General features: G+C 72.5%; 98 protein-coding genes and 2 pseudogenes (2 of these 100 only partly in view). 46 read left to right on the forward strand and 54 right to left on the reverse strand.

Annotated elements, in window-relative coordinates; genetic code table 11:
* The 3 genes from ACZ60J_RS03030 to ACZ60J_RS03040 form a co-directional block, all read left to right on the forward strand.
* Positions 1–1,316, forward strand: partial view of a beta-glucoside-specific PTS transporter subunit IIABC gene (locus ACZ60J_RS03030; protein WP_469678511.1) — the 3' portion only. The gene continues 619 nt to the left of window position 1, outside the view; 1,316 of the gene's 1,935 nt are visible here — the last part of the coding sequence; its start codon lies off the left edge, out of view; the stop codon is at positions 1,314–1,316.
* A gap of 133 nt (positions 1,317–1,449) precedes the next feature.
* Positions 1,450–2,856, forward strand: coding sequence for a glycoside hydrolase family 1 protein (locus ACZ60J_RS03035; protein ID WP_469678513.1), 1,407 nt, complete (start codon positions 1,450–1,452; stop codon positions 2,854–2,856).
* Positions 2,857–2,997: 141 nt separating this feature from the next.
* Complete coding sequence (locus ACZ60J_RS03040; protein ID WP_469678515.1) at positions 2,998–3,828, forward strand: HAD family hydrolase; 831 nt, start codon at positions 2,998–3,000, stop codon at positions 3,826–3,828.
* 38 nt (positions 3,829–3,866) lie between these two features.
* On the opposite strand, the gene ACZ60J_RS03045 is transcribed toward ACZ60J_RS03040, so the two are convergent.
* Positions 3,867–5,288, reverse strand: a complete 1,422-nt coding sequence (locus ACZ60J_RS03045) for an MFS transporter (RefSeq protein ID WP_469678517.1) — start codon at positions 5,286–5,288, stop codon at positions 3,867–3,869.
* A 236-nt stretch (positions 5,289–5,524) separates the two neighbouring features.
* Between ACZ60J_RS03045 and ACZ60J_RS03050 the strand changes: the two genes are divergently transcribed.
* Positions 5,525–5,761 (forward strand): DUF6213 family protein, encoded by a 237-nt coding sequence (locus ACZ60J_RS03050; protein WP_469678519.1) that lies wholly within the window; start codon positions 5,525–5,527, stop codon positions 5,759–5,761.
* Positions 5,762–5,786: 25 nt separating this feature from the next.
* Here the strand turns inward: ACZ60J_RS03050 and ACZ60J_RS03055 are convergent, their stop codons facing one another.
* Together ACZ60J_RS03055 and ACZ60J_RS03060 are read right to left on the reverse strand one after the other, a co-directional pair.
* Complete coding sequence (locus ACZ60J_RS03055) at positions 5,787–8,234, reverse strand: SpoIIE family protein phosphatase (protein ID WP_469678521.1); 2,448 nt, start codon at positions 8,232–8,234, stop codon at positions 5,787–5,789.
* A 54-nt stretch (positions 8,235–8,288) separates the two neighbouring features.
* On the reverse strand, positions 8,289–8,531 hold the full coding sequence (locus tag ACZ60J_RS03060) for a hypothetical protein (RefSeq protein WP_469678523.1): 243 nt from the start codon (positions 8,529–8,531) through the stop codon (positions 8,289–8,291).
* A 389-nt stretch (positions 8,532–8,920) separates the two neighbouring features.
* On the opposite strand from ACZ60J_RS03060, the gene lanKC reads away from it, so the two are divergent.
* Entirely contained in the window at positions 8,921–11,500 is a 2,580-nt protein-coding gene (gene lanKC / locus ACZ60J_RS03065) for a class III lanthionine synthetase LanKC (protein WP_469678525.1), read from the forward strand.
* Positions 11,501–11,916: 416 nt separating this feature from the next.
* A complete protein-coding gene (locus tag ACZ60J_RS03070) occupies positions 11,917–12,114 on the forward strand; it encodes a hypothetical protein (RefSeq protein WP_469678527.1) in 198 nt (65 codons plus the stop codon).
* A gap of 172 nt (positions 12,115–12,286) precedes the next feature.
* On the opposite strand, the gene ACZ60J_RS03075 is transcribed toward ACZ60J_RS03070, so the two are convergent.
* From ACZ60J_RS03075 to ACZ60J_RS03085, 3 genes are all read right to left on the reverse strand, one after another.
* The gene (locus tag ACZ60J_RS03075; protein ID WP_469678529.1) at positions 12,287–13,471 is read right to left on the reverse strand and encodes a HEAT repeat domain-containing protein; all 1,185 of its coding nucleotides are present in this window, start codon (positions 13,469–13,471) and stop codon (positions 12,287–12,289) included.
* Positions 13,472–14,182: 711 nt separating this feature from the next.
* The gene (locus ACZ60J_RS03080; RefSeq protein ID WP_469678531.1) at positions 14,183–14,821 is read right to left on the reverse strand and encodes a hypothetical protein; all 639 of its coding nucleotides are present in this window, start codon (positions 14,819–14,821) and stop codon (positions 14,183–14,185) included.
* 547 nt (positions 14,822–15,368) lie between these two features.
* Positions 15,369–15,998 (reverse strand): TetR/AcrR family transcriptional regulator, encoded by a 630-nt coding sequence (locus tag ACZ60J_RS03085; RefSeq protein ID WP_469678533.1) that lies wholly within the window; start codon positions 15,996–15,998, stop codon positions 15,369–15,371.
* 45 nt (positions 15,999–16,043) lie between these two features.
* On the opposite strand from ACZ60J_RS03085, the pseudogene ACZ60J_RS03090 reads away from it, so the two are divergent.
* Positions 16,044–17,356 (forward strand): annotated as a pseudogene (locus tag ACZ60J_RS03090) (MFS transporter).
* Positions 17,357–17,523: 167 nt separating this feature from the next.
* Here ACZ60J_RS03090 and ACZ60J_RS03095 read toward each other — a convergent pair.
* Positions 17,524–18,171 carry a hypothetical protein gene (locus ACZ60J_RS03095; RefSeq protein WP_469678535.1) on the reverse strand — a complete coding sequence of 216 codons (648 nt, stop codon included), beginning with the start codon at positions 18,169–18,171 and terminating at the stop codon, positions 17,524–17,526.
* A gap of 268 nt (positions 18,172–18,439) precedes the next feature.
* Here ACZ60J_RS03095 and ACZ60J_RS03100 point away from each other — a divergent pair, with 268 nt between their 5' ends.
* Positions 18,440–19,837 carry a HEAT repeat domain-containing protein gene (locus ACZ60J_RS03100; protein ID WP_469678537.1) on the forward strand — a complete coding sequence of 466 codons (1,398 nt, stop codon included), beginning with the start codon at positions 18,440–18,442 and terminating at the stop codon, positions 19,835–19,837.
* Positions 19,838–19,944: 107 nt separating this feature from the next.
* Here the strand turns inward: ACZ60J_RS03100 and ACZ60J_RS03105 are convergent, their stop codons facing one another.
* Positions 19,945–20,763: a hypothetical protein gene (locus tag ACZ60J_RS03105; protein ID WP_469678539.1), complete on the reverse strand. Its 819-nt coding sequence runs from the start codon at positions 20,761–20,763 to the stop codon at positions 19,945–19,947.
* A gap of 344 nt (positions 20,764–21,107) precedes the next feature.
* Between ACZ60J_RS03105 and ACZ60J_RS03110 the strand changes: the two genes are divergently transcribed.
* A complete protein-coding gene (locus ACZ60J_RS03110; protein WP_469678541.1) occupies positions 21,108–21,518 on the forward strand; it encodes a DUF5133 domain-containing protein in 411 nt (136 codons plus the stop codon).
* A 13-nt stretch (positions 21,519–21,531) separates the two neighbouring features.
* Here the strand turns inward: ACZ60J_RS03110 and ACZ60J_RS03115 are convergent, their stop codons facing one another.
* The 5 genes from ACZ60J_RS03115 to ACZ60J_RS03135 form a co-directional block, all read right to left on the reverse strand.
* Positions 21,532–22,020: a DUF6328 family protein gene (locus ACZ60J_RS03115; protein ID WP_469678543.1), complete on the reverse strand. Its 489-nt coding sequence runs from the start codon at positions 22,018–22,020 to the stop codon at positions 21,532–21,534.
* A gap of 112 nt (positions 22,021–22,132) precedes the next feature.
* Positions 22,133–23,014, reverse strand: coding sequence for a non-homologous end joining protein Ku (ku, locus tag ACZ60J_RS03120; RefSeq protein ID WP_469678545.1), 882 nt, complete (start codon positions 23,012–23,014; stop codon positions 22,133–22,135).
* 101 nt (positions 23,015–23,115) lie between these two features.
* Complete coding sequence (locus tag ACZ60J_RS03125; RefSeq protein ID WP_469678547.1) at positions 23,116–23,388, reverse strand: hypothetical protein; 273 nt, start codon at positions 23,386–23,388, stop codon at positions 23,116–23,118.
* 38 nt (positions 23,389–23,426) lie between these two features.
* Positions 23,427–24,455: a D-alanyl-D-alanine carboxypeptidase family protein gene (locus tag ACZ60J_RS03130; protein WP_469678549.1), complete on the reverse strand. Its 1,029-nt coding sequence runs from the start codon at positions 24,453–24,455 to the stop codon at positions 23,427–23,429.
* A gap of 308 nt (positions 24,456–24,763) precedes the next feature.
* Positions 24,764–24,919, reverse strand: coding sequence for a CsbD family protein (locus ACZ60J_RS03135; protein WP_284716012.1), 156 nt, complete (start codon positions 24,917–24,919; stop codon positions 24,764–24,766).
* Positions 24,920–25,485: 566 nt separating this feature from the next.
* Between ACZ60J_RS03135 and ACZ60J_RS03140 the strand changes: the two genes are divergently transcribed.
* Complete coding sequence (locus ACZ60J_RS03140; protein ID WP_469678551.1) at positions 25,486–27,096, forward strand: phospholipase D family protein; 1,611 nt, start codon at positions 25,486–25,488, stop codon at positions 27,094–27,096.
* Between the two features lie 22 nt (positions 27,097–27,118).
* Here the strand turns inward: ACZ60J_RS03140 and ACZ60J_RS03145 are convergent, their stop codons facing one another.
* Complete coding sequence (locus ACZ60J_RS03145; protein ID WP_469678553.1) at positions 27,119–27,565, reverse strand: hypothetical protein; 447 nt, start codon at positions 27,563–27,565, stop codon at positions 27,119–27,121.
* A 1-nt stretch (position 27,566) separates the two neighbouring features.
* Complete coding sequence (locus tag ACZ60J_RS03150) at positions 27,567–28,109, reverse strand: hypothetical protein (protein WP_469678555.1); 543 nt, start codon at positions 28,107–28,109, stop codon at positions 27,567–27,569.
* A 187-nt stretch (positions 28,110–28,296) separates the two neighbouring features.
* Between ACZ60J_RS03150 and ACZ60J_RS03155 the strand changes: the two genes are divergently transcribed.
* The 8 genes from ACZ60J_RS03155 to ACZ60J_RS03190 all read left to right on the forward strand — a co-directional run bounded on the left by ACZ60J_RS03155 (position 28,297) and on the right by ACZ60J_RS03190 (position 39,806).
* The gene (locus ACZ60J_RS03155; RefSeq protein ID WP_469678557.1) at positions 28,297–28,662 is read left to right on the forward strand and encodes a low affinity iron permease family protein; all 366 of its coding nucleotides are present in this window, start codon (positions 28,297–28,299) and stop codon (positions 28,660–28,662) included.
* A gap of 165 nt (positions 28,663–28,827) precedes the next feature.
* Positions 28,828–29,358, forward strand: a complete 531-nt coding sequence (locus tag ACZ60J_RS03160; protein WP_469678559.1) for a DoxX family protein — start codon at positions 28,828–28,830, stop codon at positions 29,356–29,358.
* A gap of 147 nt (positions 29,359–29,505) precedes the next feature.
* A complete protein-coding gene (locus ACZ60J_RS03165; RefSeq protein WP_469678561.1) occupies positions 29,506–31,506 on the forward strand; it encodes a hypothetical protein in 2,001 nt (666 codons plus the stop codon).
* A 4-nt stretch (positions 31,507–31,510) separates the two neighbouring features.
* Entirely contained in the window at positions 31,511–32,989 is a 1,479-nt protein-coding gene (locus ACZ60J_RS03170; protein WP_469678563.1) for a type 1 periplasmic-binding domain-containing protein, read from the forward strand.
* Positions 32,990–33,099: 110 nt separating this feature from the next.
* Positions 33,100–35,874 (forward strand): ATP-binding protein, encoded by a 2,775-nt coding sequence (locus ACZ60J_RS03175; RefSeq protein WP_469679100.1) that lies wholly within the window; start codon positions 33,100–33,102, stop codon positions 35,872–35,874.
* A 146-nt stretch (positions 35,875–36,020) separates the two neighbouring features.
* Positions 36,021–37,808 (forward strand): S8 family serine peptidase, encoded by a 1,788-nt coding sequence (locus ACZ60J_RS03180; protein WP_469678565.1) that lies wholly within the window; start codon positions 36,021–36,023, stop codon positions 37,806–37,808.
* A gap of 210 nt (positions 37,809–38,018) precedes the next feature.
* Complete coding sequence (locus tag ACZ60J_RS03185; protein WP_469678567.1) at positions 38,019–39,281, forward strand: lipase family protein; 1,263 nt, start codon at positions 38,019–38,021, stop codon at positions 39,279–39,281.
* A 111-nt stretch (positions 39,282–39,392) separates the two neighbouring features.
* A complete protein-coding gene (locus ACZ60J_RS03190; RefSeq protein WP_469678568.1) occupies positions 39,393–39,806 on the forward strand; it encodes a rodlin in 414 nt (137 codons plus the stop codon).
* A gap of 12 nt (positions 39,807–39,818) precedes the next feature.
* On the opposite strand, the gene ACZ60J_RS03195 is transcribed toward ACZ60J_RS03190, so the two are convergent.
* A complete protein-coding gene (locus ACZ60J_RS03195) occupies positions 39,819–40,277 on the reverse strand; it encodes a GNAT family N-acetyltransferase (protein WP_469678570.1) in 459 nt (152 codons plus the stop codon).
* A gap of 93 nt (positions 40,278–40,370) precedes the next feature.
* Positions 40,371–41,669 carry a glycosyltransferase family 4 protein gene (locus ACZ60J_RS03200; RefSeq protein ID WP_469678572.1) on the reverse strand — a complete coding sequence of 433 codons (1,299 nt, stop codon included), beginning with the start codon at positions 41,667–41,669 and terminating at the stop codon, positions 40,371–40,373.
* A gap of 138 nt (positions 41,670–41,807) precedes the next feature.
* On the opposite strand from ACZ60J_RS03200, the gene ACZ60J_RS03205 reads away from it, so the two are divergent.
* Complete coding sequence (locus ACZ60J_RS03205) at positions 41,808–42,500, forward strand: response regulator transcription factor (protein WP_469678574.1); 693 nt, start codon at positions 41,808–41,810, stop codon at positions 42,498–42,500.
* Positions 42,493–44,013, forward strand: a complete 1,521-nt coding sequence (locus ACZ60J_RS03210; protein ID WP_469678576.1) for a sensor histidine kinase — start codon at positions 42,493–42,495, stop codon at positions 44,011–44,013. The genes ACZ60J_RS03205 and ACZ60J_RS03210 overlap by 8 nt, the downstream gene beginning before the upstream one ends.
* Before the next feature lie 25 nt (positions 44,014–44,038).
* Here ACZ60J_RS03210 and ACZ60J_RS03215 read toward each other — a convergent pair whose 3' ends face one another.
* Positions 44,039–44,827 carry a polysaccharide deacetylase family protein gene (locus ACZ60J_RS03215; RefSeq protein WP_469678578.1) on the reverse strand — a complete coding sequence of 263 codons (789 nt, stop codon included), beginning with the start codon at positions 44,825–44,827 and terminating at the stop codon, positions 44,039–44,041.
* Between the two features lie 277 nt (positions 44,828–45,104).
* Between ACZ60J_RS03215 and ACZ60J_RS03220 the strand changes: the two genes are divergently transcribed.
* The 5 genes from ACZ60J_RS03220 to thpD all read left to right on the forward strand — a co-directional run bounded on the left by ACZ60J_RS03220 (position 45,105) and on the right by thpD (position 50,521).
* On the forward strand, positions 45,105–46,943 hold the full coding sequence (locus ACZ60J_RS03220; protein WP_469678580.1) for an RICIN domain-containing protein: 1,839 nt from the start codon (positions 45,105–45,107) through the stop codon (positions 46,941–46,943).
* A 262-nt stretch (positions 46,944–47,205) separates the two neighbouring features.
* Positions 47,206–47,784, forward strand: a complete 579-nt coding sequence (gene ectA, locus ACZ60J_RS03225; protein WP_469678582.1) for a diaminobutyrate acetyltransferase — start codon at positions 47,206–47,208, stop codon at positions 47,782–47,784.
* Positions 47,785–47,851: 67 nt separating this feature from the next.
* Complete coding sequence (gene ectB, locus ACZ60J_RS03230) at positions 47,852–49,120, forward strand: diaminobutyrate--2-oxoglutarate transaminase (protein ID WP_469678584.1); 1,269 nt, start codon at positions 47,852–47,854, stop codon at positions 49,118–49,120.
* Positions 49,121–49,155: 35 nt separating this feature from the next.
* Positions 49,156–49,560, forward strand: a complete 405-nt coding sequence (locus tag ACZ60J_RS03235; RefSeq protein ID WP_469678586.1) for an ectoine synthase — start codon at positions 49,156–49,158, stop codon at positions 49,558–49,560.
* A 58-nt stretch (positions 49,561–49,618) separates the two neighbouring features.
* A complete protein-coding gene (thpD, locus tag ACZ60J_RS03240) occupies positions 49,619–50,521 on the forward strand; it encodes an ectoine hydroxylase (protein WP_469678588.1) in 903 nt (300 codons plus the stop codon).
* A gap of 104 nt (positions 50,522–50,625) precedes the next feature.
* On the opposite strand, the gene ACZ60J_RS03245 is transcribed toward thpD, so the two are convergent.
* Positions 50,626–51,384 (reverse strand): CAP domain-containing protein, encoded by a 759-nt coding sequence (locus tag ACZ60J_RS03245; RefSeq protein WP_469678590.1) that lies wholly within the window; start codon positions 51,382–51,384, stop codon positions 50,626–50,628.
* Between the two features lie 516 nt (positions 51,385–51,900).
* On the opposite strand from ACZ60J_RS03245, the gene ACZ60J_RS03250 reads away from it, so the two are divergent.
* Positions 51,901–52,098, forward strand: a complete 198-nt coding sequence (locus ACZ60J_RS03250) for a hypothetical protein (RefSeq protein WP_469678592.1) — start codon at positions 51,901–51,903, stop codon at positions 52,096–52,098.
* A gap of 4 nt (positions 52,099–52,102) precedes the next feature.
* On the opposite strand, the gene ACZ60J_RS03255 is transcribed toward ACZ60J_RS03250, so the two are convergent.
* The 3 genes from ACZ60J_RS03255 to ACZ60J_RS03265 form a co-directional block, all read right to left on the reverse strand.
* On the reverse strand, positions 52,103–53,158 hold the full coding sequence (locus ACZ60J_RS03255) for a tartrate dehydrogenase (protein ID WP_469678594.1): 1,056 nt from the start codon (positions 53,156–53,158) through the stop codon (positions 52,103–52,105).
* 57 nt (positions 53,159–53,215) lie between these two features.
* Positions 53,216–54,115 carry a LysR family transcriptional regulator gene (locus ACZ60J_RS03260; RefSeq protein ID WP_469678596.1) on the reverse strand — a complete coding sequence of 300 codons (900 nt, stop codon included), beginning with the start codon at positions 54,113–54,115 and terminating at the stop codon, positions 53,216–53,218.
* 108 nt (positions 54,116–54,223) lie between these two features.
* Positions 54,224–56,344, reverse strand: a complete 2,121-nt coding sequence (locus tag ACZ60J_RS03265; protein WP_469678598.1) for an ATP-binding SpoIIE family protein phosphatase — start codon at positions 56,342–56,344, stop codon at positions 54,224–54,226.
* Positions 56,345–56,513: 169 nt separating this feature from the next.
* Here ACZ60J_RS03265 and ACZ60J_RS03270 point away from each other — a divergent pair, with 169 nt between their 5' ends.
* On the forward strand, positions 56,514–57,728 hold the full coding sequence (locus ACZ60J_RS03270; protein ID WP_469678600.1) for a 4-hydroxybenzoate 3-monooxygenase: 1,215 nt from the start codon (positions 56,514–56,516) through the stop codon (positions 57,726–57,728).
* A gap of 113 nt (positions 57,729–57,841) precedes the next feature.
* Complete coding sequence (locus tag ACZ60J_RS03275; RefSeq protein ID WP_469678602.1) at positions 57,842–59,671, forward strand: methyltransferase; 1,830 nt, start codon at positions 57,842–57,844, stop codon at positions 59,669–59,671.
* Between the two features lie 111 nt (positions 59,672–59,782).
* Here the strand turns inward: ACZ60J_RS03275 and ACZ60J_RS03280 are convergent, their stop codons facing one another.
* A complete protein-coding gene (locus tag ACZ60J_RS03280; RefSeq protein WP_469678604.1) occupies positions 59,783–60,211 on the reverse strand; it encodes a hypothetical protein in 429 nt (142 codons plus the stop codon).
* A gap of 192 nt (positions 60,212–60,403) precedes the next feature.
* Here ACZ60J_RS03280 and ACZ60J_RS03285 point away from each other — a divergent pair, with 192 nt between their 5' ends.
* Complete coding sequence (locus ACZ60J_RS03285) at positions 60,404–60,958, forward strand: YbaK/EbsC family protein (RefSeq protein ID WP_469678606.1); 555 nt, start codon at positions 60,404–60,406, stop codon at positions 60,956–60,958.
* A gap of 48 nt (positions 60,959–61,006) precedes the next feature.
* Here the strand turns inward: ACZ60J_RS03285 and ACZ60J_RS03290 are convergent, their stop codons facing one another.
* The 8 genes from ACZ60J_RS03290 to ACZ60J_RS03325 all read right to left on the reverse strand — a co-directional run bounded on the left by ACZ60J_RS03290 (position 61,007) and on the right by ACZ60J_RS03325 (position 69,820).
* Entirely contained in the window at positions 61,007–61,285 is a 279-nt protein-coding gene (locus tag ACZ60J_RS03290) for a transglycosylase family protein (RefSeq protein ID WP_469679101.1), read from the reverse strand.
* Positions 61,286–61,531: 246 nt separating this feature from the next.
* Positions 61,532–62,953 carry an aminobutyraldehyde dehydrogenase gene (locus ACZ60J_RS03295; RefSeq protein WP_469678607.1) on the reverse strand — a complete coding sequence of 474 codons (1,422 nt, stop codon included), beginning with the start codon at positions 62,951–62,953 and terminating at the stop codon, positions 61,532–61,534.
* Positions 62,946–64,262 (reverse strand): flavin monoamine oxidase family protein, encoded by a 1,317-nt coding sequence (locus ACZ60J_RS03300; RefSeq protein ID WP_469678609.1) that lies wholly within the window; start codon positions 64,260–64,262, stop codon positions 62,946–62,948. Before ACZ60J_RS03300 ends, ACZ60J_RS03295 begins: the two co-directional genes overlap by 8 nt.
* Before the next feature lie 28 nt (positions 64,263–64,290).
* A complete protein-coding gene (locus tag ACZ60J_RS03305; RefSeq protein WP_469678611.1) occupies positions 64,291–65,484 on the reverse strand; it encodes an ABC transporter ATP-binding protein in 1,194 nt (397 codons plus the stop codon).
* A gap of 5 nt (positions 65,485–65,489) precedes the next feature.
* Positions 65,490–66,272: an ABC transporter permease gene (locus ACZ60J_RS03310; RefSeq protein ID WP_469678613.1), complete on the reverse strand. Its 783-nt coding sequence runs from the start codon at positions 66,270–66,272 to the stop codon at positions 65,490–65,492.
* Positions 66,273–66,397: 125 nt separating this feature from the next.
* Positions 66,398–67,219 carry an ABC transporter permease gene (locus tag ACZ60J_RS03315; protein WP_469678615.1) on the reverse strand — a complete coding sequence of 274 codons (822 nt, stop codon included), beginning with the start codon at positions 67,217–67,219 and terminating at the stop codon, positions 66,398–66,400.
* A gap of 103 nt (positions 67,220–67,322) precedes the next feature.
* Positions 67,323–68,453 (reverse strand): polyamine ABC transporter substrate-binding protein, encoded by a 1,131-nt coding sequence (locus tag ACZ60J_RS03320; protein ID WP_469678617.1) that lies wholly within the window; start codon positions 68,451–68,453, stop codon positions 67,323–67,325.
* A 125-nt stretch (positions 68,454–68,578) separates the two neighbouring features.
* A complete protein-coding gene (locus ACZ60J_RS03325) occupies positions 68,579–69,820 on the reverse strand; it encodes an aromatic ring-hydroxylating oxygenase subunit alpha (protein WP_469678619.1) in 1,242 nt (413 codons plus the stop codon).
* A gap of 416 nt (positions 69,821–70,236) precedes the next feature.
* Between ACZ60J_RS03325 and ACZ60J_RS03330 the strand changes: the two genes are divergently transcribed.
* The 8 genes from ACZ60J_RS03330 to ACZ60J_RS03365 all read left to right on the forward strand — a co-directional run bounded on the left by ACZ60J_RS03330 (position 70,237) and on the right by ACZ60J_RS03365 (position 78,488).
* Complete coding sequence (locus tag ACZ60J_RS03330) at positions 70,237–70,647, forward strand: hypothetical protein (RefSeq protein ID WP_469678621.1); 411 nt, start codon at positions 70,237–70,239, stop codon at positions 70,645–70,647.
* The gene (locus ACZ60J_RS03335; protein WP_469678623.1) at positions 70,644–71,990 is read left to right on the forward strand and encodes an NADH-ubiquinone oxidoreductase-F iron-sulfur binding region domain-containing protein; all 1,347 of its coding nucleotides are present in this window, start codon (positions 70,644–70,646) and stop codon (positions 71,988–71,990) included. Before ACZ60J_RS03330 ends, ACZ60J_RS03335 begins: the two co-directional genes overlap by 4 nt.
* The gene (locus ACZ60J_RS03340; protein ID WP_469678625.1) at positions 71,987–72,178 is read left to right on the forward strand and encodes a ferredoxin; all 192 of its coding nucleotides are present in this window, start codon (positions 71,987–71,989) and stop codon (positions 72,176–72,178) included. Before ACZ60J_RS03335 ends, ACZ60J_RS03340 begins: the two co-directional genes overlap by 4 nt.
* 1 nt (position 72,179) lies before the next feature.
* The gene (locus ACZ60J_RS03345) at positions 72,180–74,282 is read left to right on the forward strand and encodes an acetate--CoA ligase family protein (protein WP_469678626.1); all 2,103 of its coding nucleotides are present in this window, start codon (positions 72,180–72,182) and stop codon (positions 74,280–74,282) included.
* 71 nt (positions 74,283–74,353) lie between these two features.
* Entirely contained in the window at positions 74,354–75,532 is a 1,179-nt protein-coding gene (locus tag ACZ60J_RS03350) for an acyl-CoA dehydrogenase family protein (RefSeq protein ID WP_469678628.1), read from the forward strand.
* 70 nt (positions 75,533–75,602) lie between these two features.
* Positions 75,603–76,778: an acyl-CoA dehydrogenase family protein gene (locus ACZ60J_RS03355; RefSeq protein ID WP_469678630.1), complete on the forward strand. Its 1,176-nt coding sequence runs from the start codon at positions 75,603–75,605 to the stop codon at positions 76,776–76,778.
* Between the two features lie 80 nt (positions 76,779–76,858).
* On the forward strand, positions 76,859–77,719 hold the full coding sequence (locus ACZ60J_RS03360) for a 3-hydroxybutyryl-CoA dehydrogenase (protein WP_469678632.1): 861 nt from the start codon (positions 76,859–76,861) through the stop codon (positions 77,717–77,719).
* 133 nt (positions 77,720–77,852) lie between these two features.
* The gene (locus ACZ60J_RS03365; protein ID WP_469678634.1) at positions 77,853–78,488 is read left to right on the forward strand and encodes a TetR/AcrR family transcriptional regulator; all 636 of its coding nucleotides are present in this window, start codon (positions 77,853–77,855) and stop codon (positions 78,486–78,488) included.
* A gap of 67 nt (positions 78,489–78,555) precedes the next feature.
* Here the strand turns inward: ACZ60J_RS03365 and ACZ60J_RS03370 are convergent, their stop codons facing one another.
* The 8 genes from ACZ60J_RS03370 to ACZ60J_RS03405 all read right to left on the reverse strand — a co-directional run bounded on the left by ACZ60J_RS03370 (position 78,556) and on the right by ACZ60J_RS03405 (position 85,482).
* Positions 78,556–79,974: a sensor histidine kinase gene (locus tag ACZ60J_RS03370; RefSeq protein ID WP_469678636.1), complete on the reverse strand. Its 1,419-nt coding sequence runs from the start codon at positions 79,972–79,974 to the stop codon at positions 78,556–78,558.
* Positions 79,971–80,702 (reverse strand): response regulator transcription factor, encoded by a 732-nt coding sequence (locus ACZ60J_RS03375; RefSeq protein WP_469678638.1) that lies wholly within the window; start codon positions 80,700–80,702, stop codon positions 79,971–79,973. Before ACZ60J_RS03375 ends, ACZ60J_RS03370 begins: the two co-directional genes overlap by 4 nt.
* Positions 80,703–80,727: 25 nt before the next feature.
* Positions 80,728–81,297 carry a hypothetical protein gene (locus ACZ60J_RS03380; protein ID WP_469678640.1) on the reverse strand — a complete coding sequence of 190 codons (570 nt, stop codon included), beginning with the start codon at positions 81,295–81,297 and terminating at the stop codon, positions 80,728–80,730.
* Positions 81,298–81,369: 72 nt separating this feature from the next.
* The gene (locus ACZ60J_RS03385; RefSeq protein WP_469678642.1) at positions 81,370–82,113 is read right to left on the reverse strand and encodes a cytochrome c biogenesis CcdA family protein; all 744 of its coding nucleotides are present in this window, start codon (positions 82,111–82,113) and stop codon (positions 81,370–81,372) included.
* Positions 82,110–82,742 (reverse strand): TlpA disulfide reductase family protein, encoded by a 633-nt coding sequence (locus ACZ60J_RS03390; protein ID WP_469678644.1) that lies wholly within the window; start codon positions 82,740–82,742, stop codon positions 82,110–82,112. The genes ACZ60J_RS03385 and ACZ60J_RS03390 overlap by 4 nt, the downstream gene beginning before the upstream one ends.
* Positions 82,739–83,527 (reverse strand): thioredoxin family protein, encoded by a 789-nt coding sequence (locus ACZ60J_RS03395; RefSeq protein ID WP_469678646.1) that lies wholly within the window; start codon positions 83,525–83,527, stop codon positions 82,739–82,741. Before ACZ60J_RS03395 ends, ACZ60J_RS03390 begins: the two co-directional genes overlap by 4 nt.
* A 283-nt stretch (positions 83,528–83,810) precedes the next feature.
* Positions 83,811–84,374 (reverse strand): hypothetical protein, encoded by a 564-nt coding sequence (locus tag ACZ60J_RS03400; RefSeq protein WP_469678648.1) that lies wholly within the window; start codon positions 84,372–84,374, stop codon positions 83,811–83,813.
* 214 nt (positions 84,375–84,588) lie between these two features.
* On the reverse strand, positions 84,589–85,482 hold the full coding sequence (locus ACZ60J_RS03405; protein WP_469678650.1) for a CAP domain-containing protein: 894 nt from the start codon (positions 85,480–85,482) through the stop codon (positions 84,589–84,591).
* A gap of 296 nt (positions 85,483–85,778) precedes the next feature.
* Between ACZ60J_RS03405 and ACZ60J_RS03410 the strand changes: the two genes are divergently transcribed.
* From ACZ60J_RS03410 to ACZ60J_RS03425, 4 genes are all read left to right on the forward strand, one after another.
* Positions 85,779–88,286 (forward strand): ATP-binding SpoIIE family protein phosphatase, encoded by a 2,508-nt coding sequence (locus ACZ60J_RS03410; RefSeq protein ID WP_469678652.1) that lies wholly within the window; start codon positions 85,779–85,781, stop codon positions 88,284–88,286.
* Between the two features lie 62 nt (positions 88,287–88,348).
* Positions 88,349–89,716 (forward strand): pyridoxal phosphate-dependent decarboxylase family protein, encoded by a 1,368-nt coding sequence (locus ACZ60J_RS03415; RefSeq protein WP_469678654.1) that lies wholly within the window; start codon positions 88,349–88,351, stop codon positions 89,714–89,716.
* 65 nt (positions 89,717–89,781) lie between these two features.
* A complete protein-coding gene (locus tag ACZ60J_RS03420) occupies positions 89,782–90,381 on the forward strand; it encodes a putative glycolipid-binding domain-containing protein (protein ID WP_469678655.1) in 600 nt (199 codons plus the stop codon).
* A gap of 182 nt (positions 90,382–90,563) precedes the next feature.
* The gene (locus tag ACZ60J_RS03425) at positions 90,564–91,109 is read left to right on the forward strand and encodes a potassium channel family protein (protein ID WP_469678657.1); all 546 of its coding nucleotides are present in this window, start codon (positions 90,564–90,566) and stop codon (positions 91,107–91,109) included.
* A 27-nt stretch (positions 91,110–91,136) separates the two neighbouring features.
* On the opposite strand, the gene ACZ60J_RS03430 is transcribed toward ACZ60J_RS03425, so the two are convergent.
* Entirely contained in the window at positions 91,137–92,195 is a 1,059-nt protein-coding gene (locus tag ACZ60J_RS03430; protein ID WP_469678659.1) for a PP2C family protein-serine/threonine phosphatase, read from the reverse strand.
* Positions 92,196–92,449: 254 nt separating this feature from the next.
* Between ACZ60J_RS03430 and ACZ60J_RS03435 the strand changes: the two genes are divergently transcribed.
* The gene (locus ACZ60J_RS03435) at positions 92,450–93,205 is read left to right on the forward strand and encodes a hypothetical protein (protein ID WP_469678661.1); all 756 of its coding nucleotides are present in this window, start codon (positions 92,450–92,452) and stop codon (positions 93,203–93,205) included.
* Positions 93,206–93,239: 34 nt separating this feature from the next.
* Here ACZ60J_RS03435 and ACZ60J_RS03440 read toward each other — a convergent pair.
* Positions 93,240–94,217: pseudogene (locus ACZ60J_RS03440) on the reverse strand (glycosyl hydrolase); the annotation flags it as partial.
* 325 nt (positions 94,218–94,542) lie between these two features.
* Between ACZ60J_RS03440 and ACZ60J_RS03445 the strand changes: the two are divergent.
* On the forward strand, positions 94,543–95,049 hold the full coding sequence (locus ACZ60J_RS03445) for a DinB family protein (protein WP_469678663.1): 507 nt from the start codon (positions 94,543–94,545) through the stop codon (positions 95,047–95,049).
* A 112-nt stretch (positions 95,050–95,161) separates the two neighbouring features.
* Positions 95,162–95,503, forward strand: a complete 342-nt coding sequence (locus tag ACZ60J_RS03450; protein ID WP_469678665.1) for a DUF5713 family protein — start codon at positions 95,162–95,164, stop codon at positions 95,501–95,503.
* 25 nt (positions 95,504–95,528) lie between these two features.
* On the opposite strand, the gene ACZ60J_RS03455 is transcribed toward ACZ60J_RS03450, so the two are convergent.
* The 9 genes from ACZ60J_RS03455 to ACZ60J_RS03495 all read right to left on the reverse strand — a co-directional run bounded on the left by ACZ60J_RS03455 (position 95,529) and on the right by ACZ60J_RS03495 (position 102,431).
* On the reverse strand, positions 95,529–96,404 hold the full coding sequence (locus ACZ60J_RS03455) for an IS5 family transposase (protein ID WP_469678667.1): 876 nt from the start codon (positions 96,402–96,404) through the stop codon (positions 95,529–95,531).
* A gap of 86 nt (positions 96,405–96,490) precedes the next feature.
* The gene (locus ACZ60J_RS03460) at positions 96,491–96,760 is read right to left on the reverse strand and encodes a DUF6296 family protein (protein WP_469678669.1); all 270 of its coding nucleotides are present in this window, start codon (positions 96,758–96,760) and stop codon (positions 96,491–96,493) included.
* A gap of 121 nt (positions 96,761–96,881) precedes the next feature.
* A complete protein-coding gene (locus ACZ60J_RS03465) occupies positions 96,882–97,976 on the reverse strand; it encodes a carboxylate-amine ligase (RefSeq protein ID WP_469678671.1) in 1,095 nt (364 codons plus the stop codon).
* 57 nt (positions 97,977–98,033) lie between these two features.
* Positions 98,034–98,537: a hemerythrin domain-containing protein gene (locus tag ACZ60J_RS03470; RefSeq protein ID WP_469678673.1), complete on the reverse strand. Its 504-nt coding sequence runs from the start codon at positions 98,535–98,537 to the stop codon at positions 98,034–98,036.
* Between the two features lie 69 nt (positions 98,538–98,606).
* Complete coding sequence (locus ACZ60J_RS03475; protein WP_469678675.1) at positions 98,607–100,025, reverse strand: mycothione reductase; 1,419 nt, start codon at positions 100,023–100,025, stop codon at positions 98,607–98,609.
* 45 nt (positions 100,026–100,070) lie between these two features.
* The gene (locus ACZ60J_RS03480) at positions 100,071–100,226 is read right to left on the reverse strand and encodes a DUF6131 family protein (RefSeq protein ID WP_469678677.1); all 156 of its coding nucleotides are present in this window, start codon (positions 100,224–100,226) and stop codon (positions 100,071–100,073) included.
* Positions 100,227–100,397: 171 nt separating this feature from the next.
* On the reverse strand, positions 100,398–101,426 hold the full coding sequence (locus tag ACZ60J_RS03485) for an iron-containing redox enzyme family protein (protein ID WP_469678679.1): 1,029 nt from the start codon (positions 101,424–101,426) through the stop codon (positions 100,398–100,400).
* Positions 101,423–101,764, reverse strand: coding sequence for a CDGSH iron-sulfur domain-containing protein (locus ACZ60J_RS03490; RefSeq protein ID WP_469678681.1), 342 nt, complete (start codon positions 101,762–101,764; stop codon positions 101,423–101,425). Before ACZ60J_RS03490 ends, ACZ60J_RS03485 begins: the two co-directional genes overlap by 4 nt.
* Complete coding sequence (locus ACZ60J_RS03495; RefSeq protein WP_469678683.1) at positions 101,748–102,431, reverse strand: HemK2/MTQ2 family protein methyltransferase; 684 nt, start codon at positions 102,429–102,431, stop codon at positions 101,748–101,750. The genes ACZ60J_RS03490 and ACZ60J_RS03495 overlap by 17 nt, the downstream gene beginning before the upstream one ends.
* Before the next feature lie 252 nt (positions 102,432–102,683).
* Here ACZ60J_RS03495 and ACZ60J_RS03500 point away from each other — a divergent pair, with 252 nt between their 5' ends.
* Positions 102,684–103,586: a SigB/SigF/SigG family RNA polymerase sigma factor gene (locus ACZ60J_RS03500; RefSeq protein ID WP_469678684.1), complete on the forward strand. Its 903-nt coding sequence runs from the start codon at positions 102,684–102,686 to the stop codon at positions 103,584–103,586.
* Positions 103,587–103,596: 10 nt separating this feature from the next.
* Here ACZ60J_RS03500 and ACZ60J_RS03505 read toward each other — a convergent pair whose 3' ends face one another.
* The 4 genes from ACZ60J_RS03505 to ACZ60J_RS03520 all read right to left on the reverse strand — a co-directional run bounded on the left by ACZ60J_RS03505 (position 103,597) and on the right by ACZ60J_RS03520 (position 111,897).
* Positions 103,597–104,829, reverse strand: a complete 1,233-nt coding sequence (locus ACZ60J_RS03505; protein ID WP_469679102.1) for an anhydro-N-acetylmuramic acid kinase — start codon at positions 104,827–104,829, stop codon at positions 103,597–103,599.
* A 50-nt stretch (positions 104,830–104,879) separates the two neighbouring features.
* Positions 104,880–106,202: an MFS transporter gene (locus ACZ60J_RS03510; protein WP_469678686.1), complete on the reverse strand. Its 1,323-nt coding sequence runs from the start codon at positions 106,200–106,202 to the stop codon at positions 104,880–104,882.
* A 144-nt stretch (positions 106,203–106,346) separates the two neighbouring features.
* On the reverse strand, positions 106,347–108,818 hold the full coding sequence (locus tag ACZ60J_RS03515) for a glycoside hydrolase family 9 protein (protein ID WP_469678688.1): 2,472 nt from the start codon (positions 108,816–108,818) through the stop codon (positions 106,347–106,349).
* Between the two features lie 136 nt (positions 108,819–108,954).
* A complete protein-coding gene (locus tag ACZ60J_RS03520) occupies positions 108,955–111,897 on the reverse strand; it encodes a glycoside hydrolase family 48 protein (protein WP_469678690.1) in 2,943 nt (980 codons plus the stop codon).
* A gap of 526 nt (positions 111,898–112,423) precedes the next feature.
* Between ACZ60J_RS03520 and ACZ60J_RS03525 the strand changes: the two genes are divergently transcribed.
* A protein-coding gene (locus ACZ60J_RS03525) for a glycoside hydrolase family 6 protein (protein ID WP_469678692.1) crosses the window boundary here: on the forward strand, positions 112,424–114,034 show its 5' portion. The gene runs 150 nt beyond the window's last position; only the first 1,611 of its 1,761 coding nucleotides appear in the window; it begins with the start codon at positions 112,424–112,426; the stop codon falls past the right edge of the window.

Here is a 114,034-nt window from a genome sequence, read left to right on the forward strand (position 1 = left end):
AGGCCGGCGACCCGGTCTCCTTCTTCGGCATCCCGATGGTGATGGTCGCGTACGCCTCTTCCGTCATCCCGGTCATCCTCGCCGTATACGTGCAGAGCTTCGTGGAGCGCGGCCTCGACAAGGCGCTGCCGTCCAGCATCCGCAACTTCATCACGCCGATGCTGACGATCCTCCTCATGGTCCCCCTGACCCTGCTCACCATCGGCCCGGCCTCGGACTGGGCCGGCCAGGGAGCCTCCGGCCTGATCGGCTGGCTGTTCGGTCTCAGCCCGGCCGTCGCCGGCGCCGTCCTCGGCGGCACCTGGCAGATCATGGTCGTCTTCGGCATCCACTGGGGCCTGGTCCCGATGATGGCCAACGACCTCGCCGTCCAAGGGCACTCCCTCCTCTACGGCCCGCTGGTCGCCGCTTCGGCCGCGCAGGGCGCAGCCGTCCTGGCGGTCATGCTCCGCACCCGCAGCAAGAGCCTGAAGAAGCTCGCCGGACCGGCAGCCGTCAGCAGCTTCCTCGCCGGCATCACCGAGCCCGCGGTCTACGGCGTCAACCTGCGCCTGAAGAAGCCCTTCGTCTACGCCTGCATCGCGGGCGCCGTCGGCGGCGGTATCGCCTCGGCGGGAGGCTCGGCCTCGACCGCGTACATCATGCCGGGCCTGCTGTCCCTCTCCGCCTACCTGGAGGTCGGCAGCTTCGCCCTCCAGCTGATCGGTGTCGGCGTCGCCGTCGCCCTGTCCTTCGGCCTCACCATGGCCCTGGGCTTCAAGGACATCCCGGAGGACGCCGCCGAAGCCGCCGAACCCGCCGAGACTTCTGAAGAGGCCGCCGGCGCCGACGTCACCGCCGGCGAGGCCTTCGAGGTCGCCGCCCCGGTCGAGGGCAAGGTCGTCGCCCTGACCGACGTGCGGGACCCGGTGTTCGCGTCCGGCACCCTCGGGGACGGCGCGGCCGTCGCCCCGACCTCCGGCGAGGTCCACGCCCCGATCGACGGCACGGTCGTCAGCGTCCTGCCGCACGCCTACGGGCTCCGCTCCCCCGAGGGCGTGGAGGTCCTCGTCCACATCGGCATCGACACGGTGCGGCTCGGCGGGGAGCACTTCACCAGCGCCGTCCGGCAGGGCGACCGGGTCCGGCTCGGCGACCCGCTCGGCGAGGTCGACCTGGCCGCGGTCGAGGCGGCCGGCTACGACACCACCACGATGGTGATCGTCCTCGACGCGGCCGGCACGGGCGTCGTGCGGACCACCGAGCACTCCGAAGTCGAGCACAGCACGGTGCTCCTGTCCCTCAGCCCGGAGCGCGCACTCACCCCGGTGGGCTGAGGTCCCCGCCCGGGGCGCCGCCCCGCCCGCCACGCGGCGCCCCGCGCCCCGGTCCCCGTACCGCCCGAACCTCCCCCGACCCCGTAGTCCCCGTAGTCCCCGTAAGCCCCGTACCCCCGAAGGAGATCCGCACATGGACCACAAGACCCCCGCCGCCTTCCGCCCCGACTTCCTCTGGGGCGCCGCGACCTCCGCCTACCAGGTCGAAGGCGCCTGGGACGCGGACGGCAAGGGCCCGTCCGTCCAGGACGCCCGCGGCAACTACCCCGAGGGCACCACGGACTTCAAGGTGGCCGCCGACCACTACCACCGCTTCGAGGAGGACGTGAAGCTCTTCTCCGAGCTGGGCCTGAAGGCCTACCGCCTCTCCATCGCCTGGACCCGGATCGTCCCGGACGGCGACGGCGCGGTGAACCCGGACGGCATCGCCTTCTACCACCGCCTCTTCGACGCCCTCCTCGCGCACGGGATCGAACCGGTCGTCACCGTCTACCACTTCGACCTGCCGCAGGCCCTCCAGGACAAGGGCGGCTGGACCTCCCGCTCGACCATCGACGCCTTCGCCCGCTACTGCGAGGTGCTGTTCGAGGAGTACGGCAGCAAGGTCAAGCACTGGCTGACCATCAACGAGCAGAACATGATGATCCTGCACGGCGCCGCCATCGGCACCGCGGGCACCACGACCGACAACCCCAAGCGCGAGCTCTACCAGCAGAACCACCACATGATGCTGGCCCAGGCCCGCGTGACGAAGATGTGCCACGACATGCTCCCGGCCGCCAAGATCGGCCCCGCCCCGAACATCTCCGTCGTCTACCCGGCGTCCTGCAAGCCCGAGGACGTGCTCGCCGCATCCGACTACAACGCCATCCGCAACTGGCTGTACCTCGACATGGCGGTCCACGGCGCCTACAACCCGACGGCCTGGGCCTGGCTGACCGCCGCCGGCATCGCGCCGGAGTTCGCCGAGGGCGACGCGGAGGTCCTGAAGGCGGGCAAGGCGGACTTCCTCGCGCTGAACTACTACTCCACCGCCACCGTGGCCGCCCCCGAGGACGGCCAGGCCGTCGACTCCGGGGTGTGCGACCAGCAGCTCTCGGCCGGCGAGGCGGGCGTGTTCCGCCCGGTGTCCAACCCCCATCTGGCCACCACCGAGTTCGGCTGGGAGATCGACCCGGCCGGCTTCCGCAGCACCCTGCGCGACGTCTACGACCGCTACCGGCTGCCGATCATGGTCACCGAGAACGGGCTGGGCGGCTACGACACGGTCGAGGACGGCGAGATCCACGACGACTACCGCATCGCCTACCTGGCCTCGCACATCGAGCAGATGCGCCTCGCCGTCTCGGACGGGGTCGACGTCATCGGCTACCACCCCTGGTCCGCCATGGACCTGATCTCCACCCACCAGGGCGTGGCGAAGCGCTACGGCTTCATCTACGTCGACCGCGACGAGTTCGACCTCAAGGAGCTCCGCCGCATCCGCAAGGACAGCTTCTTCTGGTACCAGCAGCTGATCAAGGGCAACGGCTCCCTCTGACCCCGCGCCCTCCCGGGCCGCCGGCCGTCCGCCCACCCGGCGTGCGGCCGGCGGCCCCGCCGCGTTTCCCCCACCCCCGCCCGCCGCGCTTCCCCCGCGCCCCACACCCCACACCCCACACCCACGCAGGAGCACCTTCCCATGCCCCAGTTCCCTTACCAGTTGATCGCCACCGACCTCGACGGCACCCTCGTGCGCAGCGACCACACGGTCTCGGCGCGCACCACGGCCGCCCTTGCCGCCGCCGTCTCCGCCGGGGCCCGGCACGTGGTGGTGACCGGGCGGGTCGCCCAGTGGACCAGGTCCACGCTGGCCGAGATCGGCTACCGGGGCCTCGCCGTCTGCGGGCAGGGCGGCCAGCTCTACGACGCCGGGCGCGACGCGCTCGTCTCGTCGGTCCCCCTCGACCGCGAGCTCGCGGCGCACGTGGTGGCCCGGATCGAGGCCCGTACCGGCCCGCTGTCGGTGGCGGTGATGCCGCTGGATCTGGCCGATCCCATCCTGGTGGGCCCCGGGTTCCCGGTCCCGCCGATGGGCTCGACGGGGATCGAGCGGGTCCACGACGCCGCCCGGCTGTGGGACCGGCCGATCGGGAAGGTCCAGATCCAGCACCCGCACCTGACGGACGACGAGCTCACCGAGGCCGCCCGCGAAGCGGTGGGGGACCTCGTCACGGTGGTCATGGCCGGCCCGACCTGCGTCGAGCTGCTCCCGCTCGGCCTGTCGAAGGCGACCGGCCTGGCCCTGGCCGCGGAGGCTTTGGGCGTGACGGCGGAAGGCACCATCGCCTTCGGTGACATGCCCAACGACATCCCCATGTTCGCCTGGGCGGGGCACTCGGTCGCGATGGCCAACGCCCACGACAGCCTCAAGGCCGTCGCCGACGAGATCACCGCCGGCAACGACCAGGACGGCGTGGCGGCGGTCCTGGAGCGCCACCTCCTCCCGCTCACGGGTACGGCCGTTCGGTAAGGGGGTCGCACACCCGTGGGCGCGCCTGCCGCTCGCCTTCAGCCCGCGGGCGTGGCCGACGGCGAGGCCGCCGCGGGAACGGGCGGGGCGAGGACTGAGTCCAGCCGGCGGACCGCGGAGCGCCGCTGGAGCACCGACAGGGCCGCGATCCCCGCGCCGAGGGCCAGCCAGCCCACGGGCCCGCCCGCCATGACCGCGCCGGTCAGGAGCAGCGGACCGGCCGACTTCTGGATGGACATGGCCATGCCCGCCACTCCCAGGTACGAGGCCCGCGCCTGCTCGGGGGCGAGCGAGACGGCCAGTTCCCAGGAACTCACCGACCTCAGCAGCTCCGCCCCGGTGACCAGCACCGCCGCGGCGAGCAGGGCCACCGAGGCGACCAGGGTGCCGGTCCCGGCGCTGAGGGCCAGCAGGACGCAGCACGCGAGCATCGTCAGCCCGTACACGGAGACCGCCGCCGCGGCCTGCCGGGGCTGATCGAACCGCGCCGAGACGCGGAGTTGGAGGACGACGACCAGCACGGTGTTGATGACGAGGAAGGCCGGGACCAGGGCGTGGGGCGCGTCGGTGTGGACCACCAGCCAGAGCGGCAGGCCGACGGCCAGGACCGAGTCGTCGAGGTTCATCGCGATGTCGAGCAGGACGAAGCGCAGGTATCCGCGGTCCCGCCACGGGCTCGGCGTCCGCGTCCGACCGGGGGCAAGGTCCGCCCGCGCGGGCCCGGGGTTCCCTGCCCCGCCGTTCTCCGTGTCCCCGGCCTCCGCGTCCCCTGCCGCCGCATCCCCCGCGCCCGCGGCCACCCGGCCCTCGGCTCGCGGCTCCCGGGTGCGCCAGACCAGCGCGGCGGCCGCGAGGAACGACACCGCGTTGGCCAGGATCAGCGCCCGGTAGGCCTCCGGGGTCCCGAGCGCGAGGCCGACGGCGGCGATTCCCGCGCCCACCGCGTAGCCCGCGTTCGCCGTACTGCGCGACAGCGCCTGATAGGTGCCGCGCCGCTCGCCCGCCACCCGTGTGGCGAAGAGCATCTCCAGCGCCTTGGCCGCCCGGTCGCCGAGGTAGGTGACGGCGACGAGGGGCAGGAGCACGTCGAAGCGGGTGACCACGAGCACGCCGCCGAGGGTGCCGAGGCGCAGCAGGTGACAGCCGATCAGCAGGGACCGTACGGGGAACCGTCCGGCCAGGTGTCCGGCCAGGGGCGACCCGGCGATGCCCGCCACGGCCGCGGCGCCCAGCATGAGGCCGATGCGGCCGGCGTCCAGGCCGAGGACGAAGGTGAAGTAGAGGACCGAGGAGGCGGCCCACATGCCCGTACCGGCGCGGTCGAGGAGCTGGGCGAGCAGCATGATCCGGGCGTCCCGGCCCCCCGGCGGCCGTCTCAACTGAGCCACCAGGCCGGGCCGTCGCGGCTGCCGCCCCTGCCCCGAGCGCTCCTGCTCCTGCTCCTGCGCACCCTTCCGCATCCCCGTACCGCGCCGCCGCATCCCTGGCCTCCGAGCCCCCGTGAAAGTATCTCGATGTCGAGATACCAGCGGAAGCCTGCCCCAGATCAATCTTGACGTCAAGATACTTGTGGATCCGGACACCTCTCCGCCGCACCGGTCCGCCCGCCACCGCATTCCGGAACGGGATCGGGGCAGGAGCAGGTGGCACGGATCCGCACGCACGCACACGGAGGCGCTTTCCGGGAGATGGTTCCATGATCCAGATGTCGATACCGCTGATACCCGCGGATGACGGCACACTGCTGATCCCCGCCGATCACGTCACCGGCCTCCTGCGTCGGCTCGCGGCCGACTGGCTGGAGTCGGAGAGCACCGGAGAGATGCGCGGTGACGAGCGGACCGTCCACGACCTGGCGGGCGTACTGACCGAACTCGCCGATCAGATCGACGTCGAATGCATCGGGTTCACCTCGACCTCTTCGCACCCGTAGGGCAGCGCCATCGCGGGCCTCCTCCCTACGGAGCCTCCTCGTCAGGTACGTGGACGTGCAGGACGCAGATGTCGTCGCGGTGGGCCGTGCACAGCGCGGCGAGGGTGGGGGCGAGGTTCTCCCCGAGGCCCTCCCGGAGGAACTGCACGGCCGTCTCCGCAAGGCGGTCGAGGCAGGTCTGGATGTCCTCGCCCGGCTCCTCCACGAGCCCGTCGGTGTAGAAGAGGAGGTGGTCGCCGGGCAGCAGGTCGACGGCGGCCTGCTCGTAGGAGGCTTCGAAGGTCGCTCCGAGGAGGGGGCCCTGCGGCTGTTCGAGGAACTCCGCCCGGTCGCCGCGGATCAGCAGGGGCGGCAGGTGGCCCGCCCGCACCCAGAGCAGCCGCCGGTCCCGGGGCCGGTAGCGGGCCATGACCATGGTGGCGGTGGCGCTGCCCGACGAGTCCGAAGACGTGTGCAGCAGTAGGGAGTTGAGGCGCCGGAGAAGCTCGGGCAGGGGCGAGCCGGTGATGGCCATGCCCTTGGCCGTGAACCGGAGCTGGGCCATGGTCCCGACTGCGGCGAGCCCGTGGCCTGCCACGTCCCCGACGACGAACAGGGCGCTTTCGTCGGGGAGTTCGATGGCGCTGTACCAGTCGCCGCCGACGTTGATCCCGCTGTCGGCGGGGACGTAGGTCACGTCGATGCACAGGCCGGCCAGCTCCAGGGACTGTTCGGGGATCGGCAGCAGCGTGTCCTGGAGGGCTGCGGCGAGCTTGCGTTCGGCCTGGAGCATGCCCCGCTGGAGGAGGACGGACCGCTCGCTCTCGTGCAAGGCGTGTTCGACGTCGTGCTGTGCGGTCAGGTCCTGGAAGAAGCCGTGCACCTCGACGGGTGTTCCGTCGGCGTCCGTCTGGGCCTCGGCGACGATCCGCAGGTGCCGCACTCCGCGCCCGGTGGTGATCCGGAACGGCTGGTCGATGGCCTCCCCCTCTCCCAGCAGCCGTTCGACGGCGGCGCCCAGCCGGGGAAGGTCGTCGGGGACGAGGTGGGCCGGGAGTTCCTCCAGCGTCATGGGCCCCCGGCCCGGATCGCGGTCGAAGATCGCGTACACCTGGTCGGACCAGGTGACGGTGTCGGTGGCCAGGTTCCAGCCCGCCCAGCCGAGGTTGCCGAGGCGCTCCATGTCGGCGAGCCGGCGGACCTCGCGCTGGCTCGTGTCATGGCGGATCCAGGACACGACCAGGTGGTCTCCGAGCCGGGACGCCCGGACCGAGTAGACGGACTGCCGGGGGACGCCGGCGACGACCTCCTCGTAGGTGAAGGGTTCTCCCTCGTACCTGGTTCCTGTGGTCAGCGCGTCGAGGTACCCCTCCCAGAGGGCGGTGCCCGCGACGGTGGGGTAGGTCTCCAGGATCCGGCGGCCCACGAGCTCCTTGCCCCGCCGGCCGGCCACGTCCACCGACTCGGGCGCCGCGGCGTCGATGCGGTAGTCCTCCACCTCACCCGTCTCCGAGCGCAGCGGGGTGAGCAGGGTCGCGGGTCCGGCCATGGTGTCCAGGACCAGCTGGACGGACTCCGCGTAGTCGCCGCCGGCCGCTTCCCCGACCTCGGCGTCCCGGGGCTGTTCGGGCGCCCCCAGGGGCCCCGCACACAACCGGGTGGCCTGGCGCAGGAGGGCCCGTATGTCGGCGGCGAAGGGGCCGGGCCGGGTGCGCAGGAAGCCGATGGCCGCCTTCGGCCGTCCGTCGCCCGGTACGGGGATCCAGGCCCGTGCCGGCCACTGTCCGGGCGGGTCTCCGATCAGCAGGTAGCGCCGGGCGTCCTGATCGGGGTCCTCCAGCCAGAGGGCAGTGCGGCCGGCGATCGCTTCGAGGGCCGCGACCCCGCTCAGCGGGGGGATGTGGCGCCACTGCTCGGCCAGCGCCTCGTCGATTCCGGCACTGCCGGTCAGGTCCAGGCTTCCGGCGGCGGCCACGGTGTAGATCATCACCGCGTCCACATCGGTGGCCGCTCCCAGCGCGGTCACCAGCAGCCCCGCGACGTCGTCGCCGCCGTGGACCAGGGCCAGGCCGTCGGCGACCCGCGCCAGCAGGCGGTTCAGCTCGCCGTCACCGGCGCGGCGCCCGGCGAGATAGCGGCGGCGGCTGAACGCCGAGGTGCCCGGCTCGTCTTTCGGGCCCGTGACCGGGACCGTGGGCAGGGAGATCTGCGCGGTCCCCGCCGGCTTGCGCACCTGGAGCCGCCCCAGCGTGATCCAGCACTCCTCCAGGACGGTGCTGCCGCGCCGGCCGGCCCGGTCCACGAGCAGCGCGTACGCCTCGTCGGCGGAGACCCCCGACCTGGCCATGAGTACGCCCTTGGCCCGCTCGACCACGGCCGTGGTGGCGGCGACGCCTTCCAGGTCGACGACTTCCGACCGGAGCCTGGCCACCACCCTGGCGAGCGCCACCACCTCGGGTGCGGCGCCCTCACCCACGGGTGCGGCATCGCCCATCACACCTTGAGCATGCCACGCCCGCCTGTCACCTGCCCAGATGCGGTTGCGGCATCACTCATCGCGCGGACCGACCCACCGCGTCCCCTTCCCGCCCGGCTTCCCGCCCGGCTTCTCGGACTGCTGCGGACGGTCCAGGCGGCTGGCTTCGTCCGTGTCGGCCGCGGGCGTGGTCCCGTCACCGCCGCGGCCGGTCCGCACCGCGTCGTCGCGGCGGTCGCCGTGCGCCTTGCGGCGCCGGCCCTGCTGTCCCCCGCCCTCCAAGGGCACTCCCCCGGCGCCACCCTGCTCGTCCATGGCCGTCCTCCTCGCTCGACGGGAGCCGCGCTGTTCGGCGGCTGCCACGCACGGGCGGCTGCCCCGCCCGGCGCCGCGCAAACGGCACCGACAGGCAGCCGCAGCGGCCTGCGGCCCCGGTCCTGCGCCCTACCGCCCGTTCTCCGCATCGGCCGCGCCCGGCTGGGTAGGCGCCCGCTGCGGGGTGCGGCCTCGGCCATCATGGCTGCGACGGGGGTCGCACTCCGTCACCGGGCCCTGACAGAGCTCACGCTCCCCGCCCCGCCGACCTGGCGGCATCCTGCCCCGGTCGCAAGCCGCCGCAGAGCCGCCGCCACAGCTGCCGGTTCAGGGGGCCCGCGCACGGGACCGTAGGGGCAGCCCACCGTCCCGCTCTGTAAGGAGATCCCGTGCTCGAAGGCTTCGGCGAGGCGCTCGCGGACCGGGAGTACCACCTGCCGCTGCCGAGCGCCGCCGACCCCGGGCCGCGCTTCGCTCCCGGCGAGGTGCCGGCGGGCATGCACGGCTCCGCACAGGGCATCTGGACGGTCTGGGGTGGCCGGCGCCCGAGCGGGCTCGGCAACCAAGGCTGGAAGATCCACGTGTCGGCGCGGCTGGACCGGGCGCAGCACGTGCTCGACACGGTCGCCGGGATCTGCTTCTCCGAAGGCGTGCCGTTCAAGCATCTGAGCGCCCGGCTCTTCTTCCTGTTCCTCCATCACAAGCACGCCGCACGCGCCCAGGCGGGCAAGTTCTGCACCGTCTACCCTCCGGACACGGAGACCGCCCGGCGGCTGTTGGAGCGCCTGCGCGACGCGCTCGACGGGGAGGAGGGGCCGTACGTCCTCACCGACCGGCGTTTCCGCGACTCGCGGACGGTCCACTACCGCTACGGCTCCTTCGACGGCGCCCGCAGCCGGCTCCGGGCCGACGGCACCCGGGAGGGGCTGATCCTGGACGGCTCCGGCCGCGAGGTCGTGGACCCGCGGCTGCCCGCCTTCCACCTGCCCGCGGGAATAGCCGACCCCTTCGTCGAGGAGGAGGAGCAGCCGCACGCGGGGCCGATCCTCATCCGCGACTACGAGGTGACCCGCGCGGTGCGCCTGAGCAACGCCGGCGGCGCCTACCGGGCCCGGGACCGGCGCACCAGCCGCGCCGTGTTCCTCAAGGAGGCCCGCGCCCACAACGGGCTCGTCTTCGACGGGAGCGACGCCCGGCAGCGGCTCCGGCACGAGTACGACGTGCTGCGCGTGCTGCACGCGGCCGCCCCCGGGGTGGGGCCGGAGCCGCTGGACCACTTCACGGAGTGGGAGAACGACTTCCTCGTCACCGAGTACGTCGAGGGGCAGCCGCTGGTGGGCTGGCTGAGCCGGTCCTCCCCGCTGGCCCGCGCCGACCGTACGGCCGCGACCGTGGCCGCGTACTACGAGGCGTGCCGGCGGCTGCTGGCCGGACTGGACGCCTCGCTCGGGCGGCTGCACACCGCCGGCTACCGGTTCGGTGACCTCAGCCTGGGCAACATCCTGGTCACCCCGTCGGGCGGGATCCGGCTGGTGGACTTCGAGGCGGCCACGGCGCTGTCCGCGGCCCCGTCCGGGATGGGTACGCCGGGGTTCACGCCGCCGCCGGGCCTGCGCCGGACCGAGACCGATCCGCTGCTGCACGACCGGTACGGCGCGGCGGCGGTCGCGCTCGCCTTCCTCGCACCGTTCAACGAGACGGCCGAGCACGCGCCCGCCAATCTCGCACTGCTGCGCCGCGACCTGGCGGAGGTGGCTCCGCCGCAGGACCTGTGGCAGCGGGCGACCGCCTTCCACCGGGCGGAGGGCCCGGCGCGGGAGGACCGAGCCGAACTGGACGGCGATCCGCGCGTCTGCCTCACGCGGCTGGCCGGGAACGTGGCCGCGGGGCTGCTGGAGACCGCCGACGCCGACCGGCCGGAGTGGGCCTTCCCGCCCTCGGCCGAGGCGTTCCGGACCAACACCGTGTGCCTGGCCTACGGCACGGCCGGGGTGGTGCACGCCCTGCACCGCACCGGCATCGCGGTGCCGGCGGAGATCGGCGAACGGCTGCGCCGCGACGCGCTCGCGCTGCGCGGAGCGCTGCCTCCCGGGCTGATAGTCGGTTCGGCGGGCATCGCCCGGGTGCTGGCCGGACTCGGCCTGCTGGACGAGGCCGTCGAGCTGCTCGGCGAAGCCGACGGCCACCCGCTCACCGCCGCCTGCGCCACGCTGGCGGGCGGGCGTGCGGGGGTCGGCTGGGGCTGGCTCTCGCTGCACCGGCTGACCGGGGACGGCAACCACCTGGAGCGGGCCGCCGCCGCGGGGCGGGACCTGCTGCGCGCTTCGGACCTGACGGCCGCCCTCGGCGAGGACGACGCGCGCGGGCTGCTGCACGGCCGCTCGGGGATCGCCCTCTTCCTCCACCGCCTGGCAGGCGCCACCGGCGAGTCCCGCTTCCTGGAGGCGGGGCGCCTGCTGCTCCACGAGGAGCTGGACCGGACCTTCCCGCTGGACGACGGCGCCCTGTCCGTCTCCGACACCGCACGCCTCACCCGCGCCATGCCGTACCTGGCCACGGGCGCGGCCGGAGTCGCCACGGCCCTCACCCGCTACGTGGCCACCGCGCCCGACGAGCGCTGCGCGGCGGCGTTGCCCCGGCTGGTAGCGGGGATCCGGGTCTCCTGCGCCACGAAGGAGGCGGGCCTGTACCGGGGACTGGCGGGACTGACCTGGGCCCTGACCGAATACGCCGAGCACACCGGCACGGACGCCGCCCGCGTGGACGCCGTACGCGCCGCCACCGGCCTGCAGAAGTACGCCGTCCCGTTCCGGCGCGGCGTCCGCTTCCTGGGAGCGGGGTCCCAGCGCTTCACCGCCGACCTGTCCCACGGCGGGGCCGGCGTCCTCCTGGCCCTGCACCGGCTCCTGTCAGGCCCGCTCCTGCCGGAGACGCACCCCGCCCGTCCCCCGATCCCGGCAACCGTCTGACGGGGCACCGGGGACGAGTTGCCCAAGACCCCCTGGCCGCAAAGGCGAACACCGCCCGCGCCCAGGTGAGCAGTGACCAACCGACACAACCCGACGCAAGAAAGCGAGTTCACCCATGAGCCAGATCCTCGCGCTCCAGACCCTGGACATCGAGCAGGAGGCGGACGCCGTCTTCCCCTGCTTCAGCGTCGCCTGGAGCATCAGCGACATCTTCCCCGAGCCGATGTAGCGAGCCGATGTAACGAGCCGTCCGGCCACACGGGCCGGGACCGGTGGCCACGCCATCGGTCCCGGCCCGTGCGCCGTGGCGTTGGACGCACCCCGGTCGGTCCGGACACGTACGACAGCGCTCCTCAGCGTGCAGTGTCGGACATGAGCCACAGTGACGTGGAAGCCCGTTCGACGTTGTTGCTGGCATGGACGAGACCATGGAGCTCCTCGACGTGCTGCTCGACGGAGTAACCGAGCCGCGCCTGAAGCTGATCAGCGAGGACGAAGCGCGTGCATTGATCGTGCTCCTCGGGCTGCTCGACGAGGCCGGGCAAACCGAGGACGTGTGCCGGGTCGTTGGCGAGATGAGGTTCCGGCTCCAATCCCGCCTCGGCAGACCCTGAGGACCAACGGCGTACGGCCTCTACGATGTGCGGATTCATGGACGACGGTCACGGCGACCGCGAAGGTCCGGACTCCCGGTCGGGCCGGCCCACCCCCTCAAGGCCCCCGGCCCCCGGCACGCGGCCGGGCGGCACCCTGACAACTGGACCCTGGCCTTCTGACGGCGCTCCGCTACGCCGTTCCGAACGCGTCGGACCCGTCCTCCGCGCTCGGACCGTGGTGCGCGCGCATACGGTGCGCGATCCGCAGTCCTTGCTTGGCGGCGGTTGCCACGAGGCCGCCGAGGGTGGTTCTGGCGAGGTCGTGGGCGGCGAGGTGTTCCAGTACCGGCAGGGCCCGGCCGTCGGCGGTGGAGCCGAGAGCCCGGCAGGCCAGTGCTCGCAGGTCCGGGTCGGGAACGGTGGTGAGGGCGATCAGGTCGTCCACCACCGGCGGGCCGAAGGAGGCGATCGCGGAGGCGAGATGACCGGCCTTCGGGTTCCGGCATTCCAGCACGGCCTGCCAGAGCACGGCGCGTGCCCGGTCGCCGCCGATCTGGCCGAGCGCCCGGGCGGCCCTGCTGCGTACCCAGCCGGTCTCGTCGTTGAGCCGGGCTGCCAGAGCGGGCACGGCGGCCGGTTCCCGAAGGAGGCCGAGCGCCTCACAGGCACCCTCGCGGACCATCGGATCGGGATGCTCCAGCAGGGCGGTGATCAGCGGAGCGGCCCGGCGGAAGCCGAGTTCGGCACAGGCGAGCGCCGACCACCGCACCCCGCGGTGCCCGGGATCGGCGAGCGCGCGCAGCAGGCCCGGCTCGAGGCTCGCGTCGCCGAACAGGGCGATCCGGTTGAGGGCCTTGGTCCAGACGGTGACATCCTGCGTCCGGTGGTCGGAGGCGACCTCGGACAGGGCCGCCCGGGCCTGCGGATGGCCGGCCTCGGCCCATTCCAGCAGGGCGTCGATCGCCCGCCGCCGGATCGTACGGTTGCCGCCCAACTCGGCGGCGTGGACGGCGACGAGGGACGTCGGCCCGTCCGGCGGATGGCCGAGCGCCTCCCCGAGCGGGCCGGCGAGCGGTGGTTCGAGTTCGCCCAGGTGCAGGGCCAGTGGGCCGATGCGGGTGCCGACGTCCGCGTCGTAGCAACCGTCGCCGCGCAGGTTCGCGGCCAGCTTGGCGACGGTACGGAACAGCAGCGACGCACGATCCGGTGGGGATTCGGCGAGAGCGCCGAGTCGGCCGGACATCGCCTCGGTGACGGCGGCCGGCGGGCGACCGGTGGCCTCCAGGACCGCCTCCGCCCAGGCAAGCGGCTCGCCCTGGCGCTCGTAGAGCCGGCGCCCCCACAGACGCAGGACTGCGTCACGCTGCTCGGTCATCCCGGAATCGTTCCAGCAGCGAACACCAACAGCCAACGGGTTTTCCCCACGGCCGCCCGGATGCCAGACCATCTCGGCTCCGGCGCCACCTCCCGCTTCATGGCACCGGAAGGCATCTGGAACCGGTGACTCGAAGCCCGGGCCACGGCAGCCTGCGGCACAGAACCGCAGCGATGGTCAGTGAGCTCCGCCCGATGCGGGCCGGGCGACGGGATGGTGAGGGTCGCCCGTGGAAGGAACTGCCGAATGGGCGGGTAGCCCCCGGTAGCCGGAGGGGACTTGCAGGAGAGCCACGAAGATCCACACCATGATCGCGGTGCCGGCCGTGCCGCCCAGGAGGGCGACCGTGAAGTTCCAGCGCCCCGCGTACGCGATGAGCCCCCCTCTCCGATGGCCGGTGCCGGTGCCCTGTTCTCAGATGCAGGGCACCGGCACGGAGGCGAGCGTGCCGACCGCCCCCGAGCTCCACCGGACCGCCCGGCGTCAGGCCCGTACGCGTCCTGCGCTCCGGGCCACCTGCCGGGTCACTTCGTCCGCGGCTCCTTCGTCCTGCCGCAGCAGGCGTTCGGCTCCGACGCGCAGGCAGAGAGAGCCTCGGCCGCGCTCCAGCCCTTCGCACATCCATACGAGCAGTCCGCCCGCTCCGGCAGTCAACGGCCATGAGGCCCAAGGTGCGACCTGGAAAGGTGCACGCGGCACGCGAAGGGTGCGCTAACCGGCTGACGCCAGCTGCTCGTGTTGACGCTTCATGAGAGAGGCGGGGACCTGTTGTGCGTCCGAGGAGGTGAGATAGACGGCCAACGACCCACCGGTTCGCACGACAGTCATGGTCTGCCGCTTGCCGGGAGCGTCGTCGGCGGTCGCGGAGTAGGAGAGGGACTCGTCTCCCACGTCGGCGGCCTGCAGCGCCGTGAGGGTGACTGTGCCCGACCAGCCACGCTGCGAGGAGTTCGAGAAGCTCCTGCAGGTGGGAAGAGCCGCCTGCAGTTCGCTCATCCAATCCTTCGCCTCGCCTGTCGCGAAACTGGAGAGCACGACGCTCCCGGCTGTGGTCTTGTTCTTGTCCACAAGCGCCGCCCAAACCGTCCCGGTGGGTCGGTGCTTGGGCTTGACGCTCATCAGGTCGGCAAGAGGCTGGCAGGCCGGATCGGATGCCGTGACGACGTCCACCTCCTCCAGCAAAGCCTCTCGCTCGGGCAAGACGTCGAAGCCTGAGTGCTTGCCGTCCAAGAGGGCGTCCGCGAGCTGTGCGGAGGTGAGCATCGCGCGCCCCTTCTCTGCCGTCTCCCCCGCCGCTCCGGTCTTCTCACCGGTGCAACCTGCGGCTGCGGAGGATACGACGAGGAGCACGGTCACTCCCCGTATGAGGCCAGGCAAGCCACGCACGCTGTTTCTCCATCGTCGACGTCAGGAGATCGGATTCTGTCAGGTGTGGTCGGTCCGGAACTCGGCAGGAGCGTCGTGGTTTCTCCGGACGGCCCGATCAGTGACGGTTGGCAGGCTCTGACTTCATGAACAAGCAGCAGTTCTGGCGGCGGCCCGTCGAGGCGGCCCGCAATCAGCTCGGCTCTCCATCGGGAGCAACTGGATCGAGCCCTACCGCCGCTCGTGGTGGTCGTGGTGGTCGTGGCCCGGCGAGGATGCTGCCGCACGATCTCCCTGACGTCCAGGGCGTCGTGGAAGATCACCGCCTTTGTGCCCGGCCCGCATATCGCCTTCCCTGGCCAAGCACACCGACCGTTTCGGCAAGTACTCCACTCACGAGCTCGGCATCCAGCCCGACGCGTACTACCCGACACTGGACGTCGGGTTCAGCCCCCTGCGCGAACAGGAGTTGACCGCCGCCGGACTGGGTCGGGCCGACCTGACCTTTCGTATCGAAGCTTCCACCGCCACCTCACACGGCTTCGGGACGCCCTGCGTCGGCAGACGGTGCGAAGAGGTAGCGGTCCATCATGAGGGCGGCGTCGGCGAGGATCTCGTGGTCCCCCTCGGCACTCTCGCGGAAGGCGAGATCGAGTAGTTTGGCGCCGACTTCCACAGCGAGCCGAGCGCGGCGCCGGGACTGCTCGGTGTCCGGCATTGCATATCCGCGGACGAGCGCCTTGTGCATGCCCTCGGCGATGTGCAGATCCGTCTCCCGCCCGTACGCACGCAGTCCGTCGATGCACGGCCCGTGGTACCAGACACGTCGGTAGCCAGGCTCCTTGCGGAAGCGGTCCGCGTAGGCGGCGAGCAGTTTCTCCAGCAGTTCCTGCGAGCGCGCCGGCAAGGGCCCTTCGGTGATCCGGTCGATGATCTGTACGTCCGTCTCGAGCCAGCGCCGGACCAGGGAGGCGACGATCGCTTCCTTGTCGGCGAAGTAGCGGTAGAGCACGCCGACTGAGACTCCCGCCTCGGCAGCGATCAGCTTGGTGCCAAGGTCTTCGTAGGAGGTCGTCTCCAGCAGTGTGGCCGTCGCCTCAAGGATGAGGGCCACCTTCTCCCGGCTGCGCTGCTGCTGTGGTGTGCGGACTTGCTCGGCCATCTCAACTCCTTGACACGAACCAAAACCAGAACCAGAGTCTAGTTCATGTTATTTGGCAGGGGCACGCCCCACACACAGCTCGGGCCGGGCTTCAATCGGGTGTGGGCCTCGGTCACCGTATCCAGCCTCGGCAACGGCATGAGCTTCGTTGCTCTGCCGCTCCTCGCGGCCCAACTGTCCGCAGACCCTCGGCACATCGCGATGGTGTCCCTGGCGGAGCAACTGCCCTGGCTGCTTCTCAGCCTGCCTTCCGGCCTTCTGGCGGACCGCTACGACCGGCGTCGCATTCTGTGGCTCGTCGACGCCGCCCAGGCCTTGCTCGTCGGAATGCTCGCCGCGGCGGTCGCGGCCGGCGTCATGACGGTCCCGCTCCTGGCGCTCGTCGCCTTCCTGCTCGGCTGCGGTCGGACGCTCCACACCGGCGCCTGGGCCGGCATGGTCCCCGCGCTGGTTGCGCCCGGCGCACTCACCCAGGCCAACGCCCGTCTGCAGGCCAGTGCCCTGACGGCCGACACCCTGCTGGGAACGCCACTGGGCGCCCTGCTGTTCGGCTTCGCCGTCGCCCTCCCGTTCGCCGTCGACGCCGTGTCGTTCGCCGCCGCTGCCGCGCTGGTGTTCATCCTCCGTGGGAGCTTCCAGCCCTCTTCCCTGCCGGAATCGACTACGTGGACGATCGTGCGTCGCGACACGACCGAAGGAGTCCGCTGGCTGTGGCGGCACTCCGTACTGCGCCGGCTCTGCCTGACATCGGGGGCCATCAACCTCGTCAACGGAGGCCTGACCGCCATCCTGGTGCTCTACGCCCGCCGGACCCTCGGCCTGAGCAACATGGGCTTCGCCCTGCTCATCGCTTCCTTCGCCCTCGCGGCGTGGCGGGGGCCATGGCGACACCACGTCTCACCGCACGCTTCGGCATTCCCCGGATCCTCACGTGGACCGCCGCGGCCACTGCCGTCGCCGCCGTGGTCACAGGTGCCGCAACCTCAGGCCCGATCGCCGGTACGGGTATTGCCTTCTACGGGGCAGCGAACATCGCCTGGAACGTCACCGCCGTATCACTGCGCCAGTCACTCGTTCCTGACCGGCTGCTGGGGCGTGTCGCCATGGTCTTTCAGATGGCCATCGGCAGTGGCACCGCACTGGGGGCGGCAGCTGCCGGCTTCACAGCCCACGCCTTCGGCCTGCGCGTCCCCTTCCATGCCGGGGCAGTCCTCCTCCTTGCCGCCGGCATCATCAGCACGCGCCCTGGCGAGAAGGCCGTACTGCCCTCCCAGGGCACGACAGCCGTCGACGGGGAGGCTTCGGAGGCACACAGCAGCCCCGAATCCAGCCGAGGGGCCGACGCGGAGAACCGCTGAGCGCCTGACGTCGCCGACTGGGGCACGGTGGCCTTGGCGGTCGAAGGGACCACGGACCTCTGACGCCCGAGCTGGGGCTCCGGACGGACACACTGCTGTCCGCATGCACTGCTGGCTGACCCCAGGCGGAGCGAGATCGACTTGGCCGTTGCCCCATGAAGTGTTCCTCAGGTGAAGGCGATGGCGGCGCCGGTGGAGACCGAGAGCTTCGCAGCGCGGAGGAGCTGGAGACACACGTAGGACTCGACGCGGTAGCGCTGCCATCCCTCGGCGGCAGGGCCCTCGGCATCGACGGCGTCCGAGACCTCTTCCGAGTCCGGGTCGAGGGCTTCCGGAAGACCGAGGGCTTCAGCGAGTCGACGGGTTTCCGCGAGCAGGCTCATCGAAGAGCCCAGGTAGCCGCCCGGTGCCTTCTCGTCGACGATGACGTGGGCGAAGTCGACGGGGACGTAATAGCCCTCGCAGTCCGAATGATGGACCAGGTGGTCGAACGGTCCTGGCGGGTCAGTCGGGAGAGCCTCGTACACCTTGCTCAGGAGCGGGTCGGCAGTCGCCCGCTGGGTCCTGTCCAACGGCTCGGGCAGTCGCCCGTACGCGCCAAGGTGGACTGCGAGACGGCGAACGGTGTGCAAGCCCGAATAGCCCCACGCCTCGAACTCCGCGCCCTCCTCCTCATCCAGGTCTGGCTCCGTCCATTGCCGCGCTCCCGCACGATCCAGCAGCTCGCCGATCGCGAGGAAGTCAGCGCGGACCATCTCGGTGTAGTCGTCGTCCTCGGCATCGGCAAGGGCGCCGACGACTATGTTCAATCCCATGCCCCGATCCTGCCATCGGTGATCTGACGACCACACCGTGCCCTGCCTTCGGGGTAACCCCGGCGTGATGACCATCGCGATCAGCACGGGGTGGACGTGGGCTTGGCTCAGGCGCTGGTGGCGTCACGGTCCATGGACGCAGGTGTGGGCGAGTGCATCAGCCGTGTCCCGGCCTGGGTCGGGACGGCTCCGGGTGCGGTACTTCCCCATGGTGGTGCTGGGCTTCATCATGTCTCGGCGGTCCGGCAGCCGGAGGGTGGTGCGTGCGGTGGGAGACAGGTGGGAACTCGAGGCGGCCGTGCGGCGGGGGGACGCGGAGGCCGTGGCCGCGCTGCTGGAGGCGGGAGTCGAGGCGGAGGCCGGCGACGGACCGTCCGTGCTGTGGCCGGCGGTCGATGGCCATGACGCCGCCGTCGTGAGGGCGCTGATCGGGGGTGGCGCGGACCCCGACCGGGTGCTGGCTGACGGAACTACCCTGCTTTGGCGGGCCGTTGACAGCGGGTCACCGGCTGTGGTCGCAGCCCTGCTGGGCGACGATGCGGCCACGCGGCTTTCCGGAGCCGAGCAGGAGCGGCTGCTTGCCCTGGCCCGCCACTGGTACGAGCGGGGGGCCGAGGCCGAGCTCCGTACCAGGACGGGCGGGACCGGCCCCGTGGAGCAGACCGAGTTCGAGTACCGCTCGGACAGGTACGTGAACTCTCTGACCCTCGGCGGTGTCACGGTCCTCGACGGGCACGGCGCCGTCCTGACGGAGTTGGAGTGGGCCTTCGGCCTCCTCGCGCCCGTGGACGAGCTGATGGGCAGGGCGCTCGCCCAGGGCGAGTGGTACCACGCCGACTGGGTGTCCGTCGTATGGGTCCTCACCCGGCGCTGCGACGCGCAGACGTTCGCGGCGGTGGCCGCGCACCGGCACGACCCGGAACCGGACCACCGTGAGTTCGTCCTCTCCGTCTTCGATTCCTACTGGATGGAGCCCCTTCGCAACCGCTTCGCCTCGAGGGGAAGGAACTTCTACCGGAAGGAGATCGCGGAGCTGTTCGTGGAATGGGCCATGGCGGGCGAGGACGTTCCGCACCTCCTGACGGGCGTCCTGGACACCCTGAGCCACCTCGCGAACAAGGAACAGGGCGCGCTCGTGGGGCTGCGCCACGCCAGGCACCCGAATCCGAACGTCCGCAGTGCGGCGGCCGATGTCCTGTTCGACTTGGACTATCTCGTCACCCCGCCCGAACCCCCGGTCCGAGCAGCCCTGCTGGCATTGGCATCGGACACCGACGCCGGCGTGCGCTCCCGGATCGGCTCGTACGTGCTGGGGATCCACGACGGCGGCGACGACTGCACTCAGGCCGTCATCTCTCTGCTACGGGATCCAGAACCCGAGGTGAGGCGCTCTTGCGCGGAGTCCCTCACGCACGACCACACAGGCCCGATCCGCACTCCGGCCGTGGCCGACGCTCTCATGGACCTGCTCGACGACGAGTTCGAAACCCGCCTCCATGCCGCCTACGTCCTGCTGAGGTGGGAGGACCCGCGCACGGCGCAGGCCGTCGAACGTCTGCGCCCGCCCGAGCACGTCACCTATCACCACACCCATCGGCTCGCCGAGATCCGGCAGTGGCAGGCGGCACATGAGAACGGTGCGGGTCCCGTGACCGGTAACCGCTGACCGGTGGGTGGAGATGCGCCCTCACCCGGCAGGGACTCCCCCTGGCTCGAGGCTGCGACACCCACACGAGTCGACCATGCCAAGGGGAGCGCGTCGGCGACGTCCCGTCAGGAGCGGCCGAACCAGCGATGCTTGGACCGCGGTGAGGGTGCCACGCCGTCAGCCGAGGCGACCGACGGGTCGTCGTACTGGCGCGAGATCACCCGGACCCGGCCCGACTCGGCGTCGTGGCGCACCGTGTCCAGGCCCTGGCGGTCCAGTTGGGCGATGGTGTCGGCGTGGGTGGTGGTGTTCAGGGCGAGCATCCCGACCTTCGGGTGCCTCGGGCCGAGCTTCACCTCCTCGTCGAGCAGGATCTGCATCAGGTGGTCGGCGGAGACCGAGGGCAGCTCCTCGTCCACGGCGACGTGCAGCATCAGGTGTTCCTCGCCGCTGGCCTGCCACCGCACCTGCGCCACCCACACCGAGCGGACGGCGGGGAACTCGCGGACCCGCCGCACCAGGGCGTCGCGCAGGGCGACCGCCACCGGGTCGGTGGTCCAGTCGAGCTTCATCTGCGCCCCGGACCCGTAGGTCGCCCAGTCCCGCAGCACCTGTTCGGGGTAGATCGCCTGCCCGTTTCCGGAGCGGACCCCGAGCGCGGCGACACCGGTCTTCTCCAGGATGTCCCTCAGCCGCGCCGCGTCGCAGTGCGCCATTCCGGCGGCCTCCGGCAGCAGTTCCGCGCCGAGCGCCGCATCGGTGAACCCGAGCAGCGTGAGCGGCTGCTCGTCGTCGGGGAGGAACATCACCGCTCCGGTCTCGGTGACGGGAACGAAGATCCCGCCCTCGAACAGCGCGCCGAGCACCGCGTCAGGCGTGGGCTCGTGCCCGTCGGCACGGCGGTCGAGAAGGTCGGCGAGACGTACGTTCGCATGATCGATCACGCGTGCAGCGTAGTGCCGGACGGGGGGCGTAGCTGCCGATCCCGAGACGCACATCGGCACGACCTCGACGCCAGCTTCGCCGCGGTCGTCGAGCGGGTCGGGGGCGTGAGCAGGCACGGGCGGTCCTGACGTTCGGGCCCTGAACCAGCGCGCCGTGCGGTCCGTGCTCGGACGGCGGGCATACGGTCCGTACGCGGGCCACCGCACCGCCCCCACCGTCCCCGGACCGGAGGAACCCCGTGCCGACACCCGGAGAAGCCACTCCACCGACCCGACAGAACCCCGCCGTCGCCCGGACGCACGGGCACCCGGTGCCGGCGGGCAGCCGGGCCATCGGGATGCTCATGGCCACGACCCCCTGCTCGGCCCGCGACGCGCTGCGCATCCTCGCGACGGCCGCGGACCTCGCCGACCTCGCCGTCGAGGACCTGGCTGCCGCGATGAGCGCCACCGCGTGCGGCACCGCCTTGCCCGCCCGCCTCGAACGCGCCCTGCGTCGTACCGTCGAAGCCGCCCGGACCCCCGGTCCGGCGGGCGGTCCCCGCGCCGCGGGGCTCGCGCCGAATCCCGCCCGGACCGAGGAGGTCCTGACCCGGCTGCGCGGCTGCCAGGCCCGTCTCGCCGCGGCGCCCCAGGATCCCGCGGCCTTGCGGGCCATGGACGACACCGCCTACACCCTGTGCGTGCTGATGGGCAGGCCCACCGCCCTCGAAGCCATCCACGCGGCGGAGGAACAGCTCGCCGCCACGCTCTGAGCAGCTGCTCGGGTCAGCGCTTGGCGGTGTAGCGGACGCGTGCCCACAGGGGCAGCACGAACCAGCACAGCACGTACCAGGCGAACACTCCGCCGACGAGCCACGTCGCGAGGGCGTTGTCGGTGGCGACCCTGAGGACGAGGAGCAGGGCCGCGGTGCTCGTGGCCAGGAGCAGCAGGAGGCCGGTGAAGGTCAGGCGCGCGGCCCAGGCGACGGCCTCGGGCTTGATCCTGCGCCCCACGACGAGACGGTGGAAGGCCACCGGGCCGATCAGGGCGCCGGTCGACAGGGATCCCAGGACCACCGTCACGACGTAGATCGTCTTCTCGGTCGGCGCGAGCCCGGCGAAGACGGGGGTGAAGGCCACCGTGAGCAGGAATCCGAACAGGATCTGGACACCCGTCTGGGCGACCCGGATCTCCTGGACCAGTTCCTGCCACTGCCGGTCCGCGCGTTCCTCCGCGGACTCGTTGCGTCCGCCCCGCTCCGTCCCGTTCGGCATCGGGCCGCCTTCCCGAAGGGTGTCCCCGCCCCTCGTCTACCCCCGGGCTCCGGCACCATGTGCGTGTCGCGGCGGCCGTCCGAGGCCCGCACCGGGCCGACCCGGGCGCCGTTCAGGCCGCCCTGTGCGTACGGCGGGCCGCACCGCTGCCGGCAGGCTTCCCCGCCTGCTTCGAGGGCTTCCCGTGCTGCGCGCGCTTCCCCCGCCTTCTCCTGGGGCCGCCGGCCTGCTCCACACTGGCCCGCAGCACCTCGGCGAGGTCGATCACGTTGGTCGAGTCGGCCGCGGGTTCGGCCTTCTCCACGCTCTCGCCCGCCCGCTTCGCCTCGATCAGGGCTGCGACCTTCTCCCGGTACGCGTCGTGGAACTCGTCGGGCTTCCAATCCATGCTGAGCGCCTCGACCAGTTGCTCGGCCATGCGCAGTTCCTTCGGCGCGGCCTTGGCCCTGCGCGGCAGGTAGTCGATCTCCGCACGGGGATCGCGAATCTCGTCGGCCCAGTGGAGCGTGTGGCAGGTGAGCAGGCCGTTCTCCGCCTTCACGGCCACCAGGTACGCGTGACTGCGCATCACGAATGTGGCGATCCCGGCCTTCTCCGACGTGGCGAGGGCCTGCTGAAGGAGGCTGTAGACCTTTCCGTACTCCTTGCCCTTCGGCGCCAGGTAGTACGTCGCGTCGAAGAAGATCGGATCCACCTCGGCCAGGTCCACGAACCCCTCGATGTCGAGCGATCTGGAGCGGCCCGGAGCGATGTCGTCCAGCTCCTCGGGTTCCACGAGCACGTACGCGTCGCCGTCGTCGAAGCCCTTGACGATCTCCTCGTAGGGCACTTCCTCGCCGGTCCGCTCGTTGACCCGCTTGTTGCGGACCCGGTCCGAGGTGCCGCGCTGCAGCTGGTGGAAGTGGATCGTGTGGCTGTCGGTCGCCGCGTACAGGCCTACGGGCATGCTGACCAGGCCGAAGCTCAGCACGCCGGACCACACCGGTCGCGCCATGACCACCACCGCCGTTCCTCTCGCGTCCGGTCGTACGGTCGTACGTGCGCTCCCTCACCCGCCTCCGGCGCCTACCCGGAGCGGTGGTGCGCACGCGGGCGTCACCGGCCGGGTTCTCCCCGCCTGTCCACGTCCGCGTCGGACCGCTCCACGCGTTCCGGGTCGGACGGTGGCGAGCCGGAGCCGGTACCCGTCCGCGACGGAACTCCGGGCGGGCGACCGTGCTCGTCGATCATGGCGCCCTGGTCGGGCAGCAGCTCGGGGTGACGGCCGCCCTTGGGCCGGCTGCCGGTGGCGCTCACGGCAGGGTCCGTCCGTGCGGGGTCGCTATCCGCGGGGTCGCTCCCCGCTGCCGCGTGTCCGGGCTCGCTCATGGCTGCCTCCTCCGTCGTGTCGGCCCCCTCCTGGTCGCCTACCCCGCTCGGACGCGACCAGGCACGGCGACCGGCTCGCCCTGCTCGGCACACCGCCGCGCGACACGGGGCGGCGACACCGGGGACGGGGCCGGGTCGGGCGCGTACGGCCCGGGCGTTGCGCGGGTGTCGAGCGGGGTGTTCTGGACGGCCTCGACCAGCCGCCTGGTGTGGGCCCAGACCGCGGCCCGTGCCCGGACCGGGGAGCGGCCGGTCCGCTGGGCGAGGACGGCGCCGAGTACGAGTCGGCGGGTGCCGCCGACGTCCGTGTAGGCGGCCCACAGGACGTTGCCCCCGGCCGGGGTGCTGGTGCCCGTCTTGAGGCCGACGACGCCGTACCGGCCGAGGAGCCGGTTGGTGGTGCGCGCCTCGCCCAGGTCGCCCGGGAGGAGGACCGAGGGGGTGGCGACGATGGTCCGGAACACCTCGTCCTGCATGACCGTACGGGCCAGGAGGAGCAGGTCTTCGGCCGTGCTGGTGTTCCCGGTGTCCATGCCGCAGGAGCCGGTGAAGGTCGTACGGGCCATGCCCAGCTCCGCGGCCGCCTCGTTCATCCGGCGGACGAAGCCCGCCTCGGAGCCGGCGGTCCAGCGGGCGAGGAGCCGGGCGATGTTGTTGCCCGAGGGGATCAGCAGGTAGGCGAGCAGCTGCCGCAGGGGGAACTCCTGCCCTTCCGCGACGGGGACGACAGATTCGATGTCGGAGCCCGACTCGCGGGCTGCGGCCCGGTCGACGCGGACCACGGGTCCGGGGTCCCCCGGGCCGAGCGGGTGCTCGCGCAGGACGACGTAGGCGGTCATCACCTTGGTGAGGCTCGCGATCGGCACCGGTATCTGCTCGCCGACCGTGCCGAGGCTGCCGACCCCCTCCACCTCCACGCTCGCCTGACCCTCGTGGGGCCAGGGCAGCGCCGCCGTGGACACCGCACGACGGGCGGCGGCGAAGGCGGCGTCACCGGCCCGGCAGGCCGCGAGGCGGCCGCGCTCGGGCAGCTCGGCGGAGCGTCGGAGGAACGCGTGGATGGACATGACACTCCCGGGATCGGGTTCGCGGTGGGGGGACGTGCCCCCACCGCGCCCGGAACGGTCCGGGCCCGGGCCGCTCGGCAGCGGCGGGGCACACACCGAGCATGGCCGTCCCACCCATCGGAACCCCGGCCGTCGTCCTTCGGCCGACGCTCCACCGTGTATCAGTTCCGCAGCAGAGGCGCCGAGGGGCCCATACGTCGCCGGTACGGCCACGGCCTCCGTCGCCCGTTTCCGGGGACGGAGGCCGTGGCCGCTCGGGTTTCGGCGTCGGTGACGGCGCCTCGTCCTGCTGGTCGTGGAGGGTTCCGCTAGTCCTTGAGGACGTCCTTGGCCTTCTCCTTGGCCTGGCGCGCATCGCCCTTCATCTGCTCCGCTCGGCCTTCGGCGGTGAGTCGCTCGTTGCCGACGGTGCGGCCCATCGCTTCCTTGGCCTTGCCCTTGGCCTGTTCCTTCTTGGCCTTCATCTTCTGCTCACCCGACACGGCTCTCACTCCGATCGTTGGCGATCATCTGACGTGATGCGTCTGTCCCCATGCCCTTCCCGTAAACGTGCCGGCACGACTCGGCGCGGCGCCGGCGGGGCCGAGGGCGCGAGGGGCCTGCGGGGCGGGGCGCACGCGACCGGATCCGCTCCGGACCGGTGATGCCCGGAACCGGCGGTCCCGTGTCTCCCGTTCAGCGGTCCGGTCCCGCTTGCCGATCATCCGGCGGGGGCCCGGACGAGGGCGCCGGGGGCACTGCGCGCGGGCGGCGCGGGCGGCGTGGGCCCGGAGGTGGGCGACCACCGTGCCGGCCCCGGCGACGAGCGGTACCGCCACCACGGCTCCGCCGATTCCCGCGATGGTGCCCCCGGTGGCGACGGCCAGGACGACGGCTGGCCGGGTGGACGCGGACAGCCCTGCCAGCGGCAAACACCCGGAACCGCCGGCCGGTCTCCGCAGCACCCCGGGCCCGCCGGTGACGGCAGTGCGGGGTGCCGTGCCGAGTGGAAGGGTGGGGAGCGGGCACTCGTGTGAGCGGAGGACGTGCCATGCCCGCTTCGGACTGGCTTCTGGCGCCTGGAGAGCGCGGTAACGCCGCCACCCGGCTGGAGGACCGCCGGGCGGACGGGGCCGCCTGGTCCGAGGGCAACGATGCCCGGCCGCTCGTCCACGGCGCCACGTACTTCGCCGAGCTCCTCGCCCGGATCCGGGCGATGCGCGCCGGCGACCTGCTCCTGTTCACGGACTGGCGCGGCGATCCCGACGAGCGGCTGCGCGGACCCGGTACGGAGATCGCGGCCGTCCTGGGCGCGGCGGCCGGACGCGGTGTCGTCGTGAAGGGTCTGCTGTGGCGCTCCCATCTGGACGGCTTCCGGTTCAGCGAGGAGGAGAACCGCTCCCTCAGCGAAGACGTCGAAGCGGCCGGCGGCGAGTGCCTGCTCGACCTGCGCGTACGGCCCGGCGGCTCGCACCATCAGAAGATGGTGGTGCTGCGGCACCCGGGCCGCCCGGAGCACGATGTCGCGTACGTCGGCGGGATCGATCTCTGCCACAACCGCAACGACGACGCCGACCACCGCGGCGACCGCCAGTCGCTGCCCCTGGCGCCGCGGTACGGTCCGCACCCCCCGTGGCACGACGTCCAGCTCGCCCTGAGGGGGCCCGTCGTCGGCGACATCGAGGCGGTTTTCCGCGAGCGGTGGGAGGATCCCGCGCCGCTGAGCCGCAGTCCGCTGATGCGCCTGCGCGAGCTCCTGGACCGGGAGGACGTCCGGGCGGACGAACTACCGCCGCAGGAGCCCGATCCCCCGCCGTGCGGCCGGCACGCCGTCCAGGTGCTGCGCACCTATCCGAACCGGCTGCTGCGCGGCTATCCCTTCGCCCCCGACGGGGAGCGCAGCATCGCCCGGAGCTACCTCAAGGCGCTGCTGCGGGCCCGCACGCTGATCTACCTGGAGGACCAGTACCTCTGGTCCCCGCGCGTCGTGGACTGCTTCGCCCGGGCCCTGCGCACGCATCCGCAGCTGCGGCTGGCCGCAGTCGTCCCCTCCGTTCCGGAACAGGACGGCCTGCTCTCCGGGCCCATGAACCTGATCGGACGGATCACCGCCCTGCAGGAACTGCGCCGCGCCGGAGGAGACCGGGTCGCGGTGTACGGGCTGGAGAACCATGCCTCGACCCCCGTCTACGTGCACGCCAAGGTGTGCGTGATCGACGACGTCTGGGCCGCCGTGGGGTCCGACAACGTCAACCTGCGCTCGTGGACGCACGACTCCGAGCTGAGCTGCGCCGTCCTCGACCGGGCGGCCGATCCGCGGCGGCCGCGCGATCCGGGCGGGCTCGGGGACGGGGCCCGCACGTTCGCCCGCGAGCTGCGCCTGGAGCTGATGCGCGAGCACCTCGACGCGGGCGTCGGGCCGTCCGCGGAGGAGGCCCTGTCCGATCCGTCGACCGCGTTCGACCGGTTCCGCGAAGCCGCCGCGGCGCTGGACGCCTGGCACGCGGCCGGGCGCCGCGGCCCGCGTCCTGCGGGCCGTCTGCGCCGCTACGCGGCTCCGCGGCTGCCGGCCGTCCGGCGCCTGCTGGCGACCCCGCTGCACCATGCCCTGGTCGATCCCGACGGCCGGCCCCTCGGCATGCGGCTCCGGGGCGGATTCTGACGCCCCGGAATCCGCCACTCGCTCAGGTCTTGAGCAGGCGGTTGAAGAAGGACCGGTACTGCTGCAGCGCCTGCCGCAGGTCTTCCGTCTCCACTTCCTCGCCCCGGCCCCACTGGGCCTCCAGCTCCTGCTTGCGCGCGGCGAAGGTGGCGGCCAGGGTCTGCATGACCTCGGCCACCAGGGCGTCCGCGGACCTGACCGCGTCCTGGGGATCGTCGACGAAGCGGCCCTGGACCTCGCTCCACGTCTCGCGGAACTCCTTGGTGTCGCCGGCGCCGAGGAGCGGCTCGGAGTCGCCCCCGGGAACCGCGGCGGGCGGTGCGTCCGCTCCGCCGGGCGCTCGGTCCTGGGTGGCCTCGCCCGGGTACAGCGGGGCTTCCTGGTCCTCCTGCGTCACGGGATGTGCAAGGTCTTCGGTGGTCAGGCCTGCCTGGGCGGGCCTGGCCTCGCTTTCCGAACGGTTGTCCATGTCACCGGTTCCTCTCGTCCGTGAGCAGCTCCGTGAACAGGGCTCGGTAGTGCACCATCGCTCCCCGGAGTTCCTCGGTGGTCGCCCGCCCGTCGGCGCTTCGTACCTTGACGTCGTGGGCGGAGCGGTAGTGGTCCAAGGTGCCCGCGTGTTCGACGGACAGGTCGCGCAGTTGGCCGTGGTACCCGTCGGTGGGGTAGCCGCGCTCGCTCATCAAGCGGGACACCAGCTCGTCGGCTTCGGCGACGGAGCCGTCCGGCCGGTCCACGAAGTGTTCCTGGACGGCGGTCCATTCGTCGGAGTACTGGCGGCGCCGCTCGGCGGGGATCTCCTTGATCTCCAGCCGGTCGTGCCGCTCCTGACGGGCGCGCAGTTCGCGCTCCGCGGCCAGCGTGCCGCCCTTCTCCTCGACGGTCCGCTCGTACTCCGCTCCGAAGCGGTCGCGCAGATGGCGTCGGCGCGTCAGCAGGGCGAAGGCGAGGGTCAGCACCACGACCAGGACAGCGGCCGCAACGATGATCGCAATGAGTGTGTTCGTAGACATGTGCCGCCTCCATCGAGCGGTTCCACGGGGTCGTCGCCCCTTGCGGGTACCCGCTGAGAGGAGGCGAAACCTCCGGAGCTCGTACGCTCGCACCCGCCGGGCGCATCCTCCGCGGACCCTCCGCGACCCTTCGCAACCCTTCGCCGGGCAGATGGTTCGGCGGGCCGTCCGTGGGCAGGCGCCGGGCATGACGTTGGAACATCCGGCTGAGAAGGGCGCACCGGGGCGGCTCGGCCGCTTCGAGAAACTGGCGGAACTCGCATCCAATTTCACGAGTTCGGCGCTCTTCTCCGTCCTGTGCGTCCTCTTCGTGGCGGCCTTCGTCGCCTCGCACCTCCTCCATCTGCCGATGGAATGGCAGCACCTCGCCGGTGATGCCATGGGCGCGGTGTCCCTGCTGCTGCTCGCCCTGCTCAAGAACTCGGAACGCCGGGCCGAGCATGCGATCCAGCGGAAGCTGGACGCGATCGCCAACGCCCTGCTGGCCGACCAGGAGGGGGCGAGGCACACGGCTTACCGGGATTTGGAGGAGGCCGTCGGGATCGAGGAGTAGGAGTAGGAGTAGGTCGGGGGCGATCTCTTCTCGACCTCTCTTCTCGACCTCTTCCGGCCTCTTACCGGCGGGTGTGCCCACCCCCGTTCGGCGCGGGTGCGGTGTGGCGGAACGGACGGTGTGGAACACATTCCGCCGACCCCCCTCCTGTCGAAAGGCCGCCCCATGCACTTCACCCTCCGCAAGGACCTCGGACTGCTCTCCCTGCGCCTCGCGGCCGGCGGTGTCCTGATGGCCCACGGCACGCAGAAGCTCTTCGGCTGGTTCGGCGGTGGCGGCATCGAGGGTACGGCCCGGGCGATGGAGCACATGGGCTTCAGTCCGGGCCGGCGGAGCGCCATCGCCGCCGGGCTCGGCGAGGCGGGTGGCGGTGCCCTGCTCGCGCTGGGTCTGGCCACTCCCGCTGCGGGCGCCGCCGCGGCGGGCGCCATGGCAGGGGCCGTCTCGGTCCACGCTCCCGCCGGGTTCTTCGCCCAAGGAGGCGGCTTCGAGTACCCGGCCCTGCTCGGCACCGTCGCCGCTTCCCTCGGCGTCACGGGGCCCGGGCGCATCTCCCTCGACCACTTCAGCCGGCACCGGCTGGACCGTCCCGCCGTCATCGCGGTGGCGTTCGCCCTCAGCGCGGTCGCGGCCATCGTCGTCGTCAAGCGGCGTGTCGCCGCGATGGAGCCCGCGGACGGAGCCGACGAGGACTGATCCCGCCCTCCCGCGTCGGACGCTGCGGGAACGGAGTCCGGGATCGGGGTTCCGGAATGGAATCAAGGAGCGGAAACCCCTGTCTGACTCCGGCTCCAAATGGCAGGCTCTACACCTCGGAGCGCGTCCTGGGGGGGATCACACGTGATGGAGCCGGGTACGGGCATGGGCCTGCGGGGCCGCAGCGGCATCGTGTCGCTGGTCGACTCCTGCCTGAAGGAGGACCCGGCGGCCGAGCGGCCCCTGACCATGCTCCTCGGGCCGGCCGGCAGCGGAGCCAGCGAAGCGCACAGCGCGCTCATGGAGCGCTTCGGGCCCGACTACCCCTTCGCCTTCGTCAACTTCGGCGGGGCCCAGTCTTTGCTGCCGCGCTACGCCCTCGGACTCCTGGCCCGCCAGCTCGAACGCAAGCTGCCCCGCTACGGCCGCTCCCACTTCCCCCTCCTCAGCCTCGGCCTGCTCGCCTCCGACCAGGAACTGCGCATGCGCAACCTCGCGGAAGGCCGGCGCGCGGTGCAGCGCCAGCTGGACCGGTTCCAGGAGGAGAACGAGGCCCGCCACGGCGACTACCTGGCAGCCTTCTTCGAGGTGGGCATGGGCGCCCTCGGGATGCCCGAGGGCGCCTCCAGTGCCGCGCTCGCCCTGTTCCAGGACGCCCTGCGGCGCGGCCGCCGCACCGTGCCCGGTCTGCTCGGCGGCCGGCTGGGGAGCCGGCTCACGACGGGAGCCCACTGGTACGGGCGCCATCCCATGACCCGCAGCGCGGACCCGATGGAAGCCCTGGTGGAGCTCAACCTGTGGCGCCACGAGGGCGACGAGAACGAACAGGAACGGCTCGACCTCGTCCTGTTCTCGGCGTTCCTGGAAGACCTCAGGCGCAACACCGCCCGCAATTTCATGCCCCGCTCCTACCTGCTGCTGCTGGACAACGCCCACACCGAGTACGGCCGGCACTTCCTCGACCTGTTACTGCGCTCCCGGCACGACCAGACCGTCGTGGCGGGACACGCCAGCGATCCGCTGACCGTCGTCGCCAGCTCCAACCGCTGGCTGCCCCGCTGGGGTCCGGCGACCGGGGACTCCTGGCCCTGGCAGCTGCGCGGCCCCGACCGTGCTTCCCTGGCCGACTGGCACGCCCACCGGCCGCCCCGCGACAGCGAGGACAGCTGGTGGTACCCGCTGCGCCTGCGCGACCTCAATCTGGACGAGGTGCGGATCCGGATAGAGCTCCAGCTCGGCGGGCACAGCGACCTGGCCCCCCTGACCCGGCTCACCCCCTTCGTGCACCGGCTCACGGGCGGGCTGCCGCGCGCCGTCCACCAGGTGCTCGACGTGTTGCGCCAGGCCGGTCCGCTCCCCGACTCCGGCCCCGAGCAGGACCGTTGGCTGCGTACGCTGCCCGACCGGCCGCTGCGTACCGGGGAGCACTCCGCCACGCTCGCCGACACCGCCCTCGGCCACCTCCTGCGCGACTTCGACGGAACCCAGCGCGCGGCCCTGGCCGAATGCGCCGCCGCCCGGGACTTCTCCGTGGCCACCCGGCTGCTCAGCCCCGACGACTCCCTGTTCGGCGACGTCCGGGCCCGCTGGCTGCTGACCGGGCCCGTCGCCGTGGTGCCCGTACTCCATCCGTGGCTGCGCCGGCTGCTCCTGTGGCGGCTGGCCGCGCGGCCCGACGCGTGGGACGCCGCGCACGAACTCCTCGCGGAGTACTACCGCGGCGAGGGCAAGCCGGTGCAGGAGATGTACCACCAGCTCGCCCGTGGGCGGACCGAGGAGGTCACCTCGCACCTGACCCGGCGCTTCACCGCCGTACCGGCCGCGCAGTGGATCTCCGAGTTCGATGCGATCACCACCGCTCCGAACCGGCTCCCCTCCGACAGCGGTCCGCTGGAGCTCCTCTCCGGGATCGTCCCGCGCCGGGCCGGTCGCGTGATGGACACCGAGTCCGTGATCCACACCCTGGTGACCACCCGCTGGGTGTGGAGCGATCCGCTCGCCGACCCGGCCATGCGGCTGGGGAACCTGATCGCCGACGGCTACACCCAGCTGTCCCAACTGCGGAGGAACGACATCGTGGCCCTGTTCAACGAGGCGGAGCGGTACCGGCAATGGCGCGATCCCCAGACCGCGGGCTGGGAGGGCTGAGCGCGTGCCCAGACTCGAATGGCCCCTGCACGTCGTACGCCGCGTCGCGCTGGCCACGGCCGCGGCCGTCACCCTCGTCGCGGCGCTCTGGCTGGGCGTGGGCTGGTTCCAGGAACGCCAGGCCAGATGCGCCGACGGAGTCGTCGAACAGGGACCGGCCGACGAGTGCGTCGGGGTGAGCGACGGATCCTACGTCTTCGCAGCGCACCTCGACGCCGTCAGCGCGAAGATCGAGGAGGAGAACCGCCGGGTCGTCGCCAACGCGGCCAAGGAGCCGTACGTCAGCGTCGCGTACTACACCTCCTTCACCACCTCCGCCTCGGACAGCAACTCCGCCGAGGGCGTCCGGCACGAACTCCAGGGCGCCTACCTCGCCCAGTACCGGCACAACCAGGGCGATCTGGCCGCCACTCCCAAGATCCGGCTGCTGATAGCCAACCCGGGCAGCAAGTCCCGGCAGTGGAAGCACACCGCCGACGAACTGATCGCCCGCAAGGACGCCCCGGACCGGCTCGTCGCGGTGGCCGGCCTCGGACCCAGCACCGAGGAGAACCTCGCCGCGATACGGCTCTTCTCCGAGCACGGCATCGCCATGGTCGGCGCGACCATGACCGCCTCGACCATCCAGGACATCAACGGCTTCGTCCGGATCGCCCCCACCAACGAGGACGAGGCGTTCGCGGGCGCCGGCTACCTCAAGCGGCGCGGGGTCACCACCGGCGTCGTCATCCAGGACGTGGCGCAGGGAGACCTCTACTCCTCCACCCTCGGCGACGCCTTCACCAAGGCGTTCCAGGACGGCGGCCCGCACAAGCTGGTCGCCGAGCGCATGACCTACGACTCCTCCGTCAGCAGCGCCTGGCAGAACGAACTGCGTTACATGCCGGGGCAGTTGTGCCAGCAGCGCCCGCAACTCGTCTACTTCGCGGGCCGCGGCCTGCACCTCACCCGGTTCCTCGACGCGCTCGCCAACCGCAGCTGCACCGACCAGAAGTTCACCGTGTTCACCGGGGACGACACGACCAACCTGAGCCCCGCACAGCTCGCCCGCGCCGCCGAGACGGGCATCGAGGTGCTGTACACCGGCCTCGCCCACCCCGACATGTACCGGGCGGCGCCGCAGGCGGTGTCCGCACCCTCGGCGAAGAACTTCCAGCCGGGCGGGATCCTGGAGCAGTGGTTCCCGCACGACACCCGCGAGGACGGCGGCGCCCTGATGGGCCACGACGCGGTCCTCGCGGCGGCCCACGGCATCCAGATGGCCGCCCGCTGGCAGGGCGAGGTGGCCGGCGACGCCGTGGCCCGGATGTTCCACCAGATGGACGGCACCCAGCAGGTGGCCGGGGCCAGCGGGTTCATCTCCTTCCAGAACAACGGCAATCCGCGCAACAAGGCCGTTCCGGTCCTGCGCCTCAACGCCAAAGGCCAGGTGGAATTCGTCGAAGTCTCCGCGGCGGAGGGCAAACCGCCCCAGGAACAATGAGGCGCGCCGCCCGACGCTGACACGGGGCGCCGCCGCCCGGCCCCGGCAGGGCCGGGACCCCTACCGGGGGCCTGTGGTGCTGCGTAGACTCCACCCGCATGACGGCGGGGATGGGCGCATCGGTGCTGGTCGGACGGGATGCGGAGATTCGGGCGATGCGTTCCGCGCTGGCCCGGCCGCCCGCCGTGGTGCTGATCGAGGGCGAGGCCGGGATCGGCAAGACGCGGCTGGTGCGCGAGGTGCTCGCGCGGCGGCCGGACCGTGCTGCGCGGGTGCTGTCGGGGAGTTGTCCGCCGCTGCGCGAACCGTTCCCGTACGGGCCGCTGTTCGACGTGCTGCGCACCCTCGCGCACGCCGTCCCGGCGGGGCTCAGCCCGGTGTGCGGGGCGCTGCGCCCCTACCTGCCCGAGCTCGCCGAGCGGCTTCCCCCGCCGTGCGAGCCGCTGCACGACCCGGCCGCCGCCACGCACCGGATCTTCCGGGCGGTGGGGGCGCTGCTGGCCGCCGTGTGTCCGGCCGTGCTCGTCGTGGAGGACCTCCACTGGGCCGACGACGGCACCCGCGACCTGATCCGGTTCCTGATCGAGGATCCGCCGCCGGGGCTCGCCGTCGTCCTGACGTACCGCCGGGAGGACCTGCCCGCGCCCGGGCTGCCACTGGGGCGCGCCTACCGGCGGACGCCGGGTCACGAGTCCCTGCTGATGCGGCTGGAGGCGCTCGACGCGGGCGAGGTGCGCGTCCTGGCCGCCGCGCTCACCGGCGGACCCGTATCCGCAAGGCTGGCGGGCGAGTTGCACGAGCGGACCGCCGGGATCCCCTTCGTCCTGGAGGAGTTCGTCCGCGGTCCGGGCGCCCCCACCGCCGTGCCCGCCCTGCTCCAGGAAGCGATGGCCGACCGCACCGCCGGTCTGGACGCGCCCGCCCTGGCCGTGGTCCACGCGGCCGCGGTGCTCCGCGACCCCGCGCAGGAAGCCCTGGTCACCGCGGTGGCGGGGCTCGACGAGGAGGCCGGTGCCGGGGCGGTGGGGGCCGCGCTGCGGGCCGGGGTGCTCCACGACTGGGGCGAGGACCGGTACGGATTCCGGCACGGGCTGGCCCAACAGGCCGTGTACGAGGCCCTGCTGGGTCCGGAGCGCCGGCGCCTGCACCTGCGGGCCGTGACCGCGCTGTCCGCGCTGCCCGCACCCCCGCTCGTACGGCTCGCCTTCCACGCCCGGCAGGCCGGGGCCGTGGCGCAGTGGCGCCGCTACGCGGAGGACGCCGCCGAGCACGCCCGGGAGATCGGGGACACGGCGCTCGCCGTGGAACTCCTCGAAGGGCTCCTCGACGACCCCGCGCTGCCTGCCGAGGACTGCGCCCGGCTCGCCCTGCGGCTCAGCCGCGCGGCCACGATCGGGCTCACCCACCGGCGGACCGCCCGGCTGCTGCGCCGGGTGGTCGACGAGGGCGCGGCGCTGCCCGACGCGGTGCGCGGGGACATCCGGCTGAACCTCGGACTGCTGCTGAACAACCAGGCCGGCGACCACCGCCAGGGCCGGCTGGACACCGCCCGCGCCGTCGCCGAGCTCCGCGAGCGGCCCGCCCGCGCCGCGCGGGGCATGGCGGGGCTCGCCATGCCGACCTGGGGCGGGGAACCGTACCCGGTCTACCTGGAGTGGATCGCCCGCGCCGAGCGGATCGCCGCCTCGCACGGGGACGAGGCCCTGCGGCTCGCGGTGCGGGGCAACCACCTCGTGCTGCGGATGTCCCTCGGCGAGGGGGCGGTGCGCGGGGAGGCGGAGGCCCTGCTCGCCGCCGGCGCGGCGGACCGGGCGGGGCGCCTGGAGCTCGCGCGGATGTGCGGGAACCTCGCGGACGCCGCGGCCTGGCTGGGCAAGGACTCGGAGGCCGAGCTGTTCCGGCGGGAGGGCGACCGGATAGCGGCCGCGTGCGGAGCCCCGTACCTGCGCGGGATCATCGATGCGACGGTGCTGCGCCTGGAGTGGAGCCAAGGGCGCTGGGAAGGGCTCGGCGACCGGGCCCGGCAGGTGTGGGAGGCGGCCCAGGGCGCTTCGGGGATCGAGTCGGAGGCGCGCCTCGTGCTGGGGCTGCTCGGCGCCGCGCACGGGGAGTGGGAGGAGGCCGGGGAGCACCTCGCGGCGGCCGCCCTGGGGGATCCGGAGAACGCGGCTTCGCCGGTCCTGGCCGCAGCGGGCGCCGCGGCGGTACGCATCCACCTCGCGCGGGGCCGGGCCGCGGCGGCCTGCGCGGAGGCCGACCGGGGGCTCGCCCGCGTCCGGCACAAGGGGCTCTGGGGCTGGGCCGGCGACCTGGCCGCGGCCGGGGTGGACGCGTACGTCCGCGCGGGCCGCTTCACCGACGCGGAGCGGCTGACCGGCGAGTACGCCAAGGCCATCGCGGAGCGCGACCACCCCTTGGCGCTGGCGGCGCTGCCCCTGTGCCGGGCGGCCGTGGCCCGGTCCGCCGGAGATCCTCGGGAGGCCGCGGCGCACTATCGCCGGGCGGCGGCCGAGTTCACGGCGCTGCGTCGGCCGCACAGTGCGGCCCAGGCCGTGGAGGCGGCCCTGGAATGCGTACCGGACGCCGGTGAACTGGCGCTCCTGGTAGAGGAGTTCGAGCGGATCGGGGCGGTGCGGGAGGCTGCCCGGTGCCGGCGGGCGCTGCGCGGGAGCGGGCACGTGACGACGCCCCGGCGCGGCCGGGCCGGGTACGGGGAGGGGCTGTCGCCGCGGGAGGCGGACGTGGCCCGGCTGGTGGCCTCCGGCCGGACCAACCGGGAGATCGCCGAGCTGCTGTTCCTCTCGCCGCGCACGGTGGAGCAGCACGTGGCGAAGGTGCTGCGCAAGCTGAAGGTCAGCAGCCGCACGGAGGTACGTACTCCGTAGCCGCCGGGCCGCGCGCGGACTGCGAATAGGTACTCCTACGGACCCGGGTACGGATTGCCGTGCTCCCCCGGGTGTCACGAGGGTGATCCCCGTGCCCCGGCCCCCACGCCGGGGTGTCCAGGAACCCGATCAGTAGGAGCAGTTGGATGCGTGCACAGCGTGCGGCAAGAAGCACCCGGCTCGGGGCCATATGTCTCGGTGCCGCCACCGCGACCGTCCTCGGCCTGTTCGGCGCCGCCACCCAGGCCCACGCCGGACCCGCGGAGGGCCGGGTCCTCGGCGAGGGCGCGGCGGACACGGTGAGCGGCCGGTACCTCGTCGTCCTCGACGGGGCGCCCTCCCTGCGCGCCGCCGCCACGGCCGAGACCGCCGGGGAGGCGAAGACGCTGACGGACCGCCACGGAGGGGCGGTCCGTCAGCTGTACACGGCCGCCCTCAAGGGGTTCTCCGTGAAGGCGACCCCGGAGCAGGCCCGCCGCCTCGCGGCCGCTCCGGGCGTCCGCTACGTCCAGGCCGACACCGTCTTCCGCGTGTCCGGGACCCAGCCCAACCCGCCGTCCTGGGGCATCGACCGCGTCGACGGGGCGAAGGACGGCTCCTACGCCTACCCGAACGACGGCAGCGGGGTGACCGCGTACATCGCGGACACCGGCCTGTACCGGCAGCACGCGGACTTCGGCTCCCGCGCCTCCTCGGGCTACGACTTCATCGACAACGACGCGGACTCCGCCGACTGCCACGGGCACGGCACGCACGTCGCGGGGACCGTGGGCGGCGGCGCGTACGGCGTCGCGAAGAACGTCAAGCTGGTCGGGGTGCGCGTGCTCGACTGCCAGGGTTCCGGTTCCACGGAGCAGATCGCGGCCGGGATGGACTGGATCGCGAAGAACGCCAAGAAGCCGGCCGTCGTCAACATGTCCCTGGGCGGCAGCGCCGACCGGGCGCTCGACGACGCCGTGGCCGGGGTCATCAACGCGGGCGTGCCGGTGGCCGTCGCGGCCGGCAACGACAGCAGGGACGCCTGCAACACCAGCCCGGCGCGTCTGCCCGCGGCCATCACCCTCGGCTCCACGGACAGCAACGACGCCCGCTCCAGCTTCTCCAACTACGGTTCCTGCCTGGACCTGTTCGCTCCCGGCGGCTCCATCGTCTCCACCAAGATGGGTGGCGGCACGCAGACGATGAGCGGGACCTCGATGGCCACTCCGCACACGGCGGGAGCGGCGGCGCTCTACCTCTCGGCGCACCCCGACGCCACTCCGCAGCAGGTGCGGGACGCGCTCGTGAACAACGCCCAGTCGGGTGTGGTGACGGGGGCCGGCACGAACTCCCCCAACAAGTTCCTGAACGTGACGAAGCTCGGCGCTCCCGCCGAGCCCGGTGAGCCGGTCGCCGACTTCGCCGCCCAGTGCTCGACGTCGGCCGCCTCCTGCGCCTTCGACGCCTCGGCGTCCAAGGACCCGGACGGCTCGATCGCCTCGTACGCCTGGGAGTTCGGGGACGGTGCGAAGGGCGAGGGCGTCAAGCCCTCCCACGAGTACTCCGCCGCCGGCACCTACTCGGTCAAGCTGACCGTCACCGACGACTCGGGCCGCACCGCCACCGTCACCAAGCCGGTCACCGCGGGGACGACGCAGCCGCCGACGGGCACCCCGCCGACCGCCGCGTTCTCGCTGTCCTGCTGGTACCAGGACTGCTCCTTCGACGCCTCGGCCTCCAAGGACTCCGACGGCTCGATCGCCTCGTACAAGTGGAAGTTCGGCGACACCGCCACGGGCACCGGCGTCACCGTCGCCCACCGCTACCCGGCCGGGCAGCGCAGCTACACCGCCGAGCTGACGGTCACGGACAACTCCGGTCTGACGGCCACCGCTTCGCGCCGCATCGACTGCTACGGCTTCGGCACCGGCCAGTCGCTCTGCTTCGCCTCCTGATCCTGCGCCACTGCCACGGCGGCCCGGCCCTTCCCCTCCCCGGGAAGGGCCGGGCCCGTCTGCGGGAGGCGTAGACGTCGAAAATGCATTCGGCTAGCGTTTCGCGCACGAAGCACCGCACGAGGCACCGCACGAAGCGCTGCAAGAAACACCACAGGAAGCATCACAGGGAGCACCGCACGGCTGCCGCGTACGCAGAGGAGTTCCTCCTTGCCGCACGGACATCGGCACAACCTGCCCGGCCGAGCGGCCCGTTGGGCCGTCGCCGGTGCGATCGCCGCGGCGCTGGCGCTGTCGGGCTGCACCGGTGGCGGGGACGACCGCAGCGCGCAGGGGCGCGGCCCGGAAGGGCGGACCGCGTCCGCGCCGGTACCCGAAGGCGACGCCTTCTACGACCCCCCGAACCCGCTGCCCCCGGGCAAGCCCGGCACGGTGATCCGCCAACGCCCCTACGCGCCAACGGAGGCGGCGCTGACGGTGCCGTCGCACACCGTCCTGGTGATGTACCTGAGCACCGGCACGGACGGCAAGCCGGTGGCCGCGAGCGGGCTGGTGACCGTTCCGGACGGGCCCGCGCCCTCCGGCGGGTGGCCCGTCGCCGCCGTGGACCACGGCACCATGGGCATCGGTTCCGCGTGCGCCCCGTCCCGCATCCCGGCCTTCGCCGGGCTGCAGGACGCGAGCCCGGTCGGAAAGCTGCTCGCGCGCGGGTTCCTCGTCGTACAGCCCGACTACATCGGCCTGGGCGTGACCGGGATCCGGCACCCGTACCTGAACGGCGAGTCCGCCGCGTACGCCACCCTGGACATCGTCCGCGCCGCCCGCGGGATCGCCCCGGGGGCGTCCGCGACCACGCTCGTCTACGGCGGATCACAGGGCGGGCACGCGGCGCTGTGGAGCGCGCACCACGCCGCCGCGTACGCCCCCGACGTCGACCTCAAGGGCGTGGTCGCCAACGCACCGGCGGTCGGCTTCGAGTGGATGCCCGCCCTCTTCGCCCAGCAGGACGCGACGGCCACCGCCTACACCGGGATCCTGCTGCTGCTCGTCAACGGAGCCGCCGCGGCCGACCCTGCGGTCAGACCCGCCGAGCTGCTCACCCCCGCGGGCCTGGCCGCCGCGGACCGCATCTGGACCCTGCCCTGCATGGGCGCCGACCCCGACCTGCCGCCCGCCCCGGACATCCTGCGGCCGGGCGCCGACCTGGCACCCCTCAACGCCGCGCTGAAGGCCAGTGCCGCGAACGCGACGACCATCAAGGTCCCGGTGCTGCTGCCGCAGGGCGGGAACGACGTGCTGAGCAACCTCAACCAGACGCTCGCCCGGGAACTGTGCGACAAGGGCACCGACTTGGAGTTCACGTACTACCCCGATCAGGGCCACACCATCGGCGACGGCCCGCTGGACGACGCGATCGCCTGGATGGACGCCCGCCGCACCGGCGCCCCGAAGGCGGCGGGCTGCCGATTCTGAACGGGCCCTTCCTGCAAACGGGTGACTTGCCGCCACGTGTGCGGCTCACAGCCGTTGCCAGGGCGAACCAGTCGACGGGTACCGCCCCGCTCAGTGAAGGATTACCAGGCAATGCTGAAGAAGATGATGGTCACCGCTGTCACCACCGCCGCCGCGATCGGCGCCGGTGGCGCCATGGCCGCTCCGGCCATGGCCATCGGCAACGACAACGGGATCAACACCGTCAACGGCAACGGTGCCGTGCAGGCGTACGGCAACCAGAAGACGCAGGGCGACAAGAGCCCGCAGCTCTCCGTGATCCAGGGCGCCGCGAACAAGCCCTGCATCGGCCTGCCGGTCAAGGTCAACGCTCAGTCGCTCGTCGCCGTCCTCGCGAACGTGGGCGTCCAGGACGTCAACGTCCTGTCCAACCCGCAGAACCAGCAGTGCGCCGAGAACTCCACCCAGGCCAAGGGCGACGAGGCTCTCTCGCACATCCTCAGCAACATCCCGGTCCTGTCCGGCAACGCCTCCGCCGGCAGCTGACCGCACGTTCGATCAGTCGCCGGGCGCCATGTCGTAGGTGACCCACATCGTACGAGTGGCCAGCTGGTCGTACTTGGCCCGGGCGCGGTGGTTGTCGTCGGCCGTGATCCAGCGGACCACGCTCCAGCCGCGCTCGGCCGCGATCTCCCGCAGGGCCCCCAGCAGGAGATCGGCCGCGCCGGAACCCCGGTGGTCCGGGTCGACGAACAGGTCGTCGAGGTAGCCGCCGGTGGTGGCCGACAGGGGACGGGCGAACGGACGGTAGTGCGCCAGGCCGATCAGCCGGCCGTCCCCGTCCTCGGCGACGAGGGCGCTCACCTCGTGGGCGGGGTCGTTCACCCATCCCCACACGCGTGCGGCGGCCTCCTCGGTCTGTTCGACCCGGTAGAAGTCCGCGTAGCCGCGGTAGAGGGCGCGCCACTGCGGGAAGTCGGCGTCGCGGACTTCCCGGACGGTGATGGTGGTCGGCATGATCCGCGCTTTCGTCGTCGTGAAGGGTCTTCGACGAAGGATCATGCCCGGTCCGGGCGGTCCCCGGCATCGCCGGTATGTCGAATCCCGCACTCACCCGGTGCCGCGGCGTCCACCTGCGCCCGCCCTCGCCAGGGCTCCGCGGGCCGTGGCGCGCAGGGCGTGTGCCGCGTCGATCGCGCCGACCCGCGCGCGGTGCGACGCCTCCCGCGCGGGGCCGAGCGTGCGCCGGCCGGGACCGCGCCGCAGCAGGTCCCGGTAGAGGTCCAGGTGCCGTTCGGCGATGTGCGCCGGATCGAAGCGGGCCGAGTTCCTCAGTGCCGCTCCGCCCATGCGCCGCCGCAGCCCGTCATCGGCCATCAGCTTCGTCAGCGCGGCGGCGATGCCGTCGGTGTCGCCGGGGCGGACGAGGTGTCCGTCGACCGCGTCCCGGATGATCTCGCGCGGTCCGACCGGGCAGTCCGTGGAGACGACGGGGAGGCCGCAGCGCATCGCCTCGACGAGGGTCATGCCGAACGACTCCCGGTCGGAGGTGGAGGCGGCGATGGATCCCCTGGCCCACTCCCGGTCCAACGGGTGGGCGTCGCCCATGAGACGGGCCCGGCCGCTCAGGCCGAGCTCTTCGATCAGGGCGGACAGCCCGGCCCTCTCGTTGCCGGTGGCGTCGCCGCTGCCGAAGATGCGCAGTTCCCAGTCCGGATGGCCGGCGGCGACCTGCGCGAAGGCCCGTACGAGCAGGTCGTAGCGCTTCGCCGCAGTGAGCCGGCCCGCCGCGACGACCACCTTGCCGGTGCCGTCGGACGGTTCCACGGTGGTGGCGGGCACGCTGTTCGGTATGGCCTCCACCCTCATCGAGGGCGGGCCGAACCGCCGGTAGGCGTGCGCGTCGGCCTCGGTGACGGTGGTGAGGGCGTCGAGGAGCGGATAGCGGTGGCGTATCTCGTGGCGCACGCGGAAGCCGTGGTTCGAGAGCGCGAGGTGTTCCTGGCCCACCCGGACGGCGGCGCGGTGCGCCTGGCGGGCGATGTGCACGTTCAGGCCCGGCCGGGTCCCCACGATCACATCGGCGTCCAGGGTCGACAGGTACCGCCCGATGCGCTCGTCGGTGAGCCGGCTGTACTGCCGGTGCCTGCCGTCCGCCCGGGGGAAGACCCCGGCGGGCAGCGCGTGCCGCGGGTCGTCGCCGTCGTAGTCCGGGGAGTCCGGGCGCAGATCGACCAGCGGCGTCAGGGTCACCCGGGGAGGCGCGCCCATGACCGGGACGCCGCGGTTGCGCAGGACCGAGACGATCTCCACGTCGTGGTGTTCCGCGAGCGCCGCGGCCAGGTTGAACGTCGACCGGATCGTGCCTCCGATGCCGTACGCGTTGTGGAGCAGGAAGGAAATGCGCATGCGGCGCCGCGCCTTTCGGTGACGGAGGCCGGGGGCGGCCGTACTGCCGGTCGTGCCCCACTGTGCGCAGATCATGCTTAACCGTTCCTGAAGCCCCGTCCGCACGGGGCAGCGGCTCCTGGATGGCATCCTGACATCGTGGACATTCTGCTGGTGGAGGACGATCCGGTCATCGCGGCCGCGGTGCGGGAGGGCCTGGAGGGCGAGGGGTACGCGGTCACCCTCGCGTCCGACGGCCTGGCCGCGGTGGACCTCGGTGCCACGGGCCGGTTCGCCGCGATCGTCCTGGACGTCATGCTGCCCTCCTTGAGCGGATTCGCCGTGTGCGGGCGGCTCAGAGCGCTGGGCGTGGACACCCCGGTGCTGATGCTGACGGCCAGGGACGGAGAGCTCGACGAGGCGCACGGCCTGGACATCGGCGCGGACGACTACCTGACGAAGCCGTTCTCCCTGCTCGTCCTCACGGCGCACCTGCGCGCACTGATCCGCCGCAGCGCCCGTGAGGCCGAGGGGTCCGGAGCGCAGGACGTGCTGCGGGTCGGCGACCTGTGGCTCGATCCGCAGGCGCGGACCTGTGGGCGCGGCAGCGAGCGCATCGAGGTCACCGGCCAGGAGTTCGCGGTACTGGAGTGCCTGATGCGCGAGCCGGGCCGGGTGCTGTCGAAGGAGACCATCCTCGGCGAGGCCTGGGACATCGCCTACCGGGGCTCGGCGAGCATCGTGGAGGTCTACGTCAGCCTGCTGCGCCGCAAGATCGACCAGCCCTACGGCATCCGGAGCATCGTGACCGTCAGGGGACGCGGCTACCGGCTGGACGAGGCCCATGCCTGAGTCCGCATCCGGCAACTCCGCCCGGACGTCGGCCTGGTGGCGGCGCCTGCCCACCCGGGCCCGTACGGCCCTGGCCGCGGGTACGGCGGCCCTGGTCCTCTCCGGCGCCGGCGCGTGGTGGCTGCACCGCGACGTGTACACCACCGAGATGGGGGCGGCGCGGGGCCGCGCCCTGGCCCAGTCCCGGTCCGTCGCCCTGGAGTTCGCCGGTGTCCGGGCCAGGGACCGGGAGGCCACCAGCGACATCCTCCTCGGATCACCCGTACTGGTCATCGGCCCGGACGGGCCCTTCGCCTCGTGGCTCCCGCAGGCCTTCCCCGAGGCCGTGAAGGAGCTCCCTCCCGCGCCCGCGTCGGCCCGCCCCGCATGGGCGACGGTCCGTACGGTCCGCTTCGGCGACCCGGCCCCCGGCTGCCGGCCGGACCCCGTCCGCACCTCCACCGGGCAGACCCTCCCCGGCTGCCTCGCGCAGGCGGCGACCCTCGCCGGGCAGACCGTCGACATGGCCGGGACCAGCATCGAGGTCCAGCCGCCCGCCGCCCCCAACCCGGCGGCACCACCGCCCGGGCGCTACACCGTCTACGTCGCCCTCACCCCCTCCGAGGCGACCCGGGCCGCCGACGCCCTCGTACCGGCCCTGGCCGGCGCGGTCCCGCTGGCCGCCCTGCTCGTCGCCCTCTCCGCCTGGGTGGCGACCACGCGTGCCCTGCGGCCGGTGGAGGCCATCCGCAGCCGCCTCGCCACCGTCGACCAGCCGGGCTCCGGCACCCGGGTCCCCGTACCCGTCGCCGAGGACGAGATCACCCGGCTCGCCCGCACGACCAACCACACCCTCGACGTCCTCGACGCCCACGCCCGCCGCCAACAGCGCTTCATCGCCGACGCGGCCCACGAGCTGCGCAGCCCGGTCACGGGCCTGCGCACCGTACTCGAGGTCGCCGTGGCCCATCCCGGGCGGCCCGCCGCCCTGGGCGACGCCCTGCAGGCCACGACGAGACTGCAGTACCTCGTCGACGACCTGCTGACCCTCGCCCGGCTGGACAACTCCCCCGGGGCAGGGCCGGACCGGACGCCGGTGGACTTCACCGAGCTCGTACGGGAACTCCTCATCGAGCTGCCCCACACCCGGCCCGGAGCCACCGCGGACCTCACCCTCGACGCCCCTCCCGAGCCCGTCACCGTGCACGGCGATCGCGACCAGCTGCGGCGCCTGCTGCGCAACCTCCTCGACAACGCGGCCCGGCACGCCGACACCCGGGTGACCGTGACCCTCGCCGCAGCGCCCGGATGGGTGGAGTGCACCGTCCACAACGACGGCGCCCCGATCGCCGACAGCGACCGCGAACGCGTCTTCGACCGCTTCACGCGCCTGGACGAAGCACGCACGCGGGACTCCGGTGGCAGCGGCCTCGGCCTCGCCATCGCCCGGGACCTCGCCCGCCACCACGGAGGCACCCTCGCCGTCGCGCCGGCCGACCGGGGAGCGGCGTTCCTGCTGAGACTGCCCTGTTAGCGGGGTGCCCGTGGGGCGGGCGGGGTCACGGCCGGTAGACCTTGCCCGGTTCGGGGCGGGCCGGCGAGAGGAGCTCGGACACCGTCACGAAGGTGTACCCACGGTGGTGGAGTTCCTCGATGATGCCGGGGACGGCGGGGATGGTCCCGGCGTACCGCTCGTGGAGCAGGATGATCCCGTCCCGTTCGGTCTGGTCGAGGACGCGCTTCCTGATGAGTGCGGTGTCGGTGGTCGCGAAGTCCTTCGCGGTGACGCTCCACAGGATCTGGGCCAGCCCGAGCTCCTTCATCACCTTCGACACCTTGTCGTCGGTGGCGCCGCCCGGAGGCCGCATGAGGGTGGGGGCGTGGCCCGTCGCCTTCGCTATCTGCTGCTGCACCGGCTCGATCTCGGCGCGTATCCCGTCGGGCGTGAGCTCGGTCAGGTTCTCGTGCGACCAGGTGTGGTTCGCTATTTCGTGGCCTTCGTCGGCCATGCGGCGCACGGTGTCGGGATAGGTGTCGGTGTGGCCCTTCCCCTGGAGGAAGAACGTGGCCCGGATCCCCTCCTTCTTCAGGAGGTCGAGCAGGCTCGGGGTCGGTTCGCTCGGGCCGCCGTCGAAGGTGAGGGCCACGCACTTGGCCACGGTGCAGTCCACCGGCCCGGAGGTGTGCGCGCCGGCGGAGCGGGCCGCCGCGGTGCGGACGGATGCCGGCGAGACGACCCCGTTGAGGGAGGAGCAGCCGGTGAGGGTGGCCAGCACCAGCGCGGCCGCCGCGGTACCGGCGCGGCGGGAGGAGGCACCGTACGCGCGGCGCTTGATCGAGCGAAGCATGAGGGGAGGTCCAGGATCGGTCGGGGAAAAGGGCGACGAGCATGCCCAGACCGTCCTTAATGGCCCCTGAAGCCGATCGGCCTTCGGGGCAGGGGTGTAACGAGCCTTGACAGCCATTTATTAATTCGGCTTCTATACAAATTAATTGCCGCCCTGTCGCAGACAGGCGCGCACACCCCCACGCCCCCACACCCCCACGCCCCCGCACCACTCGCCACCCCGGGCTCCTCGTCCGCCCCCACCCCCCGCGGACGGCCCGGGCAAGAGAGGAGTACCCGTGTCAACCCCTCCCGGGATGAGGACCGCCGTCGCACTGGCCGCCGCGGCCGCGGTCCTGTTCGGCACCCTGGCCACCGCTCCGGCATCGGCCCGGCCGGTCCGGTCGAGCCAGTCCCCCACGGCCACGTACACCGTCTCCATCGGCGCCAAGGGTTCCTGGACCAACCCCGACGACACGCCGGCCGCCACGTACATCGACAAGAACGGCGCGTTCTACTACCAGTCGGCGCACGCCCTGTACGCGGCGAACGATCCCCGCAAGTGGACCTTCTACACCGGCAAGGACTTCGACTCCGCCACCCGCTCCGCCTCGCTGAGCACGGCGGTCAACCCGGCGAACGCAGCCGACCGCAACGACGACACCACCTGGCGGTGCAACAACAGCCCGACCGGGCGCGAGGCCACGTACGCCCCGGACACCTCCCACTACGCGCAGAAGAACTACTGCGACCTGATGGGCGTGTGGGTGGATCCCGACACCGGCGACTGGTACGGGCTGGTCCACAACGAGTTCACCCCGCGCCCCTTCGGCGACGGCCTGCACTACGACGCGATCGACTACGCCGTCTCCAAGGACCAGGGCAGGACGTGGGCCATCAAGGACCACGTGCTCACCTCGCCCTACAGCACCCTCCGGGACGACACCGCGGCCTTCCCGCACCAGACGTACCACTACGGGAACGGCGATGCCCGCCTGTTCGTGGACACCGCCTCCGGCTACTTCTACGTCTACTACAACTCCCGCGTCATCCCGAAGGGCGGCGTCCCCGGCGCCTGGACCGCGGGCAGCCGGGCACACGTGGCCCGCGCCCCCATGTCCGGGAAGATGGCGCCCGGTTCATGGCAGAAGTGGTACGACGGTGCATGGTCCCAGCCCGGCACGGGCGGCCTGGAAAGCAACATGGAACCCGTCGACGCCACTCACGTCACCGGGTACACCCCCGTGGCGCAGGACTACGACCCGTCGAACCCCGGCACCGTCCAGGAACAGCAGGCCGCTGGTGAACTACCCGCGAAGTCGGACCTGTTGACGATGAACATCGCCTACAACGCCTACCTGGGGCTGTACGTCGGCCAGCCCGAGGCGGTCAACCAGGACGGCAGCGAACCGCAGCGCTTCTACGTCACCGACAACCTCGCCACCCAGAAGTGGCGCCTCGCCGGCGACTCCGGCGCGTACCGCACCGGCTCCTGGTACCGCTGGGTCCTGGACTCGGTGAACAAGACGGGCTCGACCATCGTCGGCAAGAAGTTCCGCTCGTACTGCTCGTTCTTCTGCTCCGGGGGCGCCGACGGCGAGTACTACGAGACCGTGATCGACACGAACGCTCCCGCCGCGGTCGTCGATCCGGGGAAGACCTACACGATCGCCGGCGGCACCGGCCGCCGCCTCGCCCAGGTCCAGGGCGGTACGGCGACCACCTCCCTCCCCTCCGGCGGCACGTCGGCCCTCAGCCAGTGGGTGTTCACCCCCAACGGCGACGGCTCGTACCGCATCGCCAACGCCTCCACCCGCCAGCTCCTCGGCGTCGACGCCAAGGCGAACGCGGGGCGCGCCTGGGCGGCCAAGCCCACCGTGACGAAGGCGCCGCGGAGCGGGCCCACCGTGGGTCAGCAGTGGTTCGTCATCGCGAACTCCACGGCCGACGGCAAGCCCACCGGCACCTACCGGCTCGTGAACCGCTACAGCGGACTCGTGATCGGCCTCTCGGGCACGTCCGGCCGGCTCGCCGAGACCACCCCCACCCGCGCCTGGGCCGACACCAGCGGCAGCCCTGTCGGCGGCGCCCGCACCTCGGCGGAGCAGACCCTCACCCTGACGGCGGCCACCTTCTGACCGCTGAGCCGCAAACCAAACCCCGCTCCGCCGACGAAGACATCACATTCATAAGGAAAATATGAGACAGGGCAAAGACGTTATCTCCTCGTTATAAAAGCGAGGGTGGGGTGAGAATGTCGGCATTTTCCGGATGAAACCGGGCGCACTGTCGGCAGTTTCTCGCCCTCGGGGAGGCGTTTCCATCTATCACGGACAACGGCCTCCCCGTAACCCCTCAGGCCAGTGCAATCCGCGCCAACCCTCGGTAGCTTCGGCCCGCATGACTGCTCATGCAGAACTGGCCCATTACCGGAAGACCCCGCCGACCAGCCCGTCCACGCCAACCAGCCCGTCCGCCGCGACCACCACGGCGACGCGCATCGACCGCCCCCGCCCGGGCGACGGCCGCCTGCTGTGGCGCCTCGCCCGCGACTCCGGGACGCTGGACCTCAACTCGGCCTACAGCTACCTCCTCTGGTGCCGTGACTTCGCCGGCACCTCCGCGGTGGCCCGTGACGCGTCCGGGCGGGCCGTCGGATTCGTCAGCGGATACCTGCGGCCCGAGAGCCCGGGCACCCTGCTCGTCTGGCAGATTGCCGTCGACGAGTCCGTCCGGGGCCTGGGCATCGCCGGGGCCCTGCTCGACGGCCTCTCCGCCCGCGTGGCGTCCGAACACGGCCTGAGCTCCCTCGAGACCACCATTTCCCCCGGCAACCTCGCGTCGGAACGGCTGTTCGCCTCGTACGCCGCGCGGCACGGCGCCACGCTCACCCGCGAAGTGCTGTTCGCCCCGGAGGAGTTCCCGGACCGCGGGTACGCCCCGGAGGTCCTGCACCGCATCGGGCCGCTCCGTTTCTGACACCGGACCGCACGCTCCGTACCGAACCATCCGCACCGAACACCCCCACACTCATTGGAGAGTTCCCTTGACCATGACCGAGCCGGTCCTGTCCGTCTTCGAGACCCTGGAGTCCGAGGTGCGCAGCTACTGCCGCGCCTGGCCCGTCGTCTTCGAGCGCGCCACGGGGAGCCGGCTGTACGACGAACACGGCAGCGGCTACCTGGACTTCTTCGCGGGCGCCGGTTCCCTGAACTACGGGCACAACAACCCCGTCCTCAAGCGGGCCCTGCTCGACTACCTGGAGCGGGACGGCATCACGCACGGGCTCGACATGTCGACGACCGCCAAGCGGTCCTTCCTCGAAGCCTTCCGGTCCCACGTCCTCGAACCCCGCGCGCTGAACTACAAGGTGATGTTCCCGGGGCCCACCGGGACCAACGCCGTCGAAGCGGCGCTCAAGCTGGCGCGGAAGGCCAAGGGCCGCGAGTCGGTCGTGTCCTTCACCAACGCCTTCCACGGCATGTCGCTCGGGTCGCTCGCGGTGACGGGCAACGCCTTCAAACGGGCCGGCGCCGGTGTCCCCCTGGTCCACGGCACCCCGATGCCCTTCGACAACTACCTCGGGGGCAGGGTCCCCGACTTCCTCTGGTTCGAGCGCCTGCTGGAGGACCAGGGATCCGGCCTCAACCACCCGGCGGCGGTCATCGTCGAGACGATCCAGGGCGAGGGCGGCATCAACGTGGCGCGCGCGGAATGGCTCCGCGCGCTCGCGGACCTGTGCCGGCGCCGCGACATGCTGCTGATCGTCGACGACATCCAGATGGGCTGCGGCCGGACCGGCGAGTTCTTCTCCTTCGAGGAGGCGGGCATCACTCCCGACATCGTCACCCTCTCGAAGTCCATCAGCGGCTACGGACTCCCCATGTCCCTGTGCCTGTTCAAGCCCGAGTTGGACCTCTGGGAACCGGGCGAGCACAACGGCACCTTCCGCGGCAACAATCCGGCCTTCGTCACCGCGACGGCCGCCCTGGAGACCTACTGGGCCGACGGCGTCCTGCGCGAGCGGACCCTCGCGCAGGGCGCGCGCATCGAGGGAGCGCTGCGCGAGCTGTGCGCCGAGCACGCCCGGCTGGGGGCCTCGTACCGCGGCCGCGGACTGGCCTGGGGCATCGAGTTCGCACACAAGGAGCGTGCGGCCGCTGTGAGCCGGAGGGCTTTCGAGCACGGTCTCCTCATCGAGACCTCGGGCCCCGAGGGCGAGGTCGTCAAGCTGCTCCCGCCGCTCACCGTCACCGCCGACGAACTCGACGAGGGCCTCGGCATCCTCGCCCGCTCCGTCCGCGAAACCGCCTGACCGGCACCCCGCCGCACACCACGAAGGGCACCACCATGATCGTCCGCTCGTTCCGGGATCTCGAGGGCACCGACCGCCACGTCAGGGCGGCATCCGGCACCTGGGAGAGCAAGCGCATCGTCCTGGCCGGGGAACGCGTCGGCTTCTCCCTGCACGAGACCGTCCTGTACGCCGGCACCGAGACGTCCATGTGGTACGCGAACCACGTGGAAGCCGTGGTCTGCACGGAGGGAGAGGCCGAACTCACCGACGAGGAGACGGGCCTGACCTACACGATCACGCCGGGAACCATGTACCTCCTGGACGGCCACGAGCGGCACACCCTGCGCGTGAAGCACGAGTTCCGTTGCCTCTGCGTCTTCAACCCGCCCGTCACCGGCCGGGAGGACCACGACGAGAACGGCGTGTACCCGCTGCTCACCGAGCCCGGTCCCGGCTGAGTCGCGACACGTACGGAGACCGGAGAACAGAGAACAGAGAGGAGAGGCAGGCACCACCATGACCTACGCATCCACCCGCACGGCGAAGGACCTGTATCCGACCCGGGGCTCCGAGGAGGTGCTCACCGGCCGCCTGGACCCCGTCGTCTGGTCCGAGCCCGGCACGCCCGGCCCGATATGGGCCCACGAGCTGGAGCGTTACGAGCGCGACGGCTTCCTGTCCGTCGACGAACTCATCACGCCCGATGAGACGGACGTCTACCGGGCCGAGATGGACCGGCTGCTCCGTGATCCCTCGACGCTCGCCGACGACCGTTCCGTCGTGGAGCCGAAGTCCCGGGAAGTGCGCTCGGTGTTCGAAGTCCACCGGATCAGCGAGGTGTTCGCGGCCCTCGCCTCCGATCCGCGCGTCGTGGGGCGCGCGCGGCAGATCCTGGGCTCCGACGTGTACGTGCACCAGTCCCGGATCAACGTCAAGCCCGGTTTCGGAGCCAGCGGCTTCTACTGGCACTCCGATTTCGAGACCTGGCACGCCGAGGACGGCCTGCCGCACATGCGCACCGTGTCGGTGTCCATCGCCCTGACGCCGAACTACACCACCAACGGCGGCCTGATGATCATGCCCGGGTCCCACCGGAGCTTCCTGGGCTGCGCCGGCGCGACGCCGAAGGACAACTACAAGAAGTCCCTCCAGATGCAGGACGCCGGTACCCCGTCGGACGAAGCGCTGACCAAGTTCGCCTCGGCCTGCGGCATCAAGGTCTTCACCGGCAAGGCGGGCTCGGCCACCTGGTTCGACTGCAACGCGATGCACGGCTCGGGGGACAACATCACGCCCTACCCGCGCAGCAACGTGTTCCTCGTCTTCAACAGCGTCGAGAACCGCCCCGAGAAGCCCTTCTCCGCTCCCGTGCGGCGCCCCAAGTACATCGCCTCACAGGACTTCACCCCGGTGCGCTGACCCACCCGGCCGACCCGACGCGACGTCCCGACGCGACCCGGCCCGCCCTCCCCCGCACCTGCCGGGGCGGGCGGGCCGGGGCGGAACGCGCACCGGCCGGGGCTTCAGCGGGTGGCGCCGAAGTCCTGCGTCCAGTACTGGCCGGGCTGCGCGAGGCCGATGCCGATCTCCTTGACGTTGCAGTCGAGGATGTTCCGCTTGTGCCCCGGGCTGTTCATCCAGCCCTCCATGACCTGGGCGGCGGTGGGATAGCCGTACGCGACGTTCTCGGCGTACGTGCGCCACTGGTACCCGGCGCGGGTGATCCGCTGCCCCGGGTCGGATCCGTCCGAGCCGGTGTGCGACATGTTGGAGTGGGCGGCCATGTCCTCGCTGTGGTCCTGCGCGGCCTTCGCGAGCTTCTCGTTCACGGTCAGTACGGGGCACCCGACGGCGGCGCGCTCCTTGTTGACCAGCGCGAGGACCTCGGCCAGGGCGCCGGAGGGTGCCGCGGAGTCCGAGGGCCCGGGGGTTGCGGCCGGCTCGGCGGGCGGCTCCACCGGCTGCTGCGGCCCGGTCTGCACGGGAGGCGCGATCTCGACGGGCTCCTCGAAAGGCTCCTCGAAGGGCTCCTCGACCGGCGGCTCCACGACCGGCTGCATCCCGACGGGGGCACCGGCCTGAACCGGCACCTCTGCGGGCCGGTGCGCGGCGGGGTCGCCGTACCAGGGGCGGCTGTCCTGCCCGGCCGCGACGGGCCTCATCGGGTCGGTCGCCTGCGGGTCGAGGCAGGCCATGGCCGTGGTGGGGACGGCCACGAGGGCCAGGGCCCCGACGGCTATGACTATCTTCCGGTGGTGCGAGTTCTTACGGTGCTTCTTCATGCGGGACCTCACTCGGTGATCGCAAAGCTCCCGGCGCCGGACCGCGAAGGCGCCGGAGGAATCGCCATTCTTAGAAGCCCTCCCCTGGCCTGGCAAGCAGCCTCCTCTCAGCCGAGCGCACCGTTCGGGGCGCCGCTTGAAACAACCGGAAGATCGTGCATCCCCCCGCCGCGGCCACCCCGGAAGCCGCCTGGCCCACCGCCAGATTCCATCCCCGCCAGTCCTCTTGGAGCCGAGGAAAAGGGAGCAGTGAATTCCGCTTCCGTCGAAGTACGGCATGTCATCGCCAAACACGGACATAGCCCGAAATGCGCCAGGGCAGTGGATCTCCGCGCAGGTCCGCAGGGCTCCTGCGGGCCGTGATGCATGTCACGGCCCGATGGAGGAACCGAACGGTGCCGGCGTCCCCGGCCGCGCGCCGCGTCCGCCGGAAAACACGCCGCCCGTTCGGACGCCGGTCGATCAAGCGGCCCACAGCGCGTGCGGGGAACGCGGTGGCGTGGTGGGATCGGCCGGGTGAAGGATCCCTTTGGTTGTGACGAGCCGGCTCTCCTGGCGTGCTCCGGGGCCACCGACCGTGCGGCAGCGCGCCGCTTCGTCGCCTCACGGGCCGCCGACGCGGGCGAGCTGGCGCTGCTGCTGGACATGCTCGGGCTGCTACCCGAGACCGACCCGCCCGCTGCGCGGCGCGCACCGGGGCACGGCCCGCCCTGACGTGTCAGAGGAGCCGGAGGACGGCGGAGGTGAATGCGGCGGTGGAGGCGCTGCCGCCGAGATCGCGGGTGCGTACCGGGGTGGTGGCCAGGACGCGGGCGATGGCTCCGGTGATCTCGGCAGCGGCCCGGGGGTGGCCGAGGTGGTCGAGCATCATGGCGGCGGACCAGATCGCGCCGATCGGGTTGGCGACGCCCTGCCCGGCGATGTCGGGGGCCGATCCGTGGACCGGCTCGAACATGGACGGGTACGCGCCCTCGGGGTTGAGGTTGGCCGAGGGGGCGATGCCGATGCCGCCGGCCACTGCCGCCGCGAGGTCGCTCAGGATGTCCCCGAAGAGGTTGGACGCGACGACGACGTCGAAGCGTGCGGGGGCGAGCACGAACCGGGCGGCCAGTGCGTCGATGTGCTCCTGGTTCCACTCGACCGTGGGGTGCTCGGCGGCACGCTCGGCCACCAGCTCGTCCCAGAACGGCATGGTGTGCACGATGCCGTTGGACTTCGTCGCCGAGGTCAGGGGGCCGCCGCGCCGTTCGGCGAGGCGGAAGGCGAAGTCGAGGACGCGGGTCACACCCGTACGTGTGAACACGGCCTGCTGGAAGGCCATTTCATCGGGGAGCCCGCGGTTCATCCGACCGCCGATCTCGCTGTACTCGCCTTCGGTGTTCTCCCGGACGACCACGAAGTCGACCTCGCCGGGCACGGCCGCGCGAACGGGGCTGTCGAGACCTTCGAACACGCGGATGGGGCGGAGGTTGACGTACTGCCGGAAGGCCCGGCGGATCGGGATGAGCAGTCCCCACAGGGAGACGTGGTCCGGCACACCCGTGTAGCCGACGGCGCCGAGCAGGATCGCGTCGTGGCGGCGCAGCTGCTGCACTCCGTCCTCGGGCATCATCGAGCCGTGACGGAGGTAGCGCTCGCAGGACCAGTCGAACTGCTCGTAGTCGAAGGTGATGCCGTGGCGCTTCCCGACCGCGTCGAGGACCTCGCACGCCGCCGGAAGGACTTCGGCGCCTATGCCGTCGCCGGGGATGAGGGCGATGTCGTGGTTCGTCATGGTCGGCATTCCAGCAAGCGGGGGCCGTCCGGGTCCAACACGCATCCCCGATGTGACTCATAGGCTCCTCCTATGTGCCGGTGGGACGGCGATGTCGAGGAAGGCGCGGGCAGCCGGTGTCGGCTGCGCCGTGCGGCTCAGCAGGACGTTGCGCTGGACGCAGGCCGGTTCCAGGTCGAGGACGAGGGCTCCGGCCCGCTCCGCCAGGCCGGTCCAGGATTCGGTGACCACCGCCAGCCCGACGCCTGCGAGCACCAACGGCAGGAAGGCCATGCGGTGTTCGGTCTCCACCGCGATGCAGACGTCGACGCCCTGCGCCTTCAGGTCGTCGACGTAGGCGCGGATCCCGGTCCCCCGCTGGCCGACGACCAGGCGGCGCCCTTCGAGCTGCTCGCTCCGCACTGCCCGGCCGGCCGGGAACGGGCCGTCCGGCGGAGTGACGAGTACGAGCCGGTGATCTCCGACGTGGTGCGGGACGAGGTCCGCGCACGGCAGGGGCGACGAGGTCGTGGTGGTCAGCAGTCCGAGTTCGCAGCTTCCCGTACGCACCCTCTCGACCACGTCCTCGCGGGTGAGGGCTACGCGCAGGGCGATCGACACCGCCGGAAAGCGCTCGGTGAAGCGCTGGAGCATGCTGCTGAGGGGCTCGATCGCGGGTGACGCCATCGCGGCGATCTCCAGACGGCCGGCGCGCAGCTCCCGGACGGCGCCGACCCCGGCCCTGGCCAGCTCCAGGGCGCGCAGGGCCTCGCGCGCCGGCCCGACCAGGGCGGCGCCGGCCTCGGTGAGGACCGCCTTGCGGCCCGTCCGGTGGAACAGGCTGCTGCCCACGTCCCGCTCCAGGACGTGGATCGCCTGCGACAGGGACGGCTGGGAGACGTAGAGCGCCGCGGCCGCGCGGGTGAAGCCGCCGTGGTCCACGATGGCGAGGAAGTACGTCAGCTGCCGGAAGTCCACGGCTCGGCGCCACCCGTCGTACCGATGTGCCAGGCCGTCATTCGATCCTCCCCTTGACGAAGGATCGAATAATATTGACGTTCGCAAGAAATGCGCAATTTTCGCAAGCTAGGCGAGGGGCCCGGACCCCTCTATGGGCTGCTCCGTCCAGATGGTCTTCCCGGTACCGGTGAACCGGCAGCCCCATCGGTCGGTGAGCTGGGCCACCAGGAACAGGCCGCGCCCGCCCTCGTCCGACTCCCGTGCGCGGCGCAGGCGCGGCTGCGTGCTGCTGGGGTCGGACACCTCGCAGACGAGCACCCTGTCGCGGATGAGGCGGAGCCCGACCGGCCCTCCGGCATAGCGGATCGCGTTCGTGACCAGCTCGCTCGCGACGAGCTCCGTCACGAAGCCCATTTCGTCCAGCTGCCAGCCGGCCAGCTGGCCGACCACCAGCTCACGGGCTTGCGCGACGAGGGACAGGTCGGCTTCGAGCTCCCACTCGGCGACCTGATCGGACGAGAGGACATGGGGGCGGGCGAGCAGCAGCGCCACGTCGTCGGAGGGTTCGTGAGGCAGCACGCTGTCGAAGATCCCCTGGCCGATCTCGCCCAGGGGCCGGCCCGGGTCCGCGCCGGCGAGTGCGCTGCGCAGCCTCTCCATCCCCTCCTCGATGTCGCCGCCGCGGCTCTCGACGAGGCCGTTCGTGAAGAACGCGAGCGTGCTTCCGGGCCGTACGTCGAACTCCGTCACCTCGAAGGGCATTCCGCCGACCCCCAGGGGAGGTCCCGGGATCGTGTCGACGAAGACCGGCTCCTCACCGGGCGCCAGCAGGGCCGGCGGAGGATGTCCCGCCGTGGCAGCGGCGCACTTCCTCGTCACCGGGTCGTACACGGCGTACAGGCAGGTCGCGCCGAGGACCGCCGTCTCGGAGCGGGAATCGCCTGCCGTCTCCTCGCCGGACAGACCGAGCACCAGGTCGTCCACGTGCGTGAGGAGCTCACCCGGGTCCAGATCGAGGTCGGCGAGGGTCTGCACCGCGGTCCGCAGGCGTGCCATGGCCGTGGTGGCATCGAGGCCGTGGCCGACGACGTCCCCGACGACGAACGCCACGCGCAACGACGGCAGGGGGATCACGTCGAACCAGTCGCCGCCGACTCCCAGGCCGCCGCCCGCCGGCTGGTAGACGCCGACGGTCTCGGCGGCGGTGGAGTCCAGGGCCGAGCGCGGCAGCAGGCTGCGCTGCAGGGCCAGGACCGACTGGTGTTCCTTGGTGTAGCGCCGCGCGTTGTCCACGCCGAGGGCGGCCCGGGAGACGACGTCGTGCAGCAGGGCGGCGTCCTCCGCGCCGAAGGCGGAGGGCAGTTGGCTGCGCCAGACGGTGACGCAGCCGAGGATGAGGCCCCGCGCGTAGAGCGGCACGGCCACGGAGGAGTGGGCCCCGCCCGGGACGAACAGCGGCAGGCTCTGCGGATCCACCCCGAGCTGTTCGTACAGGACGGCCACGTCCGGGACCAGTACGGGCAGTCCCTTCATGAGGGGGCGCATCAGCGCGCTGTCCGCCACCGGGGGAAGCGCCTCGCCCACGGCCAGGAGGTCCTCGGCTGATATCTCCGGGCTCTGCGCGGCGGCGATCCGCCGCAGGCGGACGTCACCGCTGGCGTCGAGGTGCGGGGGCTCGTCGCCCACGAGCACCTGCTCGGCTATGTCGACGGTCGCCAGGTCCGCGAAATCGGGGACGAGCAGATTCACGAGGGTCTCGGCCATCTCGGACACGTCCAGGGAGGTGCCGATGCCGGCGGCGGTGGCGTGGGACAGGCCCTTCCGGCGTCGCCCCGCATCGCGCTCGGCCGCCTCCGTCTCGGTTTCCGACGGGCTGACCAGGACCAGCCACTGCGCCTCGGCGCCGGAACCGCCCGGGGTGCGGGCCGCGAGCCGGACGACAGTACAGATCAGTGTGACCGCGTGACGCGCGTCCCCGCCGCCCTCGCCGTCGCCCCCGTCCTCGCCCTCGCGATCACCCGGAACGGTGACCAGGCGCCCGCCCGGCCGCCCCTCGGTTCCGGCTTGCGGGAGCACTCCCAGCAAGGGCGCACACGTCCGGCCCGGCGTGCAGTCCAGCAGCGTCGCAGCCCACTGGGACCGTGCGAGGACCACGCCCGCGTCGTCCAGTACGACCGCCGCCGTCTGGCTGACGGGGCCGAGGGGCACCGAGGCCCGCCTCGGGCCGCGACGCTCCGGTTCACGCATGTCGCCTCCACGCACCGTGACCTTCAGTATCGACCCCGGGGCCGGACCCGGCGACCCGGCGACCGTGGCACAGGGTCCCGAAACCGCACGGTCAGATCGTCACCTGATTGGACCATGTGGGTGATTTATGATCTTCCTCCGGTTTTCCCGTGCTTATGATTCCCGCGCCATGACAGAAAGTCTGAACTCCCCACGTTTAAGCGCCTCTACCGATGTGGTCGTGCTCGGTGCCGGCCCTGCCGGCCTGGTGCTCGCCAACCTCCTGCTCGCCTCCGGGATCGACTGCGTCGTTCTCGAACGCGCCGACCGCTCCCACGTCCAGACCCGGGCCCGGGCCGGTTTCCTCGCGCCGAACACCGTACGGATCCTGGACCGCCACGGCCTCGCCGACGGGCTGCACCGGCACGGACGCACCCACGGTACGTGCGAGTTCCGCACCGGGGACGGCCGCTTCCGCCTCGACTACGGCTCCCTGGGCCGGGGCGAGGTGCACACCGTCTACCCGCAGCAGAACCTGGTCACGGACCTTCTGACGCACTACGTCGACGCCGGAGGCAGGATCCGCTTCGAGACCGAGGCGCTGTCGGTCCACGATGCCGACGGCGCCCGGCCGTACGTCACCACCCGGGAGCCCGACGGGCGGCCCGCCCGATGGGACGCCCGGTTCGTCGCCGGCTGCGACGGCCGCCACGGGGCGGCCCGCCGCTCCTTGCCGCCCGACGCGGTCCGCCACCACCACGACCACGGAGTGAGCTGGCTCGGCCTGCTCGCCGAAGCTCCCCCCAGCCTCGACGCCGTCGGCTACGCCGTCCACGACCGCGGCTTCGCCGGCCACATGGCCCGCAGCCCGCAGGTCACCCGGTACTACCTCCAGTGCCGGCGCGGCGCCCCCGCCGATGCCTGGTCCGAGGAACGGATCTGGGACGAACTCGACCTGCGGATGCGCGCTGCGGAACACGGTCCGCTGCGCAGGGGGCCGATCATCGAACGCGGCGTCGTCGACCTCGCCTGCGACGTGGTCGAACCGCTGCGCCACGGCTCGCTCCTGCTCGCGGGCGACGCCGCCAGCCTGACCGCGCCGGCCGCCGCGAAGGGCGCGAACCTCGCCGTTCTGGAGGCGGAGATCCTGGCCGGAGCCCTCGCCGAGACCCTCGCCGGAGGGGACGGCACGGCCCTGGACCGCTACTCGGCGCAATGCCTGGCGCACATCTGGCGCGCACAGGAGTTCACCCAGTGGATGACCGGGCTGCTGCACGCGATCCCGGCCCAGGCCCCCTCAGGCGGATCGTTCTTCCAAGCGTCCCTGCGGCGCGCCCGCCTCGACTCCCTGCGCACGTCCCGCGCCCACCAGGACTGGTTCGCCGAGAACTACGTCGGCATGTGAGCGCCGGTCTTCCCCGTACCGCCCGCTCTTCTCACTCCATCACCCCACAGCCGGTCCACCCTGCCCCGCTCCGCCGGAGCACCCGCCCCAGCACCGCCCGAGGAACCTCCCCGATGACGACGACCCTCCCCGAAGAAGCGACGCGCCCCGCCGGATCGCCGCTTCGAGGCGAAACGATGCTTCCCCACGGCACGGCCCTTCCCGACGACTCGGCCCGCCTGCGCGCGGCCGTCGCCTTCGTACGGGAACACGACACCGCCACCCTGCTGCCCCTGCTGCTGCCCGGCCTGCGCGGCTCCGAGCTGGAGTCCCTGACCCCGCACTGCCGCTTCGCCCACGCCGGCCTGCTGCTCTTCCCCACCGACCCGCAGGACCTGCGCCGCCGACTCGCCGACTGCGGGCTCGCCGCGGACACCCCGTCCCAGCCCAGCGTCGTCGTACGGGAACGGCTCGCCCGGCGCCACCGGCGTGACCTGGCCGAGCTCGACGTCCGGATCCTGCGCCCCCGCGTGGAGAGCCCGGCCGGAGAGCGGCGCGCGGTCGAGGTGTTCGCCCTCACCGTGCCCGCGGACTCGGACCTGGGGGCCATCGCCGCACACGAACGTGCCCTGGGCCACGAGGCCCACCTGGCCTTCGAACTGGAGCACCCGGACCCCCTGGTGCTGCGCGGCCTGTGCGCGGTGCTCGCCCGGCACGGCGCCCGCCCCGACGGCGGCGGGTACAACCCGCACGAGGACGGCACCGTCCTCTACTTCACCACCCCCGCGGCCGGGGCGTGCGGCTACCGCCGACTGGAGCTCTACACGCCCGGCGACCACCGGGACGCCCTCGACGACCACCTCCGCGCGGATCCGCAGGAGCACCCGGACACGGACGCGGCGAGGCCCGCCGAAAGCCGGCCCGCCGAGACGCTCCTGCGTCTGCTCACCGGGGCATGGACCACCCAGGCACTGGCCGCGTTCGCACGCCTGGGCCTGCCCGACGCCATGGACCTGCACGCGGCCACCAGCACCCGGGAACTCGCCCGGCGCACCGAAACCCGGCCCGAGAACCTCGGCACGCTGCTGCGCTACCTCGCGATGCTCGGCGCCGTGGCCGGGCACGCAGGGCAGGCCGGGCACGCCGAGGACACGGCAGGAGAGGAAAGCTTCCGCCTCACCCGGCTCGGAGCCCTGCTCCGCGCGGACTCCCCCGGCACGATGCGCCCCCTGGCCCTGATGTACGCGGGCCCCTTCTACCGCTCCTTCGCCGCGCTCGACCACACCGTACGGACCGGGCAACCGGCCTTCGACCGCCTCTTCGGCGAGAACCACTTCGACCACTTCGCACGCGACCCCGAACTCGCCGACCTCTTCGACCGTTCCATGGCCGCCAGTTCGCGGATGTTCGAACCGCTGCCCGCCCACCCCGTGATCACCGCCGCGGCCGGGGCAGCCACCCCGCGGACCGTCGTCGACGTCGCCGGCGGCAACGGCGAGCTCCTCGGCCGCATCCTGACCGCGCACCCGGAGCTGCGGGGCACGCTCCTGGAGCGCCCGCACGCCGTCGAGGCGGCCCGCCGCACGCTCGACGCCGCGGGCTGCGGCGCCCGCTGCGACTACCGCAGCGGCGACTTCGCAGACGTACCCCACGGCGGCGACGTGTACGTCCTCTCCCGCATCCTGCACGACTGGGACGACGACCGGTGCCGGGAGATCCTGCGCCACTGCGCCCGCGCGATGCCCGCCCACGCCGACCTGCTGATCGTGGAACGGCTGCTGCCGGCCGACGGTTCTCCTTCGCTGGCCACGGCCTGGGACCTCCACATGATGTGCAACGTCGGCGGTCGTGAGCGCCGCGCCGAGCACTATGCCCGGCTGCTCGCCGACGCCGGGCTGGAGCTGCTCGACAGCACCCCGCTCCCCCTGGAGGCGTACGTCCTGCACGCCCGCAAGGCCCGGTAGGCAAGGCCCACCGGGCGCTCAGGCCGCCGGTGCCGGAGCGGGGCGCGCAGCGCGCGCTCCGCTCCGTCGGTGCATCCCGGGTCAGCTGGTCGGGCGGTCAGCGGTCAGCTGTCAGCCGCACTGAAGGCCGTTCTGGGCGCCCGCCACGGCCGTGTCCAGCTTCTGCAGGTCCGGGGTGAGCTTGGTCAGGGCATCGGCCCCGGTGGTGTCGCCGGGCAGGTCGTCGTACGTCTTCTTCAGATCGTTGGCCGCGGTCTTGACCGCGTCCTTCTGGGCGGCGTTGAACTGTGCGGTGGACTCGGCAACCGTCTTCCAGTCGTCCTGGACGGCCTTGTGGGCGTCCTTGATCTGGTCCTTGGTGGCGGTCGCCGGGTCGAGAGCACGCAACTTCGCGTTGTCGGCCTTGAGTTCGGTCAAGCTGCTGCACAGCTTGTCGGTCGCGTCGTCGGCGGGCGCGGCGGCGAAGGCCGAGGCGGCCCCGCCGGCCACGAGAAGCGCTGCGGCGGCCGTGCTCACGGCCGTGGCGAGAAGTCGGTTCATCTGTGATGCACCCCTTCGGGGAAGAAGACACCCCCCGGTCCAGCCCCCCACTCGTTCCAAGCTGACACAGGGCCCCCGGCCCCGCATCCGCGACCGCCGCCCACCCCACCGAAGTACCGAACGAAACCGCAGGTCAGCAAGGGTTCACGGCCCGCCGGAAGGCACCTGTCGCCGCGGTGCTAGCGTGCGGCCATGCGCACTCCGATCGGGCCGTTCGACAACGCCTTGCCTGCCCCCGACTGCCTCGCCGAGCTCACCCCGACCGTGGCACGAGCGGTCGGCGGCTGGAAGGGAGAGGTACCCGCCGCACAGATCCTCTACGTCGACACCGACCCGGCCATCGCCGACACCGCCGCCTTCGTCGAGCACTTCGGCAGGGAGCTGCTGGACCAGTCGGCGAACTGCGTGGTGGTGGCGGCCAAGCGCGGCGGCGAGACCAACCTCGCAGCCTGCCTGGTGCCCTCCGCCGCCCGGGTCGACGTGAACGGCGCCGTCCGCCGCCACCTGGGGGCGCGCAAAGCCTCCTTCGCTCCGATGGAGACGACCGTGGAGATGACGGGCATGGAGTACGGCGGCATCACGCCGCTGGGGCTTCCGGAAGGCTGGCCCCTGCTGGTGGACGCGGCCGTCCGCGACATGCCGTACGTGCTGATCGGCAGCGGGCGCCGCCGCGGGAAACTCATCGCGCCCGGGAAGCTGTTCACGCAGATCCCCGGTGCGGTACTGGTCGAAGGCCTCGCCTTCTGATGCGCCCTTCCAACAGGGCGGCAGATCCGCCCTGTTGGGGGACACCCGTCAGCGGTGGCGTGCGCAGGTCCAGGCGCCCATTCCCTGGATCTCTGCGAGCCTCCTCGCGGTGGCGATCTGTTCCGCCTTCGTGGCGAGATCGGCGCGCGGTGCGTACTTGCGGCCTCCGGCCGCCTTCCAGCTCGACTGGGTGAACTGCAGCCCGCCGTAATGGCCGTTGCCGGTGTTCGCCCGCCAATTCCCGCCCGATTCGCACCGGGCGATGGCATCCCAGTCGGGGCCCTGTTTGGAGTGGACCGCGGCGGCGTGAGCCCCGGAGACGTCCATGAGCGGGACTGCCAACACCATGACCAAGAAGAGCAGTTGAGCGAACCTGCTCCGACTTCGCCGGTCCTTCGGGTAGCGCGACATCAGTCCTCCTTCGCTGTTGGGGCCGTACCTGCCGCGAACAGCGGGCGGGCCCGCATGCGGCCGTCTTCGGGCCGCGGCCACAGCACAGCACGGACCGGCGCACTTTCAGGCGCACTTACCATCCCAAAAGGGACAACACCACCCGAACGGCCGCCTCTCCCCTCACACCATGACGTGCTTGACCTGGGTGTAGTCCAGGAGGCCCGACATGGACAGGTCGCTGCCGTAGCCGGAGTGCTTGACTCCGCCGTGTGGCATCTCGGAGACGGTGGTGCCGTGGGTGTTCACCCAGACGATGCCGGTGTGCAGGGCGCGGGTCGCGCGCATCGCACGGTCGTGGTCGGTGGTCCACACACTCGCGGCCAGGCCGAAGCGCACGCCGTTGGCCAGGTGCAGTGCCTCGGCTTCGTCCGCGAAGGACTGGACGGTCACGACGGGTCCGAAGATCTCCTCCTGCACGATCTCGTCGTCCTGGTGGACGCCCGCGACCACGGTGGGCTCGTGGAAGAAGCCGGGGCGCGGGATCCGGCTGCCGCCGGCGACGATCCCGGCGTGGGCGGGCAGACGGTCCAGGAGGCCCCGTACGGAGGCCAGTTGGGCGGTGTTGTTGAGGGGGCCGAAGTCGGCGCCGGCGCGGAGGCCGGCCGCCCGGGCGGCGAAGGCCGCGAGGAACGCGTCGTGGATCCGGCGGTGGACCAGCAGCCGGGTGGGTGCGGTGCAGTCCTGGCCGGCGTTGTAGAAGGCGACCGCGGCGAGCGCGGCTGCGGTGGCCTCCACGTCCACGTCCTCGTGGACGATGACGGGTGCGTTGCCGCCGAGTTCCAGGTGGACCCGCTTGAGCCCCGCCGCGGCGGCTGCCGCGATCTCCTGTCCGGCGCGGACGCTGCCGGTGACGGCGATCAGGGCGACCGCCGGATGGCCGGTCAGGGCGCGGCCCGTGTCGCGGTCTCCGCAGACGACGTTGAACACGCCCGGCGGGAGGTGGTCCGCGGCGATCCTGGCCAGGAGCACGGACGACGAGGGGGTGGTGTCGGCGGGCTTGAGCACGGTGGTGTTGCCGGCGGCGACGGCCGGAGCGATCTTCCAAGCGGCCATCATCAGCGGGTAGTTCCAGGGGGTGATCTGGGCGCAGACCCCGACCGGTTCGCGGCGCAGCAGGGAGGTGCGGCCCTCGGTGTACTCGGCCGCGGCGGCGCCCGGGAGGTTGCGGGCGGCTCCCGCGAAGTAGCGGAAGGTGTCGGCGATCCCGGGCAGCTCGTCGTCCCGGAACTGCTCGGCCGGCTTGCCGGTGTCCCCGGTCTCGGCGGCGGTGAACGCCTCCGCGTGCGCCTCGATGGCGTCCGCGATGCCGAGGAGGGCGCGCTGGCGGACGGCCGGGGTCGTGGTGGACCAGTGCGCGTACGCGGCCGCCGCCGCGAAGCAGGCCGCGTCGGTGTCGGCGGGTCCCGAGCGCGGGGCGTGGCGGTGCACACGGCCGGTGGCGGGGTCGGTGAGGGCCATGGTTGCGCCCGAGGCGGCGGGCCGGTCCGCTCCCCCGATGTGGTTGAGCAGGGTCCCGATGGGGTCGTTCGGGGTGTCAGCCACGGCGCAGGGCCTCCTCGGCGGCGGCGCGGCCGGTGCGGACGGCGCCCTCCATGTAACCGGCCACCCACTGGTCGGATCCGCAGACGTAGAAGGGGGGTTCGTGGGTGCCGTGCCGGGGGCCGACGGCCATGACGTCACCGGGCGTCCACTGGGTGACGTACCCCTGGGTCCACGGGTCGGTTCCCCACATCCGGACGAAGGTGGCGAGCGGCCGGTGGGCCTCGTCTCCGTAGAGGCGTGCTACGTCGGCCAGCAGTTCGGTGGTGCGCAGGGCGGCGGGCATGCCGAGGAGGACCCCGTAGCGTTCGGGCGGGACGAGGGCGGAGAGGATGCCTTCGCTCTGCGGCCAGGTGCTGCCGAGGACGCCTTCGCTTTCGGAGAGCCCGCTGAGGCCCTGGTCCCGCCAGAAGGGGCGGGCGTATGCGGCGGTGAACTTGGCGGCGAGGGCGTGGCGTTGGCGGTGCAGGGAGGCGAGGCGTTCGTCACAGACCCCGGTGACGGCGACCGCGCGGAGCGGGCCGACCGGGAGGGCGCTGACCACGGCGGCGGCGGTGAGCGTTTCGCCGCCGGCCAGGCGTACGGAGCTGCGGCCGGGCCGCCGCACGGCGACCTCCTCCACGGGGGAGCCCGTACGGATCCGGCCGCCGAGGGCCTCGGCCATGCGCAGGGCCACGGTCGCCGAGCCCTCGGCGACGCGCAGGCCCTCCCAGGCCTCGTACTCGTAGTGGCCGGTGCCGGGAACCGCGGCGTGCTTGCGCAGGGACGCGAGGAGGGAGGTCCGTTCGCAGGAGCCGTCGGCGAGGGCGAGTTGGCCGATCTCCCAGAGGCGCACGACGGCCTGGGTGGCGCCCTGGGCGCGGAGCCAGTCGCCTACGGACAGCCGGTCGAGGTGTGCGGCCTCGGGGTGGGACCAGGGGTCGGCCGGGTCGACGCCGGCAGCCAGCGCCGTGAAGGCGGCGGTGACCTTGGCGTGGCAGTCGTCGTCGCCCGGGCCGAACCAGTGCGGCGGGTCCACGGCGGAGACGCCTTCGGGGGTGGCGCGGACGAGGGCGCCGGGCTCGGCGACGTAGCTGGGGACCAGGGTGAGGCCCAGTTCCGCGGCCAGAGCGGTGTAGGCGGTGTGGGCCCGGCCCACCACCTCCCCGCCGAGCTGGACCAGCCGGCCGTCGGGGAGGGTGGTCTGTTCGACGCGTCCGCCGACCCGGTCGCGGGCCTCGACGACGAGGACGTCGGCCCCGCCCGCGGCCAGGTCGCGCGCGGCGGCGAGACCTGCCAGTCCGGCGCCGAGCACGATGACGTCGTGGTTCATGGGGTGCACTTCCTTCGGTCGGGATCGGTCAGTCGAGGACCAGGCAGTGTTCGGGGTTCCAGCCGATCTCGACCTGCTCGCCGCCGCTCCAGCGGTCCTCCATGCGGGAGCGGACGGTGTTCTGCTCCAGTACGGACACCGTGACGCCGGGGGCCAGTTCGATGAGGTACGTGGTGGTCGGTCCGCAGTACACGGTCTCCCGGACGACTCCGCTGACCTGGGCCATGCCCGGTTCGAAGCCGGAGAGCCAGATCTTCTCCGGGCGGATCGAGAGGCTGACCCGGCTGCCGTCGGGGACGCCGGCCCGGGGCCCCACGGGCAGGGCGGGACCCTGGTCGAGTACGACGCGGCCGGAGCGATAGGTCCCCGGGACCAGGTTGGAGGTGCCCATGAAGGACGCCACGAAGCTGCTCGTGGGGCGTTCGTACACGTCCTCCGGGGTGCCGCACTGCTCGATGCGGCCCTCGTTCATGACGGCGAGGCGGTCCGACATGGTCAGGGCCTCGTCCTGGTCGTGGGTGACGAAGACGAAGGTGATGCCGACCTCGCGCTGGATCTGCTTGAGCTCGACCTGCATCCGGCGGCGCAGTTTCAGGTCCAGGGCGGCCAGCGGCTCGTCCAGGAGCAGGACTTGGGGCCGGTTGACCAGGGCGCGGGCGAGGGCGACGCGCTGGCGCTGGCCGCCGGAGAGCGTGGTCGGTTTGCGGCCGGCCAGTTCCCCGAGCTGGACGAGGTCCAGCATCTCGCCGACCCTCCGGCGGATCTCGGCGCGGGGAACGCCGCTGCGCTTGAGGCCGAAGGCCACGTTGTCGGCGAGCGAGAGGTGGTCGAAGAGGGCGTAGCTCTGGAAGACGGTGTTGACGTTGCGCTTGTTGGGCGGCAGGCCCGTGACGTCCTCGCCGTCGAGCAGGACGCTGCCCTCCGTGGGGTCGGCGAAGCCTCCGATCATGCGGAGCAGGGTCGTCTTTCCGCAGCCGGACGGGCCGAGGAGGGAGAAGAACTCGCCCGGGGCGATGTCGAGCGTGACGTCGTGGACGGCGTAGGTGTGCGTGTTGCGGTACCGCTTGGCCACCCCGTCGAGCCGGACGGCGGGACGCGGGGCGCCTGCGGCGTGCGGGGCGGCGGCCCGGTGCGCGTCGTGCGCGTCGGCCGTGTGTGCGTCGGTCTCGTGCGCGTCGACGGTGCGCGGTTCGGCGGGCGGATCAGGGTTCGGGTGCTGCATGGGTGTCACTTCCCCGGGAGCAGATCGAGGCCGCCTCGGCGGCCGAAGAGGCGCGGGATGGAGAGCGCGAAGGCGATGAGGGCGATGGACCCGACGAGCATCAGGGTGCCGACGGCGTTGATGGTGGGCTGGACGCCGAACCTGATCGCCGAGTAGATGCGGACGGAGAGCGGTTGCGGGTCGACGCCGGTGGTGAAGTAGGCGAGGACGAAGTCGTCGAAGACCAGGGCGAAGATCAGCACCCCGGACGCGAGGATGCCGGGCAGCAGCGCGGGCAGGGTCACCAGGCGCAGGGCCTGTGCGCGGGTGGCGCCGAGGTCCATCGCCGCCTCCTCGACCTCCGGGTTGAGGGCGGCGATGCGGGAGCGCAGGATGACGGTGACGTAGGAGATGGAGAAGGTGACCTCGGCGAGCATCACGGTGGTGGTGGACAGGGTGATGCCGAGGCCCTTGAAGAGCATCATCGACGCGACGCCGGTGACGATCTCCGGGGTGATCAGGGGGACGAGCATGACCAGGCCGGCGAAGGAGCCGAGGCGGCCGCGGCCGCGGACCAGGCCGAGGGCGAGGGCCACGCCGAGGAGGAGCGAGACGGTCATCGCGACCAGGGACACCTGCAGGCTCATGCCGAGCGAGCCGACGAGCACCTCGTCGCGGAGGAACGCCCGGTACCAGCGCAGGCTCACGCCGTCGAAGACGGTGAGGGACTTCTGCGCGTTGAAGGAGAACAGGACGACGACGCCGACGGGCAGGTAGAGCAGTGCGAAGAAGACCGTGGTGACGGCCATGGCAAAGCGGGGGCGGCGGTCGGCTCCGCGCCGCCGCCTCCTGCGCGGCGTACGGGGTGCCGGTGCCGGACGGGAGGACGCTGCCGTACGAGGTGCCGGTGCCGTACGGAGAACGGTGCGCGGGGTCATCGGACCGCCTCCGCCTCGTCCTTGCGGGTGCGCCTCAGGTAGCCGAGCATCCCGATCAGCAGGACCGCCATCAGCAGGATGGTCAGGGCCGAGCCGAGCGGCCAGTTCTGGCCCTGGAAGAACTTGTCCTGGATCAGGTTGCCGATCATGATCTGGTCGGGTCCTCCCATGAGCTGTGCGCTGACGAAGTCGCCCATGGCGGGCAGGAAGACGAGGACGCAGCCGGCGGCCGCGCCCTGGCGGGTGGCGGGCACGGTGACGAAGAAGAAGGTCCTCAAGGGGCCTCCGTAGAGGTCCCGTCCGGCCTCGATGAGTGAGGTGTCCATGCGCTCCATGGCCGCGTACAGCGGGATGACCATGAAGACGACGAAGCCGTAGACGAGTCCGGCGATGACGCCCGGGGCGGTCTGGAGGATCTTGGTGTCGCCGTCGGCGAGGCCCATCGCGCGCAGCGCCTTGAGCAGCGGTCCGTCGTCGGAGAGCACCACGGACCAGCCGTACATCCGTACCAGGTAGTTGGCGAAGAAGGGGACGACGATCGCGGCGATCAGCAGGCTCTTGAAGCGGCCGCCGCGCAGGGCGATGGCGTAGGCGACGGGGTAGGCCACGGCGAGGCAGATGAGGCAGGTGGTCAGCGCGTAGCCGAGCGACCGCACGAGGACGGTGCGGTAGGCCGGATCGGCGAGGGCCGCGAAGTTCTCGAAGTTGAGCCCGAAGCGCGGGTTTCCGAGCGGGTCGGTGGTGCCGAGGGCGAGGGTGGCCACCAGGAGCAGGGAGGCCACGAGGAACCCGGTCATCCAGAGGGTGCCAGGGAGCATGAACCAGGTCCACAGCCTCGCCTCCTTCCCGGTCCGTCCCCCGCGCGGCGGGCGGGTCGGCGCGGATCGGTCCCGGGGGGCCCGAAGGGCAGGTCGTGGCATGTCAGCCGGCCTTCACGTCGGTCCAGGCGGCGTCGCGGTGCTGCTCGCCCTTGGGGGTGCCGTTGCGGAAGTAGAGGTCGTCCTTGAGGTCGGCCGCCGTCACCTGGCACTGGGGGAAGGGCTCCACGAGCGCGGTGTAGGTGTCCTCGGTGCCGCGCACCGGCATGGGGTAGCCGATGTACTCGATGTTCTTCTTCACGTTCTCCGGGCGGAGCATGTAGTCGATGAACAGCATCGCGGTGCCGGGGTGCTGGGCGTTGGCGGGGATCGCGTAACAGTCGGAGTTGAGGGGCGCGCCCTCGCGGGCGACCTCGAAGCCGAAGACGGTGGGGTCCTCGGCCTGGGCGAGCATGGCGGCCATGTCCCCGCTCCACGCCTGCGTCATGTCGGCGTTGCCGTTGAGCAGGTTGTTGTAGCTGTCGCTGGAGAAGCCGCGCAGGCGGGGGCGGAGCGAGCGCAGGGTCTCGGTGACGAGCTTGAGGTCGTCCTGGTCGTCGGTGGTGAGGTCGACGCCGAGCTTGAGCGCGCCCAGGCCGAGCACCTCGTCGCGGTCGTCGAGTACGAAGACCTTGCCCTTGGCCTGCTCGTTCCACAGGTCGTTCCAGGAACCGGTGAGGTCGCCGAGCCGGTCGCGACGCCAGCCGATGCCGGTCTTGTACATGGTGAAGGGCACGGTGTGCCGGGATCCCGGGTCGTACCAGGGGTCGGCGAAGTAGTCGTAGCCCGCGAACACCGCCTCGGCGTTCTTCAGCCGGGTGTGGTCGATCGCTCGCAGCCTACCCCCGGCGGCGAGGCGCTGGGACCATTTCGCCGTGGGGAAGATGATGTCGTACTGGTTACCGGAGTTGAGCTTGGCGGCCATGCCTTCCATCGAGTCGAAGTTCGACTGGACGACCTTGACGCCGTACTCCGTCTGGAAGCCTTCGAAGACGGCGGGGTCGACGAAGTCGGCCCAGTTGAAGTAGACGAGGTCTCCGTCGACCTTGACGTCGATCGGCGTCTCCGCGGTCGCCTTGCCGGCCGGGTCGTCACCGGGCGCGAACCCGCAGCCGGCTGCCGCGAGGCCGAGGGCGGCGGCGGAGCCGCCGCGGAGGAGGGAGCGTCTGGACAGGAAGTGTGCCTCGGGGGACATGCGGGGTCCTCTCCGTAGGGGGGCCGTGGGGAAACGGCTGTTGGGAAGACGTGCGCGGGCGGGGTGAGGCCGGGCGGAGCGTGGGGGCGTGGAGGGGGTGGGGCTGGGTATGGGCGCGGCGCGGTTCAGTGCCCGGCGGCGGGCTCGCCGGACTCCGCGGCGGCGTCCAGGTCCGCCCGGATGCGGCCGGCGAACCATCCGACCGCCGATTCCCGGCGGGACAGCGGGCCGGGCTCGAAGCCGGGGGTGGAGAGCCCCTTCTGCACGCGGGCGACCAGTTCGACGTCCTCGTCGTTGGTGATCCAGCCGATGTGGATGTTCAGGCGGCGGGCGATGCGGGTGCGCAGGCTCGTACCGCGCCGGGTGTAGAAGCCGCCGGGGACGGCCACCCGGTCCACGGCCTTCGGGATCGCGGTCCAGGCCAGGACGTGGTCGGGGTAGAAGTCGATGAGGGTGTTCGGGTAGATGACCGCGTACCGCCAGACCCGCCGGTCGGCTTCGGCGAGGCCGGGCATGGGGGCGGCGATGCGCTGGTAGAGGCGTTCGGCCCAGTTCGAGGACGGCTTGTCCCGCAGGGGCGAGGCGAACAGGGCGTAGGACTCCGCGATTTCACAGGAGTAGCCCTGGTAGTCGAGCAGCCGCATCAGGCCGGGGTGGGCCACCGGTACGTGGTAGCCCTCCAGGTAATTGTCGACCGTCACCTTCCAGTTGGCCTCCTGGACCTCGGCTCCTGCCAGGTCGTGGATCCGGTCGCGGCCGACCGGCACCAGGTCGGCCCCGGCGTAGTGGCCGACGGCTTCGGCGAGCCCGGCGCACTGCTGCGCCAGGGGCACGGCGTCGGGGTCGAGGTTGACGAACACGAAGCCGAGGAAGGATTCGACGCGGGCCGGGAACAGGCCGAGCGCGGGCTTGTCGAGGCAGGGGATCTGCCGCGCCTCCGGGGCTCCGACCAGGCTTCCGTCGAGGCGGTAGGTCCAGCCGTGGTAGGGGCAGCGGATGGCTTTGCCGGCCGGTTCGGGGGCGGTGACCAGGCGCGTTCCGCGGTGGCGGCACACGTTGAGGTGGGCTGCGAGGGAGCCGTCCTCGGTGCGGACGACGAGCACCTCGCGGTCGGCGACGGTGGCGGCGAGCCGGGCGCCCGGGTTCGGCAGGTCGGACTCGTGGCAGACGAGCTGCCAGGCCTTGGCGAAGACCTTCCGGACCTCTTCGGCGGCCGTGTCGGGATCGGTGTAGTAGCGGGCTGACAGGGCGGGCCCGGGGGCGTCCGGGTCCGGGTGGTCGGCCGGGACCTGCTGGTCGACCGGGACCTGCTGGCCGCCCGGGACCGACTGGTCGACCGGGGGCTTTTCGGGGGCTCTGGAGTGCATCGGGTGACTCCTCCGTACCGGCGTTGCGGTGATCGGTCTCGGCTCAGGGCATCGAGACGACCCGGCGGTGGACAGCAGGCCGGGGCGAACACCGAGGCCTTGCTGACCGATTGGACAGCCAGATTGCTGGCTGATTTCCGCCAGGTCAAGACTTGTACGCTGACCGATCGGTCAGCTAGCGTCCTTCTCGTCGCTGCACCGGCGTTCGGCCTCTTCCGGGCCTTCTGCCGGGCTGGACGCAGCCCCGCTGCCCTGGCATCCGCCCGGGCCCCGCACCCCCCTCCAGCCCCTCCACTCCCTCCCCCCGCCGCACGCCATCGGCGTCCCTGCGGTGAGCCCCGGGCATCCCCAACCGCCCCCGGCTCCCGGCACCGGCCCGGTCGGCCGCGGCACCCCCACTCCTCCCGGAGGCACGCATGAGCGGTCGTCGGCATCTGGACTGGCTCGGGCTCACCCCCGAACCGGAGCGCGAACTGCCCGCTGCGGTCGCCGCCTTGCGCGCTTCTCCCCACCATCCCGCCACGGACCTGGTCGCCTCCGAGCGACGCCGCCTGGAGCACCTGGTCCTACGGGGCAGCCGGCGCAGCTGGCTGCGCTACCTCGCCGAGGTCACCGCGCTGGTGACCGCCGCGGCCGGAGGCCCCGGGCAGGGCGACCGCACGGCCGCCCTGATCGCCGGCGAAGTCGTCCTCGACCACCACCACATGCTCATCGGCCTCCCGGGAACGGGATACGCCCGCACCACCGCGGAGCGCACCGCGCTCGAGAGCGCCGTACGGACCCTGCGCGCCGCCCCCCTGACAGACCGGACAGGAAGCAGCCGATGACCACGATCCGATTCCCGACGGGGCGACGACCCGGCTCCTCCGTACTCGGCGCCGCGCCCGCCACCACGGAAGACCTCGCGGCGTACCTCACGGACGGCGGCTACACCGACGCCACCGGCCCGGACGAACTGCTGCGCCACCTCACCGCATCCGGTCTGCGCGGCCGCGGCGGGGCCGGCTTCCCCGTCGCCGTCAAACTGCGCGCCGTCCGCGACCGCGGGGGTGTCCCGGTGGTCGTGGCGAACGGCGAGGAGGGCGAGCCCGGTTCGGTCAAGGACCGCTGGCTGCTGCGGGCCAGGCCCCATCTGGTCCTCGACGGCCTCGCCCGCGCCGCAGCGGTCACCGGCGCCGTACGCGGCTACGTCTACCTCTCGGACCCGGTGGCCGCCGTCCGCGTGCGCCGGGCCCTCGCCGAACGGGAGTCCTCCCTGCCGGTCGAGATCGTCGAGACCGCCCACACCTACGTCGCCGGGGAGGAGAGCGCGGTCGTCCGCCGCATCGACGGCGGGCCGGCCCTGCCCACGGCCAAGCCGCCCCGCCCCTTCGAGCGCGGCGTCGGCGGCGCACCGACCCTGGTCTCCAACGTCGAGACGCTCGCCCGGATCGCCCTCACCGCCGCCCGCCCCGGCCTGCGGCAGGCGATCGCCCGCACCACCCTGGTGACCCTGTCCGGCGGGAGCGCGACCCCCCTCCTCACCGAGGTCACCTACGGAGCCCCCCTGCGCGCGCTGGCCGCCGAGCTCGGCGTTCCGGACGCGGCCGGGGCCCTGATGGGCGGCCTGTTCGGCGGGCTCGTCGACGCACCCGCCCTGGACCTCCCCCTCGAACCCGGCGCGCTCGCCGCGGCGGACACCGCACTGGGCTGCGGAGCGATCCGCTTCCTCGCCGCCGGCGCCTGCCCGGTGAGCACCGCCGCCGACGCCGTCGGCCACCTCGCGGCGGAGAGCGCACGGCAGTGCGGGGTCTGCGTCTCGGGCACCGCGGCCGTCCGCGACGCCGTGCACGCCCTCGCCTCTGGGACGGCCGGCCCCGACACCCTCACTCACCTGGACCGGTGGGCGCGGGGCCTGCCCGGGCGTGGCGCGTGCGGCCTGCTCGACGCCGCGGCGGGCCTGGCCGGCAGCCTCCTGCGCGCCTTCCCCGAACACGTCCGGTCCCACCTGCACGGGCCCTGTCCCGGCTGCGCCCGCGCCTCCTCCTCCGCGAGCGGTCCCGGGCACCGCCTCACCGTGGCCGTACCGGAGGTCCGGTCGTCCGTCGACGCGGCCCCGGCCCCGGCGGCGGACGCGTCCGCGGCCGACCAGACCGACATCCGCTTGCCCGCCCTGAAGGGAACACCGTGAAACTCGTGCTGGACTCCACCCGCTGCCAGGGCTACGGACTGTGCCAGGAACACGCACCCCACCTGGTCGAACTCGACGAGTGGGGCTACGCGAAGGTCCTCGTCTTCACCGTCCCGCCGGGCGCCGAGGAAGCGGCGCGCGCCTGCGCCGACAGCTGCCCCAACTCCGCGCTCCGAGTGGAGAAGTGACATGGAACGTGATCTGACCGCTCTCTTCGACCCCCGTTCGGTCGCCGTGGTCGGCGCCAGCGACGACCCGGCGAAGTACGGCCACGCGGTCGCCTCCCAGGCCTTGCGCGCCGAGGGCCGGCGTCCGGTGCACCTGGTGAACCGGCGGGCCGGCACGGTCCTCGGCAGGCGGGCTGCCCCGTCCCTCGCCGCGATCGGCGAGTCCGTCGAGCTGGTGGTGATCTCCGTCCCCGGCAGCGGCTTCGAGGCCGCCGTGGAAGAGGCCCTGGACTGCGGGGCGAAGGCCATCGTCGGCATCACCGCGGGCTTCGCCGAGGCCGGCCCCGAGGGAGCGGCCCGGCAGCGCGCGGTCGTCGAGCGGGTCCGGGCGGCCGGAGCCGTGCTCGTCGGCCCCAACTGCCTGGGCATCGCCGACAACACGACCGAGCTGTACCTCGCTTCGGACCGTTTCGCACCCGGCGGCGTCGCCCTGCTGAGCCAGAGCGGCAACCTCGCCCTCGAACTCCAGCTCCGCGGCGCTCCGCACGGTCTGGGCTTCTCCCGGTTCGTCTCCCTCGGCAACCAGGCCGACGTCACCCTCGTCGACCTCGTCGAGGACTGCGCCCGCCACGAGGCCACCACGGCGATCGCCGTGTACGCCGAGGACTTCGGCGACGGCAGGGCCTTCGCCCGGGCCGCCGCCGCGGCGGGCAAGCCGGTGGTCCTGCTCACCGCCGGGCGCGGCTCCGCCTCGGCCCGCAGCGCCCGCTCGCACACCGGGGCACTCACCACGTCGGCCGATGTCGTGGCCGCCGCCTGCCGTGACGCGGGAGTGGAACTCGTGCGCACGCAAAGGGAGATGACCGTCGTGCTGGCGGCCCTGAGCAGCCGCCCCGGACCGCGTACGGGAGGGCGCCGGACCGCGGTCTTCACCGACGGCGGCGGCCACGGGGCGATCGCGGCGGACGCCGCGGAGGACGCCGGGCTCGACGTGCCGGAGCTCGCCCCCGCGACCCAGGACCGCCTGCGGACCGTGCTGTGGGCACAGTCCGCGACGGGCAATCCGGTCGACCTGGCGGGGATGGGCGAGCAACAGCCCCTCTCCTATGCCGACACGGTCGCGGAGCTCCTCGCCGCCGAAGAGGTCGACGCGATCCTGATGACGGGCTACTTCGGCGGGTACGCCGCGTCCGAGGGCGGCCTGGGCGGCGGTGAGGGCGGCGGCTCCGTGCTCGCGGAAGGGGAGACGCGGGCCGCCGAGAAGATCGTCACCCACCTCGCGGGCTCGCCGAAGCCCCTGGTGGTGCAGTCGATGTATCCCGGGTCGCCGAGCTGCCGGGTGCTGGCCGAGGCCGGAATACCGGTGTTCGCCGCCACCGAGGACGCCGCCCGCGCGCTGTCGGCGATGACCGGCCGGCCGGCGGCCTCCGCTCCCGGGCCGAACGAGCCGCACGAACCGCCCGGGATCCCCGCACTGCCCGCCGCCGCCCCGCCCCTGCGGGACCCGGGCTACCACCCGGTACGCGCCCTGCTCGGCGCCGCCGGGGTGCCGTTCCCGGAGGCCCGCGAGGTCACCGACGAGGCCGGAGTGCTGGCGGCGGCCGGGGAGTTCGAGGGCCCGTACGTACTGAAGGCCCTGCATCTCCTGCACAAGTCCGACGCGGGTGGCGTGGCGCTGCGCCTGGCGGACCGGGACGCGCTCCTCGCCGCCTACCGGGACATGCGCGCCCGGCTCGGCGCGGGCTCGTACTCGGTCGAGGCGATGGCGGACCTCTCGGACGGCATCGAGCTGATCGTGGGTGTGAACCGCGACCCTCGGTTCGGACCGGTCGCCATGGTCGGGCTCGGCGGGGTCCTCACCGAAACCCTGCGCGACGTGGCCTTCGCGCCGGCGCCCGTGACGGCGCGGCGGGCGGAGGAGCTGCTGCGGGGACTGCGGACCGCCGCCCTGCTCACCGGGGTACGGGGCAGGCCGGCCGTCGACGTGGCCGCCGCGGCGGCCGTGATCGAACACATCACGACGGTCGCCGCCGCACATCCGGAGATCGCCGAGCTGGAGGTCAACCCGCTGCTGGTCCGCCCGGACGGCGCCCTGGCGCTGGACGCACGGGCCGTCCTGGGCTGAGCGACCGGCCCGCCCCCTCCCCCGCGACACGCCTCCCTCACCCTTCCGTCCCTTCCGCCCTGGAGAGCGTCATGGACTTCCGCTACACCCCCGAGCAGGCCGACCTCAAGGCCCGCGCCGCCGCCTACGCACAGCTCCTGATGGGGTACGAGGAGCAGTCCGAGGAAGCGGGTGGCCCCCTGCCCGCCGCCACGGTCCGCGAACTGACCCGCGCCGCCATGGACGCCGGCGTCTACGCGATCAACATGCCCGCGGCCTGGGGCGGGGCCGGCCTGTCCCTGCTGGACCAGGTCATCGTCGAGGAGGAGTTCGGCAAGGTCACCAACTGCCTCTGGGACATCCCCTGGCGGCCCGCCAACGTCCTCGCCCACGGCACCGAGGCGCAGCGCGAGAAGTACCTCCTGCCCGTCATCCGGGGCGAGCGGTTCGACGCGTTCGCGGTCACCGAACCCGGTGCCGGCTCGGACCCGGGCTCGTGCACGAGCACCGCGACCCGCACCGAGGGCGGCTGGCTGCTGAACGGCGAGAAGTGGTTCGTGACCTGCGGTGACATCGCCGACTTCCTGCTGGTGCAGGCCGATGCCGGCCCGGAGCGGGCCGCGACCCTGTTCTTCGTCGACAAGGGGGCGGCGGGCGTGGAGATGACCCGGGTGCCCCGGTTCATGCACTCCGCGGTGAACGGGCACCCCGAGTTCACCTTCACCGACGTCTTCGTCGCCGACGAGGACGTGCTCGGCGGTGTCGGCAACGGCTACGAGCTGACGAAGGAGTGGTTCACGGACGAGCGGCTGATGATCGCGGCCCGGACGGTCGGAGCCGCGGAGCGGGCTCTCGAACTCGCCCGCGACTGGGCGGTGCGCCGCCGCCAGTTCGGCTCCCCCATCGCCGACTTCCAGCTGATCCAGGGCATGCTCGCCGACTGCGCCGTCGACATCGCCGTCAACCGCGCCTACACCCACCAGGTCGCCTGGGAAGCCGACCAGCCGCACACCGACCCCAAGACCCTGCACGCCAAGGCGTCGACGGCCAAGCTCGCCGCCAGCGAGGCCGCGGGACGGGTCATCGACCGGTGCGTGCAGATCTTCGGCGGCCGCGGCTACGACCGCTCGTACCCCGTGGAGCGGATGTACCGGGAGCTGCGCGTCGACCGGATCTGGGAAGGCACCTCCGAGATCCAGCGCCTGATCATCGCGAACGAGCTCGTCAAGCGGGGTACGCGGGCGCTCGCGCTGCCCGGCAGCGGCTCCTGACGGCTCCCCGTCACCACCAGCACCACCAGTACCTGCCCCCTTCACCCACGATCACGAGGACGAACAGAACATGGACTTCCGCCTCACCCCCCGTCAGGAAGAGCTCCGCGAGTCGGCGCGCTCCCTCACCTCGTTCATCACGAAGTACGAGCTCGACTGCGAGGAGAACAACGGCCTGCCCCCTGAGGCCCACGCCGAGATCCGCGACGCCGTCCTCGACAGCGGCCTCCAGGCCGTCAACATGCCCGTGGAGTGGGGCGGCGCCGGCCTGACCATCCTGGAGCAGGTCACCGTCCAGGCCGAACTGGGTCGGCTCACCGGCGCCCTGTGGGACATGGTGTGGCGGCCGGCCAACGCACTGTCCTTCTGCACGCCGGAGCAGCGCGAGCGGTACCTCGTCCCGGTGATCCGGGGACAGCGCCGCGACTGCTACGCGGTGAGCGAGCCCGAGGCGGGCTCCGACCCGCAGAGCCTGCGGACCACGGCGACGCGGACCGGGGACGGCGGCTGGGTGCTGAACGGCGAGAAGTGGTTCGTCACCGTGGGCGACCACGCCGACTTCATGATCGTGCTCGCGGCCGCCGGAGAGGAGGGCGCACCGACCCTCTTCCTCGTCGACAAGGACACCCCGGGCATCGAGATGACCCGGGTGCCCCGCTGGATGCACACCTTCGTCTACGAGCACCCCGAGTTCACCTTCACCGATGTCCGGCTGCCCGCGGACGCCGTGCTCGGGGAGGTGGGCACGGGCTACGACATCACCCGCTCCTGGTTCACCGAAGAGCGGCTGATGATCGCCGCACGCACGATCGGAGCGGCGGAGCGGGCCCTGGAGCTGGCCCGCGACTGGGCGGTGGAGCGACGCCAGTTCGGCTCCCCCATCGCCGACTTCCAGCTGATCCAGGGCATGCTCGCCGACTGCGCCGTCGACATCGCCGTCAACCGCGCCTACACCCATCAGGTCGCCTGGGAGGTCGACGCGGGCGCCCTCGACCGCAAGACGCTGCACGCGAAGGCGGCCATCGCCAAGCTGTCGGCGAGCGAGGCCTCCGGCCGGGTCATCGACCGGTGCCTGCAGATCTTCGGCGGCCGCGGCTACGACCGCTCGTACCCCGTCGAACGGCTCTACCGCGAGCTGCGCGTGGACCGGATCTGGGAGGGCACCTCCGAGATCCAGCGCCTGATCATCGCGGGCGAACTCGTCAAGCGCGGCACGGGAGTGCTGCGGATGCCCTCGGACGTGTGACCTCCGCATCCGCACGCTCCGAAGAGTCCCGAGAATCCCGAGAAACCCGACAGTCCCAAGAATCCGGAGGGGGAGAACCGATGACCGATGTCGAACGGGTAGGGATCGTGGGGTGCGGCCTGATGGGCTCCGGCATCGCCGAGGTCTGCGCCCGCGCCGGACGGGACGTGGTGGTCGTGGAGACGAGCCGGGCGGCCGCCGACGCCGGCCTGGAGCGGATCACCCGCTCCCTGGCCCGTGCCACGGCCGCCGGCAAGCTGTCGGCCGCCGAGCGGGACGCGGCGGCCGGCCGGATCGCGATGACCACGGACATGGACCGGATGGCGGACCGGGACCTCGTCGTCGAGGCGGTGGCCGAGGACGAGCGGGCGAAGCTGGAGGTCTTCGCCCGGCTCGACCGGACCGTCGGGCGCCGGGACGCGGTCCTGGCGACGAACACCTCCGCCATCCCGGTCATCCGGCTGGCGGCGGCCACGTCCCGGCCCGAGCAGGTCGTCGGGCTCCACTTCTTCCAGCCCGTCCCGGTGCTCGCCCTGGTCGAACTGGTGCCCTCCCTGCTCACCTCCGCGGAAACGGTCCGGCGCGCGCGGGAGTTCGCCTCCGGCGTGCTGGGCAAGGAGGTCGTCCACGCCGAGGACCGGGCCGGGTTCGTGGTCAACGCCCTCCTCGTTCCGTACCTGCTGGCCGCCGTACGGATGGCCGCGTCGCGGACCGCGTCGGCCGAGGACATAGACCGGGCCATGACCCTCGGGTGCGCGCACCCGCTCGGTCCGCTGGCCCTGGCCGACCTCATCGGCCTGGACACCGTCCAGGCCATCGCCCGGTCGATGTACGCGGAGTACCGGGAGCCGCTGTACGCCCCGCCGCCGTTGCTGGCCCGGATGGTGGACGCGGGCCTGCTCGGCCGCAAGACCGGCCGGGGGTTCCACACCTATTCCTGACCACGGTGCCCCCGACGGCCCGTGCCCGGCCGCCCCATGCGCGAGGATGGGGTGCGGCGGGCCGGGCCGCCGGGGCCTTCCACCCACCCACGCACCCGATCCGACGGGTGCGCCGACACGGGGAGCAGCCAACGTGACCAAGGCCGAGCGCGCACTCGAAACGCGGGAGCGAATCCTCACGGCCGCGTGCGAAGTCATCGCCGACATCGGTTTCGAGCACGTCAGCATGCGCAAGGTCGCCGAACACGCCGGTGTCTCGAAGGCCCTGCTCCACTACCACTTCGACACCCGCGAGAAGCTCTTCGCCGAGGCGATGACGCACTCCTTCGCCAAGACCGGTACGGACACCGGCAGCGAGGACGATTCGCTCCCGGCCGCCGTCGTCCTGGCCCGGATCGTACGGAGCATGCTGCCCACGGACGCCGAGCTGCGCCAGGACTGGAAGCTCTGGCAGGAGCTGTGGGTGCGCGCGCTGCGCGACGCCACGGCCCGGTCCCTCGCCGTCGACCTGTACGACCAGCTGCACGCCTGGGTCACCGGCGTCGTGGAGCGGGGCATCGCCTCCGGCGAGTTCACCGACTGCGACGTCGCCGAAGTGGGGGCGCTGGTGCTGGCGCTGTGCGACGGGCTCGGCAACCGCCTGATGCTGGAGGACCCCCGCATCGACCACGCCACGGCCCAGGCCACGATCTGGCGGGCGATCGCGCCGGCCCTCGGGATCGCCCCCGTCTTCCCCGAGGTCGCTCCCGAGGTGTCCCCGGTGGCCTGACGGGCCCACGCCGCCGGCCTGGGCCGGCGGCCCGCCCCGGTCCTGCACCTGTGGCCGCCCCGGGCCTTCACCGGGTGCGCGGCCATCCCGTACGCCGCCGGGAGGCGCGCGACGCGCGCCCGGACGGCAGGGGTGCGGCCAGGCCGAAGACCACGGTGATCCGGGCGCCGCCGCGCGGGCCGCGCGCGATGCGCACCGATCCGCCGGTGACGGACCCGGCCCTGCGGGCGATGTCGAGTCCGAGCCCCGAGGAGCCGGTGCTGCTTCCGCGGGAGAGTGCCTGCTCCGGTTCGGGGATGCCCGGACCGGCGTCCTCCACGACCAGTTCCACGGCCTGGGCGGTACGGGCGACGCGGACGGCGAACGCGGTGCCGGGCGGGGTGTGCCGGAAGACGTTGCCGATGAGCGCGTCCACCACGGCGGCGACATCGTCCTCGGACAGGCCGACGGCCGCGGGCTCCTGGGTGAGGTCGAGGGAGCAGGGACGGTTCTGCTGCTCCGCCAGGACCGCCCAGAAGGCGGTCCGGTGGCGTACGACGTCCGCCGCCTCGCAGCGGGGTGCGGCGGTCGGTCCGGGGTGCGTGGCGTGGTGCGCCGCGCCCGCTCCCGGGTCCGCCTCCGTGCCGAGCATGCCCTGTCCCATCGGGCCCACGGCGAGCGGGGTGCGGGCCGCGGTGATGATGGCCCGGAGCTCCGTCTCCAGGGCGCACACGGCGGCCTCGACCCTCGCCGACTCCGGTGAGCCGGCCATGCGTTCCGTTGCCAGGTGCAGGGCGGTCAGCGGGGTGCGCAGGCGGTGGGACAGGTCGGCGACCAGTTCGCGTTCGACGGCGAGCAGTTCGGTCATCCGGTGGGCCATGGTGTTGAAGGCGATGCCCGCCTCGCGCAGTTCCCTGGGGCCCATGGGGTCCACGCGGGCGTCCAGGTTGCCCCGGCCCAGGGCCTGGGAGGCGTGGGCGAGCCGCTTGGAGGAGCGGACGACCTTCGCTCCGAGCCGGTCGGCGACCAGGACGGAGCCGCCGACCAGCCCGACGGCGAGGAGGGCCATGACCGTCCAGGAGGCCGTGACGCCGCGGGTCAGCTCCTCTTCGGGGACGAAGTTCTCGATGACGGCGACCTGGTCCCCGGGCAGGACCACCGGCTGCAGGCAGATCCACCCGCCGGGCAGTTCCTGGGAGATGGACTCGCGGCCCTGCTGGGCCCGTTCGAGCAGGGCTGCCGGGGCCCGGGACGTGCCGAGGGCCGGTTCGTCCGGCAGGTGGACGACCACGTACTCGGCCGCGTCCAGGCTCGCGGCGGATTCCCGCAGGGCGGACGGATCCGTGGTCAGGGCCAGTACGGGGGCCAGGGCGGCGGCCTGCTGCTCGGCCGCGGTGACGCTCTGCTCCTTGACGAGCGACATCACCAGGGCGGCCAGCGGTATGAGGAAGGAGAGGGCGACCATGGACGTGACGGCGAGCGCCACTCCGGCGAGCGAGCGTCTCACCGCGGCGCCACCAGCTTGATGCCGACGCCGCGGACGGTCAGCAGGTAGCGCGGGGCCGCCGCGCGTTCGCCGAGCTTGCGGCGCAGCGAGGACAGGTGCACGTCGACGGTCTGGTCGTCGACGTAGGGTTCGCGCCAGACCTCGGTCAGCAGCCGCCGTTTGGAGACGACCTGGCCGGTGTGGTGGGCGAGGAAGGCCAGGAGGTCGAACTCGCGCCGGGTGAGCCGCAGCTCGCGGCCGGACAGGTGCGCGGTGCGCGCCCCGGGGTCCACCGCCAGCTCGCCCACGATGGTGGGGCGCAGCGGTTCGGCGGCCGACGCCGGCCGCGAACCCCGGGCGCCCTGCGCGGCATGGGCGGGCGGCAGCGGAGTGGTGCGCCGCAGGACGGCCGAGAGGCGTGCGATGAGTTGTCCCCCGGAGAAGGGTTTGACCAGGTAGTCGTCGGCGCCCGCGTTGAGGAGCCGGATGATCTCCGCTTCGTCGTCGCGGGCGGTGGCCACCAGGACGGGAACGGAGGAGATGCCCCGGATCATGCGCAGTGCGTCCCCTCCGTCCAGATCGGGCAGGCCCAGGTCGAGGACCACCGCGTCGACGGGCGACTGGGTGACCTCGCGCAGGGCTCCGAATCCGTCGCCCGCGCTGCGTACGGCATAGCCGTGCTCCGCCAGGACTTCGATGAGTGACTGGCGGATGCTGGGGTCGTCTTCGACGACCAGGACGCTCGGCATGGGCACACCTTAGTGAACGCTCGTTCTACCGGTCGCCGAAGGTGGGGCCCTTGTCGGTGACGCGCAGGTGGACGGGCCGGTCGGAGACCGGAATGGTGCAGCCCTCCTCCGAGCTGCAGCTCGCGTACCCGAAGAGCACGGTCGCGTCCCCGTTGCCGTCCAGGCGGACGGGCAGGGTGGTGGTGACCGGGCCGTCCGGGTAGACGGGGACCGGGGCGTCGACGCCGGGGACGCTGATCGTCCGTACGTCCGCCGCGGCCTTCAGCTTCCCGTCCGCCCGTAGGACGCCGGTGACGCCCAGCGAAGTCGGGCGGCCGACGCCCTCGATTCCGGTGGCCGGCAGATCGGTGCTGTAGAGGTGGAACCCCTTCTCCTCGGGGGTGAACACCGCGGTCAAGGTGGCCCGCGGCGGCTGCCAGGCGGAGACCGAGAGGGTGACGGTGACGCCGTTCTCGGTGAAGCTCGTCGTGGGCGCGGGGCCGCTCGCGGCGGTCTGCTCTCCGCAGGCCGCGAGGGCGCTCAGGGTGGTCAGGGTGAGCAGGGCGGCGGCGAGGCCGGCCGTGCGGGAGTTGCGCGCGTACGGGGACACGTTCATCGGCTGTGGCTTTCGTCGGGGGAGGTTGGGCCGGGGAGGGAGGGGCCCGGGGGGAAGGGGTTCGGCCGGGCTCTAGAGGGCCGTGGTGTACGCCGCGCTCCACAACTGGAGCCGGTAGACCAGGTCGTTCCACAGGCCGGAGGCCAGCAGCACGCCGACGAGGACGAGCATGCCGCCGCCGGCCCGCAGGACCCACTGGTAGTGCCGTTTGACCAGGCCGAAGGCGCCCAGCGCGCGGCGGAAGGCCAGGGCGGCGAGGAGGAACGGCAGGCCCAGACCGAGGCAGTAGGCCGCCATCAGCAGGGCTCCGCGGGCCGCGCTGGCCTCGCTCCAGGCGAGCGCCTGTACGGCGGCCAGCGTCGGGCCGATGCACGGGGTCCACCCGACCGCGAACACCGCCCCCAGCAGCGGGGCGCCCGCCAGCCCGAGCACGGGCCGCCGGTGGCTGCGGAACTCCCGCTGCGTGAAGCCCGGCAGGAACCCCATGAAGGAGAGCCCCATCAGTACGGTGAAGACGCCGAGCACCTGGGTGACCACCTCCTGGTGGGCCAGCAGGGTGCGGCCGAAGTACCCGAACAGGGCGCCGCCGGAGACCAGTACGGCCGTGAAGCCCAGGACGAACAGGGCAGCGCCGGCCGCCATGCGGCTGCGCTGCCCGCCACGGGCTTGCGCCAGGTCGGAGACCGACAGGCTGGTCACGTAGCTGAGGTAGCCGGGCACGAGCGGCAGGACGCACGGCGAGAGGAAGGAGACCAGTCCCGCGAAGAACGCCACGGGGGCGGCGACGAGCAGCGTCCCGTGGAGGAGCCCCGTCATGCGGTCTCCTGCGCGACGCGGGCGAGGAGGGGTCCCAGCTCCTCGTCGGTGACCGCTCCCCCGATGCTGACGGCGATCCGGCCGCGGCGGTCGACCACCAGCGTGGAGGGGATGGTCTGCGGGTTGAGGAGCGCGGGCGGGAAGCGGAGCAGGAGCTCACCGGTGGGGTCGTGGAGGCTGGGGAACCCCAGGCCGTGGGCGCGGACGAAGGACTGCGCCGCCGCGCGGTCCCGGTCGCGGGTGTTGATCCCGAGGAACCGGACGCCCTGCGCGCGGGTCTGCCCGCTGAGCCGCTCGAGGTCGTCGGCCTCCGCCCGGCAGGGCCCGCACCACGATCCCCAGACGTTGAGGACGACGACCTGGCCCCGGAACTCGGCGAGTCCGACCGGTTTTCCGTCCAGGTCGGCGCCGGTCAGCGCGGGGGCGTCCGGCCGGGCCCCGGGGTCCACGACCACGGCCTCGGACATGGGCCTGACGGCGGCCCTCCCCGGGCCGGGCGCCTCCCCGCCGGCGTCCCCGCTGCCGCCGCCGTCGGGGGCGGCGCCCGCAGCGGCGTAGAGGCACCCGGCGAGCGCCACCGCGAGGCCGGCGCCGGCCAGGGCGGTGGAACGCGGGAGCGTGCGTCTCACGACGCCCACTGGCGGAGGAAGGAGCCGAGGCCGTCCGCGGTCAGGGCGGGATTGCCGGTGACGTGGGTGTCGGTGCGCACCGTGCCGGACGGCGAGACCACGACGAGGACGGGCATCTTGTACGTCCCGCCCGAGGGGCTGTACTTGCGCAGAAGGGCGGAGTTGGCGGAGCTGTTGCCGCCGATGTCCACCTTGACCAGGTGGTACGAGGCTCCGAGGATCGACGCCGTCTGAGGCTGGGCGAACACCTTGTCGGCCGCCTTGCAGTTGCCGCACCAGTTGGCGCCGAAGTCGAGCAGCACATTGCGGCCGTCGGCCTTGGCCGCGCGCAGCGCCGCGTCGATCAGCTTCTGCGCATCGGCCGAACTGTCATAGCCGGGGCCGGGTATCCGGGCCGCCGGGGCGGGCGCGGCGGAGGTGCGGGACGGCTTGGGGGCGGGCTTGGCGGGCTGGGCCGACGGGGCGCGCGAGGGGGTGGGCGTGGCGCCGGCGGGGGTGCCGGCCGATGCGGACGCCGACGCCGCCGCGGAGGGCGTGGCCGACGCGGTCGGAGACGCCTCGGCGGACGCGGCCTGCGTTTCGGCCCCCTGACTCTGCGAGGGCTGTCCGGCCGTGGCCGGGGCGGCGGCACCGGTGGACTGGGCGGACGGACCGCACGCCGCGGTCAGCCCGGCGGCGACCACGGCCGCGGCCACCAGGGGCAGCCGCACGGCCAGGGGCGCGGCGGAGCGCGGGAGCGGGGTGCGGCGGGTGGCACGGGCGGGTCGGAGTATGCGAGAAGTCATGGCGAAGACACCCCAGGGCACGGTTCGGAGTACGGAAGCGCGAAGCGCCTTCCGGATCGGTGGAGCCGATGGCACGGCGGCACGGCGGCTCGTCGGGAGTGCCGGGGCAGTCGGTCCTGCCCGGGCGCCGAAGGCCGCTCGGCTGACGCGAGCATAGGACCGCCGGGGGCCGCCGGAACCGGCTCGGCGTGATCTTGAGGTTCCCCTAAGGAACAGCTCATCTTCCGCTTCACCGGAGCTCGGGAGATAGGCGTGCACAAGGGGGTGAAACCGCGGAAAGGGATCAGTAGGACGTCTCGCGCACGCTGGCCTTCGCCGACGGGGTGATCGTCGCGGTGATCACCGAACGGTGGTCCGCGCCGGTGAACGTCACGGTCAGGGTGTCGTCCGCGGTCTGTGACGTGGCGGCCTTGTATCCCCGGCCGGGGACCGCGGAGATCAGGCACACGCCCCGGTTGCCGTAGCGCACGGTGACCTTGCCGCCTTCCGAGGGGACGGTGTGCAGGCCGTATCCGCCCCCGGTGCAGTCGACGGTCGGTTTCGGCGCCGTGGTCCTCGGTGTGGCCGTGGGGGTCTTCGCCGAGGCGGGTGTCGAAGCCGGGGGTGACGGCCGCTCCGTCGCGGCGGGCGACCCGCCGGCGGTGGCGCCCGGGGACTGCGGGGTCGGTGAGGGGGCCGGCACCGCAGTCCAGGCCGGGGGCGTCTCGACGACCGCGGGGGCGGACCGCGCGACCGGGGGCGTGTGCCTGGTCGAACCGACGACGAACTGGACCGTGCCGAGCACGGCGGTCACGCTGGCGGCCGTGCACGACAGCCATATGAACAGGTAGCGCGGAATTCTTGGCACGGCCCCATAGTGGCCGACCCGTTCGGCGGGCCGTCACCGCCTCCCCCGAAACGCACCCGGCCCCGGCGGACGGGCCGGCAGACGGTCCAGGACGGCCCTCGGGCGGCCTTCGGGCAGCTCCTGCTGCGCGGGGGAACGCAGACGTCCTCCGGGCCCGCGTACGGGTCGGAGGACGACGTGTGCCGGGCCCCGTGGGTGCGGGGCGGGTGAGGGTCTACCCGGCGGTTCCGAAGTTCTGCGTCCACCAGGGGCCGCCGTCGCCCTTGTGGAAACCTATGCCGATCTCGCGGAAGCCGCAGTTGAGGATGTTGGCCTTGTGGCCGGGGCTGTTCATCCACGCGTTCATGACCGCGGCGGCGTCCTCCTGGCCGCGGGCTATGTTCTCGCCCAGGCGGGACCAGCGGTATCCGGCGGCTTCCACGCGGGTGGTCATGGTGGACCCGTCGGGCCCGGTGTGGGACATGACGCCGCTGCGGGCCATGGTGTCGCTGTACGCCCGTGCCGCGGCGCTCAGTTTCGCGTTCGCGGTCACCGCACCGCACCCGGCCGCGGCCCGCTCCTTGTTGACCAGGGCGAGGACCGCGGACTCCACGGCGGAGGAACCGGAAGACCCCGAGGAACCCGAGGAGCCGGAGGAACCCGAGGAACCTGCGGAGCCGGAGGAGCCCGAAGAGCCCGAGGAACCGCCCGAACCGCCCGAACCGCCGCCGGTGGCCGCGGTGGGCGTACGGGTGGGCTTGGGCTTGGCGGCCGGGGCCGGAGCCGCGGGGGCCGGGCTGCTCTCCGCCGCCGGCTTCGTGGGAGCGGCGGATCCCGTGGCGTCGGTCCCCGGCGGCGCCGACGGCATCGCGCCCGTCGCGGACGCGGCGTCGGCGGAGAGTGCGGGGGCGGCGGAAGGGGAGGATTCCGCCGCCGGACCGCCACCGGAGACCTCCGCCCGGGCCTTCGCCCCGGTGGTTCGTGCGCCGTCGCCGGAGGCTGCGACCGCGACCCCGACCGCCACCACCGCGCCCGCCGCGGTGAGGGACAGCACGATGCGCGTGCGCACCGTCTTCTTCCGCCGCGCCTCGACGCGGGACGGAGTTCCGGGGTTTCTGCTGCGGCTCATGCCTGGGGGACCTCTCGGCAGGAAGGGGGAGACGGCTGGCCCGAGCCTAGGGTGGTGACCAGCGGAAATGGCGATTCGGAGGCGTTCTTCAAGGTCCCTTAAGGAAGCCCGCAGGGTGGGCACAGGAACGGGACGGCCGACCGGGGGCGGTCCCCGGGGGCGCGCACAGGGCGGATGCTCGCGAGACACTTTGACTGACGTCCGAAGCGGCACCGGATGGCGCAGCGCCCCCCGCTGCCGTTCCGGACATCGACCAGCATGGGGACAGTGGGACCGGGCTGACGAGATGGGCACGCATGCGCGCCACGGAGAGCAACCAGGATTATCCCTTCGCCGTCACGAACACGGCCGCGGCACTCCTCGACGGTGCCGGGACGATCGTCGCCTGGACACCGGCGGCCGAATCCCTCCTGGAACGCCGGTCCGCGGACGTGTGCGGCCGCCCGGCCCGCGAGCTCCTGGCCGACCCGGATCCGGGCAGTTGGGAAGCGGTACTGGCGCAGGGCAGGGATGGAGGCGCGGGCGGGGGCGAGGACGGCTGGGAGGGCCGGGCCACCCTGCGGCACGGCTCCGGGCGTGATCTGGAGATCGGCTTCCGCGTGATCCCGCTGAACGACGGCGGCGTACGGGGGGAGGCGGGCCGCTGCCTCGTACTGGGCGCGCCCCTGGATTTGATCGCCCGATGGCGGCAGGACCATGCCTTCACGCAGGAGCTGTTCCTGCAGGGGCGAGTGGGCCTGGCCGTCTTCGATGCCGGCCTGCGCCTGCTGCGGACCAACACGCACCTGTTGCCCTACACCGGGGTGCCCGTCGAGCTGAAGGGCCGGCGCCTGGCCGACTTCCTGTGGGCGCCGGACGCGCGGACCATCGACGACCGGCTGCGGGAGGTCCTGGACAGCGGGAACCCCCTGATCGGTTTCCACACGACCGCGCGCACCCTGGACGACCCCCGAGGGGGCCGGATCGTGACCATCCAGGCGTTCCGGCTGCAGCAGCCCGACGGACGTCCGATGGGGGTGGCGGCGGTGTTCACCGACGTCACCGACCACGAGCGCTCGCGCGGGCGCCTGGACCTGCTGTACCGGGCGACCGGAGCGCTGGGCGGTTCGCTGTCCGTCCTGCGCACCGTCGAGGACCTGGTCGGCGTACTGGCGCCCTCGTTCGGCGACTGCGTCGCGGTGGATCTCGTGGAGACCGTTCTGAGCGGCGGTGAACCACCCGCCGGCGGGCATCATCTCCCGCTGCCCCTGATCCGGATGGCCGTCGCCGGAGCGGAGGCGGACGCGCTGCGCAAGGGGACGACCCGGTTCTCGGCTCCGCTCTCCAGCGCCGTCGTGCACCCGGCGACGACCGGTGATGAAGGGCCCGGACCGGTCGCGCCCGAGGACCGGGAATGCCGGGGAGAGCTGATCGCGCTCCGCGGGTCGCCGTCCGCGGAACCCGGGAGCGACCTGCCGAAGTGGGCCACCGCCGTCCCGGGTGCGCACTCGGCGATGACGGCGCCGCTGTGCGCACGGGGCATCGGGTTCGGCAGGCTCACGCTCTGGCGCACCGGGGACACCGCCCCGCTGGAGGCGGACGACCTGGCGCTCCTGGAGGAGATCGCGGCCCGTGCGGCCGTCGCCGTGGACAACGCGCGCCGGTACACGAAGGAGCGCCGCACCGCGGTGGGCCTGCAGCGGAGCCTGCTGCCGCCGGCCACCGCGGAAACGCCCGCGGTGGAAGCCGCCGGCCTCTATCTGCCCGCCGACGCGGACAGCGGAGTGGGGGGCGACTGGTTCGACGTCATCCCCTTGTCGTCGGCCCGCGTCGCCCTGGTGGCCGGGGACGTCACCGGCCACGGGCTGCACGCCACGGCCATGATGGGGCGCCTGCGCAGCGCCGTACGCGCGATGGCGGACCTGGAACTGGAACCCGAGGAGCTGCTGGCGCACGTGGACGACATGGTCCTGCAGGTCGGCGCCGAGGCCGAGAGCGACGCCGCGGAAGACGCCGACGCGGGCACGCCGGTGCCCGGCGGACCGGCCGGGGCCACCTGCCTGTACGCCGTCTACGACCCGGTGACCCGCGGCTGCGTCATGGCGAGCGCCGGACACCCGCCTCCGGCCGTGGTCGGCCCGGACGGAACCGTGGAGTACGTCGAGCTGAGCCCCGGCCCGCCCCTGGGCGTCGGAGGCTGGCCCTTCGAGGCGGTCGAACGCGAGCTGGCGCCGGGGAGCGTCCTCGCCCTCTACACCGACGGGCTGATCGAACGCGGGGAGGGAGACATCGACGAGGGCATGCACGATCTCGCGGACCGGCTGCTGCGCGCGGACGTCGTCGGGCGGCCGCTGCGCGAGGCCCGCCACGACATCGTGGAGGGCCTGCCGCCGGGCAGGCTGCGGGACGACGTCACCCTCCTGCTGGCCCGTACCCGGGTGGTGGATGCCGGCTCCATCGCGACGTGGCAGCTCGACGCCGACCCCGCGGTCGTCGCCGACGCCCGCCACCTCGTCCTGGCGCAGCTGACCGCCTGGGACCTCGACGAACTCGCCTTCAGCACGGAGCTCATCGTCAGCGAGCTCGTCACCAATGCCGTCCGGCACGCCGGCGGCCCGGTCCGGCTCCGGCTGATCCGGGCGGACACCCTGACCTGCGAGGTCTCCGACTCCAGCAACACGCAGCCGCGGATGCGGCGCGCGAGGAGCTCCGAGGAGGGCGGCCGGGGCCTGTACATCGTCGCCCAGCTCTCGCACCGCTGGGGCAGCCGCTACGCCAGGGGAGGCAAGACCGTCTGGTCCGAACAGACCCTGCCCCTCCCCTGACCAGCCGCCGTCGGCCGGCCCGTGGCTTGCGGGGTGGTGGCTCCTGGCTCATAGTCCGAGGTATGGACGCCCGCGAGGCAGCGCTCCGCCGGGCACACGACCATGCCGTCCGCTGGCTGGCGAGCCTGGACGACCGCCGGGTTCCCGCCCGCGCTTCGGTCGACGAGATCGTGCGCGCGCTCGGCCGCGAACTGCCCGCCGCTCCCAGTGCACCCGCCGATGTCGTCGACCTGCTGGCCACGGCCTGCGAGCCGGGCCTCACCGCGTTTCCCAGCGGCCGCTTCTACGGGTTCGTGGTCGGTGGCACCGAGCCGGCCGCGCTCGCCACGGACTGGCTCGTCAGTGCCTGGGACCAGAACTGCGTCATGCACGCCGCGTCGCCCGCGTACTCGGCGGTGGAGGAGGTCGCCGGGGCCTGGCTCCTGGACCTGCTCGGACTGCCGGCCGACAGCGCCGTCGGCTTCACCACGGGTGCCACGATGGCCAACTTCACCTGCCTCGCCGCCGGGCGCGACGCGGTGCTGCGGCGTGCCGGCTGGAACGTCGCCCGCGACGGGCTCACCGGCGGTCCGGCCGTACGGGTCCTCGCAGGCGAGGACCGCCACATGGCCATCGACCTGGCGCTGCGCTACCTGGGGCTCGGGCAGCCCGAACTGATCCCGGCGGACGGACAGGGCCGCATCGAGCCCGCGGCCCTGCGGCGCGCCCTGGCGGACGGCGGGCAGCGCCCCACGCTCGTGGTCCTGCAGGCCGGAGACATCCACTCCGGGGCCTTCGACCCCTTCGCCGAGGCGATCGGCGCCGCTCGCGCGGCGGACGCGTGGGTGCACGTGGACGGTGCGTTCGGGCTGTGGGCGGCCGCGTCCCCCCGGTACGCACACCTGACGGCGGGCTGCGCGGACGCCGATTCCTGGGCGACGGACGCCCACAAGACCCTGAACGTCCCCTACGACTGCGGCCTCGCCCTCGTGCGCGATCCCTCCGCGGTCCGGGCGGCGATGGGGCTGCGCGGCGACTACCTGATCCAGCACGAGCAGGGCGACCCCGTCGACAAGGTCCCCGAACTCTCCCGTCGCGGGCGGGCCTTCACCGTGTGGGCGGTGCTCAGGTCCCTCGGCAGATCGGGCGTGGCCGACCTCGTCGAGCGGCTGTGCGGGCACGCCACCGCGTTCGCCGCCGGCATCGCCGGGACGGACGGCGCGACCGTCCTCAACGACGTGGTGTTCACCCAGGTCTGCGCCGAGTTCGGCGACGACGCGCGCACGGAGCGGGTCCTCGCCCGGCTGCTCGACGACGGCACGGCCTGGATCAGCGGCTCCAGCTGGCGCGGTCGGCGCGTCATGCGCATCTCGGTGAGCAACTGGTCGACGACCGACGCCGACGTGGCGCGCGCACTCGACGCGATCCGGCGCGCCTCCGCCGGCACCTGACGGGAATCCCGCGAGCCGCGCCGCCGGCCGGCCCGGGGCGGCGCGAGGGCGGATACGGTGCAGGCATGAGCGGATTGCGACGCCTCGCACGCACCTGGGAGGTGTTCCCCGGCTCGGGCTACTCGACCGCCTGGGTCGACCTCGGCGCGGACTCCCTGACCGCACGAGGTCACGCCGTCGGCCGGGACCCCGAGCCGTACTGGCTGACGTACGCACTGGAAACCTCCGGCGGCTACGTGACCTCGCGCCTCCACGTGACGGTCGAGACGGCCGCGTCGACCCGCGCGCTGGACCTGCGGCACGACTCCGGACGCTGGACCGTGGACGGCGCGTACCGCCCCGATCTCGACGGCGCGCTCGACTGCGACCTGGGCCTCTGCCCGTTGACCAACACCATGCCCGTGCTCCGCCACGGCCTGCACCGGCCGCCCGGAGCCGGACCGCACCACTTCCTCATGGCCTGGGTCTCCGTCCCGGACCTCGCCGTCGTCGCGAACCGGCAGACGTACACGCCCCTCGGCCGCGCCGAGCACGGCACGCGCGTCCGCTACGAGTCCGACGGCTTCCGCGCGGACGTCGTCTTCGACGACGACGGCCTGGTCCTGGACTACCCCTCCCTGGCGGCCTCGCTCGCCTCCGGAGACGCGGGAGCTGCCGGAGCGTAGGAGCTGTCGGAGTCCGGGAGGTGCCGGACTCCAGGAGATGCCGGAGTCCGGGAGGTGCCGGACTCCAGGAGATGCCGGAGTCCAGGAGATGCAGGCCGTCACGACCGGTGCTGCAATGGCTCCAGCGCTCTGCCCGCCCCGGGGATGCGCAGGGAGATCCCGGTCCGGTGCGAGGAGTGGTCATGAGCGACGACGGGAGTGGCGGGCGCCGATCGCCGCGGCTCCGTCGGCTGCTGGCGGTCTGCCTGCTCCGCTCGACCGCATCGGTCGCCGCGCTGACCACCCTGTTCTACCTGGTCCCCCTGGAGAGCGGGTTCGGCGTCCTCACCGTCGCGCTCCTGGTCCTCGGGCTCGCGCTGTTCGGCGGTCTGGTCGCCTGGCAGGTCTCCGCCATCGCCCATGCGGAGTACCCCAGGGTGCGTGCCGTCGAGGCACTGGCCACCGCCGTGCCGTTGTTCCTGGTCCTGTTCGCCGTGTCGTACTTCCTGCTCGCCAAGGCGGTACCGGCGTCCTTCTCGGAGCCCCTGACCCGGACCGACGCGCTGTACTTCACGGTGACGGTGTTCGCGACCGTCGGCTTCGGCGACATCTCCCCCGCCACCCAGACCGCCCGCGCCCTGACCACGGCCCAGATGGCCGCCGACCTGGTCGTGGTGGGAGTCGTCGCCAAGGTCCTCTTCGGCGCCGTCAAGATCGGGATGCGCCGGCGGGGCGCGGACGGCCCGTGACGGAGCCCTCGTCTGCCGGGCCGGGCTTCAGGCGAGCCGGTCCACGAGGATCATCGCCACGTCGTCCGTCAAACTGCCCTCGGTGTGCCGGAGCAGGGCCCTGTGCACTTCGTCCAGGAATTCCCGGGGGGAGGTGCCTGCGGGTATCTCCTCCATGGTCTCCACCAGGGGAAGGAACTCGTCGTCACCGTTGCGGGCTTCGATCACGCCGTCGGTGTAGAGCAGCAGCCGGTCGCCGGGCAGGAACGGGAAGCTCTCGGGTTCGGCGGGAGGCCCGTCGACGAGGTCTTCCAGTCCGAGCGGCAGCAGCGGCACACCGGGCATCAGGGCCCGGACCCTGCCCTCGCGCAGCAGCAGCGGAGGGGGATGGCCGCGGTTGACCAGGTGCACCACCGGTTCGTCCGACACCTGGGCGATGAGCGCCGTGGTGAATCCCTCCATGAGGACTTCGGGGAGTTCCGTCTGGGAGTACGTGCCCGGCACGGCGGCCTCGCGCCGCAGCGCGGCCGCGCAGTGGTTCATGACCTCCTGCACCTCGTCCTCGTAGTGCACGGCCTCCCGGAAGGCGCCCAGGGCCACCGCGACCGCGCGGATGGCGGACAGCCCCTTGCCCCGTACGTCGCCCACGATCATGCGGACCCCGTAGCGCGTCTGCACCGCGTCGTACAGGTCGCCGCCCACCAGTGCCCCCGTCCCGGCCGTGAGGCACAGGCTGGCCGTCCGTACCGGGCCCAGGAGCTCGGGGACGGGCCGCAGGACGACCTCCTGGGCCGCCACGGCGATCCGGCGGACCTGGTCGAGCTCGCTCTGTCTGCGCGCGCGTACCGCGTTGCTCAGGATGACACCGGCCACGGAGACCACGATGATCCCCAGGAAGTTCCCGATGATCAGCTGGGTCTGGGTTCCCCACGAGTGGTTGTACGTCGCGGAGGTCGCGTTCACGCCCGCGGCGAGGGCGGCCGCGGACAGTGTGCCCACCGGGCCCATGGTCAGCGCCGCCAGGGCCGGCGTCGTGGTGAGGACGGGCCCGGTGACCAGGTCGTGTGCGGGCGAGAGCTCGATCCCCAGCACGCCCAGCGCGATCATGAACGGCGCACACTGCGCCAGTGTGTACAGGAACGCACCGTGACCGCCTGCTCCCGGCCGGGAGGACGCTCCCGGCCGAGCGGGCGATCGGGGATGTGACCTCATGGGAGATGTGACCTCATGGGAACAGCCTGCCCCGCGGACGCTGCCGGGGCCTCCCGGAAGCCCGTGACCAGCGGCCCTCTGGACTGCGCCCGCCACGGCGCGGACCTACGCTGTTGGGGTGGGGCCGCGTCGGAAGGAGGTGGCCCGCCATGTCCGCACCCCGGGCAGCAGCGGCCCGTAGCACGGCCGCCGGAGCCTTCTGCTCGCTGATCCTCCTGGGCGCGGGAGTCCTGGGCGAGGGAGCCGCCCGGGCAGACGACAACGGCATCGCCGGCAAGAGCGCCCAGGGCATCGCGGACGCCTCGCGCGAGGCCATGTCCGGTGTCACGTCCATGCGCATGGTGGCCGAAGTGACCGACAAGGCGGGCACCACCGCTCTGGACCTCCGCTTCGACGTGGGGGGCAACTGCGTCGGCACCGTCAGGCCTCCCGGCGGTTCGGGCACGGCCGACATCGTCAAACGCGGCGACGACGTGTGGATGAGACTCGACGACGCCCTGCTGCGGGCGCAGGTACCGGGCCCCGCGGCCGAGGACGCGATCGCGCTCGTCAACGGCCGTTATCTGCACGGCACTACGCACAGCCCCCTGTTGCGCGGCTTCGCCGACGTGTGCGACCTGGACTTCTTCAAGAAGGAGTTCTCCTCGAAGCCGGCGGACGAACAGCTGACCAAGGGATCGCGGACCACCGTCGACGGCCGCCCGGCCATCACCGTCACGAGCCGGCACGGCGACGAAACGGGCACCTACCAGGTCTCCACCGAGGACCGGCCGTACCTCCTGCGGATCCAGGGCGCCGAAGCGCCCGACAAGCGGGTCGAGGCCTCCTTCTCCGCCTTCGACGAGCCCGTCCAGGCCGATCCGCCCGCCCCCGCCGACTCGGTGGACGTGTCCCGGCTCCAGTGACGCCGACGAGCGTTCACGGCGCACCGCCGGAGCTGGAGAGGGAGTCCCGGAACACCCGTGAGGAGCGCGGATTCTGCCCGCACTGCCAGACGCCGTGCGGGCAGAAGTCCGTGATGCTGTGGTACAGCGGCCTGTGCTCCTCGATCCACGCCAGCATGCGCCGCACGTACTCGGGGTTGTCGCCGTGCCGGAACAGCCCCCACTCGGGGTACGAGGTCGCCTTGCCGTGGGCCCTGGCGAAATCGACCTGGTGCTGCAGTCCGTAGGGCTGGGCGACCTGCTCGTCGAAGGTCCGGCCGGGCTCCTGGTCGTACGAGTCCATCCCGACCACATCGACCACGTCGTCACCCGGGTAGCAGCGGGTCCAGGCGATCGCGTCGCCGCCGCGGTTGGGGGCGAAGTCGAACCGGAAGTCCTGCCCCTTCACGGAGCGCATGGCGGCCACGATGCGCCGCCAGTACTTCTTCCAGTTCTCCGGGTCGGGCCGGCACCGGTGGGTGTAGTCGAAGCCGTTCATCTCCCAGCCGAGCACGATCACGGTGTCCCGTACGTCGAGGTCGACCAGGCGCTGGGCCAGCCGCCGGAAGTGGTGGTCGTACGTGCCCCGCGCGCCGGTGCGGATCAGTTCGGCGACCCGGGCGTCGGGGAGACGGGCCTCGTTGCGCTCCTGCATCGGCACGTTCAGGACGAACAGCCGGTCGGCCTTCCCGTTGCGCCACCGTGCCCAGGTGCGCAGGGAATCGGGCGCCCCCTCGATGTTCGCCCAGGTGTCGCCCGGCAGATAGGTGTGACCGGCGCGCAGCTCGGTACCCCCGAGCCAGCGCGAGAGTCCCTTCATCCGCTCGACGCCGGGCGATCCGTAGTGGAGGTAGGCCCCCACCGCGATCTCGCCGTCGGCCCGCCTGCCGGAGTCCTGCCGCGGCGGCGTGGTCAGGGCGCCCCCGGTGAGGAGCAGGCCGACGGCGACCGTGGTCACGCAGACGCCCGCGAGCAGGCGGCCCCGACGGGACATGGCACCTCCACAAGCTGCGCGCACCGATGTGTCTGGAAGCGACGTTAGGCATCTCATCCGACGCACGGCCTGTCCGCTGTCCCGATCCTGGGCCATTCGCGGCAGCCACCCGCCCCCGCAAGACCCGACCGGGTGAAGCCTCACCGGCACACCCCGCGGGCCCGGCCCGGTGCCGGCCGAGGCACGCGAACTGCCGGTCCGGCTCGACGGGTTCGCCGCGCCGCCGGCGGCCCGGTGTCCGCGGCCGTTCCCTGCGGGATCCGACCCGGGGCCGCTTCGGATAATCCCTCGACACCCGACGCTCCGACCAGGGACTATGCGCGGGATGACAAGAATCGACGACACACCTCCCGCGTGGGACGAGCGCACGCAGCTCACCACGTTCCTCGACTACACACGTGCCGGCGCCCGCGCCAAGTGCACGGGCGTCTCCGCCGAGAACGCGCGCAAGGCGCTCTTGCCGGGCTCGCCGCTGATGACCCTGAGCGGGGTGGTCAACCACCTGCGCTGGGTCGAGTACTACTGGTTCCAGGTGGTCTTCCTCGGCGAGGAGGACCACGGTCCCTGGACCGACGAGGACCCCGACCGCGAGATGCGCATCGCCGTGGACTTCCCGCTCGCGCAGCTCCTCGACGAGTACGCCGACCAGAGCGCCCGCTACCGCGAACTGGTCGCCTCGACGGCCCTGGACCAGCGGGCCGAACGCGCTGTCCGCGGCGGCCTGCACGTCGACCTGCGCTGGATCCTCCTCCACCTCACCGAGGAGACGGCCCGCCACAACGGCCACCTGGACATCCTGCGCGAGATGCTCGACGGCACGACGGGCAGCTAGGGCCTGTTGTGAAAGTCCTGCTCGCGTGAGGTTCGGCGTCCATGGGAGCGTCGTTGTCAGTGGTGCTGTGCATGATCGGCGCGTCAGCCTTTCGCGGAGGTAGGGAAGTGCCATGCCGATCACAAACCAGCAGGTAGCGGGACACGCGTTTCTGCGGCAGATGTACGACGACTCGTACTTCCCTGGTCACGTGGTCGATCGGGGGAAGGCGATCCTGCTGCGGCTGTGCGAGCGCATCGAGGCCGAGCGGCCGTCGGACCTGGAGAGCTTGTATGCACTCACCCAGGCTGCGACGGAGGAGTTCAACCTGTTGGACAGGGAGTTCGTGGCGGCCGGAAGCGAGATCGAGACCGTCGCGCGGGAGTGGATCTGTGACGAGTTCTGCTTCGTCGCGTCGGCATACGAGTTCACGGAAGCAGACGCAGAGGAGCTGACCGCCGGCCGGGACTGGTGAACCAGAACGGGAGAGCTACCTCCGTTCAAAGCCACTCGTTGATGGCCGCAACGAGCACGGTCGCCTCGTAGCGGACAGCGAGCTTGTCGTACCGAGTGGCGAGGGCGCGGTTCCTCTTGAGGCGGTTGATCCCGCACTCGACCGCATGGCGCTCGCGGTAGTCGACCGGGTCGAAATGCGGCGGCCGGCCGCCGCGGGAGCCGCGCTTCTGACGGTTGCGCGCCTGGTCGGCCTTATCGGGGATGGTGCAGCGGATCCCACGTCTGCGCAGGTAGGCGCGGTTTTTACGGGAGGCGTACGCCTTGTCGGCCCGGACGCGGTTGGGGTGGATGCGTGGCCGGCCCGGTCCGATGCGGGGCACGCGGACCTTCTCCAGCACGGGTTCGAACTGCGGCGAGTCCCCGCGCTGTCCGGCCGTGACCACGATCGCCATGGGCTTCTGACCCTGTTCGATGGCCAGGTGGAGCTTGGTGGTGAACCCGCCGCGCGAGCGCCCCAGCCCATGATCCTGAGATTCGGTGAAGATGCCGCCCGGTGGCTCCTTCTGCAGGTCACCCCGCTTGCGGGCCCCGGCCGCATGCTGATGGGCACGGCACACCGTGGAGTCGACGCTCAGGTCCCAGACGATCGCACCTTTTGCGTCAGCCAGGGACTGGAGCCGGGTGAGGATCCGCTGCCAGGTGCCGTTCCGCTGCCACCGCCGGAACAGGTCGTAGACCCGGTTCCACGGTCCGTACTCGACAGGGACGTCCCGCCACGGCACCCCGGTCCGGACCCGGAACCGTACGCCGTCGATCAGCTGCCGCCGAGACCAGACCGGCGGCCGACCCGACCTGACGCCTTTCGGCAACAGCGGTTCCAGCACCGCCCACTGCTCGTCCGTGAGATCTCCCCGCCCCATGAACCGTGATCATTCACAGTTCAAGATCCACTTTCGACACACGGCCTAGTTCCGCGACTGGTTCCGCGCCCCGGTGGACCCGGGGATCATCCCGGCAAGGGGCGGGCCGTGACCCCGTGGGCCGGTTCCTGGCCGGCCCCGGTGGCCAGCACGCGCACTTCCGAGCGGTCGCTGATCTCCGCCTGGATGATGCCCGTGGCGTCCTCGTAGACCGTATGGCCTCCCGGCCCCTTACGGTCCGTGGCGGTCACCCGCACGACGTCCCGGTCTCCCTCGGTCACCCCGGGGAACACCAACTCGAACGCTCGCCGCGCCGCGGCTCCCGGTGCGTCCGCCACCGGATCCGTCCGTCCCATCACCCTCTCCCCTCTGCGCCGGTGCCGGCGCGGGGCAGTCGCAATGAGCCCTTCCGTTTCATCCTCCCCCTGCCGGAGCGATGGTGCCGGTCGTGGAAGGCGACACCCGGTGCCCCGGCGCTCAACCGGAGGCGGTCGCGCCCGTGAGCAGACCCACCAGGCCGGGCATCCCGCCGTCGGCCAGGGCCCGGCGCTGGCGGTCGGCAGGCGTGCCTTCCCGCAGGAGGCGGTGGACGAGGGCGGTGACCTCGCGGACGTCACCCGCTTCCTCCAGGGCCGGTGCGATGTGGCGCACGAGCGAACACAGCACGTCACCGCTGCTCTGCGGAATGCCGGAGGGAGCCACCAGGGTGCGGTTCAAGCCGTGGCGGGCCGCATGCCAGTTCCCGGCCTGGACCAGCTCCGGCATGGTCACGGCCAGGGGCAGGCCCGCCGCCTCCTCCGCGATCGCCGTGGCGACCAGTGCGCGGACGATGCCGGCGAACATGACGGCGTCGTCGGCGCGGAGCTGCACGTCCAGGCAGCGCACCTCGATGGTCGGGTAGCGGTCGGAGAGCCGGGCCTGCCAGTACACCTGGCCACGGTCGGCGATCACCCCGGTCGACAGCAGGGCTTCGAGCCTCCGCTCGTAGTCGGCGAAGCCGTCGAAGACCGGCGGCGGCCCGCTCACCGGCCAGCGGCCGAAGACGATGGTGCGCCAGCTGGCGAACCCGGTGTCGCGCCCGTCCCACAGAGGGGAGTTGGCGGACATGGCCAGCAGCGTCGGCAGCCAGCAGCGGATCCGGTTCAGTACGGCGACACCGGTGTCGGCATCGGGTACGGACACGTGGACGTGCATGCCGCAGATCAGCTGCTCGTCGACCAGTTGACGTGCCTGCCCCTCCATCCGCAGGTAGCGCCGCGACCGGGTCACCGGTACGGGCAGGGGCCCCCGCAGGGGCGCAGCACCGGTGGCGGCGATCCTGCAGCCGTTCTCCTCGGCGGCGGAGGCGACGGCATGGCGCAGCCGCAGGAGGTGGCCACCCACCTCCTCCAGGCTGGAGCAGACGGGAGTGGCCACCTCGATCTGGGACTGGAGCAGCTCGTCCTGGACCTCGCCCCGCTCGGTGAGCGGTCCCAGGCCGGCCGTGCGGCGTACGTCCTCGACGAACGGCGCGGGCAGTCCTGTGGTGGGATCCAGCAGCAGGTACTCTTCTTCGACTCCGACCGTGATCACGACCTGCGGCTACCCCTCCGCTCCATGATCACCCCTCCCGTGCGGGGCCGGTCCGCATCATCCCCGTACGGTCGCGCGCACGTTCTCGACGCTGCCGCAGTCGGCGGCGAGCTGCCGCTCCCGCTCCTTGAGGAACGCCGCCCCGAGCTCGGCGCGCCGCTCGTCCGGGACGTTCTCCCTGGCGTCGTTGAGGATGGTCCGCTCCTCCTCGTCGAGGTGGTGGTTCACCGCCTTGACCAGGTCCTCCAGCCGCGCGTCCCACGCCTCGGAACCCACCTCGGCCACCTCCAGCAGGGCGAGCAGCGCCTCGTTGCCCTCGGCGTGCTCCTTCGTCCCGTGCTCGACCTCCTCGTTGTCCACGTCCTTGAACCTCTTCAGCGCGCCGTACACCTCGGCCTCCTCGGCCTCGCCGTGCGCGACGAGGAGCGCGGAGAACTGCGCGAGGGCGCCCGCCCGGTCCGCCTCGACGCTGCGCATCCGGCGGAAGAGGTCCTCCATCCTGCGGTGGTCCTTGAGGATCAAGGCGACGACGTCCTGGGTCTCCTGCTTGTCCGCGGCCATGCCACGTCCCTCCTGCTCGGTTCGGTTGTCGGCTTCGATGCGCAGAGCGCCTGCTCGACGGCGGTCGGTTCAAACCCCGGGTCTCTCCGGGTCCCGCCGCCGGCCAGGCGGCGGGGCGGGGCCGAGGTCGAGGTCGAGGAGGGCCCGTTCCACCAGCTCGGTGAGCGCCGGGTGGATCCAGTACGGGGATCCGGCCAGGGTGAGTGCGTCGACTCCCAGGGTCATCGCCAGGACGAGGGGCTGGATGAGCGTGGCGGCCTGGGGGCCCATGAGGTGGGCGCCGAGCAGGCGGCCGGTGCCGCGTTCGGCGAGCACCTTGCAGAAGCCGGTGGTGTCCTCCATCGCCCAGCCGTAGGCGATGTCCGCGTACCGGGCCTCGCCCACCAGCGGATCGAGGCCCCGGTCCCGGCACTCCTGCCCGGTGGCGCCGATGGAGGCGATCTCGGGGCTGGTGAAGACGGCCGCGGGCACCAGGTCGTGGTCGGCTTCGACGAGGTCGTCCGGGTGGCGGAGGTTGTGGGCGACGACCTGCGCCTCGCGGTTCGCCACGTGCTTGAGCGGTACGGGTGTGCAGATGTCGCCGAGCGCGAAGACCCCTTCCGCGGTGGTGCGTTGGTACGCGTCCACGACGATGCGGCCGTCGTCGTGGAGGGCGACGCCCGCGGAGCCGAGGTTGAGCCGGTCGCTGTTCGGCACGCGGCCCGCCGCGACCAGCAGCATGTCCGCCTCGACCGTCGAGGCGTCGTCCAGGGTCAGCCGCAGGGCGCCGGGGCGGCCGCCCACGGCGGTCGGTTCCCGGCCGGGCCTGAGGTCGTAGCGGGAACGGACCAGTTCGGTGAACCGTTCGGCGACCGTCTCGTCCTGCTGGCCGAGCAGGCGGTCCTCCTTCTCCACGATGACCACGGAGCTGCCGGCCGCCGCGAACACCTCCGCGAGCTCGGCCGCGATGTAGCCGCCGCCGAGGACGGCCAGACGGCGGGGCGGGGCGTCGATCCGCATGACGGTGTCGGACGTCTCGTACGGCAGCGCGGACCGGAGCACGGGCGGCGGTACCAGCGGGCGGCTTCCGGCGGCGATGACGATCTGCCGGGCGCCGATGTCGACGGAGCCGTCCGCGCAGGCGATCCGCAGCTCCCGCGGGCCGGTGAAACGCGCCGTTCCCTCGTACACGGTGACGGAGTCGGCCTTCCGGCGCCCCCGGCGGCCCTCCTCGCGTTCGGCGTCCAGGCGTCCGAACACCCGGTCGCGCATCGCCCTCCAGCGCACGCCACGCAGCTCGGCGCCCACGTCGTACGTTCCGGCTCCGGAGACCGTCCGGGCCACGTGTGCGGCGTAGGCGAACATTTTGCTCGGAATGCAGCCCGCGTTCAGACAGGTTCCGCCGAACCATTTCTCCTCGACGATCGCCACATCGAGACCGGCGAACGAATCGTCGATGACGGCATTGCCGGAGCCCGCACCGATGACGACGATATCGTGCCGACGCATCAGGCGGGCCCGGCTGCCTGGATCTCCGGAGAATTCACGGTCCGGTTACCAGTAATGACGTCGTCCGCCGACCGCATGCCCGACCGATCCGAGGATCCAGAGCACCGCCCCCACCACGAGCAGAATGATTCCTATGGTCCACAGAATGGAGATCCCGGTCAGGAATCCGATGAGCAGGAGGATGAGTCCGATGAAGATCATGGTGCCCTCGTTCTCGTGTCGGGAATACGACGGACCGGTTGATCCGTCTGGGTGCCTGGACCGCGCCTACCCGGGAATTCCGTCCTTAGCTGTCGACCGGTCCTGAAATTCTGCGGCGGACATTCCACCCCTCACCCGGGGAGTTATCCACGGCCACCCGGACGTAGCGCCTCACGGTGCCGCCGGCAGCCGCGTCCGCAGCGCGGAGCGGCCGCTCTCCCAGGCTTCGCGCAGGTGCGCTGCGAGGCGGTCCTCCAGCAGGACCGTGGCCGCGCAGCCGAAGGCCACGTCGGGCTCCAGGTGGGGTTCGTCGGCGAGGAGTCCGCCGATCACCTCGCGCCGTACGACCTGCTCGTGCACGGCGTCGGCCTCCACGTGTTCCGCGTAGAAGCGCTCCGCGGCCGGGCCCGCCCCACATCGGCGCATGGCCTTGGCCAGCCGGCGCGAGCCGGGTGAGGAGGTCACCTCGACGCAGGCGAAGTGACCGACCAGGGCGCCGCGCAGGGCACGGTGCAGGCCGAACAGCGACATGAGGTTGACCGTGGCGAGGACCGGGGCCGGGGCGTGGTCCAGGTACCTGCCGTACGTGGGGTCCAGGCCGAGGTCGTCCATGAGGTCGGCGAAGAGCTGCGCGTGGATGTCCGCGGCCCGCCCCGCGCCGAACTCGTCGTACTCGATCGCGACCATGGCGGCCTTGGCCCGGCCCGTGAGCCGGGGCACGACCCAGACGTGCGGGTCGGCTTCCTTGAGGTGGTAGAGGGAGCGCAGGGCCGCGTACTCGCGCAACTGCCAGAGCTCGCCCTGTGTTTCCAGGAGGTGGCTGATGCTGTCCGTGAGGTCGACCGGCTCGACGAGGAGCGGTGCGAAGGCCTCCCCGACCGACCGGGGAGCGTCGGCGAGTTCAGCGTGCAGGGCGTGCAGGAAGCGGGTCTCCATCGCCTGCCGCAGGCGGAGCAGGTCCGGGTCCCATTCCCGGTCGTCGCCGACTTCTTCGAAGCCCCGGTAGTGGAGTTCGTAGAGCAGGTAGAGGGCGAGCTGGAGATCCTCGCCCCACGGATCGGCCACGAGTACGGCGACCTCCTGGTGCGTCGGCGGGCGCCCTGTGGTCAGCGCCTCCAGGACGGCGTCCGACAGTACGCCCCGGCCCGCTGCCAGGGCGGGTCCGCTTCTCGGGGTGGCGGTGGCGGCGGTGGGCGTCATCCGGTGCTCCTGTCCTGTGGGCCGTCGGGGTCGGCCGGTGCGTGAGGTCCGTCGGGTCGTCCGCCGCGGCCGTCGGGTCCGCCCGGGCGTTCGCGGGGGCGGTGGCTCGTATCGCACCAGGGGTACGTGCGGCTGCGGCGGCAGGTGCACACGGCGACCGTGAAACGGTCGGACCGTACGAGGCTCCCGTCGTCCAGGACGATCTCTACGGGCCCTTCGACCAGCACCGGGCCCTGCGGATCCACCGCCACCCGGCGGGCCGCGCGGCGTTCGCCGTGGGCGGGCCCGTTCCGGTCGGCCGGGCAGCTGCCGGGGCAGTCGTCAGGGGCGCCGGGCACGGATGACCACCAGCTCTTCCTGTTCGTCCCCGTCCGCCAGGTCCCGGGCGAGCAGCCAGGCCCGCCTGGACCGCAGCACCGGGCCCCAGGGGACCACGGCCCGTGACACCACCTCGGCGGTCAGGCCTCCGTGCCTCAGGTGGTCCACGGTGCTCGCGGCCCCGCACATGCCCGAGTGCACCATGAGCAGGACCCCGCCCGGCCGCAGCAGCTCCGGAGCGCCCGCGCAGATCCGGTCGACGACCGCGCGTCCGTCCGGGCCCGCGTCCCATGCCCGGGCGGCGCCGTGCGAGGGCGGACGGGCCCGGGGAGACGGTACGTACGGCGGATTGGCGAGGACGAGGTCGAAGCGTCGGCCCCGCGTGCGCGCGGCGAAGTCTCCGTGGAGGACGCGCAGCGGCAGCCGACGGCGCCGTGCGTTGAGCCGGGTGGCGATCACGGCGGGCCAGGAGACGTCGACCGCCGTCACCCGCGCACCGGCTTCGGCCGCGCGCAGGGCGAGGGCGCCGGTGCCGGCGCCGATCTCCAGGACCTCGGTCGCGGGCCCCGGCCCCTCGCGGGCCAGGGCATCGGCCAGCAGCCGCGTATCGGACTGCGGCCGGTACACACCGGGCAGCGCGATCAGCCGCGCCGGAGCGTCCCCGCCGGTCAGGAGCGTGTCGGGCATCTCGCACCTCCGGGTCGGACGCGGTGGCCCACGGCGGGCGGATCGCGTCGGTGGACGGAACGACTGGCGACTGCCCGGGCAGCCCGGGCCTACCCAGGACCTCCCGATCTTCGGAGGATCGCACGAGGGCTGTCGTTCCCTGGGAGGGGAAAGGGTCAGCGCGTCCCGTGAGCGGGTATACAGACATCGGGAAGACGACGACGGTCCCCTGCTGCGCCTTCCGGCCGCAGCCCCATCCGTCAGAGGTTCCACATGTCACCTCTCGCCCGCGACACCGCAGACCCCGTCCATACCGAGCTCCTCGCGGACCTCCCCGGCCACCGCGACCTCCCCGGCCTCCCCGAGGACCTGGTCGCAGTGAGCACCGCGGACGCCCGGACCCTGTCCGCCGAGCTCTTCCGGCGGCTGCGCACCCTGGAGGAGGGCACTCCCGAGTTCAGTTACGTGCGCAACACCCTCGTCGAGCTGAACCTCAGCCTGGTGAAGTTCGCGGCCCGCCGCTACCGCACGCGCAGGGAACCGCTGGAGGACATCATCCAGGTCGGCACGATCGGCCTGATCAAGGCCATCAACCGGTACGACGTGGAGCGCGGGGTCGAGTTCGCCACGTTCGCGATCCCCACCATCACCGGTGAGATCAAACGGTTCTTCCGTGACACCAGCTGGTCGGTGAAGGTCCCCAGGCGTCTGCAGGAGCTCCGGCTCGACATCGCCAAGGCCTACGACGCCCTCGAACAGCGGCTGGGCCGCCGGCCGACCGATCACGAGCTGGCGCAGCGCCTCGGAATCACGGAGACCGAGCTGTCCGAGGGACTCCAGGCCGCCAACGGCTACACCGCCGGGTCCCTCGACGCACCGCTCGGCGAGGACACGGACGCGTCGCCGCTGACGTCTTCGCTCGGCGCCGAGGAAGCGGCGTACGACGTCATCGAATGCCTGGAAACGCTCAAGCCCCTGCTGACGACCCTCAGTAACCGGGACCGCCGGATCCTGTCCCTGCGCTTCGGCGAGGAACTCACCCAGTCCGAGATCGGCGACCGGCTGGGCCTCTCGCAGATGCACGTGTCCCGGCTGCTGAACCGGATCACGGAGCGGCTGAGGACGGGTCTCCTGACCGACGACGACGCTGCCGCCCCCGGCACCGGCACCTCGTAGGCCGCGGCGTTCACCGGGGCGTGCGCGGGGCGCGGACGATCAGGCGGTGGGGAGCCGTCGTCAGCGGTGCGGGCAGGTTCCGGCCCGCTGCGCCGGGCGTGAGCGAACCGAGGACGCTCGGGTGCCGGGCGCCGGTGCAGGAGGGGAGGGTCGCGGGCAGGCCGTGCGCGGTGAGCCACCCCAGGACGGCGAAGGCGTACGCCTCCTTCGTGCCGGACGGCAGTCCGAGCTCGTCCGAGGTCCGCAGCGGTACGCCCGCTTCGCTCCCGCCCAGTTCCTCCTGCAGCCACCGCATCAGCACCGGGTTGCGGGTGCCGCCTCCCGACGCGATCACCTCCGTCGCCCCGAACGGCCGGACGGCGTCGGCCACGGTCCGTGCCGTCAGCCGGGTCAGGGTGGCGACGAGGTCCTCTGCGGGCAGCGGCCCGCAGGTGGCCAGCGCCGCGCGCAGGTAGGGCAGGTGGAAGAGTTCCTTGCCCGTCGTCTTCGGTGCGGGCAGGGCGTAGTACGGCTCCTCCAGCAGGGTGCGCAGCAGCCCCGGCTGCACGGTTCCGCGTGCGGCGAGCACGCCGTCCACGTCCATGGAGCGCGTCCCGCCCGGGTCGCCCCGGTCCGCGTCGCCCCCGGCCGCGAGCTCCCGTACGGCCGCGTCGATCAGCGCGTTGGCGGGTCCGGTGTCGAAGGCCAGGGGTGCGCCGCCCGGGCGGTCCGCGATCACCGTCACGTTGGCGATGCCGCCCAGGTTCAGCGCCACGGGGACGCCCGGCCGGCCGCGCAGCCACATGACGTCGAAGAGGCTCACCAGGGGCGCTCCCTGTCCCCCGGCGGCCACGTCCCTGGTGCGGAAGCCCGAGACGACGGGCCGGCCCGTCGCTTCGGCGATCCAGGCGGGCTCGCCGATCTGGAGCGTGCCGTACACCCGGCCGGACTCGGCCCAGTGGTACACGGTCTGCCCGTGCGAGGCCGTCAGATCGCTCCGGCCGTCGCACAGTTCGCGGTCGGCCCGTACGGCCGCCGCGGCGAAGGCCCGGCCGATCCGCGTGTCGAGCCTGCACACCGTGGCCAGATCCGTCGCGGCGGGTGGCAGCGCCGCGGCGAGCTCGGCCCGCAGACCGTCCTCGTACGGGGTGCTGATCATGCCGAGCGGCGTGAGCACCAGCGTGTCCCCGTCCAGGGAGAGGTCTGCGGCGGCCGCGTCGATGGCGTCGTACGAGGTGCCCGACATCAGTCCCACCACGCGCAGGGCGCCCGCCCTGCGGATGCCCGTCGGCGGGCCGCCCACCGGCGGGCCGTTCACCGGAGCGTCCGCTCGTGGTCGTCGCCGCGCAGGGTCAGCAGTGCGGCGGCGCTGACCGCGCAGGCGGCCGCGGCGTAGTAGGCGGGGATGTCGGCGTCCCCGGTCCACGCGACGGCCCTGGTGATGATCAGCCCCGCGCATCCCGAGAACACGGCGTTGGACAGTGCGTACGCCAGCCCCAGCCCGGTGTAGCGGACCGTGGTCGGGAACATCTCGGACAGCATCGCGGGACCGGGTCCGGCCATGAGTCCGACGGCGGCCCCCGCGGCGAAGAGCGCGGCTCCCTTAGCGGACACGGGCACGCCCGGGTCCTGGACCAGGTTCAGCAGCGGCAGCGCGAGCACGGCCACCGAGAGCGCTCCGGCCAGCATCACCGTGCGCCGCCCGAGCCGGTCGCTCAGCGCGCCGGCGGGCAGGATGGTCGCCGCGAATCCCAGGTTCGCCAGCACGGTCGCCACCAGGGCCTGCTGGAAGGTCGCGTTCAGCGTGTTCTGGAGGTAGGAGGGCAGGACCACCAGGAAGGTGTACCCGGCCGCCGACCAGCCCATGACCCGCCCGGCACCCAGCGCGACGGCCTTCACCGTCTCCCCGGCGGGCGGTCGGCGCGCAGGTTTGCCCGCCGGGGCGATCGCTGCGACGAAGGCGGGCGTCTCGTCCAGGCGGACGCGCAGCCACAGTGCGGCGAGCCCGAGCGGCAGCGTCAGCAGGAAGGGCACCCGCCAGCCCCAGGCGTTCAGGTCCGAGGGGGTCAGTACGGTCGCCAGGAGGGCCGTCGTACCGGCGCCCGCGAGCAGGCCGAGCGAGACCGTGAACGACTGCCACGCCCCGTACCGCCCCCGGCGGCCCGGCGGCGCGCTCTCCGTCATCACCGAGACCGCTCCGCCGAACTCCCCGCCCGCCGAGAGCCCTTGTACGGCCCGGAGCAGCGTCAGCAGCCACGGCGCGGCCGCGCCGATGGTGGCGTACGTCGGGAGCAGGCCGATGAGCGTCGTGGCACCGGTCATCAGGCAGATGACCAGGACGAGCGTCGGCCGTCGGCCGATCCGGTCGCCGAGCCGCCCGAACAGCGCCGCCCCGACGGGCCGGAAGAAGAACGCGAGGGCGAAGGAGGCGTACGTCTTGACCAGGCCCTCCACCGCGCTGCCGCCCTCGGGGGTGAAGAAGTGCGCCGCGATGACGGTGGCGAGGTAGCCGTAGACGCCGAACTCGTACCACTCGATGAAGTTGCCGACGCAGCCGGCGAGCAGCGCCCGGCGGGAACGGGCCCGCCGGGCCGCTGCCCCGGGGGAGCGGACCGGTCCGGGAGCGGGTGTGAGCATGGGGGCAAGCCTGCTGAGCGTGCGGCCGCTCCACAAGTTCCGTCCGCCATCTGCCGTACGGATCCGTCGGCCGCCGGGCAGCCGTCGGGGGATGCGACGGGCGGGCTCGGCGTTCCACCGGGCCCGCCGCGCCGCGGTCGGGCGTCAGGAGCAGACGGCGCCGTTCAGCGTGTAGCGCGTCGGGATCGCGTTGGTGCCCGAGTACGTCGCCTGGAAGCCGAAGCTCGCGCTGCCGCCGGGAGGCAGTGTGCCGTTCCACCCCGCGTCCCGGGCGGTGACCGTGCTGGCCGACTGGCTCACCGTGGCGTTCCAGGCGTTGCCGATGCGCTGATCACCCGGGAAGCTCCAGCCGAGGGTCCATCCGGGGATCGCCGAGGTTCCGGTGTTGCTCACGGTCACCGTCGCCGTGAAGCCGTTGCCCCAGGCGTTGTCGATCCGGTAGGCGACGGCGCAGGAGGTCCCCGGCGCATCGTCGTCCGCCTCCGTCGCCGTGAACGTCGCAGGCTGCGCGCCGGGGCCGCCCGCGGTGAAGACCGCGCTGCCCGGTGACGCGTCGGCATCCTGCGCGGCCGCTATCGAAACCTGCTGCTCCGTGGCCCAGTCGGCCGGTGTGAAGACCAGGGTCGCGGCTGCCGACAGGTCCTGGTCGCCGGAAGTCCGGGCCACCGTCACCGTCACGTTCTGCGCGGGCGCCGCCGAGAGCCGCACGCCCACCGGTACGGAACCGCCCTCCGGGACGGTCACGCCGGCCGGTGCCACCTGGACCGCGGGCACGGCCGGTGTGCCGCGCCGCTCGGCCGCGAAGGCCGCCAGCCAGGCCAGCGAGGCGTTCCAGTTGATGGCCACCTCGTTCGTGGAGTAGGAGCCTATGTCGTCCACGTAGCAGGCCGCGGGGGCGCAGCCCTGGAGCTTCTCCTTGGCGACGGGGTCCTCGAGCGCCGCGTTCGGCCCGCCCGCGAAGGAACCGGCCGGCGGGTGCGGCAGCGAGGCGTCGTTCTGATGTGCCCAGAACCGGTGGTGCTGGTTCTGGGATGCGCGGTCGCCGTAGCCGGTGACGTAGGAGAGGTCGAGCGCGTTGCGGCCCAGCAGGTAGTCCAGGGTCTCCAAGGCTCCTGCACGGTAGCGCTGTTGGCCGGTCAGTTCGTACGCGACGGCCAGGACCATCGCGTTGTTGGTGACGGCGCTGTTGGAGCCCCACCCGTACCCGGTGGCAGGCAGCGGCACCGCGTACCCCTGTCCGGCCATGGTGGCCAGGTGGCCGTCGGCGGCCGCGGTCAGCAGGCCCCGCAGCCGGGTGATGTCGTCGGCGGGCAGGGCCACTCCGGAGACGGTGGCGAGGGTGATCCGGCCGAGCGTCGCGGTGCCGCCCCACCAGAACGCGTCGGCGGGCCTGCCGTGGTGCGGAGAGAAGGTGACCGCGTCCCGGTACTGCGACTCGCCGGTGGTGGCCAGGAGTTCCGCCGCCGCCCAGTAGAACTCGTCGGAGACGTCGGCGTCGTCGTACGCACCGCCGCCGGTGGTGTCGGTCGCAGGCGCGAGCACGCTCGGGTTGGCCCGGGCAGCCGTCCAGGCGCGGCGGGCCGCGTCCAGGCAGCGCGCGGCGAACGCGGCGTCGTAGGACGCGTACACCCGGGCACACTGCGCGGCCGAGGCCGCCAGGTTCAGCGTCGCCGCGGTCGACGGCCTGTGCAGCTCCCGCTGTTCGGAGTCGAGTTCGGGCCTGGTCGGCAGGGCGGTCCATGCGGCGTCGTGCATCTTGTGGAACGCCATCCCGGCCAGGGGCTTCCCGGCGGGGACCTGCATCCGCAGCAGGAACTCCAGCTCCCAGCGCGCCTCGTCCAGTACGTCCGGCGTCCCGTTGCCGCGCTCCGGCACCTTCAGTGTGGCGTCACCGAGCGCCGCGTCGCCACCCGAGCGGCGGGCCCGCTCGAAGGAGTTGACCATCTCCCAGACGGAGATGCCGCCGTTGACCACGTACTTGCCCTGGTCGCCCGCGTCGTACCAGCCTCCGCGGACGTCCAGCCGGTAGTCGCACACCCCGGCCTGGCAGGGGACGCTGGTGTCGCCCTTGTTCGGGGCGACTCCCAGGTGCCCGGCAGGGCGGGCGTAGGCGCTGCCGCCGGCCAGTGCGGCGTCGATCGCCGTGCCGCTGCGCTGCTGGTAGAAGAACGACATGCTGTCGGCGCGCAGTCCGTCGTACAGCGCTGCGGAGATGTCGAAGGGGTGGCTGCTCCGGCCGTCCACGACCAGGGTGTAGCCGGTGCCGGTGCCGGTGTACGCGCCGAAGTCCACCTGGTGGGTGGAGTGTCCGGAGGCACGGTCGGCGCCGCGCACCGTGGTCGCGCCCGATGCGGCCACCGCGCCTGAGGAGTCGCGCAGTTGCCAGGCGAGCGGGGTGGTGGCGGAGCCGACGACGGTGGCCCGCTTGGGGCTGTCGGGCAGATAGCCGAGCTGGTTGACCCGTACGGGCGTGTCGGCAACCAGGGCCGCGGGGGCGGCCGTCGCGACCGGAACGGTCAGGGCGGTGGCGGAGAGGCTGCCGGCGGCCAGCGCGAGGCCGGCGAGCACGGCGGCCGCGCGACGCGGCACGCCACGGGCGGAGGTGACAGGAGGCACGGGTGGAGCCTTCCTCGATGGGGTGGGGGGAGACCGGACTCGGGCGCGGTCAGGGCGGCCCCGCGTGGAGGCCGGGCAGGGTCTTGCGGACTGCCCGGCCTCGTCGTACGCGGAACCCTCCTGGCGGGGCGGGCTGTTATTCGAGCAGCTCCGCGTACGAGCCCATGGCCAGGGCGATGTCCGCCTGGGCCCAGAACCGGTGGTAGGTGAAGACGGGCGCGGCGCCGCCCGCCAGGTAGGCCTCGACCTTCGGCCAGGCCGGGTCGTTCTTGTAGAAGCTGCGGATCGAGGCGAAGGTGGACGAGGAGTCCACCTTGTCGCCGTTCGGCATCACGCCGGTCCACGTACTGGGCACGTACACGGCTTCGTTGAAGCGCTTGTAGTCGGTGCGGGTCTCCGGGGTGGCGATGCCCAGGGAGTCCTGGTGGTGGGCCCACATGCCGTCGAGGAGGGCCTTGGCGACCCGCTTGGCTTCGGCGTTCCCGGACTTCGCGGCGTAGTAGGTCAGGGTCTTGGCGTAGGCGGCGGCCACGCCCACGTCGTCGGTGTAGTCGGCGACGGTGACGTGCAGGCCGGTGTTGGCACCGGGAGCGGAGGCGTTCCAGGTGTCGGGGGCGCCGGTCCAGGTGAGGGTGGAGGGGATGCGGTACGTGCCGTCGGGGTTGACCGTCGTCTTCGACAGGGCCCAGCCGACCCACTTGTCGAGCACGGCCTTGGCGCCCGTGTCGCCCGTCTGCTCGTAGAGCTCGGCGACCCGCTCCATGGACCAGGCCTGGAAGCCGAACCACTGGTTGGACGCCGGGTCCTGGTAGACGGGCTTCTCGTCGTAGAAGAGGCCGTGGAAGGTGGGGGTTCCGGCGGGGGGCTGTGCGTAGCGCCCCTGCCAGCTGTTGGTGGCGCCGCCCGCGATGGCGCCCTCGGCGGACTGGAGCCAGCGGTAGAACTCCAGTTGCCGGTCGAGGCTGGTCGCCCAGTCCGAGGCACCGGTGGTCGACTTGGGCTTCAGCGGGGCGTACTCGCTGAGCGCGTAGGCGGCGAGGGGGTTCTGGTAGCCGCTGTGGGCATGGCTGGAGCCGATCCGCCAGGACCAGCCGGCCGAGGTGTCGGTGGCGCCGCCCCAGGCGTAGTACCAGGACATCAGGTAGTGCGCGCTGTCCTTGCCGGTGCCGGCGGGGCAGAGCGTCGGACCGACGCAGTCGCCGGCCTTCTTGAAGTACTTGTCGAACATGGAGTACCGGAGGTAGTCGCCCATCTTGGCCGCCTTGGAGACGGTCGCGGTGACCTGGGCTCCCTTGCCCTGCTCCTTGGCCCAGACGTCGGCCCAGTAGGCGGCCTGGACGGCGCGCGCGTCGGCGTCCGGGGCGTTGGTGAACTTCCACTGCCTGGCGTAGGAGGAGTCCCCGGTGAAGAGGTCGAGGTAGCCGTTCCTGCCGCCGTAGGCGAACGTGTCGCAGGTGGGGTGCGGGACGGTCTCCCAGACCGATTCCTGGGGGCCGCGCTGGAAGGTGTTGATGTACGAGGGCCCGGTCGCGGCCGGACCGGCGGAGCACTTTCCGGGCTCGTTGCCGTAGCCGTACACGTTGTCGACGTCCTGGAGCCAGTGCATCCCGTAGATGTCGTCCGTGCCGTACGCGCTCTTCAGCTCGCCGGCGATCGGGTCGGCGCCGGCGGCGACCGCCCCGTCGAGCTTGGCCGGGTACTGCGAGGGCAGGTCGTGCTCGGGGGCGTAGGTGGCGGGCTTGGAGGCGTTGTACGAGCCGGTCGTCGGCTGGTCGGCACGGGTGGGGATCATGAACTTCTCCATGACGTCCCACGCACCGTTGAACCTGGTCCAGTCCCCGGTGATCTTCCCGTACATGGCCTGCAGCCAGATCAGGTAGCTGTACGCCTCCGAGGTCGTCTCGTGCCCGTGGTCCGGGGCTTCGACGATCAGCGTCTCGACGGAGTGGTACGGGATGCCCTCGGGCGAGAAGTAGCCGTTGGCCGGGTTGGTGATCTTCCCGTAGAGGTCGAGGAAGCGGGCGTCGTACGTGGAGTCCGCCGCCAGTTGGGCCACCGTCACCTCGGCCGCGGCGTGCCCCAGGGCGGTCGCGGTGAAGACGGCGGTGCCGCTGCCGGTGGTCCCGGCGGTGACGGTCACCTTCTGGGCGGTGTTCCAGTCCGCCGGGGTGAAGGTGAGCCGGGGCGGCGTTGCGGCGAGGTCGGTGTTGCCCGAGGTGCGGGCGAGGCTCACCGTGACGTTCGCGGTGGGCTGCCGGGAGAGCCTCAGGTCGAAGGTGCCGCTCTCCCCCCGGCGTACGGAGAGCTGCGCGGGAGTGGCGACGAGCGCGGGGCCGGCGGCGACGGTGATGCCGACGGGGACCGACTCGGCGGAGGCGCCGAGGCTGTCGTAGGCCTTGGCGTACAGGGAGTGGGGGCCGGGCGCGAGGCCGGTGGCATCGAGGGTGAAGGGCGCCGTGGTGTCCGTGCCCAGGAGCGTGGTGTCGCTGTAGAACTCGACCTTGCCCACGGTGGCGCCGTCGGCCGCGGCGGCGGTGGCGGCGAGCGGGACGGGGGTACCGGCCGTGTGGACGGCTCCCGGCGTGGGGCTCGTCAGGACGGCGACCGGGGGCTGGTGGGCTCCGGTGCACGGGATGCCGTTGACGGAGAAGGAGGCGGGTGCGGCGTTGGTCCCGCTGTAGGCGAACTGGGCGCCCGCGGTGACGGCCGCGCCCGCGGCGACGGTCCTGTTCCAGTCCGGGGCGGCGACGCGGACGCTCTTGCCGGACTGGGTCCAGGTTCCGTTCCAGCCGTTGGTCAGCTGCTGGTTGCCGGAGTGGTCGTAGGTGAGGGTCCAGCCGTCGAGCGCCGTCGCGGACCGGTTGGTGAGGGTGAGCTCGGCGGTGAAGCCCGAGCCCCAGTCGTTGGTCTTGTAGTCGACGCTGCACTGCACCGCTGCGGCCGCGGCGGTGGTCGCGCCGGCGGCCGCGAGGCCCGGGGGGAGGGAGAGCGAGAGGGCCACGGCGAACGCGGCCGGCAGCCTGCGTCGCACGCGCGGCCGGGGTGGCCGGGGTGGCCTGGGTGGGGGATGTGCGGACATGCGGATGGTTCTCCTCGCGGCTCGGGGGAGAGACGGGGACGGGAAGAACGGGTGAGCGACAAGCTTCGAACCAGTGGGAGCGCTCCCACTGTGCAGAGGCGCCGCGACGGCGTCAAGATGCGCGAAGAGTCGAATGCACTCCGCAGGGAATTTGCTCAACTCCTCTTTTCCTTGGCGTCAGTTGGCGCTACCGTCTGGCCCGAACCAGTGGGAGCGCTTCCACGGTCGGCATCGTCGTCAGAGCACGGCCTTGCCGCAAGGACTCGCTCAGGTGGCACCCCCCGCGTCTGTCAGCACTGCTCGGCGGAGCAGTGCTCACCCCGCGCGACGGCGGCACCTGCCCGAGACTCGTCGGCCGCGTCATGGTCTGGATCGACCTCCGCGCCCCCTTCTGTCCCGGCCGGACCCGGAACGCCCCGAACACCTCCAACGGCCCCTCCGGGGCCGCCCCCTCGCACGTCCACCCCCTTCGGCACCGGGCGGCGCTACCGCCTGCGCGGCCCTGAACGGAAAGGCACCCCACACAATGAGCCGCACGATCCCCCGCACCGCCCTGCTGGCGGCCCTCAGTCTCGTCACGGCCGCCGGCGCCACCGCGACCGTCTTCGGTACCAGCGCCGGCGCCGCCACCACCGGCTGCAAGGTCGAGTACCAGATCACCAACCAGTGGAACACCGGCTTCGGCGCGAACGTGGTCGTCACCAACACCGGTGACCCGGTCGCCGCCTGGACCCTGGAGTGGTCCTACGCGAACGGCCAGCAGGTCACCCAGGGCTGGAACGCCACGATCACCCAGTCCGGGGCGGCCGTGACCGCCAGGAGCATGTCGTACAACGGGTCGCTGGCCACCGGTGGTTCGACGTCCTTCGGGTTCAACGGTTCGCACACCGGCACGAACGCCGTCCCCGCGACGTTCAAGCTCAACGGCGTCACCTGCAACGGCGCCCCGGACCCGACCCAGCCGCCGACCACTCCCCCGACGACACCGCCCACCACCCCGCCCACGACACCGCCGACCACCCCGCCGCCCACGGGCGGCAAGGCCGACAACCCGTACGCCGGGGCCAAGGTGTACGTGAACCCCGAATGGTCCGCCAAGGCCGCCGCCGAACCGGGCGGCTCCAGGGTGGCCAACCAGCCCACCGGCGTCTGGCTGGACCGCATCGCGGCCGTCGCGGGAGCCAACGGCTCGATGGGGCTGCGCGCCCACCTGGACGCGGCCCTGGCCCAGAAGGGCAGCGGTGAGCTCGTCGTCCAGCTGGTGATCTACAACCTGCCCGGCCGGGACTGCGCCGCCCTCGCCTCCAACGGCGAACTGGGCCCCACCGACATCGCCGCGTACAAGACCCAGTACATCGACCCGATCGCCGCGATCCTCGCCGACTCCAAGTACGCGGGACTGCGGATCGTCACCACCGTCGAGATCGACTCCCTGCCCAACCTGGTCACCAACGTCTCCGGGCGTCCCACGGTCACCGCCAACTGCGACGTGATGAAGGCCAACGGCAACTACATCAAGGGCGTCGGCTACGCCCTCAACAAGCTCGGCTCGATCGCCAACGTCTACAACTACGTGGACGCCGGCCACCACGGCTGGCTCGGCTGGGACGACAACCTGGGCCCCTCCGCCGAGCTGTTCAAGCAGGCCGCCACGGCCGAGGGTTCCACGCTCTCCAAGGTGCACGGCTTCATCGTCAACACGGCCAACTACAGCGCCCTCAAGGAAGACCACTTCAAGATCGACGACTCGGTCAACGGCACCTCCGTACGCCAGTCGAAGTGGGTCGACTGGAACCGGTACACCGACGAACTGTCCTACGCCCAGGGCATGCGCTCCAAGCTGGTCTCCATCGGCTTCGACGCGAACATCGGCATGCTCATCGACACCTCCCGCAACGGCTGGGGCGGCACGGCACGCCCGACCGGCCCCGGCGCGCTGACGAGCGTGGACACGTACGTCAACGGCGGCCGCTACGACCGGCGCATCCACCTCGGCAACTGGTGCAACCAGGCCGGCGCAGGTCTCGGAGAACGGCCCCAGGCCGCCCCGGCCGCGGGCATCGACGCGTACGTGTGGATCAAGCCGCCGGGCGAGTCCGACGGGGCGAGCAAGGAGATCCCGAACAACGAGGGCAAG

It is taken from the genome of Streptomyces sp. NPDC104226, from assembly GCF_055584085.1.

Coding starts and splice junctions, on each gene's coding strand:
- ACZ60J_RS03035 (WP_469678513.1), top strand. CDS start 1,450: ATGGACCACAAGACCCCCGCCGCCTTCCGCCCCGACTTCCTCTGGGGC.
- ACZ60J_RS03040 (WP_469678515.1), top strand. CDS start 2,998: ATGCCCCAGTTCCCTTACCAGTTGATCGCCACCGACCTCGACGGCACC.
- ACZ60J_RS03045 (WP_469678517.1), bottom strand. CDS start 5,288: ATGCGGAAGGGTGCGCAGGAGCAGGAGCAGGAGCGCTCGGGGCAGGGG.
- ACZ60J_RS03050 (WP_469678519.1), top strand. CDS start 5,525: ATGATCCAGATGTCGATACCGCTGATACCCGCGGATGACGGCACACTG.
- ACZ60J_RS03055 (WP_469678521.1), bottom strand. CDS start 8,234: ATGGGCGATGCCGCACCCGTGGGTGAGGGCGCCGCACCCGAGGTGGTG.
- ACZ60J_RS03060 (WP_469678523.1), bottom strand. CDS start 8,531: ATGGACGAGCAGGGTGGCGCCGGGGGAGTGCCCTTGGAGGGCGGGGGA.
- ACZ60J_RS03070 (WP_469678527.1), top strand. CDS start 11,917: ATGGACGAGACCATGGAGCTCCTCGACGTGCTGCTCGACGGAGTAACC.
- ACZ60J_RS03075 (WP_469678529.1), bottom strand. CDS start 13,471: ATGACCGAGCAGCGTGACGCAGTCCTGCGTCTGTGGGGGCGCCGGCTC.
- ACZ60J_RS03085 (WP_469678533.1), bottom strand. CDS start 15,998: ATGGCCGAGCAAGTCCGCACACCACAGCAGCAGCGCAGCCGGGAGAAG.
- ACZ60J_RS03095 (WP_469678535.1), bottom strand. CDS start 18,171: ATGGGATTGAACATAGTCGTCGGCGCCCTTGCCGATGCCGAGGACGAC.
- ACZ60J_RS03110 (WP_469678541.1), top strand. CDS start 21,108: ATGGCCACGACCCCCTGCTCGGCCCGCGACGCGCTGCGCATCCTCGCG.
- ACZ60J_RS03115 (WP_469678543.1), bottom strand. CDS start 22,020: ATGCCGAACGGGACGGAGCGGGGCGGACGCAACGAGTCCGCGGAGGAA.
- ku (WP_469678545.1), bottom strand. CDS start 23,014: ATGGCGCGACCGGTGTGGTCCGGCGTGCTGAGCTTCGGCCTGGTCAGC.
- ACZ60J_RS03125 (WP_469678547.1), bottom strand. CDS start 23,388: ATGAGCGAGCCCGGACACGCGGCAGCGGGGAGCGACCCCGCGGATAGC.
- ACZ60J_RS03130 (WP_469678549.1), bottom strand. CDS start 24,455: ATGTCCATCCACGCGTTCCTCCGACGCTCCGCCGAGCTGCCCGAGCGC.
- ACZ60J_RS03135 (WP_284716012.1), bottom strand. CDS start 24,919: ATGAAGGCCAAGAAGGAACAGGCCAAGGGCAAGGCCAAGGAAGCGATG.
- ACZ60J_RS03140 (WP_469678551.1), top strand. CDS start 25,486: ATGCCCGCTTCGGACTGGCTTCTGGCGCCTGGAGAGCGCGGTAACGCC.
- ACZ60J_RS03145 (WP_469678553.1), bottom strand. CDS start 27,565: ATGGACAACCGTTCGGAAAGCGAGGCCAGGCCCGCCCAGGCAGGCCTG.
- ACZ60J_RS03150 (WP_469678555.1), bottom strand. CDS start 28,109: ATGTCTACGAACACACTCATTGCGATCATCGTTGCGGCCGCTGTCCTG.
- ACZ60J_RS03155 (WP_469678557.1), top strand. CDS start 28,297: ATGACGTTGGAACATCCGGCTGAGAAGGGCGCACCGGGGCGGCTCGGC.
- ACZ60J_RS03160 (WP_469678559.1), top strand. CDS start 28,828: ATGCACTTCACCCTCCGCAAGGACCTCGGACTGCTCTCCCTGCGCCTC.
- ACZ60J_RS03165 (WP_469678561.1), top strand. CDS start 29,506: ATGGAGCCGGGTACGGGCATGGGCCTGCGGGGCCGCAGCGGCATCGTG.
- ACZ60J_RS03175 (WP_469679100.1), top strand. CDS start 33,100: ATGGGCGCATCGGTGCTGGTCGGACGGGATGCGGAGATTCGGGCGATG.
- ACZ60J_RS03180 (WP_469678565.1), top strand. CDS start 36,021: ATGCGTGCACAGCGTGCGGCAAGAAGCACCCGGCTCGGGGCCATATGT.
- ACZ60J_RS03190 (WP_469678568.1), top strand. CDS start 39,393: ATGCTGAAGAAGATGATGGTCACCGCTGTCACCACCGCCGCCGCGATC.
- ACZ60J_RS03195 (WP_469678570.1), bottom strand. CDS start 40,277: ATGCCGACCACCATCACCGTCCGGGAAGTCCGCGACGCCGACTTCCCG.
- ACZ60J_RS03200 (WP_469678572.1), bottom strand. CDS start 41,669: ATGCGCATTTCCTTCCTGCTCCACAACGCGTACGGCATCGGAGGCACG.
- ACZ60J_RS03210 (WP_469678576.1), top strand. CDS start 42,493: ATGCCTGAGTCCGCATCCGGCAACTCCGCCCGGACGTCGGCCTGGTGG.
- ACZ60J_RS03215 (WP_469678578.1), bottom strand. CDS start 44,827: ATGCTTCGCTCGATCAAGCGCCGCGCGTACGGTGCCTCCTCCCGCCGC.
- ectA (WP_469678582.1), top strand. CDS start 47,206: ATGACTGCTCATGCAGAACTGGCCCATTACCGGAAGACCCCGCCGACC.
- ACZ60J_RS03235 (WP_469678586.1), top strand. CDS start 49,156: ATGATCGTCCGCTCGTTCCGGGATCTCGAGGGCACCGACCGCCACGTC.
- thpD (WP_469678588.1), top strand. CDS start 49,619: ATGACCTACGCATCCACCCGCACGGCGAAGGACCTGTATCCGACCCGG.
- ACZ60J_RS03245 (WP_469678590.1), bottom strand. CDS start 51,384: ATGAAGAAGCACCGTAAGAACTCGCACCACCGGAAGATAGTCATAGCC.
- ACZ60J_RS03255 (WP_469678594.1), bottom strand. CDS start 53,158: ATGACGAACCACGACATCGCCCTCATCCCCGGCGACGGCATAGGCGCC.
- ACZ60J_RS03265 (WP_469678598.1), bottom strand. CDS start 56,344: ATGCGTGAACCGGAGCGTCGCGGCCCGAGGCGGGCCTCGGTGCCCCTC.
- ACZ60J_RS03270 (WP_469678600.1), top strand. CDS start 56,514: ATGACAGAAAGTCTGAACTCCCCACGTTTAAGCGCCTCTACCGATGTG.
- ACZ60J_RS03275 (WP_469678602.1), top strand. CDS start 57,842: ATGACGACGACCCTCCCCGAAGAAGCGACGCGCCCCGCCGGATCGCCG.
- ACZ60J_RS03280 (WP_469678604.1), bottom strand. CDS start 60,211: ATGAACCGACTTCTCGCCACGGCCGTGAGCACGGCCGCCGCAGCGCTT.
- ACZ60J_RS03285 (WP_469678606.1), top strand. CDS start 60,404: ATGCGCACTCCGATCGGGCCGTTCGACAACGCCTTGCCTGCCCCCGAC.
- ACZ60J_RS03290 (WP_469679101.1), bottom strand. CDS start 61,285: ATGGACGTCTCCGGGGCTCACGCCGCCGCGGTCCACTCCAAACAGGGC.
- ACZ60J_RS03300 (WP_469678609.1), bottom strand. CDS start 64,262: ATGAACCACGACGTCATCGTGCTCGGCGCCGGACTGGCAGGTCTCGCC.
- ACZ60J_RS03305 (WP_469678611.1), bottom strand. CDS start 65,484: ATGCAGCACCCGAACCCTGATCCGCCCGCCGAACCGCGCACCGTCGAC.
- ACZ60J_RS03310 (WP_469678613.1), bottom strand. CDS start 66,272: ATGGCCGTCACCACGGTCTTCTTCGCACTGCTCTACCTGCCCGTCGGC.
- ACZ60J_RS03315 (WP_469678615.1), bottom strand. CDS start 67,219: ATGCTCCCTGGCACCCTCTGGATGACCGGGTTCCTCGTGGCCTCCCTG.
- ACZ60J_RS03320 (WP_469678617.1), bottom strand. CDS start 68,453: ATGTCCCCCGAGGCACACTTCCTGTCCAGACGCTCCCTCCTCCGCGGC.
- ACZ60J_RS03325 (WP_469678619.1), bottom strand. CDS start 69,820: ATGCACTCCAGAGCCCCCGAAAAGCCCCCGGTCGACCAGTCGGTCCCG.
- ACZ60J_RS03330 (WP_469678621.1), top strand. CDS start 70,237: ATGAGCGGTCGTCGGCATCTGGACTGGCTCGGGCTCACCCCCGAACCG.
- ACZ60J_RS03335 (WP_469678623.1), top strand. CDS start 70,644: ATGACCACGATCCGATTCCCGACGGGGCGACGACCCGGCTCCTCCGTA.
- ACZ60J_RS03345 (WP_469678626.1), top strand. CDS start 72,180: ATGGAACGTGATCTGACCGCTCTCTTCGACCCCCGTTCGGTCGCCGTG.
- ACZ60J_RS03350 (WP_469678628.1), top strand. CDS start 74,354: ATGGACTTCCGCTACACCCCCGAGCAGGCCGACCTCAAGGCCCGCGCC.
- ACZ60J_RS03355 (WP_469678630.1), top strand. CDS start 75,603: ATGGACTTCCGCCTCACCCCCCGTCAGGAAGAGCTCCGCGAGTCGGCG.
- ACZ60J_RS03360 (WP_469678632.1), top strand. CDS start 76,859: ATGACCGATGTCGAACGGGTAGGGATCGTGGGGTGCGGCCTGATGGGC.
- ACZ60J_RS03375 (WP_469678638.1), bottom strand. CDS start 80,702: ATGCCGAGCGTCCTGGTCGTCGAAGACGACCCCAGCATCCGCCAGTCA.
- ACZ60J_RS03380 (WP_469678640.1), bottom strand. CDS start 81,297: ATGAACGTGTCCCCGTACGCGCGCAACTCCCGCACGGCCGGCCTCGCC.
- ACZ60J_RS03385 (WP_469678642.1), bottom strand. CDS start 82,113: ATGACGGGGCTCCTCCACGGGACGCTGCTCGTCGCCGCCCCCGTGGCG.
- ACZ60J_RS03395 (WP_469678646.1), bottom strand. CDS start 83,527: ATGACTTCTCGCATACTCCGACCCGCCCGTGCCACCCGCCGCACCCCG.
- ACZ60J_RS03405 (WP_469678650.1), bottom strand. CDS start 85,482: ATGAGCCGCAGCAGAAACCCCGGAACTCCGTCCCGCGTCGAGGCGCGG.
- ACZ60J_RS03410 (WP_469678652.1), top strand. CDS start 85,779: ATGCGCGCCACGGAGAGCAACCAGGATTATCCCTTCGCCGTCACGAAC.
- ACZ60J_RS03415 (WP_469678654.1), top strand. CDS start 88,349: ATGGACGCCCGCGAGGCAGCGCTCCGCCGGGCACACGACCATGCCGTC.
- ACZ60J_RS03420 (WP_469678655.1), top strand. CDS start 89,782: ATGAGCGGATTGCGACGCCTCGCACGCACCTGGGAGGTGTTCCCCGGC.
- ACZ60J_RS03425 (WP_469678657.1), top strand. CDS start 90,564: ATGAGCGACGACGGGAGTGGCGGGCGCCGATCGCCGCGGCTCCGTCGG.
- ACZ60J_RS03430 (WP_469678659.1), bottom strand. CDS start 92,195: ATGATCGCGCTGGGCGTGCTGGGGATCGAGCTCTCGCCCGCACACGAC.
- ACZ60J_RS03435 (WP_469678661.1), top strand. CDS start 92,450: ATGTCCGCACCCCGGGCAGCAGCGGCCCGTAGCACGGCCGCCGGAGCC.
- ACZ60J_RS03445 (WP_469678663.1), top strand. CDS start 94,543: ATGACAAGAATCGACGACACACCTCCCGCGTGGGACGAGCGCACGCAG.
- ACZ60J_RS03450 (WP_469678665.1), top strand. CDS start 95,162: ATGCCGATCACAAACCAGCAGGTAGCGGGACACGCGTTTCTGCGGCAG.
- ACZ60J_RS03455 (WP_469678667.1), bottom strand. CDS start 96,404: ATGGGGCGGGGAGATCTCACGGACGAGCAGTGGGCGGTGCTGGAACCG.
- ACZ60J_RS03460 (WP_469678669.1), bottom strand. CDS start 96,760: ATGGGACGGACGGATCCGGTGGCGGACGCACCGGGAGCCGCGGCGCGG.
- ACZ60J_RS03470 (WP_469678673.1), bottom strand. CDS start 98,537: ATGGCCGCGGACAAGCAGGAGACCCAGGACGTCGTCGCCTTGATCCTC.
- ACZ60J_RS03475 (WP_469678675.1), bottom strand. CDS start 100,025: ATGCGTCGGCACGATATCGTCGTCATCGGTGCGGGCTCCGGCAATGCC.
- ACZ60J_RS03480 (WP_469678677.1), bottom strand. CDS start 100,226: ATGATCTTCATCGGACTCATCCTCCTGCTCATCGGATTCCTGACCGGG.
- ACZ60J_RS03485 (WP_469678679.1), bottom strand. CDS start 101,426: ATGACGCCCACCGCCGCCACCGCCACCCCGAGAAGCGGACCCGCCCTG.
- ACZ60J_RS03495 (WP_469678683.1), bottom strand. CDS start 102,431: ATGCCCGACACGCTCCTGACCGGCGGGGACGCTCCGGCGCGGCTGATC.
- ACZ60J_RS03500 (WP_469678684.1), top strand. CDS start 102,684: ATGTCACCTCTCGCCCGCGACACCGCAGACCCCGTCCATACCGAGCTC.
- ACZ60J_RS03510 (WP_469678686.1), bottom strand. CDS start 106,202: ATGCTCACACCCGCTCCCGGACCGGTCCGCTCCCCCGGGGCAGCGGCC.
- ACZ60J_RS03520 (WP_469678690.1), bottom strand. CDS start 111,897: ATGTCCGCACATCCCCCACCCAGGCCACCCCGGCCACCCCGGCCGCGC.